The following is a 90,995-nucleotide window of genomic DNA, read 5'->3' on the forward strand; positions in this document are numbered from 1 at the left end:
GGGTGCGTCCGCCGCAGCCGGCGCCGCGGCTGGGCGAGCACACCGCCGGCTACCGGCAGGCGCCGCCGCCGGCCCGGCCTCGCCCGGACACCGGGGCCCGGGCGTTGCCGTTCACCGGATTACGGGTGCTGGACATGACCACGTTCTGGGCCGGCCCGTCGTGTACTCATTTCCTGGCGATGCTGGGCGCCGACGTCATCCACGTGGAGTCCACCCGCCATCCCGACGGCACCCGGCTGATCGCCGGCATCCCGGTCGAGGTGGACCAGTGGTGGGAGAAGTCGCCGATCTTCTCCGCGCTCAACACCAACAAGAAGGGCCTGACCCTGGACCTGCACCACCCGCGCGGCCGGGAGGTGTTGTCCCGGCTGATCGGTTCCTGCGATGTGGTGGTGGAAAACTTCACCCCGCGCGTCCTCGACCAGATCGGGCTGGATTTCGCGGCGGTGCAAGCGATCCGGCCCGACGCGATCCTGATGCGGATGCCCGGCTTCGGGCTGGACGGGCCGTGGCGCGACAACCCGGCCTTCGCCTACGTCATCGAATCCGCCGCCGGGCTGGCCTGGCTGACCGGCTACCCGGACCGCAACCCGTATGACCCGTATTCGGTCGGCGACCCCAACGCCGGGATCCACGCCGTCAACGCGCTGCTGCTGGCGCTGGAGCACCGGCGCCGCACCGGCGAGGGCACGCTGGTGGAGGCGGCCATGGTCGACGCCGCGCTCAATGTGGCGGCCGAACAGCTCGTCGAATACGGCGCCCACGGCGCGCTGCTGGAACGCGACGGCAACCGCGGGCCGACGGCCGCGCCGCAGAACCTGTACCGCAGCGCCGACGTCGACGAGTTCGGCCGGCTGGACAGCTGGGTGGCGATCGCGGTGGCCACCGACGCCCAATGGGCCGGCCTGGTCGGGGCGCTGGGCCGTCCGGGCTGGGCCACCGATGCGCGGCTGGCCGACCACGCCGGGCGGCGGGCCCACCATGAGCACATCGACGAGCAGCTGGCGGCGTGGTGCGCGCAGCGCAGCCGCGACGAGATCGTCGACACCCTGTGGCCCGCCGGTGTGCCGGTCGCCAAAGTGCTGCAGCCGCACCGCCAAACCGAGCTCGAGCAGCTGGCGTTCCGCGGCTTTTTCGAGCACGTGGCCCATCCGGTCAACGCCACCGCCCCGCACAGCACGGTACCGATGCGGCTGTCGGGCGGCGCGGACCGCTTCCACCGCGCCCCCGCGCCGCTGCTCGGGCAGCACAACCACGAGCTGCTGGCCGCGCTGGGGCTCAGCGCCGCCGAGATCGCCGAACTGGAAGCCGACGGCGTGATCGGGAGCACCCCGGCCGGCTACCACCCGAACCCGGCACCCACCCGATAGGCGGCCATGGCAATCGATCCGTCGGACATCCTGCTGACCGACCGCGTCGCGGTGGTCACCGGCGGCGGCGCGGGCATCGGCCGCGGCATCGCCGCCGGCCTGGCCGCCTTCGGCGCGAAAGTGGCGATCTGGGAACGGGACCCGGACAGCTGCGCCGCGGCCGCCGACGCCCTCGGCGCGCTCGGCATCGTCACCGATGTGCGGGACAGCGCCCAGGTCGACGCCGCGCTGGCGCGCACCACCGCCGAACTCGGGCCGGTGCGCATCCTGGTCAACAACGCCGGCGGCACATTTAACTCGCCGCTGCTGGAGACCAGCGAAAACGGCTGGGACGCCCTGTACAAGGCCAATCTGCGCCATGTGCTGCTATGCACCCAACGGGTGGCGCGCCAGCTGGTCGAGGCCGGGTCGCCGGGCAGCATCATCACGGTGACCTCGATCGAAGGGGTGCGCGCCGCACCGGGATACGCCGCCTATGCCGCGGCCAAGGCCGGGGTGATCAACTACACCAAGACCGCCGCGGTGGAGCTGGCCCCGCACGGGATCCGGGTCAACGCGCTGGCCCCCGACATCACCGTGACCGAAGGGCTGCTGCGGCTGGGCTTCGACGGGCTGGCCGCCGGCGCGGGCGATATCGTGCCGATGGGCCGGGCCGGCGACGTCGACGAGATCGCCGGTGCGGCCGTGTTTTTGGCGTCCGACCTGGCCAGCTACCTGACCGGGCAGACCCTGCATGTCGACGGCGGATCCCACGCCGCCGGCGGCTGGTACCGGCACCGGGCAACCGGAGAATTCCGGTTGGGGCCGGGCTAACCGGCGGCCTGCGACTCGCCGACGATGACGCCGGCCGCCCGCTCGATCGGTTTGATCACCGAGGTGAAATCGGAGTCCGGGCCCGCTTCCCGAAGCACCACCTCCCACAGCCGCGCCACCGCTTCGGCGATCTCCATCGACAGACCCAGCTCCTTGGCCTCCTCGACGAACAGCCGTACATCCTTGACCATCAGCCCGGTGGCGAACCCGAAGTCGAAGGTGCGCGGCAGGATCGAGCGCGGAAACTTGTCCCGGCTGGCGATGGACGCCCCGGACCCGGCGTTGAGCACCTCGATCATCGCCCCGGCGTCCAGACCGGATTTGACGCCCATGGTGACGACCTCGGCGGTGGCGGCCAGGCCGGTGGCCGACAACATGTTGTTGGCCAGCTTCATGGTCTGCGCCAGACCCGGTTTGTCCCCGAGGTAGAAGGTGCGTCCGATCGATTTGAGGATCGGCTTGACCGCCTCGACGTCACCGAGCGGCCCGGAAATCATCACCGCCAGGGTGCCGTTGCGCGCGGCGCGGAGGCCGCCGCTGACCGGGGAGTCGATCAAGGCGATGTCGCGTTCGGCGAGCCGGTCATGGATCTCGGTGGCCACCCGGCTCCCCACGGTGGACAGGTCGACGAAGCGCTTCACCCGGCCGCCGTGGATCACCCCCTCGGCGCCGGTGGCCACCTCCACCGACGCGGCCAACGACGGCAGGCTCGCCAGTACGGTCTCGGCGCGATCGGCCACCTCGCGCGGGGAGGACGCGGCGTGGGCGCCCAGCGTGACGAACTCGTCGACCGCGTCGCGGCGGACGTCGAAAACGACGAGCTGGTGCCCCATGTGGTGCAGGCGCCGAGCGATCGTGGCGCCCATGTTGCCCAGGCCGATGAACCCTAGCTGCATAGCAGCGCGGCCCACCGTCGCCGTTGACTCTGCGTCCACCACGGGGTCCTCTCGCACTTTCGTTTGGTGGACGCAGAATCAACGCCCGACGCGGTCACTTCAAGCAGCTGCCCGCGTCGACGGGAAGGGTCAGACCGGTGATGTAGCGCGACTCGTCGGAGGCCAAGAACAGCACCGCGTTGCTGATGTCCTCGGGCTCGACCCACGGAATCGGCAGGGTGTGGAACAGCTGGCAGATCGGGGCCATGTCGTCGGGACCCGGGTTCTCCAGGTCGGGCCGGAACATTTTGAAGGTGCCGTCGTTCATCACCATCGGGGTGTTGACATGGGTGGGGTGCACCGAGTTGACCCGAATCATGTGCTGGCCCAACTCGACCGCGAAGGACCGCATCAGGCCCACCACGCCGTGCTTGGCGGCGACGTAGTTGCCGCAATGCGGGTAGGCCTTGAGCCCGCCGACCGAGCTGGTCAGCACGATGGAGCCGCCGCGACCGCCCTCCAGCAGGTGGGGGACACCGGCCTTCACGCTCTTCCACACGCCGGACAGGTTGATGTCGATCATGTCCTGCCAGTCTTTTTCGGTGGTCTTGTCCAGCGTGTCGCCGCCGTTGCCGATTCCGGCGTTGGCCACGATGATGTCCAGCCGGCCCAGCTGCTCGACCCCGGAATCGACGGCGGCCTTGAGCGCGTCACAGTCCCGGACATCGACCTCGGCCGTCACCACGCGGCGGTTGAGCCCCTTGACCAGATCGGCGGTCTCGGCCAGATCCTCCGGCGTGGACGCCGGGATCAGCATGTCGTCGGCGATCGGCTTACAGATGTCGATCGCGATGATGTCGGCGCCCTCCTGCGCCAATCGCACCGCGTGGCTGCGGCCCTGGCCGCGTGCCGCGCCGGTGATGAATGCAACCTTGCCCTCAACTCGCCCGGCCATCAATACCTCAATTCCTAACTTGTAGAAGTGGATTCATCCGACCGCGGCGGGCATGGACTCCCAGCCGCGGACGGTGGACGTCGGTGACAGCGTCGCGTTCGCCAGGTCGACCTCCCAGTCCGGGAAGCGTTTGAGAATCTCCTCCAACGCGATCCGTCCCTCCAGCCGGGCCAGAGCCGAACCCAGGCAGTAATGGGTGCCGACGCTGAACGTCAAATGCTGGCGGGACTCCCGGTGGATGTCGAACACGTCGCCGTCGGGTGGGAATTGGCGGTGGTCCCGATTCGCGGCGCCGATCAGCATCATCATGGCGGCACCTTCGGGCACCGTCTGGCCGTAGAACTCGACGTCGCGGGTGACGTAGCGGGCCACGTGCGGTGCCGGCGGCTCGAAGCGCAGCAGTTCCTCGATCGCCTGGGGGATCAGCGCGGGGTTGTCGACCAGCGCGCGGCGCTGGTCGGGGTGCTCGGCCAGCACCTTGCCCGTCCAGCCGATCAGCCGGGTGGTGGTTTCGTTTCCGGCGCCGGCCACCACCATGACGTACATCAGCAGCTCGTCGCGGGTCAGCCGCCGGGTGGTCCCGGACTCGTCCTCGAACTCGACGTTGAGCAACTCGGTCATGATGTCGTCGGACGGGTTTTTCACTCGCCAGTCGATGTAATCGGCGAAGATCGATCCGTCGTCGAAGCCCTCCGAGGCGATCGTCATCGGCTTGCCGGCTTCGGTGCGCATGTTGTCGTTGGACCGGTCGCGGATGGCCTCCTGGTCCTCCTCGGGGATGCCGACCAGCATGCCGATCACCCGCATCGGCATCTGCGCCCCCAGGTCGGTCACGAAATCGAGGCGTCCGGTGCCGACCAACGGGTCGAGGCTGCGCGCGCAGTACTCCCGGATCTTGGCTTCGAGTTCGTTGATCTTGCGGGGGGTGAACATCCGGGCCAGCAACTTGCGGTGGATGTCGTGCACCGGCGGGTCCTCGAACAGGATCAGCCCGGGCGGAATCGGGGTGTTGGCCTTGATCAACTCGAGGATGGCGCCCCGCGACGAGCTGAACGTCTGGTAGTCGACGAGGGCCTTGTTGACGTCGGCGAACCGGCTCACCGCGTAGAAGTCATGTTGCTCGTTGTAGTACAGCGGTGCCTCTTCCCGCAGGCGCCGGAACATCGGGTAGGGATCGGCGTTGATCTCGACGTCGTAGGGATCGAAGTGGACGTCGCTGGTCGCGCTGACTGTCACGGGGTATACCTCTCGCCGGAATGACGTTCTCCGCAGGGCTGCATATCGTTTCGTCACGACTCTGGCACCCGCGCCGGGCGGGTGTCAATGGCGCAATCGATTTACGACAGCTTACACTCTTCAAAAATGAGAATGCGATTCTTACCGCGGCTGCGTGCGGCCGGACGGCACGGCGGATCGCATCGGGCGCCTCGATGGCGGGCGCTGGGCGGTCGGGGAATCGCAGGGGTCAGCGCCGCAACGCGCCGCTCAGCAGAAGAACGATTATCCGCAGCCCGCGAGGCGGGCTCTTCGGTGACGAGAGGCTGACTCTCGGTTAGCCACCGATGAAGCCGTGGGCGCAGAAGTCCCACACCTCATCGGCGGTGAGCGGGTGCGCGGCCGGGTCCTCGGAGTTGGGACTGGACTGCGCGTTGAACATCACCGTCTGCATGGTCATCGCGGCCATCCGCCGGGGGTTGACCTCGGCGCGGAGTTGGCCGGCGGCGCTGGCCTCCTCCATCAGCTCGGTGAGCAGGGCCAGCAGCGGGGCGTGCGCGACCTTGACTTCGGCGGGGTGGGACACCAGCAGCGTCGGCGCGAAGTCGGTGAACAACGGGCGTTTGGCCGCCGGGTCGGGCCGGGACGACTCGAACAGCAGTTGCACGGCGATCTTGAGCCGTTCCAGCGGATCGGAATGGTTGGCCGTGGCGGCCCGGATCTGGTCGGCCGAGCGGCTCAGGGCGTCCTCGAACAGCGCCAGCAGCAGCTCGTGTTTACCGTCGAACTGCAGGTAGAAGCTGCGCAGCGACTGCCGGGACCGGTCGACGACCTCTTGCACGGTGAAGTCGGTGCTGCCCTTTTCGATGATGATCGCCTGGGCGGCGTCGAGGAACCGTTGGACCCGCTGGGCGGCCCGCAGTTTCGCGGTTTTGATGGAGCGCTCGACGGCGCGTTGCTTCCAGGCCGGCTCTTCGCTCGGGCTGGTCACCGGGGGCTCGGATCCGTGCGGGGCGGGGAGAACATGGTTGAACTGTACCGGAGAACGTCGTGCCATTGTGGTCCTAGACCCCCTCGCAGACAGCGTGTCAGAGATTGTAACTTTCCAGTCATGAGAATATTATTCTCATCATCGCGTCCGGGGAAGCGGAATGAACCGAGACGGGCCACGAAGTTTTTCCGGTCCGCCGCCGAGAACCGGCTCGCGCGGTGCGGACCTGTGGGAATACGAACTGGCGAGGAGTGCCGTGCAGCTCACCTTTGATGCCGATGTCGAGGCTTTTCGGGCGGAGTTCGCGGCGTTCCTCGACGAGCACCTGCCCAGCGCGGCCGAAGCCACCGAACGCCCCAGGTCGTGTTCGCACGTCCCGGCGTGGGCCCGGCGCTGGCAGCGGCTGCTGTTCGATAACGGCTGGCTGATTCCCGGCAACCCGCCGGAGTTCGGCGGCCGCAACGCCACCATCTTGCAGCAGTACGTGCACCAAGAGGAGTTGTCGCGGCGGCGGATCTACCAAAGCTTCAACCCGCAGGGGGTCGGCATCATCGCGGCCTCGTTGCTGTCGTTCGGTACCGACGAGCAAAAGCATCGGTGGGCGGCGCCGATCCTGCGGGCCGACATCACCGCGTCGTTGGGGATGAGCGAGCCGGGCGCCGGGTCGGACCTGGCGTCGCTGCAGACCCGCGCGGTGCTGCAGGGTGACCACTTCGTGGTCAACGGCCAAAAGGTGTGGACCTCGGGCGCCCACGACGCCGATGTGCTGCTCACCTTCGTGCGCACCGATCCCGACGCCCCCAAGCACAAGGGGATCAGCGTGCTGTTGATCCCCACCGACGCCGCGGGGGTGGTGCGTCGCCCGTTCGCGTCGGCGTGCGACCACGACGACATCGACTTCAACGAGGTCTTCTTCACCGACGTCCGGGTGCCGGCCGAGAACCTGGTGGGCCCGCTCAACGGGGGCTGGGGCGTCGCCAACGGGTCGCTGGGCCACGAGCGCACCCTGCTGTGGATGAGTTTCGCCGACCGGCTGCGGGATCTGATCCACGACTTCCGCCCGGTCGGGCCGCTGCAACGCGACCAGTACGCCACCTTGCTGATGGACAACCAGGCGCTGCGGCTGCTCGGCTCGGTGGCGTTGGCCCAAGCCGATCGCGGCGATCAGGATGTGCCCGGGCTGTCGGTGCTCAAATTGTTGGGGTCCGAGGCCGTGCAAAGCGCCGCCGAACACGCGCTGGACGGGGCCGGGGTCGGCGGCCTGGTGCACCCGGCCAGCTCCGGAACCTATATGCCGCTCAACGAAGACCACGCCACCGGCAGCTGGTTCGACCGCTACCTGCGCAGCTTTTCCGGCACCATCGCCGGCGGCACCTCGGAGATCCAGCGCAACATCATCGCCCAGCGGGTGCTCGGCCTGCCGCGCTAGGTGTCATTACCCCCCAGCGGGAATTCGGCGACGCCGCAACGGCGTGTCCCGTCGCGTAGTTCCCACTCGGCGGGGCTAGAGCTGCACTAGGCGTGGTGCCGAGCCGCGGGCCCGCAGACCGCCGCCGACTTGGCGGGTCAATTCGCGGGCACTGCCGAGCAATCCGTCCAGGACCAGTACCCGCTCGACGTGGCGGTGCAGATCGTGTTCCGCGGTGAAACCGAGGCCGCCGAGCACCTGCTGGCAGTGCTTGGCTGCGGTCAGCGCGGCCTTGCCCGCGGCGGCTTTGGCCAGCATGGCGGCCAGGTCCGGGCCATCGATGACCGGCATGGTGAGGGTGGCCTCGGCGCCTTCGATGGCGGCCAGGGTTTCGGCGAGCCGGTGCCGGATGGCTTGGAAGGAGGCGATCGGTTTACCGAACTGCTCCCGGTCCAGTGCGTGCTGGCGGGCCAGGGCCAACATCGCCCGCGCCGAGCCGACCATCCACCACCCCAACGCCCGGCGGGCCTCACCCAGGCGCATCAGTTCCCCGCCGGGTACCTGGCGCAGCGGAAGCCCGCCGAGGACGGGATTGCCCTCGCGTTCGGTCCGTTCCCAGATCACCCAGCTGCCGCCGGCATAGGGCATCGGGGGAGTGCCGCCGGGCAGGGCGCCGATGGTCTCCAATATCACGTCGTTGAGTACCGAGGCATGTGCCCCGGTCTCCCCGAGCAGCCGGAACACCAGCGGGATTGCCAGGTCCGGATCCTCGGAAAGCATTTCTGCCCAGCCGAGTTCGGCCAGGGACCGATCCAGTGCAGCGCCGGAATGCGACGTCATGGTCTTGCGCAGGGTATCTTCCAGCAGCGCGATCGAGGTGGCATCCATTGCGGTGGTCATCGTCACTCTTTCGGAAGGTCGAGCAGTCGGCGGGCGATGATGTTGCGCTGGATCTCGGCGGTGCCGCCGTAGATGGTGGCCGCCCGGGAGTACAGGTACTCGGCGCGCCACTCGGCGTCGTCCAGCTCGATGCGGCCCGGCAGCAGGTCGCGCGTGGTGTCATAGAGCAATTGTTCGGCGCTGGCCAGCAGCACCTTGTCGATGGAGGTGTCCGGGCCCAGCCGCCCGCCGTCGGCCAGCCGGTGCTGGGTGGCGCGGGAGCGGCTGCGCAAGGTGTGCAGCGCCAAATACACCGCACCGAGGTCGTTGTCGACGGCTGCGCCCTGGCGCTTCACCTCGGCGATCAGCGCATCGAAGCGTGCGTACAGGTAGGCGATGCGTTGCCAGAAGCAGGTGGAGCGCTCATAGGGCAGTAGGTCCATGGCCAACTGCCAGCCGTCACCGGGCTGGCCGAGCATCCGTGAGCCGTCGACGACGACGTCGTCGAAGTACACCTCGCAGAACTCGTCGACGCCGTGCATGGTGCGCAGTGGGCGCACATCGATACCGGGGGTGTCCATGTCGATGAAGAACGCGGTGATGCCGTCGTGCCCGTCCCCGGTGCGGGTCAGCAGGATGCAGCGGTGCGAGTACTGGGCGAAGCTGGTCCACACCTTCTGTCCGTTGATCACCCACTGGTCACCGTGCGGGGTGGCGCGGGTGGTCAGTGATGCCAGGTCGCTGCCGGAACCGGGCTCGGAAAAGCCCTGGCACCACTGTTCGCGACCGGACAGCAGCAGCGGCACCATTTCGGCGGCGAGTTCGGGTGGGGCGTAGTCGATCATGGTGGGCGCCAGGACTTCCAGCATCGAGTACGGCCCCGGCTCGGCGAGCCTGCGGCCGACCACCTCTTCGCCGACGACGGCCCGCAGCATCGCCGGACCGCCCAGCCCGCCGGCTTCGACCGGCCAGCCGTACCGCATCCAATCCGCCTCGTAGAGGGCGGCCGAGACCCGGGCGAACTGCTTGAGGTGCCCTTCGAGCGAGTCGTCCGGTCCGGGGCGCAGGTCGTTTTCGTCGAGCCAGGCGCGCAGATCCGCTTGGAACGCAGCGATATTCATTTGGACGACGGCCGGCCCACGGCGTGCGGACGCCCCGAGTCGTGTGCCCCGTTGCGGCGGATGAATGTCATCGCCCGGGTCTTCAGCCGCCACCCGTCGGCGGTGCGCAGATAGGTGTCGTTGTAGTACCCGATCCGCATGTCATGGGTGGCGTGGTCGATGAAACACAGCGGCTGGGTGCCGGCGGCGGTGTCGCCGTCGATGTCAACCACCGCGGTCCCGGTCATGAACAACCCCTTCGGGGCGGCGTCCACCAGCACCGGGAACCGGTCCAGCGCATAGGTTTCGCCGAATGCGCTGTAGGTGCCGTCCGGGGTGAACACCGCCACCAGGCCGTCGATATCGCCCTGGGTGATGGTGACCGCGTAGCGGGCCAGCAGCTGCTGGATCTCGACCAGGTCCTCAGTTCTTGTTGACATAAACCTTGCCGCCTTTCATGACGAAGCTCACCCGCTGGGTGACGGTGATGTCGGTCAATGGATCTCCGGGCACCGCGATGATGTCGGCGAGCAATCCCTCGGCCAGCCGGCCGCGGTCGTCGGCGTTGATCAGGTCGGCGGCGGTGACGGTGGCGGCCTTAAGCACGGCGGCCGGCGGCATGCCCCAGTCGACCAGGGTGACCAGTTCTTCGGCGTTGCGGCCGTGCGGGATCGCGGGCGCGTCGGTGCCGACGGCGATCTTCACCCCCGCCTCGTAGGCGGCCTTGACCGAGGTGCGGGCCTTGGGGAACATCTCGGCGGCCTTGGCCTGCAACGCCGGCGGGGCCTTGGACACGTCCATCGCCTCGGCCAGGCGCCGGGTGGTGACCAGAAACCGGTCGTTGTCGACCAGCATCTGGATGGCCTCGTCGTCCATCAGAAACCCGTGTTCGATGCAGTCGATGCCGCACGCCACGGCGTGTTTGACCGCCTCGGCGCCGTGGGTGTGCGCGGCGACGCGCAGCCCACGCCGGTGCGCCTCGTCGACGATGACCCGCAGCTCTTCATCCGAATAGTGTTGGGCGCCCGCCTCCCCGGTGAGCGACATGACGCCGCCCGAGCAGCACACCTTGATCAGCTGGGCGCCGTGCTTGATCTGGTAGCGCACCGCCTTGCGGATCTCGTCGACCCCGTTGGCGATGCCCTCCTCGATCGTCAGCTCCAGCACCCCGGGCATGAACGCGGCGAACATGGTCGGATCCAGGTGCCCGCCGGTGGGGGTGATCGCGTGACCGGCCGGCACGATGCGGGGCCCCTCGATCCAGCCGGCGTCGATGGCCTTACCCAGCGCCACGTCCAGCAGATACCCGCCGGTTTTGACGAACAGGCCCAGGTTGCGCACCGTGGTGAACCCGGCCCGCAGCGTGCGCCGCGCATTGCCCACCGCCCGCAGCACCCGGGTCGGCGGATCGTCCTGCACCTGGGACAGGCCGGGGGTTTCGCCCCGCCCGCCCATCAGCAGGTTGACTTCCATGTCCATCAACCCGGGCAACAGGATCTGGTCGCCGAGATCGATGATGTCCCCGTCGGCCGCGCCGCCGACGCCGACGATCCGGTCCTCGTCGACCCGCACGATCCCGGGCCGGACGATCTCGCCGGCATCGACGTCGAGCAGCCCGGCTGCCTTGAGCGTCAACACTTTTCTAAACTACCGGTTCCTTGATCAGCTCCACCCATGCCGCGCCGCTGTCCGGCACCCGCGGCTGCTTCCACGCCTCCACCGGGAACGACACCATCACCAGCGACTGCATCAGATGCATCAGCGACCGCGCGTCGTCGGGCAGGTCGTGCAGGTCGAACTTGTCCAGATAGGTGATGGCGTCCTCCAGTCGGGGGAACGCGGCGTCGTAGAACTCCTGCAGCTCCGGCATCGTGGAGGCCAGCCGCTTGGCGTAGCGCTCGGGCTCGGTGGCCAGATCCCAGGCGGCGTACGGCTGCAGGTCGGCAAAATCAGCGGGTAGCGCCATTGGCGTGCTCCTTGGTCTTCTGGTAGTCGCTGACGTAGTCGCGGGCGGTCTTGTGCAGGTGGCGCAGCAGGATTTCCTGGTCGCACAACAAGAAGTCGTTGACGACGCGGGTGCCGAGCATGGTCTGGGTCGCCTCCAAGGTGTTGGCGTCTTGCAGCGCGTATTCCTTGAAGGTCACCGCGGCCAGCTCCTGGGCCAACCGCTCCCGCGCATTGCGGGGCGGCACGAAGTACAAGGTGGTTTCGAAGATGTGCTTGTCGACGGCGGTGGGCCAGTAGTGGTAGGTCAGATACCAGCCCGGCTCCCACAGCAGCAGCATGAAGTTGGGGAAGAACACGAACGAGTCGATGCCCCACTGCGGCGCCCGGGCCGGGTTCACCCCGGGCGGCAGCGCGTCGAGTCCGTCGATGTCGGGCTTGTCCCAGGGGCCGAACAGTCCGCTGCGCAGCACCCGGTCCATCGGCTTGACCATGTTGAGGTCCGCCGGCGGCGCCTGGCCGCCCCAGGTGGAGATCACCGAGTGCGGACCGACCAGCTCGTAGTGCAGCGCCTCGAAGCCGTACTTCTGGATCTTGGCGGCCTCTTCCTTGGTGTACTGGCCTTGGTGCAGCACCGGCGCGTGGTAGAACTCGGCGAACGCATCGATGAACAGCTTCCAGTTGCTGCCGATTTCGGCGCGGTAGGTGTAGACCTCGGTCATCTCGTGGAACGGGTAGCCCTCGATGCCCTTGGCCAGCGGGCCGAGGTATTCGGTGAGCGGGCCGGCGTTGTCGTCGAGGTTGACGAAGATGAAGCCTTCCCACACCTCGCAGCGCACCGGGACCAGGCCGTAGTCGCTCTTGTCCACGTCGAAGAACTCGTCCTCCTGTTGGATGAAGGTGAGCTCCCCGTCCAGGCTGTAACGCCAGGCGTGGTACTTGCAGGTGAACTGGCGGCAGGTGCCGGCGGTTTCCTCGTGCGGAAAGTCGTTCCACACCAGCTTGTTACCGCGGTGCCGGCAGATGTTGTGGAACGCCCGGATCACCTGGTCCTTGCCCTTGACGATGATCAGCGACGTGCCGGTGCACGCCGAGGGCAGTTCCTTGGTGAAGTAGCTGCCGACCTTGGGGAGTCGCTCGACCCGACCGACGTTGAGCCAGGTGCGGCCGAAGATCGCCTTCTGCTCGGCGGCGTAGTGGTCGGGGTCGGTCGAATCGCTGTAATCGACCGGCTCGGTGCCGAGTTCCGGATAGTTCTGCGTCCAGCTTCCAGCGGCCGGTTTCGGGAAATGGGGCACGGTCTAGTTCTCCTGCTCTTGTTCGAGGTCGATGCCAAAGGTGTTGAAAGCCATTGCCAGCGTGGTGTAACAGCCGATCGTGAAGACCAGGTCCAGGCACTGTCGCTCGGTGAGGTGCTCGGTCAGCGCGACCTCGGTCGCCTCGGACAGGGCGGACTTGTCGTCGAGTTCGTCCACCGCGGCCAGCACCGCCGCATCCAGCGGGTCGCGGGCCGCGCCGTGTTGCAGATCGGCGATGTCGTCGTCGGTGAGGCCGGCCGCTTTGCCCATCGTGACGTGGTGGGCCCATTCGTAGCTGCAGCCGCGCCGGTGCGCGACCCGCAGGATGGCCAGCTCCCGCAGTCGCTCGGGCAGCGTGGAGCGATACAGCAGGTGGACGTTGAACCGCAGGAACGCCCGGGTCAGGTCGGGGTGGTGGACCAGGGTGGCCAGCGCGGTGCCGGCGTCCCGGGGGTTGCGTCGTTCCGTGGGCAGCATCGGGGCCAGCGCGTGGTGGACCGCATCGTCCCAGCGGTCCGCCGGCAACGGGCCCAGTCGCATAGCGTCTCCTCGGTTCTGGAGAATCACATTCTCATATTTGACCAATAGGTTTCCATGATTCGTCCGGTTGGTCAACACCGGACAGCTGACCTGGTCACATTCGTGCGCCAACGCGCCGGGTACCGGCCCCGCCGAGCCGCCCCTGCGAGGCCTCGCAGGGGCGTCAAGATGTTGATTCTCGGGAAGTGAGAAGCTAATTTCCATTAGAGTGAGGTGGGCGACCCGCGCGCCCCGCAAAGTCCCCCCAGCGGAAGGGAAGGGTCAGTGAACAAAGACGACATGATCCTGATCAGCGTCGACGACCACACCGTTGAGCCGCCGGACATGTTCAAGAACCACCTACCGAAGAAGTACCTCGACGACGCACCACGGCTGGTGCACAACCCGGACGGCTCCGACATGTGGAAGTTCCGGGACACCGTCATCCCGAACGTCGCGCTCAACGCGGTCGCCGGCCGGCCCAAGGAGGAGTACGGCCTGGAGCCGCAGGGCCTCGATGAGATCCGGCCCGGCTGCTACAACGTCGACGAGCGGGTCAAGGATATGAACGCCGGCGGCATCCTGGCCTCGATCTGCTTCCCGTCGTTCCCGGGTTTCGCCGGGCGGCTGTTCGCCACCGACGACCCGGAGTTTTCGGTCGCGTTGGTGCAGGCCTACAACGACTGGCACATCGACGAATGGTGCGGGGCGTACCCGGCGCGGTTCATTCCGATGGCGTTGCCGGTGATCTGGGACGCCGAGAAGTGCGCCGCGGAGGTGCGCCGGGTCGCCGAGAAGGGCGTGCACGCGCTGACCTTCACCGAAAACCCCGCGGCGATGGGCTACCCCAGCTTCCACGACGCGTACTGGAACCCGTTGTGGAAAGCGTTGTGCGACACCAACACCGTGATGAACGTGCACATCGGTTCGTCGGGCAAGCTGGCGATCACCGCCCCGGACGCCCCGATGGACGTGATGATCACCTTGCAGCCGATGAACATCGTGCAGGCCGCCGCCGACCTGCTGTGGTCCAAGCCGATCAAGGACTACCCGGATCTGAAGATCGCGCTGTCCGAGGGCGGCACCGGCTGGATCCCGTACTTTTTGGAGCGCGCCGACCGCACCTACGAGATGCACTCGACCTGGACCGGCCAGGACTTCGGTGACAAGGTGCCCTCCGACGTGTTCCGGGAGCACTTTTTGACCTGCTTCATCTCCGACCCGGTCGGCGTCAAGCTGCGCGAGGAGATCGGCATCGACAACATCTGTTGGGAGGCCGACTACCCGCACAGCGACTCGATGTGGCCGGGCGCGCCGGAGGAGCTGTGGCAGGTGTTGACCGCCAACAACGTGCCCGACGCCGACATCAACAAGATGACGTACGAGAACGCGATGCGCTGGTACTCGTTCGACCCGTTCCGCCACATCGCCCGGGAGCAGGCCACGGTCGGTGCGCTGCGCAAGGCCGCCGAAGGCCACGACGTGTCGATTAGGGCGCTGTCGCACCACAAGGAGGGGGAGCGGCAGTCGAACGCGCTGATGGAAGCGGCGAAGTCGAACAGTTAGTTTTAGGCGCGAGCAGACGCAAAAGTCCCTGTTTTCGGCGTGAAAAGGGGGCTTTTGCGTCTGCTCGCGAGCAAGGAAGTAGGGGACCCATGTCCGGGATGAACTTTGAGCTGACCGAGGATCAGCAGCTGATCCGCGCCTCGGTCGCCGAACTGGCCGCCAAGTTCGACGACCACTATTGGATGCAAAAGGATCAGGCGCACCAATTCCCGCAGGAGTTCTACGAGGCGATCGCCCAGGGCGGCTGGCTGGGCATGACGATCCCCGAGGAGTACGGCGGCCACGGCTTCGGGATCACCGAGGCCACCCTGCTCGCCGAGGAAGTGGCCCGCTCCGGGGGCGGTATGAACGCCGCCAGCTCGATCCACATGTCGATCTTCGGCATGCACCCGGTCGTCGTGCACGGCTCCGACGAGCTCAAGGCGCGGACCCTGCCCCGCATCGCGTCCGGGGAGCTGCACGTCTGCTTCGGGGTGACCGAGCCGGGCGCGGGGCTGGACACCTCGCGGATCAGCACCTTCGCCAAACGCGACGGCGACCGCTACATCGTCAACGGGCGCAAGGTGTGGATCTCCAAAGCCCTGGAGTCCGAGAAGATCCTGCTGCTGACCCGCACCCAGCACTACGACGAGGTCACCAAGAAGACCGACGGCATGACGCTGTTCCTCACCGACCTGGACCGTAGCCGGGTCGACATCCGGCCGATCCCCAAGATGGGCCGCAACGCGGTCTCCTCCAACGAGCTGTTCATCGACAACCTCGAAGTCCCGGTGGAAGACCGGGTCGGCGAGGAGGGCAAGGGCTTTTCCTACATCCTCGACGGGCTCAACCCGGAACGGATGCTGATCGCCGCCGAGGCGCTCGGCATCGGCCGGGTGGCCCTGGACCGGGCGGTCAAATACGCCAACGAGCGCGAGGTGTTCGGCCGGCCGATCGGGATGAACCAGGGCATCCAGTTCCCGCTGGCCGACTCGCTGGCCCGCCTCGACGCCGCCGAACTGATGCTGCGCAAGGCCACCTGGCTGTACGACAACGGCAAGCCCTGCGGGCGGGAAGCCAACACCGCCAAATACCTGTGCGCCGACGCCGGTTTCACCGCCGCCGACCGGGCGCTGCAGACCCACGGCGGCATGGGCTACTCCGAGGAGTACAACGTGTCCCGGTTCTTCCGCGAGGCCCGGCTGATGAAGATCGCCCCGATCAGCCAGGAGATGATCCTGAACTACCTGGGGTCGCACACCCTGAAGCTGCCGAGGAGCTACTGATGCCCAACCCGCTGTTCGACCTGACCGGCCGGTCGGCGTTGGTGACCGGGGCCGGCGGCGGGATCGGCGCCGCCGTCGCGCAGGCGCTGGCCACCGCCGGTGCCGCGGTGCTGGTCACCGACGTCGACGCCGACGCGGCCGGCGCTGTGGCGGAACGGATTTGCGCCGCCGGCGGCAAAGCCGACAGCGTTGCGCTGGACGTCACCGACACCGCCGCCGCGGAGGCCGCCGCCGCGCAGGCCGCCGGGCTCGCCGAAGGGGCGCTGCACATCCTGGTCAACAACGCCGGGGTCACCGCGCCAGCGATGTTTGCCGATCTGACCGAGGACACCTTCCGCCGGGTGCTCGACGTGCACGTGCTGGGCGCGTTTCACTGCGCGCACGCCGCGTTGCCGTTTCTGCCCACCGACGGCACCGGCCGCATCATCAACGTCACCTCCTCGGCGGGGCTGACCGGCACGCTGGGGCAGGTCAACTACTCGGCCGCCAAGGCCGGCATCATCGGCTTCACCAAATCGCTGGCCCGCGAGCTGGCCCGCAAGAACATCCTGGTCAACGCGCTGGCCCCGCTGGCGGCCACCCCGATGACCGAGACCATCCGGACCAACGAGAAGTTCGCCGCCACCATGATGGCGCGAATCCCGTTGCGGCGCTGGGCCGAGCCGCAGGAGGTCGCCGGCGCGTTCGTGTTTTTGGCCTCTGACGCCGCCTCCTACATCACCGGGCAGGTGCTGCCGGTGGACGGCGGCATGGTGATGTGATGCCGGCACCGTTGGACGGCGTCACCGTGGTGGCGCTGGAGCAGGCCGTGTCCGCGCCGATGTGCACCCGGGTGCTCGCCGATTTCGGCGCCCGCGTCATCAAGGTGGAGAACCCCAACGGCGGCGACTTCGCCCGCGACTACGACGACGTCGTCAACGGTCTTGCCGCGCACTTCGTTTGGGCTAACCGCGGCAAGGAATCGGTGACGCTGGACCTGAAATCCGACGCCGGGATCGCGCTGTTGCACCGGCTGCTCGACGGCGCCGACGTGCTGGTGTCCAACCTCGCACCGGGGGCCACCGCGCGGCTGGGCATCGCGCCCGACGACCTGCGCACCCGCCACCCCCATGTCATCCCGGTCGAGATCGACGGCTACGGCCCGGGTGGGCCGATCTCCCACAAACGCGCGTATGACCTTTTGGTGCAGGCCGAATCGGGGTGCTGCGCGGTCACCGGGTATCCGGAGATGCCGGCCAAACCCGGCCCGCCGGTCGCCGACATCTCCACCGGGCTGTACGCCGCGCTGTCGATCGTGGCGCTGCTGTACGGGCGCCGCACCAACCCGGGGGTCGCCCCCGCCGTCGCGGTCAGCCTGTTCGACACCATGACCGACATCATGGGCTACCAGCTCACCTACACCCAGCACTCCGGGATCGATCAGCAGCCGCTGGGCATGAGTTCGCCGGCGGTGGCGCCCTACGGGGCGTTTCCCACCCGCGATCAGCAGACCGTCGTGCTGGGCACCACCAACGACCGGGAATGGCAACGGCTGGCCCGCGACATCATCGGCCGCCCCGACCTGGCCGACGACCCGCGGTTCGCCTCCAACGCGGGCCGCTGCACCAGCCGCGACGTGCTCAACGCGGCGATCCGAACCTGGTGCGCCCAGCACGATCTCGCCGAGATTCAGCAGATCGCCGATGACGCCGGCATCGGCAACTCCCGGTACAACACGCCCAGCGAGGTCGTCGGGCATCCGCAGCTCAAAGACCGCGACCGGTGGCGGTCGGTGGACACCCCCAACGGCACGATCTCGGCGCTGCTGCCGCCGCCTGTGATCTCGGGGTTCGAGCAGCCGATGGGCGCGGTGCCCGGCCTGGGCGAGCACACCGCGGCGGTGCTGACCGGCCTGGGGCTCGGCGCCGAGGAGATCGCCGCGCTGCGCGAGCGGGGCGTGATCGGGGCATGAGCCAGCCGGTGCTGTTGTGCAGCGACCGCGACGGCGTGCGGACCCTGACGCTGAACCGGCCGGACCGCAAGAACGCGCTGAACCCGGAGCTGTGGATCGCGTTGCGGGATGCGCTGCGCGCGGTCCTCGACGACGACGGTGTCCGGGTGCTGGTGCTCACCGGGGCCGGCGACGCGTTCTGCTCGGGTGCGGACATCTCGGTGCCCGAGGACGTGCACCCCAACCGCAAGCTGCGTCGGCTCACCGACGTCGCCTTGGCGCTGCACGAACTCCCGATCCCGACGATCGCCAAGGTGACCGGGGTGGCCGTGGGCGCCGGCTGGAACCTGGCGCTGGGCTGCGATCTGGTCGTGGCGACCCCGGGGTCGCGGTTCTGCCAGATCTTCGCCAAACGCGGGCTGTCGATCGACCTCGGCGGCTCCTGGCTGCTGCCCAAACTGGTCGGCCTGCAGCAGGCCAAACGGCTGGTGCTGCTGGCCGACACCATCGACGCGGCGGAGGCCCACGCGCTGGGTTTGGTGACCTGGGTGCAGGCCGCCGAGGAGATCGACGCCTTCGTCGACGATCTGGGGCGCCGGCTGGCGGCCGGCCCGCCGGTCGCGCTGGCCCACAGCAAGGCGTTGCTGACCGCCGGTGTCGACTGCACGCTGCCGCAGGCATTGGCCAACGAAGCCCGCGCCCAACCCGGTAACTTCGCCACCGCGGATGCCGGCGAAGCCTATGCCGCGTTCGCCGAGAAAAGGGAGCCGTCGTTTACTGGTCGATGGGCGATCAGATCGGAGCGAAACAATGCGTGAAGCAGTCATCGTCGAAGCGGTCCGCACCCCCGTCGGCAAGCGCAACGGCGGGTTGTCGGGCATGCACGCCGCCGACCTGTCCGCGGTGGTGCTGAATGCGCTCGCCGAGCGCACCGGGGTGGACCCCGCCATCGTCGACGACGTGATCTGGGGGTGCGTGTCCCAGGTCGGCGACCAATCCAGCAACATCGGCCGGTACGCGGTGCTGGCCGCCGGCTGGCCCGAAACCATCCCCGGCACCACCATCAACCGGGCCTGCGGGTCCAGCCAGCAGGCCCTCGACTTCGCCGTGCAGGCCGTGATGTCCGGGCAGCAGGACGTGGTGGTCGCCGGCGGCGTCGAGGTGATGAGCCGGGTGCCGCTGGGCGCCGCGCGTGCCACCGGCATGCCGTACGGACCGAAAGTTCTTGAGCGCTACCACGACTTCTCGTTCAACCAGGGCATCTCGGCGGAGCTCATCGCGCAGAAGTGGGGGCTGTCCCGCACCGCGCTCGACGAGTACTCGGCGCGCTCGCATGAGCGGGCCGCCGCCGCCCAGAGCGCCGGCGCGTTCAAGGACCAGATCGTTCCGGTGTTCACCGACGCGGGGGGCGACGCCGCCGTCGTCACCGAGGACGAGGGGATCCGCCGGGGCACCACCGCCGAGAAACTCGCCGCACTCAAACCGGCGTTCACCGAGGACGGGGTGATCCACGCCGGCAACTCGTCGCAGATCTCCGACGGCGCGGCGGCGCTGCTGGTCACCACCCCCGCGCTGGCGCTGGAACTCGGTTTGACGCCGATCGTGGCCTACCGCGGCGGCGCGGTCACCGGCGCCGACCCGGTGCTGATGCTGACCGGACCCATTCCGGCCACCGAGAAGGTGCTGCGCAAGACCGGGCTGGGCGTCGGCGACGTCGGCGTCTTCGAGGTCAACGAAGCGTTCGCCCCGGTGCCGCTGGCCTGGCTGGCCGAGACCGGCGCCGACCCGGCCCGGGTCAACCCGCTGGGCGGCGCCATCGCGCTGGGGCACCCGCTCGGCGCGTCCGGGGCGGTGCTGATGACGCGGATGATTCACCACATGCGGGACAACGGAATTCGGTACGGACTACAAACCATGTGCGAGGGCGGCGGCACCGCCAACGCCACCCTGGTGGAATTGATGAGCTGATGCGCAGAGACCTGTTCACCGACGACCACGAGGCCTTCCGCCGGCTGGCCCGCGACTTCGTCGACAAGGAGATCGAACCGCATTACGCCGACTGGGAGAAGGCCGGCCGGATGCCGCGGGAGGTCTTCGAAAAGCTTGGTGCGCTGGGCATGCTGGGCATGGCCATCCCCGAGGAGTACGGCGGATCGGGCCTGCCCGACTACCGCTACAACGTGGTGCTGCAGGAAGAGGCGGCCCGCGCGCTGGTCACCACCGGCACGGTGCGCACCCAGCTTGAGGTGATCCTGCCGTACTTTCTGCGTTACGCCAACGCCGAGCAGCGGCAGCGCTGGTTTCCCGGCCTGGCCGCCGGCACGCTGCTGACCGCGATCGCGATGACCGAACCCGGCACCGGGTCGGACCTGGCCGGGATGCGCACCAGCGCGGTCCGCGACGGCGACGAGTACGTGCTCAACGGCGCCAAGACCTTCATCACCGGCGGCCTGTTGGCCGATCTGGTCATCGTGGTGGCACGCACCTCCACCGACCCGGACAACCGGCGCCGCGGCCTGACCCTGCTGGTCGTCGAGGACGGCACGGCCGGCTTCGTCAAGGGCCGGGCGCTGGACAAGATGGGCTGCAAGGTGCAAGACACCGCCGAGCTGTCGTTCACCGACGTGCGGGTGCCGGTCGCCAACCGGCTCGGCGAGGAGGGCGAAGCGTTCGGTTATCTCGGGCACAACCTGCCGCAGGAGCGGATGACGGTGGCCGTCGGCTCGGTGGCGCAGGCCCGGGCGGCGATCGCCGCCACCATCGACTACGTCAAGGAGCGCAAGGCCTTCGGCACGCCGGTCGCGTCGTTCCAGAACACCAAATTCGAGCTGGCGGCGATGTCGGCCGAAGTCGAGGCCGCCCAAGCGATGCTGGACCGGGCGATCACCGAACTGGTCGCCGGCGAGCTGTCCGGCGCCGACGCCGCCCGGGTGAAACTGTTCTGCACCGAGATGCAGGCCCGGGTGGTGGACCGGTGTCTGCAGCTGTTCGGCGGCTACGGCTACATGATGGAGTACCCGATCGCGCGGCTGTACACCGACGCCCGGGTGGCCCGGATCTACGCCGGGACCTCCGAGGTGATGAAGGTGATCATCGCCAAATCGCTGGGGCTGTGAGGGATCCGGCGGCTTAGGCCCGGCGCAGCAGCTCGGTACCGAACCGCTGCACCAGGGCCCGCAGCCGCTCGGGCGAGGCTGCCGGGTCGCTGAGGCGCAGCTGCAGCAGCTCGCGGCCGGCCGCCTGCGCGATGCGTGCGGTGTACTCGGGATCCGGTACCTCCGGATAGGAGCGCAGCAGCTCGCGGATGAAGAATTCGCGGACGACGGCCTGCGCACGGGCAAGGCGCTCATGCAGCTCCGGCGGCGCCCCCTGCGGCGGGAACAGGAACAGCCGCCACGTCGCCGGGTGGGCATCGGTGGCGCGGAGCACCGCGTCGAACACGCGGAGGAGGTAACCATCCCCGTCGGGGTGCTCCGCCCCGGAGACGGCGTCGGCGAACTGGGTACCCGCACGCCCGGCTTCGCGGTCGATCAGCGCGACGAACAGGCCGGCGGGGTCGCCGAACTGCTGATAGATCAGCGCTCGGTTGACCCCGGCCTCGCCGGCGATGCGGTTCGGCGTCGCCGCGTGAAATCCCTCGGCGTCGATGATCGCGTGGGCGACATCGAGGATCTGCTCACGTCGCGCCTCGGCTGTCATCCGCCGTCGCCGGTTCCCCGCGGTCATGCTTGACAGCATAACTAACACTCTGTTATTTGTTACTCACAATGTGTTAGTTATGAGGAGATGGTAGATGGCCACGCATTACCCCGAGCTTGCGCAGCGCGTCCGCAAGCAGCGCGAGCTGCTGCCCGACCTCTACGGCGACATCGACTTCGACAAGCAGCCGTATCGCACCACCACCGATCCCGCCGATGCCACAACGCTGCCGGAGTGGGTCGCCGACCGCGCTCCGTACCTGGCTGACGAGCGGGCCGTCGAACTGATCTCCACGGCCACCCTGCTAGGCGATGTCGTGGCAGACCCCTATGCGGCGCTGATGGCCGACTGCAGCGTGACCAGCCTGATCAACATGCTCCAGCTGGCCTGCCGGAAGGGCATCGACGCCGTCCCGGACGCACCGCCCGAGCTGGTGGCGTTCATTGCGGACATGGAGGCCACCCCCGAGTGGTTGGACATGGATCTGGTGCATAAGGGCGCCCGGCAGTCGCGCATCCCGGCAGCGCTGCTGTCGCCATTCGTCACCCGGGGCGCCTTCATTGCGACCTTTGTCAACACCTACGCCGCGCTGCCGATGGCACTGACCGGGGCGCTGTCCGGCCGGCGCGCCGCGCGCCGGGTCAACGAGACGACCAGCTTCTTCGCCGTCACCACCCTGCCCGGGGCGCTGGACCGATGGGGCCCGGGTTTCGAAGCGGCGGCCATGGTGCGCCTGATGCACTCGATGGTCCGCTACAACGCGCTTAAGCGCTCCGAGAAGTGGGACGTCGGCATCTACGGGATCCCGATCCCGCAGGTCGACCAGATGCCGGCCGGGATGATCAACCTCTACCTGTTGGCCGCGAACGCCCGTCGCAAGGGACGCGCCGAGTTCACCGCCAGTGAACGGGCCGTGGTGGAATTCACTCGCTACCGGGCGTTTCTGCTCGGTCTGCCCGAGGAATTGCTGCCGACCACGCCCGGCGAGATCATGCACCTCATCCACACGCGCGGGGCGCTGCTGCGCGAGGACTTCGACGACGCCACCTGCGGCGAAATGGTGCGCTCGACGATGGCCGCCTATCTGCGGCCCGCGGATACCCGCCGCGAACGCATCGCGGACGCCGTCGAGAAGAGCTACAGCAAGGTCGCCTTCATGCGGGCCTTCTGCAACGGCGACCGAATCGTGGCCGAGCGCAAGGGCGTGTCGATCGGGCTGGCCGACTATCTGCGCATCGGTCTGACCGCACCGTTCATCCTCGGGCGTCTGCTGCTGGTGCGGCGCGCCAGCAGGATCCCGGCACTGCGGCGGATCACCGACGACTACGTCGTCCGGCTGGTCAAACGCCGGCTGGAGACCTATGGCAAGCCCGAATTCACCAGCGACGCACGCGACTACACGCCCGCCGGGCAGCTGGCGTAGGAGAGTCATGGAAAAGTCCGCGCCGCGGCGCATCGGCGCCAATCCGCGCCTCTACGACGCCGATTCCGAGGTGCCGATGTTGTTCGGTGTCGAGTGCTCACGCTGTAGCCGGGTGTACTTTCCGCCGATCGGCATCGGCTGCGAGACCTGCGGCGCCGCCGAACTGACCGTCACCGCCTTGGCTGCCGTCGGCACCGTGTTCGCCGTGGCCACGGTGCACGTGCATCCCGGTAATCCGCCGGCGCCATTCACCATCGCCGACGTGCTGCTCGATGCGGGACCGCTGATCCGCGCCCTGGTGCACCCCGACGCCGGCGGCCTCGAGATCGGGTCGCGGGTGGTCGGGACCTGGCTGGCCTCCGCCGCCGAAGGTGACACCCGGATCGTCGAACCGGCCTTCGTGCCCGCGCCACCAGGGGAGGCGCCGTGACCGGCCTGCGAGACGTCTGGGTGATCGGCGTGGGCCTGCACCCCTACCAGAAGCGCAGCGCCGTGCCGTACACCGAGCTGGGGGTGACCGCGGTGCGCGCGGCGCTGGCCGACGCGGGCTTGCAGTGGCCGGACATTCAGACTGCATACACCGGGACCGCGACCACGTCGATGGCGTTGTCACGGTTGATGTACCGCCACCTGGGCGCCACCGGAATTCCGATGGTGCAGGTGGAGAACGCCTCCGCGTCCGGGTCGAGCGCGTTTCGCCAGGCCTGCCTGGACGTGGCCGGCGGGGTGCGCGACGTGGCGATCGCCGTCGGGGTGGACAAGCCGCTGCACCTGTCCTCGCCGCGGCGCGCCGCGGGACTGGAGGATCTGATCGGCGACCGGGCGCTGCCGGTGACGCATTTCGCCTTGCTAGCCTCGCGCTACCTGCACGACAGCGGCGCCGGGATCGATGACCTTGCTGCGGTAGCGGTGAAGAACAGCCGCAACGCGTCACTGAACCCTTACGCGCAACGACGCAAGCCGCGCACGCTGGAGGAGGTGCTGGCCCCGCCGCGCATCAGCGGCGCGTTGACCCGACTGCAGTGCTGCCCGATCGGGGAGGGCGCGGCCGCGGCCATCGTCGCCTCCGACGCGGGGATCCGGGCATTGAGGGTCGACCGCGGCCGCACGGTGCGGGTGGCCGCGTCGGCGCTGCGCTCGGAAACCGTATATGGCACCACGAATTTCGACGCGGCTCTGACTGCCGAGACCACCGCGCAAGCGCTTGGCCAGGCCGGTGTGCACCCCGATGAACTGGACGTGGTGGAGTTGCACGACGCCTTCACGGTGGAGGAGTTGCTCTACGTGGAGGCCATGGGATTGTGCCCACCCCGGCGGGCCGCCGCGGCGCTGCGCGCGGGCGAATTCGACATCGGTGGACGGGTCGCGGTCAGCCCGTCCGGCGGTCTGCTGTCGATGGGCCACCCGATCGGGCCCACCGGGGTGGGCCAGATCGCCGAACTGACGACGCAATTGCGCGGCGAAGCCGGCGAACGACAGCACCCGGGCGCCCGCATCGGGCTTGCCCACATGGTCGGCGTCGGCGCGGTCTGCGCTGTGCACGTCTTGGTCAAGGAGCAGTGATGAGTGAACCGCGGCCGGGCACACCGGAATTCTGGGCGCAGTCGCGCCCCGATCATCCGGCGGTCATCCACGGCGACACCCGGCTGACCTACGGGCAGTGGAATGATCTGGCCGACCGCGCCGCCGAGGGCCTCGCAGCGCTCGGGCTGGCAGCCGGCGACCGGATCGGCATGCGGTTTCGGCTGTGCGTCGAATGGTTCGTCCTGCAGCGCGCCCTGCAGAAACTCGGCGTCGCCCAGGTCGCGGTGAACCACCGGCTGACCCCCGATGAGGCGGGCTACATCCTGCGCGACAGCGGCGCGAGGGGGCTGTTCTGTAACGACACCGATCCCACCGGGTGGACGCGCCACGAGGTGGGCATCCTGGTCACCGTCGGGCAGCCCGCCGGCGGCTGCGGCGTCCGCTACGAGGACCTGATCGCCACCGAGGTTCCCGCCCCTCGCTTCGGTGCGGCGCAGCCGGCACTGGTGCTGTACACCTCGGGGACCACCGGAAAGCCGCGCGGCGTGCCCCCGCTGGACCCCGCGGCCGTGCGCGACCCCGAGCGCCTGATCCGGTACCTGACGTCGGTCGGCAGTGTGCCGTTGTATCCCGATGATGCCGTCACGTTGCTAACCATGCCCGTCCACCACGGTGCGGGTCCCGGCATCGCCGCCGCGACCTGCGCCCGCGGCGGGACGCTGGTGCTGCTCGACCCCTACGACGCCGAGTCGGCGCTGCGGCTCATCGACGCGCACCGGGTGCAGGCCTGGACCGCGGTGCCCACCATGCTGTTGCGCATCCGGGCGTTACCGCCAGCCACGATGGCCCGCTACGACCTGTCTAGCCTGCAGGCGATCAACACCGGCGCGGCACCGGTTCCGCAGTCGCTGAAAGTGTGGCTGATCAACCGATTGGGCGCGAACGTGCTGTGGGAGGTCTACGGGGCCAGCGAATCCGGCATGATCAGCTACACCGCGCCAGAACACCAGCTCAGCAAGCCTGGAACGTCCGGGCTGCCCTACGACGGTGTCGAGATCGCCATCGTCGACGAGCGGTGGAATCCGCTATCGCCCGGCCAGACCGGGGAGATCGCCGTCAACACCCCGATGGTGATCGACCACTACCTCGGCCACGGGCCGCTTCCGGTCGACACCATCAAGGACGGGTTCTACCGCACCGGTGATGTCGGGCACCTCGATGACGACGGATTCCTGTTCATCACCGACCGGATCAAGGACATGATCGTCGCCGGCGGCGTGAACATTTATCCCGCCGAAATCGAGAAGGCCCTGGTCGAACACCCCGCGGTCGTCGATGCCGCGGTGATCGGCATTCCCCACGACGACTTCGGCGAACAACCGCTGGCGTTCATCGTCGCCGCCAACGGCGCCCGGCCGACCGACGACGACCTGGTGGCTTTCCTCGACGGTCGGCTGGCCTCCTACAAGCGGCCGCGCAAGTTCATCTACGTCGATGAGCTGCCGCTCAACCCGGCCGGAAAGGTCCTCAAAACCGCGCTCCGCCGACCCTATTGGGAAGGACGACAACGACATGTCTGAAACCGACCCGGTGCTCGCCGACCGCGTCAGTGAGCACATCCTGGTGATCCGGATCAACCGGCCGCAGCGCCGCAACGCGTTCGACGGCGCCACCGCGCGCGCCATGGAGGTCGTCATCGACGCCTACGATGACGACGATCAGCTGCGCTGCGCCGTGCTGACCGGCTCGGACAGCGTGTTCTCGGCCGGCCAGGACCTGATCGCGGCGGCGGCCGGCGACATGGCGGTCACCGAGCGCCGCGGCGGCTTCGGGATCATGGCCCAGCCGCCGACCAAGCCGCTGATCGCCGCCGTGGAAGGCCATGCGCTGGCCGGCGGGTTGGAGCTGTGCCTGGCCTGCGATTTGATCGTCGCCTCGCGCACCGCCACCATGGGTCTGCCCGAAGCCGCGAGATCCTTGGTGGCTGTGGGCGGGGGTTGCTTCCGGCTACCCAAACGCATCCCGTATCACCTCGCCATGGAACTGGCCCTGACCGGAAAATCCTGGCCCGCCATCCGATTCGCCGAACTGGGGTTGGTGAACACGATCACCGAGCCGGGCCAGGCACTGGCCGCCGCCCTGGAGTTGGCCGCCGAGGTCGCCGCCGCCGGGCCGCTGGCGGTGCGCGCCAGCAAGCAGATCGTCGTCCATAGCTACGACTGGAGCGACGCCGAATCCTGGACCCAGCAATCGGCCTTCGTCGCCCCGGTGCTGGGGTCCCGGGACCTGCACGAAGGCTTGCGCGCCTTCGCCGAAAAGCGCGACCCGGTGTGGGAGGGACGATGAGCCTGCTGATCGAACCCACTTTGCGCTCGGAGATGTTGGCCGATCGGGTCGCAATCGTCACCGGCGGGTCCCGCGGCATCGGCGGCGCGACGGCGACGGTGCTGGCCGCCAACGGTGCCCGCGTGGTGATCGCCGACGTCGACGAGGCCAAAGCCGCCGACACCGCGGCACAACTCAACACCGCATTCGGGGCCTGCACCGCCGAGGTGTTCATCGGCGACCTCGTCGCCCCCGGGGTGTGCGACGACCTGGTCGCCCACACGCTCGACAGCTGCGGTGGTCTCGACATCGTGGTCAACAACGCCGGCTATGCCTGGGACGGCGGCGTCCATGCCCTAACCGACGACCAGTTCCAGGCGATGCTCGACATCCACCTCGTCGTGCCGTTCCGCCTCGCCCGGGCCTGCGCCCCGGTTCTCCGCGCGGCCGCCCACGCCGACGGCGGCGCACCCCGACACCGCAAGACGGTGATGGTGTCATCGATGGCGGGCGAATGGGGACTGGCCGGCGCCGCCAACTACGCGGCAGCCAAGGCGGGACTGCTCGGCCTGATGCGGTCACTGGCCCAGGAATGGGGAACGATGCGCGTCAACGTCAACGCCGTCGCGTTCGGTGTGATCCAGACCCGGTTCGCGTTGCCGCAATCCGACCGTGAGGTCATCCACACCGGTGGTCGTGACATCAACGTCGGCATGCCCGCCAAGCAGGCGCAACGCCTCGGTATCACCATCGACCCCGACAAGCCGCCCTGCGACGCCGAGATCTATGCACCCAAGCCGCTGCCCGGCATTGTGTTGGGACGAACCGGGACCATCCGGGAGGCCGCCGATGCCATCCTGTGGCTGTGCTCGCCGCTTTCGGACTACATCACCGGCCAGACCATCGCGGTCAATGGGGGTGCCCGCGGCGGCATGAGCTGAGTCGCTGAATAAGGTCGGCTGAGACCCTTGTCACAGCACGCCAACCAACCTACTGTGTGTTCAGTAGGTTTGTTGGACGAAGGAGTCCGGTGCCCGACACACGGCCGTATGCCACGCTGTTGGCCAAAGGCGAGGACCGCAAGCAGCGGATCTTGGATGCCGCTCAGCGGCTGCTGACCCGCAACGGCTGGCGCGCCACCTCGCTGGCCCAGATCGCCGGCGAGGCCGGGGTCACCCCGGCGGGCCTGCTGCACCACTTCGAATCCAAAGAGCAACTTCTGCACGCGGTGCTCGACGCCCGCGACGCCGACGACGATGCCCATTCCGACCGGTCCGGGGACCTGATCGAGCAGATCGCCCGGGTCGCCGACCGGATGTACCGCTCCCCAGAACTGGCCGGCACCTTCGCGGTCCTGCTGGTGGAGAACATCTTGCCCGACGCGCCGCTGCACGATCGCCTGCTGACCCGGTATCGGGCCGCGGTCGACATCGTCGCCGACGGCATCCGGCGCGGCCAGCGCGACGGGCGCTACCGCACCGACCTGGACCCGGCCGTCAAGGCCGCAGAGATCATCGCCTTCGTCAACGGAATGGAAACCACATGGCTGCTGGATCCTTCAATACCCCTGGCCGACGTGTTCAAGGAGTACGCCGAGTCGCTCACTCGCGACTTCGCGCCGACCAGTCCGACGTAGAGCCCGATCTGCGGTATCGGCTGGACGTCGTGTCGCCCACCGTCGCCGACGCGGTCCGGTTCGCCGGCGGCTGGCTGTTCGACCGGGTGATGGCCGGCTGGGACGTCACCGTGTTGGTCGGTGACCCGCACAGCGATCGGCCGCTGCAGGTCCTGGGCACCCGCACCCTGGATTTGGAGTCGGCGCTGCGGTCGATGGGCAGCCGCCCGCAGCCGCAGAGCCTGGCGGTGGCCGCCGACCTGTTCGGGGCCGACGAACGGGTCCGCGACGGTGTGCTCGACGCGCTGGACCATGGTGCCACCGAGGTCACGCTGTGGGGCGACACCGAGTCGGCCGAACTGGACGGCAGTGTCGACGCGGTGCACCACCGGCTCAGCGGCGCCGCGCGGGTGTTCAAGGCGCAGGCGCTGGCGGCCGTGGCGCCGGGGGCGTCCGTGGCGCCGATCGAGACGTTCCGCAGCGCGATGATGCTGCGCCGCTCGGTCGCCGCCGATCTGATTCCGGCCAGCTGAGCCTCCGATCGCCGGCTGTGTAGGTTCCGGGGCGAAAATCCCCAATCCGGCCCGAGGACCTACACACTCGGCGGGGCGCCGAGCGGCGCCCGACCGTGATGAGTCGACGGCTAACCCCGTGGTTGACGCCCACCTACCAGTATGAAAACCTATTGCGCAGGAGTGAGAGTGTCATTCTCATCCATGAGATTGGGATACCCGCCGAAGGGAGCGAGCTAGATCGTGAAGGACGTGGATGCGGTCGACTTCTTCCGGGACGACGCGATGGTCGCCGACCCGTACCCGTACCTGCACGCGCTGCGGGATCGGTGTCCGGTCACCAAGGAACCCCACCACGGGGTGACCATGGTGACCGGCTGGGAGGAGGCCTGCGAGGTGGCCGGCAACGCCGAGGTGTTCTCGTCCTGCATCTCGGTGACCGGCCCGTTCCCGGGCTTTCCGGTGCCGCTGGAAGGCGACGACGTGTCCGACCTGATCGAGCAACACCGGGCCGAGTTGCCGTTCAGCGACCAGCTGCCCACCTTGGACCCGCCTACCCACACCGATCACCGCGCCCTGCTGATGCGCCTGATCACCCCCAAGCGCCTCAAGGAGAACGAGGACGCCATGTGGGTGCTGGCCGACCGGGTGCTGGACACCTTCTTGCCCCCGGGCGAGGGCGAATTCATCAAGGGTTTCGCCGGGCCGTTCACGCTGCTGGTGATCGCCGACCTGCTCGGGGTGCCCGAAGAAGACCGGGACGGATTCGTCAAGGGCATTCACCACCACGCCGGCGGCGGCGTTGGCAGCACCGACGCCGAGTCGTTGGCGCACAGCCCACTGGAATTCCTCTACGGAATCTTCGCCGACTACATCAGTGACCGTCGCCGCGAGCCCCGCGACGACGTGCTCAGCGGACTGGCAGCCGCGACGTTCCCGGACGGATCGATCCCCGACGTCACCGACGTGGCCCGGGTGGCCACCAATGTGTTCTCGGCCGGGCAAGAGACCACCGTGCGACTGCTCGGCGCGGCGCTGCAGGTCATCGGCGAGCGTCCCGACATTCAGCGGCGACTGCGCGAGGATCGCAGCCTGATCCCGAACTTCATCGAGGAGGCGCTGCGCATCGAAAGCCCGGTCAAGGGCGACTTCCGGCTGTCCCGGGTGAAGACGACGGTGGGCGGCGTCGAGATCCCCGCCGGCACCACGCTGATGGTGTGCAATGCCGCCGCCAACCGGGATCCGCGCCGGTTCGACGATCCGGACACGTTCGACCCGGCCCGCAAAAACGCGCGGCAACACATCACCTTCGGGCGGGGCATCCACAGCTGCCCGGGTGCGCCGCTGGCGCGGGCCGAAACTCGGGTGGCCATCGAGCGGCTGCTGGACCGCACCACCGACATCAGGATCTCCGAGCGTTCGCACGGGCCGGCCGGTGATCGCCGCTACGGGTACGTCCCGACCTACATCCTGCGCGGGCTGACCGAATTGCACCTGGAGTTCACCCTCGCCGAACGGGGTGAGCGATGAAGGCCTGGGTCGACCCGGATCGCTGTCGCGGGCACGGGATTTGCACCACCATCTGCTCGGAGGTGTTCGCCATCAACGAGGACGGGTATTCCGAGGTGCTCATGCCGGAGATCCCCGCCGAGCTGCACGACGCCGTGCGCGACGCCGTCAAACAGTGCCCCGAGCAAGCCATCGAGACCAGCTAAGGAGAGCTTCGTGCCCAAGGGATATGTCATTTTGACCGAGGCCATCAAGGACCCGGAGGGGATGAAGGCCTACGCTCAAGCGGCCGGAGCGGCGATGGGCCCGGCGAGCATCTTGTCGGTCGACACCGCGCCCCAAGTCATCGAGGGCGACTGGCACGGTGACCAAACCGTGGTGCTGGAATTCGAATCGGTGGACGCCGCCCGCGCCTGGTACGAGTCCGAGGCGTACCAGAAAGCGGCGAAGCTACGGCAGGCCGCCGCGGACTGCAATGCGGTGATCCTCAGCGGGTTTCCGGCGTCGACGTAGCTGCGTTTGCGCCGAGACTGCGTTGAGGGCATCGAGACTGCGCTGAGGGCGCCCAGACTGCGGTGAGGACGGGTTTCCCGGCTGAATACCGGCCTGGGCGCAGTCTCGATGCCGTGAGTTCAGTTTCGATGCCGCTGCCGCAGTCTCGGTGCCCTCACCGCAGGGTCGACGCCGTGACTTCAGTCTCGGCGCGGTGCACCGTCGTGTGGCGCACTCGGTTGTGGCGCAACACGGGTCGCCGATGACGATGTAGCGCCCGCGACACCTAATCCTCCTCGATCGACAGCGCCTGGCGGGGGCATTGGCGCACCGCCTCGCGCACGTCGTGTTCAGTCTCCGGGGTGACCTCGGGCTGCAGGATGGTCAGCTCGTCATCGTCGTTGAGTTCGAAGACCTCGGGGTTGATCCCCATGCACACACCGTTGGCCTCGCACAGGCCGTAATCGACAACAACTTTCATGTGTGCCGCTCCTATCGAACTACCTGCACCGGCACATTGCTCCAGCCGGCCACATTCTGCATGTGGACGCGTTGCAACCCGTCCCAGTCCACCTCGTAGCGGGGCATGAACTCGACCAACTTCTCCAACGCGATCCGGCTTTCCATCCGGGCCAGCGCCGCACCCAGGCAACTGTGGATGCCGTAGCCCAGACCCAGGTGCTGCGACTCGGTCTGGTCGCGGTTGATGTCGAAGGTGTCGGCGTCGGTGAACGCTTCCGGGTCCCGGTTGGCCGCGGCGCCGATCAAAAACACCGCCTTGCCGGGGGGAATCGTGCTGCCGCTGACCTGCGCCTCCTGCAGGGTGTAGCGGACGTTGTACTGCACCGGGCCTTCGTAGCGCAGCAGTTCCTCGACCGCGGCCGGGACCTTGCTGGGGTCCTCGACCAGCTGTTGCCACTGGTCGGGGTGGCGGGCGAACAGCACGGCCGCGGTGCCGATCAGCTTGGTCACCGTCTCGGCGCCGGCACCGCCCAGTAGTGTTGCGAAGCCGGTGATCTCGATGTCGTCGAGGCGGCGCATCTGGCCGTCGTCGCCGGGGATCTCGGCGGCGATCAGCCTGCTGATCATGTCGTCTTGCGGGTTGGCGCGCCGTTCCTGGATCAGGCCGTAGTAGTAGGTCGCGGTTTCGATGGTGGCCTTCATGCCGGCCTCGTCCATTTCCGGTTGGCCCGGTTCGCGGTGCAGCGAGTCGTCGATCCAGTGCCGCACCTGCTGCCGGTACTCCTCGGGCACCCCGGCCATCCGGGTGATGACTTCCACCGGGAACGGTCCGGAGAAGTCCTGCACCACGTCGAACCGGTCCGGATCGGCCGCAGCGAGGTACCGCTCGATCTGTTCGACCACGGTCTCCCGCTGGGCTTGGATCGCGCGGGGAGTGAACGCCTTGTTGAGCAGGCTGCGCATGTGCCGGTGGTCGGGCGGATCCATGAAGATGATCGACTTCTGCGGCGCCTGACCCGAGCGCACCATGGACAGGTCGCAGCCGCGCGCCGAAGAGTAGGTTTCGAAGTCCTTGAACGCGGCCGCGACATCCACATGCCGGGTCAGCGCGTAGAAGTCCTCGTCCTCGTTGTAGTACAGCGGCGCTTCCTCACGCATCCGGCGGTAGATGTCGAACGGATTGGTGAAATATTCCTCCGAGAACGGATCGAACACGAGCTTCGGCTTAGTCATGGGCGCTGCTCCTCCTCATCGCTGCGCTCTGCATCGTCGTCAGCGCGATCCGTCCTCAGCGGCGCGTAGCGGGCTGAAACTACCGACCGGACACGGGACCGTAGCCCCAACTGTAAGGGATACCGGTCGGTTCCGGAAGGGGAATTCGACCGCAGGGTGGGCATTTCACGCCGTGCTGGCGGCGTTGATCGCGTCGTCGAGAACACCGAGGTCACTGCCCAGGTCGGCGGCGATCGCCCGCACCACGGCGATGTCCTTGCCGACGAAATCACCGACCGCCTCGACAAAGGACGCCACCGAGCCGCGCCCCGCCACCGCGCCGGTGACCCGGGAGGCACCGCTGCCGTGCACCAGCGCCGCCAGCAGCGTCGATTCGGCCACCCCGAGGCGTTCACCGAGCCGACTGGCCGCCGACAGCAGGCCGATCTGCGCGGCGAACAGCGCGTTGTTGACGAGTTTGACCCGCTGCCCGGCCCCGGTCGGGCCGACCTGGCACACCGGGTCGCCGTAACAGCCCAACACCGGCGCGACGGTCGCCAACGCCCGGTCGGGGCCGCCGACGAACAGCGTCAATTGGCCCGCCGCCGCGTCGTGCGGGCCGCCGCTGACCGGGGCGTCGACGACCTCGACGTGGTCGGCGGCCGCGGCGATGGCGTCGATCGTGCGCGGGCTGGCGGTGGTGTGCACCACCAGCACCGAGCCCGGCGCCATCGCGGCCAGCAGACCGCCGTGCAGGCACACTTCGGCGACCTGCTCGTCGGTGAACACGCACACCACCACCACGTCGGCGCCGGTGGCCACGTCGGCCAACTGGGACACCGGATGCGCGCCCAACTCGGCGATTTCGTCGCGTTTTTCGGCGCTGCGGCCCAACACCCGCACCTGGTGTCCGGCCTCGATCAGGCGGGCGACCATCGGGCGTCCCATCCGCCCGGCGCCGACGAAGCCGACGTTCATCGCGGGTGCTTCATCAACGCCAGCGCGGCGTCGGCGGCGTCTAAGACCGCGCCCGGTGCGGCCGCGGCCCGCTCGGCCAGATCGGCCACCAACCGGACATCCTTTTGCAGCAGCGCCCCGGCGAGCCCGGCCAGCCGGTCCAGGGTGCCGCCGGAGCCCTGGATGCTGTTCAGCGCGAAGCTGTTTGCGCTGCCGCGCGACACCACCTCGGCGAGCCGCTCGGCGGAGACCCCGAGGGCTTCCCCGAGCGCCAGCGCCGTCGCGGCGGTGCCCAGGTTGGCGGTGAACAACAGATTGTTGAGCAATTTCGTGACCTGCCCGGACCCCAGTCCGCCCAGGTGCACGACGGGATCGGCGTAGGTCTCGAACACCGGTCGGCAGCGCTGCACGGCCTCGTCGTCGCCCCCGACCATCACCAGCAGCCGGCCGTCGGCGGCCGCCGGGCCACCGCCGCTGACCGGGGCGTCGAGCACCGAAACGTTCTGCGCGGCCGCGGTTACGGCCAACTGGCGGCAGGTGTTGGGGTGCACCGTGCTGTGCACGGCGATGACGCCGCCGGCGGCCAGGCCGGCCAGCACCCCGTTGTCGCCGGTGACCACCTCCTCGACGTCGGCGTCGCCCACCACGCACAGACAGACCAGATCACTGGTCGCGGCGAGTTCGGCCGGCGAGCCGGCCACCTTGGCGGCGGTGTCCGCGAACGGTTCGAGCGACGCGGGCCGCCGGGCCCACAGCGTCGTCGGGTAGCCCGCCTCGACGATCCGGCGCGCCATCGGCCCGCCCTGACTGCCCAGTCCGATGAATCCAACCCGCATCAACCGGCCTCCAAATCCACATCGGTGGTGGTGCTGGCCACCACACACTGTTCGACGAATGACAACACCGACAGGTGGTATGCCGCCGCGGCCCAGCCGAGGCTGAGATTGTGTCCGGCGTCGGCCTGCTCGTGGACCGCGAACCGCGGCGCGGCGGTGAACAGGGCGCCGATGTCGGCCCGCGCGGCCGGATCGGAGCGCCACACCTTCTCGTGCTCGGCGAAACTGAACCGCACCGGGACCCGAACCTGGCCGGCCAGCGCCGGGAAGTCGCGCCGCGGCCAGTCGGACACCATGGCGGCTTCATAGGGTGCCCCGGTGGCGGCGTTGGTGACCCCACCCAGCACCTCGGTCGGGTACAGCCGGACCGGCTCCCACAGCAACTCCCGCAGGCCGGCGGGCCGGTGGTCGGGCCGCGCGGTCCGCAACACCTCGGCCGCCGCCGGGTGGTAGCGCAGCCCGGTGCCGGCCAGTTCCAGACCCAGCAGGTCGGCGCCGCGGTCATCGGCGGCCATCCGCAGCGCCAGTTCGCAGCCGTTGGAGTGGGCCAGCACGAACACCCCGGCACCGCGCGGCCGGTCCCCGAGCACCTTCTCAATCGCGGTGTAGGCCAGCGCCACCCGCTGTTCGGGATCGCCCAGCGCCTCCGGATACGGCGCCGAACTCCCGTAGCCGGGCCGATCCAGCGCGATCACCGTGTAGCCCAGCGCCGCGCCGGTCCGCAACAGGGACAGCCGGGGCTGGCCCGGGCAGTCGAAGTACGCCGACGTGGTGCCCCCGCCGTGCAGGGCGACCAGCACCGCGCGTGGTTGCGGCGCCTCGGCGAGCAGCGCCGACATCGGCACGCCGCCGGCGTTGACGACCCGCGGCTGCGGGGCGGGGGTGGTCATGTGTCGGTCCGCAGCAACAGCACCCCGCTCGGTGTCAGTCCGCCGCTGCTGGCCACCGCGACCCGGGCGCCGGCGACCTGGCGCTCGCCGGCCTCACCGCGCAACTGGGTGACGGCTTCGTGGATCAGCCCCATCCCGTGGGTGCGACCGTGGGAAAGCTGTCCACCGTGGGTGTTCAGCGGCAGCACCCCGTCGCGGGCGATGTTGGCCCCACCGTCCAGGAAGCTTTTGGCCTCCCCGATACCGCAAAAGCCCAGCGCCTCAATCCAGGACAGGCAGTTGAAGGTAAACCCGTCGTAGAGTTCGGCGACGTCGACGTCGGCCGGTCGCAGCGACGTGCGGGACCACAGGTGCGCGGCCTGGCCCAGCACCTGCGGCTCGTGGGTCAGCGTGCTCTGATCCCAGTCGATGCGCTCGACGATCTGGGTGCCCACCGCTTCCACCAGTACCGGCGGTTTGGCCAAATCCCGGGCGGCGTCGACCGCCGACACGATCACCGCGACCGCCCCGTCGCAGGGCACGTCGCAGTCATACAGCCCGAACGGGGTGGTGATCGGGCGCGCCGACAGGTAGTCGTCCATGCTCATCGGATCGCGGTAGATCGCCGTCGGATTCAGCGCGGCGTTGGCCCGCTGGTTCAACGCGATCCAGCCCAGCGTCTCCCGGGAGGTGCCGTAGCGGTGGAAATGCCGCTGCGCGTTCATCGCCAGCGTGTGCGCGGCGGAGATGGCGCCGAACGGCATCTGCCAGCTGGTGGTGCGGCCGCCGGTCGGGACGATCTTGCCCTGCTTCATCAGCTCGGCGTGGGTGGCCTCCCACAGGGTGCGAAAGCACAGCACGTGCCGCGCCAGCCCGCCGGCCACCGCCAGCATGGCCGCGATCACCGACCCGCCCGGCCCGAAGGTCTCCATCCCGCCGTTGTGCCAGGTCGGCCGGATGCCCAGCGCCGATTCCAGCGCGGTCACCCCGCCCTCCCCGAACGGGCCGGGTAGGCCGGCGCCGGGATAGGTTGCCAGGCCGTCGATGTCGTCGAGGCTCAGCCCGGCGTCGGCGACCGCGGCCTGGCAGGCCTGCACGGTCAGCGACAGCGGCGGCACCATCAGCCGCCGGCCCAGCGCCGACATGCCGATCCCGGTCAGCGCCACCTTGTCTTCGAATTTGTCGCTGGTCGCCATCGGCCGGACGTGCGCGGCGAAATCCTCCGGCGCGATCTCGTCCTCGGGCAGCGGTGCGGTGGCCGCACTGTCGGGCACCGGCCGGAACACCGGCAGCCACACGTCCTCGATGTGGTCGAAGACGACCTGCAGCTGCTGACCCAGCTGCAGCTGGTCGGGGTCGCAGTCGACGACGTTGGTGGTCAGCCGGGCGCGGGGGTCTTCGTGGATGGCGACCTGGGCCACCACGTAGGGCGCGGGCAGGCCGGGCAGGCTGAACCGGTGGTTGACGGTGAAACCGATCAGGGTGGCCCGCCCGGAGACGTCCCGCACCCCTAGCTGGGTGCCGCGGCAGTACCGGCAGATCGGTTGCGGCGGGTGGATCAGCGCCGCGCACTCCTGGCATTCCTGCAGCCGCAGCGTGTCGTCGGCGCCGGCGGTCCAAAAGAACTCGTTCTCGTCGGTGATCGCCGGGAGGGGCCGTCCTGGTGCGCTCAAACCGGGTCACCGTCTTCCGTGATCTCGATGATGGCGTGCACCGGGCAGTCCAGCAGCGCCCGCAGCACGTCGTGTTCGTCCGCCTCGGCGACGGCGCCGTCGCCGGTCAGCGATGCGTACCCCCAGTCGTCGAGGGAGAAGTACTCGGGCGCGTGTTTGGCGCAGTAGCCGAACCCGTCGCACAGCGTGCGGTCCAGGCGGATTCTCATGAGGTGGCCTCCTCGACCGCGTATGGACGCGCCGCGGCGAACGGCGCCGAAGCGCAGGCCGCGCAGTCATTGTCGAGATGGTGTTGCACCAGCTGCGGAAATTGCGCCAGCAGGCTGGCCGCCACGTTCGCGGCGCCGTCCAGGGTGCCGCAGGCGCCGCGGCCGCGTAGCTGCACCGACCAGCGACGCAGCCGGGCGAGGTCCTCGTCGGTGGCGATCCCGTCCCGTAACGCGCCGGCCACCGCCGCCATCGCCGCGGTGCCGTTGAAACACGACCCGCACTGGCCGGCGTTTTCCCGGTCGAAGTACGCCAGCACCGCGGCAGCGACCGCGACCGGGCAGTCGTCGGTGAGGACCGCGATGGCGCCACAGCCCAATCCGCTGCCCAGCGCGCGCACGGTTTCGTGATCCAGGGTGGCCTCGAGCACGTCGCGGTTCAGCAGCCCGGCGAAGTAGCCGCCCATCAGCGCGCCCCGCACCCGCTCGGGTGGCACCTGGTGCAGCGCAAGCAGTTCGGTGACCGGCGCGCCGTGCGGCACCTCGTAGAGGGCCGCCGGTCGTCCGGCGCCGGTGACGGTGGCCAAAAAGGTGCCCGGCGAGCCGGCGGTGCCCACCGAGCGGAACGCGGTCGCGCCGTGCCGCTGCACATACGGCAGGTTGGCCAGCGTCTCGACGTTGCTGACCAGCGTCGGCAACCCGGCGACCCCGTGCTGGTAGGGCCGCGGCGGTTTGTCGGTCGGTTTGGCCGGGCCGCCGTTGATCGCCCGCAGCGCGGCGGTCTCCTCCCCGGCGACATAGCCGGCGGCGACGGTGAACACGGTGATGTCCAGCCCGCCCAGGGTTTCGGCGTCGAGCTGGTTCACGGCGTCCTCGACGCTGCGCGCCGCCTGCGGGTCGGAGACATACACGTAGGCGCGCGCGGCGGCCACCGTGTGCGCGGCCAGCCGCAGCCCGTCCAGCACCAGGTGCGGCCGGTTGCGCAGCAGCCAGCGGTCTTTGATCGACGCCGGTTCGCCCTCTTCGCCGTTGGCGACGACGACGGTGTCGCGCCCGGCGTCCCGCACCGAGCGCAACTTGACCGCCAGCGGGAACGCCGCCCCGCCGCGGCCCAGCAGCCCACTGCGGTCGACCTCGGCGAGAAAGCCCTCGGCCGCCGGGAACGGGCGGTAGCCGCCGTCGGCCCGATAGCTCGAATAGTCTTCGACGCCGGGCTGTTCCCGCAGCAGCCGCGGCGGGCAGCCCGGCCAGGCCGCGGTGGTGAAATCCGCGGGCGCCGCGGCGGTTGTCGTCATGGCCACCTCTTTTGGCTAGGGAGCGCACGGGTGTGGCTAAGCTCGCAGGCGTGAGAACGGCGGTGGTGCGGGTCGACGTCGACCCGACGGGTCGGCTGACCCCCGAGCAGCTGGCCGCCGGCATGGCGGCGCTGCGCGACCTGGCCGCCGGCGAGGGCGTCGACGTGATCGACACCGATGTCGCGGCGATGCCGGTGGGGCGACGCCACGTGCAGCTGCTGATCGGCGGCACCAGCGCCGACGAGGTGACCCGGGCCGGGGTGCAGCTGTGCGCCAAGGCGTTTGACACCACGCCGGCGGCGGGGGTGGTCACCTACGTGAGCCGGGGCACCGACGACGACGTGCACGGGGTGCTGGCCGGGTTCGGGTTGACCGGCGACATCCGTCGCGCGCCGGGGCCCGACGGCTTCGACGTGGTGCATGTGACGTTGCGGGAGGCGGACCTGCAGCGGGTCGGCGAGAGCCGCATCCACACCGCGTTGGAGGCGTCGCTGAACTGCGAGGTCCACATCCACACCGGCTGAGGTCATCAGCGTCCCAGGAATTCCAGGATGGCCGGGGCGGCCTGCACCCAGGTGTCGAACATGTTGAAGTGCTTCACCTTTCCGGCCGCGCGGTCCTCGGCGGCTCGCTCCCAGGCGTCTTCCGGCCACGGCGGGTCGATCAGCTCGGAACCCTTGATCAGGCAGCTCACCTCCAGCGAGGTCCGCTTGGGGTGGTCCCAGTCGTTTTCCCCGCCACGGATGATCAGCGTGGGAACCGTGATCCGGTCGAACATTTCGTCGTCCACGCCGGGGATGGTCTGGCCGGGCTTGGACACGAAGGCGTTGAGCCAGCGCAGCATCACCTTGAGGAACTCGTCACGGTCCAGGTCGAGGAACCGCTGCTTATTGGCCGGGTTGGCTTCGATGCGTTCCTTCCATTCGGAGACGTTCAGCAACGCCTCCACCCCGCCGCCGCGCACCGCCAAAATGCTGGGCACCACGTAGTAGGACCCCAGCACGAAGGTGCCGTACACGCCGCCAACGATGTTCCACAACACCAGCTTGGTGACGAGTTCGGGATACAGCATGGTGGTCAGCATCGAGTCCCGGGCGCCACCGGAGCCGCCGGCGAGGATGCACGGTCCGGTATCGAGGGTGGTCAGCAGCTGCTGCAGGGTCTCGGCCCGCATATGCGATTCGGACTGCCCGTAGAACTGCACATCGGAGGCCCCGCAGTTGGGCCGGTCCCACAGCAGCACCCGGTAGCCGCCGGCGACCAGGGCGTCGGCCAGTGGACGCAACCCGGGGATCTCCTTGGAAAACCGACCCCCGGGGGTCAGCACGATCAGATCGCCGGACGTGCCGAGGATTTCGTAGACGACGTTGCCGCCGTTGATTTCCACAGAGGCCACCAATACTCCTGTGTGCTAGGCCTGGACCAGGACGTCGTTGCCGACCACCCGGACCGGGTAGGTGCGGATACTCCACTCGGGTTTGACCGCGGTGGTGCCGGTGGCGAGTTCGAAACCCCATTGATGCCACGGGCAGTAGATGTATTCCAGGTCCCGCACCATCACCGCGTCCCCGGGTGCGGTCTCGTCGACCACGGTGCGGCCGCGCAGTCGCCCGGAGCACAGCGGACCGCCCTGGTGTGGGCAGAAGTTCGCGATGGCGTAGAAGGTGCCGTTGATGTTGTACACCCCGACACCGTGATGCCCGATCGGCACCAGTTTGTGGGTGCCGGGCGGGATTTCGTCGACGGTCGCCACGACGTGCTCGCGGCCCTGGGCCAGCCGGGGCCGCTTGATCTCTTCGGTCATTCAGAACACCCGCACCTGACCCTCGAGGGCCGGGACCGTGTCGGGAAGGTGGTAGGTGGCCAGGCCGTTTTTGAACATGACCGCTTCGCGGGCCGCCTTGGGCAGGTGTTTGACCAGCCAGCGGGGGTCGTCGAAGGTCCAGTGCGGATAGTCCGAGGAGTACAGCAGGATCTTCTCGCACTCCATCCACTCGAACGCCCGGGTCAACTCGGTCTTGTCCTCCGGGTAGTCCAGCGGCTGGGTGGTGAACTTGATGTGGTCCTTGACGTAGTCACTGGGTTTGCGCTTGATGTCCAGCCAGGGTTTGCGGGCCTCGTAGATGGCGTCCATCCGCCACATCAGCGGCAGAATCCAGGTGAAGGCGTGCTCGACCAGCACGATCCGCAGCGTCGGGAACCGGTCGAAAACCCCGTCGAACACCAGGCTCATCACCTGGTTCGCCGCCAGCAGCGAGTAGGTGACCATGAAGTCGTGGTTGTAGCTGGGCAGGCCCACCGGCGGCATCGGCAGCTCCTCGTGGTGGCTGCGGGACAGGTGGCAGCTCACGGTGATGTCGTGTTTGGTGGCCGCCGCCCAGATCGGGTCGTATTTGGGGTCACCCCAGGCCGGGCGCGGCTCGGCCTTGATCAGGATCTGCGCCATGTAGGGGTGACCCGCCCACTTCTCGATCTCGGCGACCGCCCCGGCGGGATCTTCGATCGCCAGGCAGATCGACCCGCGCCACCGCTGGTGCCAGTTGTTGTGGCTGTCCAGCCAGTGATTGGCCTGCCAGTCGTTGAGCGCGCACGACATCGCGTGCTGCGCTTCGGGGATCCGGGCCGGGTAGGCGGCGGGTTCCAGGATCGCGTAATCGGCGCCCGCCTCCATGATCAGCTGTTTGAACGCGAGCTCCGGGCTGCTGCCGGGGAACTCGCCGTCGGCGGGGAAGGCGTCGACCCGCATCGCGTAGGCGTGCGCATAGTCGGGGGCGTCGTAGTAGATCTGTTCGCCGACCTTGCGGGGCAGAAAGTACCTGCTGCGCCACGGCTCCGGGATGTACTGGGTCAGTTCACCGCGCCGCGGCACCGGGTGGACGTCGGAGTCCACGCAGCGCACGGCGACCCGCTCGGCCGCCGGTTTGCGTTCTGTGGCTGTCACGGTCATCGTGATCTCCCTTGATCGCAACTCTTCATCAGTGTGCGCCCGCCGCGGCCGGAACGTCTATGCCGTACAGCTCGCTGGCGGTGCGCCAGCACAGCTGGTCGCGCTGGTCGGCGCTGAAGGCGCGGGGCACGTTCAGCTCGTTGCACTGCCAGTGCGGATAGCTGGAGCCGAACATCACCATGTCCTGTTTGCCGGTGAACCCGAACCACTCCCCGGCAAAGTCGGTGTCCCCGGGACCGTCCAGGCTGCCCTGCACGAAATACACGTGCCCGGGCAGGTAGTCGCTGGGCATCTTCGGCGCCCACGGCGTCTGTTCCAGGTGGGGGCGGCCGAAGGTGTCCATCCGCCAGATGAACGGGGTCAACATGTCCGCGGCGCCGTCGGCCCAGACGAACTTGAGCGCGGGCATCCGTTCGAATACCCCTTCGGCGATCATGTTCATCAGGTGGTACAGGTAGTTGCACGCCATAAAGCTGACGTACTGCTCGTAGGTGCGGGTGTTGCCCGACGGCGTCGGCGAGGCGGCGATGCCGGCGCCCACCTCGATGTGCGCGGCCACCGGCAAGTTGGCGTCGACGGCGGCCTCCCACAGCGGCCAGAACTGCGGCTTGCCGAACAGCTCGCGGGACTGCAGCGGCACCCCGATCTGCACCACCCGGGGGTGGTCTTTCCACTTGTCGATTTCGCGCAGCGCACCGGCCAGGTCATCCGGGTTGACCCGGATGGTGCCGCGGAACCGCTCGCCGAATTCAGCGTGCTCCAGCCAGCGGGACACCAGGATCTCGTTGTGCGCGGCCGCGATCGCCGAGCCCAGGTGCCGGTCCGGCATGACCCCGCGGGTCATCGGGTGCAGCACCGCCACGTCGACGCCGCGCTCGCTAAACAGCTGCTGGGCAACGACATCGGGGTCCGACCCCGGGTACTGCCCGTCGGGTCCGGTGGTGCCCGGCGCGTACTCGCCGCCCGGCGCGCCGTACCAGTCCATCTCGTAATCGGGGAAACCGCGACTTTTGTACGGCTCCCGCAGGAAGCTGCGCAGGTCCTTGTTGGATTGGGCGAAGATGTGCACGCTGGCGTCGATCACCGGCGTGCGGGTGCCGTCCGGGTGTTCTCTCATTCACGCCGCCCTTCGCCGTGTCGCCGACCCGGGGCCATCGGGTCGCGCGGTGCAGCCTCGCCCGCAGACTGACATCCAGTGTATAGCTCTGTTCTTGGTTTGCAAGAATACTGTTCTCCTCTTTGGGTGTCCGAGACGCCGCTGGCAGTCGCGCTCCGCAGCCCACCATGGTTCGGACGTGCCGCGGCAGCACGCTATCTCAGGGAGAGATCATTACATCCGTTAATGAGAATGTTATTCTCCTAGCGAGCCGTGAAGGAGGTGACCGCGATGCTGCTGGAGTTCGACGCCGATCAGCGACTATGGCAGGACACGGTGCGGGACGTGGTGGGCAAGCAGTGCCCGCCCTCGCCGGTCCGCAGTGTGGCCGAAGAGGGTGCCGACACCAGCCCGCTCTGGAAGGTCTACGTCGACCTGGGCTGGCTGGAGTTGAACGAGCCGGCCAACGCGGTGGAGTTGGCGATCGTGCTCGAAGAATTGGGCCGCGCCACCGACCCGACACCGCTGCTGGCCACCATGACCCAGTTCGCCCCGCTGGCCGGCGAGCACTACGAGGCGTCCGGCGAGGTCGGGGCCGCCGTGTTCGGCGGTGTGGCCGCACACCGCGACGCCGAGGGCTGGGTGTTGGACGGGACCGCGCTGCACGTCCTCGACGGGGACCGCGCCGATCGGTTGGCGGTGGTCACCGAATCCGGGGTGTTTCTTCTCGACGCGGCCGCGGTGACCGCGCGGCGCAGCTCGGTTTTCGACCCGACGCTGCACGTCGCCGACGTGTCGTTTGCCGGGGTGCGGATCCCCGACAGCGCCCGGGTGGCGGTCGACGTCGAACGGGCCCGGCACGTGGCGCTGACCGGGATGGCGATCACCATGGTCGGCGCCTGCCAGCGGATCCTCGACCTGGCGCTGGAGCACGTGCGCAGCCGCCAGCAATTCGGGGTGCCGATCGGGTCGTTCCAGGCCGTGCAGCATAAAGCGGCGGATATGCACGTGGCCATCGAGCGGGCCCGGGCGCTGGCGTATTTTGCGGCGCTGACGATTTCCGCCGACGACCCGCGGCGGCGGATGGCCGCCGCGATGGCCAAGGCGGCCGCCGGGGAGTGCCAGTCGGTGGTGTTCCGGCACGGCTTGCAGCTGTTCGGGGCGATGGGGTTCACCTGGGAGAACGATCTGCAGTTTGCGCTCAAGCGCGCCAAGGCCGGCGAGCTGATGCTCGGCGGCGCGGCCGAACATCGCGCCATGATTGCCGAGGAGCACCTTGCAGCTCACGTTTGATCCCGACGTCGAAGCCTTCCGCGCGGAGTTCATTACCTTCCTCGAGGAACACCTGCCCGACGAAGCCGACACGCTGGAACGGCCGCGGTCGGTCTCGCACATGCCGGACTGGGCGCGCCGGTGGCAGCGGCTGCTGTTCGACAACGGCTGGCTGCTGCCGGGCAACCCGCCGGAGTTCGGCGGCCGCAACGCCACCCTGCTGCAGCAGTTCGTGCACCTCGAGGAGCTGTGCCGGCGCCGCATCTACCACAGCTTCAACCCGCAGGGCGTGAACATCATTGCCGCCTCGCTGCTGTCGTTCGGTACCGATGAGCAAAAGCAGCGCTGGGCGGTACCGATCCTGCGCGCCGAAATCACCGCGTCGTTGGGTATGAGCGAGCCGTCCGCCGGCTCCGATTTGGCGTCGTTGCGCACCCGGGCGGTGCAGGACGGCGACGAGTTCGTCGTCAACGGCCAGAAGGTCTGGACCTCCGGGGCCCACGACGCCGATGTGCTGCTCACCTTCGTCCGCACCAACCCCGACGCCCCAAAACACAAGGGCATCAGCGTGTTGCTGATCCCCACCGACACCCCCGGGGTGGTGTGTCGCCCGTTCCCCACCATCTGCGGCATCGACGACAAAGACTTCAACGAGGTGTTCTTCACCGATGTGCGGGTGCCGGCGGAGAACCTGGTCGGCCCGCTCAACGGCGGCTGGCGGGTGGCCAACGGGTCATTGGGGCACGAGCGCACCATGATGTGGCTGGGTTTCGCCGACCGGCTGGACAACATCATCGCCGACTTCCGTCCGCACGGCGCGCTGCAGCGCGACCAGTACGCCACCGCGCTGATGGACTATCAGGCGCTGCGCCTGCTCGGGTCGAAGGCGTTGGCCCGGGCGGCGCGCGGCGAGGAGGACGTGCCCGCGCTGTCGGTGCTCAAGCTGCTCGGTTCGGAAGCGGAGATGTTCGCCTCGGGGTACGCGCTGTCGGCCGCCGGCGTCGACGGCCTGGCCCACCCGGCGAACTCGGGGCCGTATGCGCCGATGAACTTAGACAGCTACTTCGCCAGCTGGTTCGAGCGGCATGCTCGCAGCTTCTCGGGCACCATCGCCGGCGGCACCTCGGAGATCCACCGCAACATCATCGCCCAACAGGTGCTGGGCCTGCCGCGGGGCTGATGAAGATCGCGCCGACTGTGCGGTTTGATACGCGATATGCACGTCTGGCGTATGAAACCGCACAGCCACGAACGCACTGGTTTCGCGGTGGGCCCTCGCTCTTCAACAAAGCGAGCACGGCGTAGGCGCCGACGACGGTCAAGTCCGCTTGCGCTGCTTGGAGGCGACGATGTCGTCAGCCCGAGCGTGACGGCGAGCCTCGTTGGTGCTGGGGCGTCGCGGATACTTACCGATGAGGTCGCCTACTGGGTCCTCCGGCAGCGGACGCATCACCAATCGGTCGCCGAGGTCCACTACCACGACCCGGTCCGTTTGCCAACGAGCGCGAGCACCGGCTGGGATCGAGACCTGGCCGTTCCGCGACACCTTCATCACGTAGCTGGGCACGCGCAGCCTCCGTTGTATAGATCGTCGGCTCATTGTACGTCCGCGGGCATGGATGCAGTTGGCGCGAGCAGACGCAAAAGCCCCCAAAACGCCGTTGTTTGGGGGCTTTTGCGTCTGCTCGCGCTAAATCACCACCGCGTCCTTGTGCTCGGTGATCGGGCGGGCGCACTGCTGCTCATCGCAGATGCGCTGCAGCTTCGCCAACGTCTCGTCTAGGCCCGGGCCCAGCCGCGGGCCCGGGGTGAAGGTCGCCGGCAGGTGCCGCATGCCCTGGATGACGCCGATGGTGTCGTAGTGCACGGTGCCTTCCGGGACGCACCGGTAGTCCGGCATCCGGTCCAGCACCGCAGTCAGCATCGCCTTGAACACCGTGCGCGCCACGTTGGAGCCGACGCAACGGTGCACGCCGATACCGAAACTGAAGTGTCGGTTCCCCTTGCGGTCCAGGATGATTCGGTTGGGTTCATCGAACACCGCCGGGTCCCGGTTGGCCATCGCCCACGAGATCCACAGCCGCTCACCCTCCTTGAACTGGGTGCCTTCGACCTCGACATCCGCCGAGATGGTGCGCCCGTCACCCGGAGCGGGCGTGAAGTAGCGTAGGAATTCCTCGGTGGCCGGGTTGAGCAGGGTATCGCGCTGGCGGCTGAGCAGCTTACGCTCGTCGGGATGCTCGGACAGCCATTCCAGCGAGTGGGCAGTGAGGGCCGTGGTGGTGTCGAAACCCCCACCGATGACCAGGCCGAGATTGCCCAAGATCTCCAGATCGGGGGCGGGCTCACCGTCGATGCGGGCCTGCAGCAGCCCGTTGACAATCCCGGGTCTCGGATTCTCCCGGATCTCGTTCATGTGGGTGATCAGGTCGATGCCCATCTGGCGGTGCATCTCGGCGACCCGTGCCGCATCGGGGGAGTGCTCGGGCGTGTAGACCGCGGCGTGCGTCGGCTCACTGTAGATCGCCCACTTCTCCAGCGGGATCCCCATCATGGCCAGGGTCAGCACCGCGGGCACGATGTTGGCCAGATCGTCGACGAAGTCGATCTGGCCGGTTTCGATCTTCTCGTCGAGGCTGGCGCGGACGATCTCGTGGATGAAGGGCTCCCACCGCTTGACCGCGGCCGGTGACAGGTACGGGTTGAGCACGTTGCGGTAGGTCCGGTGTTCCGGGTCGTCCATTTCCAGGATGCCGCCCCGAACGTAGCTGGCCCGCTGTGCGGTGGGGATCGAAATTCCCTTGTACCCGTTGCGTTCCCCGGTGAGGTCGTGATCGTTGGACACGTGCGGGCAGCGCGCCAGCTCGAAGACCTCTTTGCTGCCGGCGGCCACCCAGTGCCCGTCGTAGGTGTCCGTCCACGCCATCGGACACCGGGCGTGCATCTCCTCGGTGATCTTTTCGAACTGCAGCCGGTACTCCGGGGTGTGCCGATCGAAGTAGTAGCGCTGTTTTTTCCGATCGTTGTCGGCGACGATGTCGTCAACACTCACGGTGCGTCCTCCTCGAGATTGATCGCCTGCTCCGGGCAGGACTGCGCGGCCTCGCGCACCGCCGCCTCCTGATCCGCCGGAACGATTTCGTTCACCGCCGACGAGTGGCCGTCGATGTCGTCGAGCACAAAGGACTCGGGGGCGATCATCGAGCACAAGGTGTGCCCTTGGCACCGTTCTGAGTCAACCCATACCTTCATCGTGCCGCTCCTAAATTTCTCAGACGTGGTAGTCGTACCACTTCAAATAGCCACCGGCGTCGACCCGCAACTGCATCCCGGTCACGTACCGGGCCTCGTCGGAGGCCAGCCACAGCACGGCGTTGGAAATGTCCTCCGGCTCGATGAACGGCACCTTCATCGCCTGCTGCACGTAGAACACCGGTTCGGCGTCGGCGCGGGTCGGGTGCTCCAGGTCCGGGCGGAACGACCGGTACATCGGCTCGCTTTGCAGCATGTCGGTGTTGCAGTTGGTCGGGTGGATGACGTTGGCCCGGATCCCGCGCACCGCGACTTCGGTGGCCAGGTCGTGCACGTACTGCGCGATCAAGCGTTTGGAGGTCATGTAGGCCATCCCGCCCGGGTCGTTGCCGGGGTTGGCCTTTTGGTGGGCGTCCATCAACGCCGCCGCCGACGAGGTGGCGATGATCGAGGCGCCCTCACCCAAGTGCGGCAGCGCGACCTGGATGCCGTTGATGGTGCCGACGAGGTTGGTGTTGATGACGTCGGTCCAGGCCTGCAGCGGCGGCTCGCCCTTCATGCCGGCCACCCCGGCCTGCGCGACGACGATGTCGAGCTTGCCGAACTCGGCCAGCCCGGTCTCCAGCGCGGTTTTCAGTGCCGCCGCGTCGCGCACATCGGCCTGCGCGGTGACGATGCCCTGCCCGGTCTTCTCCACCAGCTTGGCGGTCTCTTCCAAATCCTCGGGCCGCGCCATCGGATAGCCGATGGTCTCGATGTCCTGACACAGGTCGACGGCGATGATGTCGGCGCCCTCTTCGGCCAGCCGCACCGCATGGCTGCGGCCCTGACCACGCGCCGCCCCCGTGATGAATGCGACCTTGCCCGCAACGCGTCCCACAGCTGTTCCTTTCGTTAGTGCACCCTTTGGTATGTCATCAGGTGTTGCGGCCGCCGTTGACGCCCAGGATCTGACCGGTGATGTAGCCGGCCTCCTCGGACGCCAGGAAGGCGCACGCCGCGGCGATGTCCTCCGGCTTGCCGATGCGGCGCACCGGGGTTTTGGCGATGTTGGCTTCGACGTCACCGAGAAAGCCGCGGCTCTCGGCGCTGCGCAGCATCGGGGTGTCGATGAAACCCGGCGGTACCGCGTTGACCGTGATGCCGGCCGGCCCGTATTCCAGGGCCAGCGTCTTGGTGAGGCCGTTGACGGCCGATTTGGCGGCTACATAATGCGCCATGTACGGGGTGCCGGAGTGCGTGCTCGACGACGAGATATTGACGATGCGGCCCCACCCGGCCTCCACCATGTCGGGCAGCACCGCCTGGATGGTGTGGAAGACCCCGTTGAGGTTGACGTCGATGACCCGCTGCCAATCCTCGAAGGTGATGTGGCTGAACTTCTTGAAACCGTCCAGCCCGGCGGCGTTGACCAAGATGGTGACCGGCCCCAGCTGCTCCCGGATGTCGGCCAGCGCGGCGTCCACCGCGGCGCGGTCGGTGACGTCGGCGGCAAACGACAGCTCGGCTTCGCCGGGTTTGAGGTCGATGGTGGCCACCCGGTGGCCGTCGGCGCGCAATCGGTGGGCGACGGCCGCGCCGATGCCCGAGGCGCCCCCGGTCACGACAGCTGTCCTCACGCGCGGGCCGTCTCAGTCACAAAGAATCTCCCTTCCGAATATGAGAACCATACTCTCATACTTGTGGTTCTGGCAAGGTTCGAGCGGAACGGCTCCCAGCTGCGGAAAAGTTGACTCGTGGGTCAATTCTGTGCCGGATGCGCAGGTCAGACGGTTTTGCGATTTGTCTTGTGTTCTCGTTGTCGGTATGTAAGATTCGCCGGAGATGAGAACGCGATTATCCAACCGAGGGGAGATTGAATGGGCGCGCAGGGCACGGCGGCGACCATCGCGGGTGGTCAGCAGCGGGCGGACGGAGCAACCGCCGCTGAGCAAGCTGTGGACCGGCGGTTGCTGATCGATGGCCGGCTGGTCGCCGCGGATGCGGTGTTCGCCTCGCTCAATCCCGCGACCGGCGAGGTGCTGGGGTACGCGCCCGACGCCGGGGTCGAGCAGGCCCAGGCCGCGATCGCGGCGGCGCGCCGCGCGTTCGACACCACCAGTTGGGCCACCGACGTCGATCTGCGGATCCGGTGCCTCGAGCAGCTGCACCAGGCGCTGGTCGCCCAGCGCGACGAGCTTGCCGCGCTGACGATCGCCGAAGTCGGCGCCACCCCCGCGCTGACCCAGGGCGCCCAGCTGGACCAGCCGATCGAGATCGTGCGCTACTACGCCGATCTGCTCAAGGGCTACCCGCTGACCGAGGACCTCGGCAACATCGAAAGCCGCGGCATGCAACACCACCGGTGGGTGGAGAAAGAGGCCGCCGGCGTCGTCGCGGCGATCATCGCCTACAACTATCCCAACCAGCTGGCGCTGGCCAAGCTGGCGCCCGCGCTGGCCGCCGGCTGCACGGTGGTGCTCAAGGGCGCCCCGGACACGCCGCTGATCACGCTGGCGCTCGGCGAAATCATCGCCAACCACACCGACATCCCGTCCGGGGTGGTCAATGTGTTGAGCTCCTCGGACCCCAATGTCGGTGCCGCGCTGACCACCAGCGCCGACGTCGACATGGTCACGTTCACCGGCTCCACCCCGACCGGCCGCGCGATCATGGCCGCCGCCAGCGACACCCTCAAGCGGGTGTTCCTGGAACTCGGCGGCAAATCGGCGGCGATCGTGCTGGACGACGCCGACTTCAACACCGCGGCGGTGTTTTCGGCGTTTTCCATGGTCACCCACGCCGGGCAGGGTTGCGCGCTGACGTCGCGGCTGTTGGTGCCCAACAGCCACCACGACGAGATCGTCGAGCTGGTCAAGGCCAACTTCTCCCACGTGCGCTACGGCGACCCGACCGACCCGAAAACCTACATGGGTCCGCTGATCAGCGAGAAGCAGCGCGACAAGGTCGACGCCATGGTGAAAAGGGCCGTCGCCGCTGGAGCTAGCTTGGTCACCGGCGGCGAGAAGGTGGACCCGGGCTACTTCTATACCCCGACGCTGCTGACCAACGTCGACCCGGACGCCGAGATCGCCCAGGAAGAAGTGTTCGGGCCGGTGCTGGCGGTGATCGGCTACGACGATGACGACGACGCGGTGCGGATCGCCAACAACTCGATCTACGGGTTGTCCGGGGCGATCTTCGGCAGCGCCGACCGGGCGTTGGCGGTGGCCCGCCGGATCCGCACCGGCACGTTTTCCATCAACGGCGGCAACTACTTCAGCCCCGACGCCCCGTTCGGCGGCTACAAGCAGTCCGGGATCGGCCGGGAGATGGGGGTGGCCGGGTTGGAGGAGTTCCTGGAGCGCAAGACGTTCGCCGCGCCGGTAGTCGGAGACGCCGGATGAAGCCGCTGGACGGCATCCGCGTCCTGGAAGTCGCGATGTACGGGTTCGTCCCGTCGGCCGGTGCGGTGCTGGCCGAATGGGGCGCCGACGTCATCAAGGTCGAGCATGCGGTGACCGGCGACCCGCAACGCGGGCTGCGGCAGACCGGCATGCTGCGGGTCGAGGGCGACCCGAACCCGAATATCGAGCACGCCAACCGCGCCAAGCGCAGCATCGGCCTGGACATGTCGGTGCCGGAGGGCCGGGAGGTGCTCTTGGAACTGGCGCGGCGCTCCGATGTGTTCCTGACGAGTTTCCTGCCCGGGCACCGCAAGAAGTTCGGCATCGACGTCGACGACATCCGGGCGGTCAGCCCGTCGATCGTCTACGCCCGGGGCAGCGCGCTGGGGCCGCGCGGCGCCGAAGCCGAAAAGGGTGGCTACGACATGACCGCGTTCTGGTGTCGCGCCGGAACCGCCGCCACCATCACCCCGCCCGGCACCGAGGGCATGATCGGGCCGCCCGGACCGGCCTACGGCGACACCATCTCCGGCACCAACCTGGCCGGCGGGATCGCGGCGGCACTGCTGAAACGGGAACGCACCGGCGAACCGTCGGTGGTCGACGTCTCGTTGCTGGGCAGCGGGCTGTGGGCGATGGGGCACACGGTGGCGCTGACCACGCACCTCGGCGAGCGGCTGGAAGCCCCCGCCCCGGGCGTGCACGGCTCGCCGATCAACCCGCTGGTGGGGTTGTACCCTACCTCCGATGGCCGATACATCTCGTTGGTGATGATGCAGCCGACCAAGTTCTGGGCCGACGTCTGCCGGCACATGGACCTCGACGATCTCGCCGACGACCCGCGGTTCGGCACCGCCGAAGACATCGCCGCCAACACCGCCGAGGCGGTGCAGATCCTCACCACGGCGATGGCCAAGCGCCCCCTGGCCGAGTGGAGCGAACGGTTCGCGACGCTGTCCGGGCCGTGGGCGCCGGTGCAGGACACCCTGCAAGCCGCCGACGACGCCCAGATCCGCGCCAACGAATACCTGGTGCAGGCCGGCGAACTCGAACTGGTCGCCAACCCGGTGCAGTTCGACGTCGCCGCCCCGGCCACCGCGGCGGCCCCCGGCTTCGCCGAGCAGACCGAGGAGATCCTGACCGAACTCGGCCTGGACTGGGACCGCATCATCGAACTCAAAGCCGCCGGCGCGGTCACCTGAGGCAGGAACCCGATGCCCTACGTCGCCGCCGTTGGCACCTACCTGCCGTGTTGGGGAACCCCCCAGCACCGGCAGGCCGGTGACGACGAAGACGCCATCACGCTGGCCGTGGAGGCCGGCCGCGCCGCGCTGAGCGGCGGCGGTGCGGTGGAACGCGTCGTGGTGGTCAGCCGTGATCTGCCGCTGACCGACAGCAGCAACGCCGCGGTGCTGCTGGCGGGGCTGGGCCTGGATCCCGAACTCGAGGTCGACGAGCGGCTGGGCGGCGCACCGGCCGCGCTGGACGCGCTCAGCTCGGCCCGGCCGCGCACCCTGATCCTCGGGGTGGACCTGGGCCCGGCCGGGGCCGCCGCCGTGCTGACCGCCGAGGACGGGCTGCGGGTGCGGACCGCCGCCCGGATCGCGCGCAGCCTGCCGGTGCGGACCCGCAATGCCGTTGGCGTGGTGCACGATTACGGTGACCCGCGGCTGCTGCACGAACGGGGTGTGGTGGCGTCGTTGGACGCGGCGTGGGTGGACACCCCGCTTGCGGTGGCCGGGGTGGACCACGGGCAGGCGGTGGAGCTGTGTACCGGCTCCCCGCCGCGGCTGCCGACGCTGGGCGCCAGCTCGGGGTTGTTCGCGCTGGCCGCGCTGGCCGACTCGCAGACCACGGGCCGGCTGGTGGCCGTCGAGCAGGCCAGCCTGTCCGGGATCACGGTGGTCGGTGGGACGGCGCGGATCTGTCGGCGCGAACCCAGCGCGCGGGCGCTGCCGGACACCGCGATCGCCGCCGGGGCCGAGATCCCGATTTCGCTGGCCGCCTACGAGCGGGCGTTTGAGGCCAAGGTCCGGTGGGAGGCCGGCACTTTCGGCGAGAACGACCAGCTGGACTTCCCGCCGCGGTACCGGGTCGGCGAGGACGGCTCGTTGGCGACCGACTACGAGCTGGTGCCGCTGCCGCGCACCGGCACCGTCTACACCGAAGCCACCGTGCACATCCCGGTGCCGGGGCTGCGGACCCCCTACTCGCTGGTGATCGTCGAACTCGACGACGTCGCGGTGCGTGCCCTGGTGAAAGTGACCGGCGCCCAGCCGGGCTCGGTGGCGATCGGCGACCGCGGCCGGCTGGTGCTGCGCCGGATCGCGGTGCGCTCCGGCGTGCCGGACTACGGGTATGCCTTTCAGCCTGAGGGGGCGGCCGCGTGAGGCCGGGGAGCGGCGCGTGAGGAGGGTGGCCATCGTCGGGGCCGGCATGACCCCGTTTGCCGAGCACTTCGCCTTGGGCATCAAGGATCTGCTGCCGATGGCGTTCGCCGACTGCGCCGCCAGCGTCGACAAGGGCATCGCCAAATCCGATCTGCAGGCCGCCTGGTTCGGCGCGATGGGCACCACCGACGGGTTCCCGTCCGGCATCCTCGCCGACGCGCTCGGGCTGCCCGAGCTGCCGGTCACCCGGGTGGAGAACTCGTGTGCCACCGGCAACGACGCGGTGCGCAACGCGGTGTTCGGGATCGCCTCCGGCGCCTTCGACGTCGCGCTGGTGATGGGCGCCGATAAGCTGCGCGAGACCGCGTCCAAGGACCTGCTGTGGGAGTGGGAGGCGATGGCGCGCGATATGGCGTGGGACTACCCGCTGGGGTTGGTCGCACCGGCCGGGTTCGCGCTGCACGTGCAGCGGTATCTGCACGAGTCGCCGGCCACCAAGGAGCACATGGCGATGGTGGCGGTCAAAAACCACCGGCACGGGGTGTCCAACCCCAAGGCGCGGCTGCGGTTCGAGATCACCGTCGAGCAGGCGCTGGCCGCGCCCACCGTGGTCACCCCGTTCGGCGTGTACGACTGTGCGCCGCAAAGCGACGGCGCCGCCGCGCTGGTGTTGGCCGCCGAGGACGCGGTGGACCGCTTCACCGACCGGCCGGTGTGGATCCGCGGTGTCGGCCTCGGACTGGATTCGGTGATGCACCAGCACAAGTCGGATATGACGACGTTTCCGGCCACCGTCCGCGCCGCCCGGCGCGCGTTCGCGATGGCCGGGTTGACGCCGGCCGACGTCGACGTCGCCGAGGTCCACGACTACTTCACCGCGATCGAACTGATCAGCTACGAAGACCTCGGCTTCGCCGACCGGTTCGGGGCGCACAAGCTCATCGAGACCGAGTCCACCAGCGTCGGCGGCGCGCTGCCGGTGAATCCGAGCGGGGGCCTCAAATCCAAGGGTCATCCGCCGGGGGCGACCGGCGTGGCGCAGTGCGTGGAGCTGTTCGGGCAGCTGCGCGGTCACGCCGCCAACCAGGTTGACGGCGCGCGGATCGGCTTGGCGCACAATATCGGTGGCCCCACCGCGGTGGCGGCGGTCACCATCCTAGAAGGGCCCGGATCCGATGGGGTTTAGGACAGCGGTGGATCGCTGGTCACCGGGAATCGGGATTCCCGGCAATCTGTCCGGGCCGATGCAGGCGGTCGGGGGACTGTTTGCGATGTCCGCCGACGCGGTGCGGTTCATGTTCCGGCGGCCGTTTTATTGGCGGGAGTTCTTGGACCAGTGCTGGTTCATCGCGCGGGTCGCGTTGGCGCCGACGCTGCTGGTCGCGATCCCGTTCACGGTGCTGGTCAGCTTCACCCTCAACATCCTGCTCCGCGAACTCGGCGCCGCCGACTTGTCCGGCGCCGGTGCGGCGTTCGGGGCGGTCACCCAGATCGGCCCGATGGTGACCGTGCTCATCGTCGCCGGGGCGGGGTCCACCGCGATGTGCGCCGACCTCGGCTCGCGCACCATCCGCGAAGAGATCGACGCGATGGAGGTGCTGGGCATCAACCCGGTGCAGCGGCTGGTGGCGCCGCGGATGCTGGCCGCCGGGCTGGTAGCGCTGCTGCTCAACAGCCTGGTCGTCATCATCGGCATCCTGGGCGGCTACACGTTCTCGGTGTTCATCCAGGATGTCAACCCGGGTGCGTTCGCCGCCGGGATCACCCTGTTGACCGGGGTGCCCGAGCTGATCATTTCCTGCGTCAAGGCGGCGCTGTTCGGTCTGATCGCCGGCATGGTGGCGTGCTATCGCGGCCTGACGATTTCCGGGGGCGGCGCCAAGGCGGTGGGCAACGCGGTCAACGAAACCGTGGTGTATGCGTTCATGGCGTTGATGGTGATCAACGTGCTGGTGACCGCCATCGGTATCCGGATGACGGCGCGGTAGATCATGGGAAACCGCGTCACCCTCAAGGCGACCTATCCGCGCATCGCGCGGGAGATCCGGCGCCCGGTCGGCGTCCTCGGACGGCTCGGGGACCACACCTTGTTCTACGGCAAGGCGCTCGGCGGGGCGCCGTTCGCGGCCACCCGGTATCGGCACGAAATCATTCGGCTGATCGCCGAAATCAGTATGGGCACCGGCACCTTGGCGATGATCGGCGGCACCGTGGTGATCGTCGGGTTCATGACGTTGGCCGCCGGCGGCACCCTGGCCGTGCAGGGGTATTCCTCGCTGGGCAATATCGGCATCGAGGCACTGACCGGCTTTTTGGCGGCGTTCATCAACGTGCGGATCGCGGCCCCGGTCATCGCCGGGATCGGCTTGGCCGCCACCTTCGGCGCGGGCGCGACCGCGCAGCTGGGGGCGATGCGGATCAACGAGGAAATCGACGCACTGGAGTCGATGGCGATCCGCCCGGTGTCGTACCTGGTGTCCACCCGCATCGTGGCCGGCATGATCGCGATCACCCCGCTGTATTCGATCGCGGTCATCTTGTCGTTCGTGGCAAGCCGCTTCACCACGGTGGCGCTGTTCGGCCAATCCGCCGGCCTCTACGACCACTATTTCCAAACGTTTCTGAACCCGATCGACCTGTTGTGGTCGTTTTTGCAGGCCGTACTGATGGCGCTGACGATCCTGTTGATCCACACCTACTTCGGCTATTTCGCCTCCGGCGGACCGTCCGGGGTCGGCGTCGCGGTCGGTAATGCGGTGCGCACCTCGCTGGTTCTGGTGGTCTCGGTGACGCTGCTGGTCCAGCTGTCCATCTACGGCTCCAACGGCAACTTCAACCTGTCGGGGTAGAGGACGTGACGCGAACCTTGACACACGAGCAGGAACCCACCGGCCAGCACCGTGCCACCGCGGCGGTCACCCCACGCCGACGCCAGGGCACCCCGAGCTATGTGCGCCCGCTGCTGGGCTTGGCGACCGTCCTGATGGTGGTCGCGGCGGTCGCGGTGACGGCCGGGTTGTTCCGCGGCAGTTTCACCACCAGCGTGCCGGTGACCGTCATCTCCACCCGCGCCGGCCTGGTGATGAACCCGGACGCCAAAGTGAAAATGCGTGGCGTGCAGGTGGGCACGGTCGGCGCGATCGAGGCCCGGCCGGACGGCACCGCCGCGCTGCGGCTGCAGATGGATCCCGCCCAGCTGCGGCTGATCCCGGCCGACGTGCGCGCCAGCATCACCTCCTCGACGGTGTTCGGCGCCAAGTTCGTCGAGCTGGTGCCGCCGCCGCATCCCTCGCCGAAGCGGATGTACGCGGGTCAAATCCTCGACGGCGAGCACGTCACCGTCGAAATCAACACCGTCTTCCAGCAGCTCACCCGGGTGCTGAACAAGATCGATCCGATGAAGCTCAACGAGACCCTCGGCGCCATCTCGACCGCCTTCAACGGCCGCGGTCAGCAGATCGGCCAGGCACTCACCGATTTCGACAAATTCCTCGCCGCCATCGAGCCGAGCCTGCCGCAACTGGAGACGGAAACGGCGACCATGCCACCGGTGTTCGCCGCCTACGCTGACGCCGCGGCGGACCTGACCGCCACGGTGGCCAACAGCACCACGCTGAGCAACAGCATCGTCGACGAGCAAGGCAACCTCGACGGCTTCCTGCTCAGCTCCATCGGGCTCGCCGACGTCAGCAACGACGTGCTGGGCGGCAACCGGCCCGCCCTGACGACCCTGGCCCAGACGCTGCTGCCGACCGCCGAGCTGCTCGACAAGTACCACGAGCACCTGGGCTGCGGGGTCGGCGGGCTGGTGCCGTTCGCGAAGACGCCGCCGTTCCCGGTGCCCGGCATCATCATCGCCGCCAGCTTCACCTTGGGCTCGGAACGTTACCGCTATCCCAACGACCTGCCGAAGGTCGCGGCCAAGGCCGACCGCTCGTACTGCAAGGAACTCGGGTTGCCCGACGTGCCCCCGGAATACCGGGTGCCCTGGATGGTGGCCGACACCGGCGCCAACCCCAACCAGTACGGCAACCAGGGCATCCTGTTCAACTCCGACGCCCTCAAGCAGGCCCTGTTCGGGCCGCTGGGCGGACCGCCCCGCAACAGTGACCAGACGGGGATGCCCGGATGACCGGCTCGTATAAGACGCTGCTCAAGTTCGGCGCCTTCGCCGCGGTGATGGTGCTGATGACCGTGCTGCTGTTCGCGATCTTCGGTGAGGTGCGCACCGGGTCGACCGTCGGCTACAGCGCCGTGTTCAACGATGCCTCGCGGCTGCGCGCCGGCGACAGTGTGCGGGTCGCCGGAGTCCGCGTCGGCACCGTCGGCGATGTGGCGTTGCGCGGCGACGGCACCGTGCAGGTCAAGTTCGACGCGGACCGCAATATCGCGTTGACGACCGGTACCCGGGCCGCCGTGCGCTACCTGAACCTGGTCGGTGATCGCTACCTGGAGCTGGTGGACGGACCGGGCTCGACCCGGGTGCTGACGGCCGGTGCACAAATCCCGCTCGACAAGACCGCGCCGGCCTTAGACCTCGATCTGCTGCTCAGCGGTCTCAAACCGGTGATTCAGGGCCTCAACCCGCAGGATGTCAACGCGCTCACCGCGTCCCTGATCCAGATCATGCAGGGTCAGGGCGGCACCATCGAATCGCTGCTGTCTAACACGTCGTCGTTCTCCACCGCGCTGGCCGACAACAACCAGGTCATCGAGTCGCTGATCGAGCGCCTGCAGCAGGTGCTGAACACCTTGTCCGCCGACGGTGACCGGTTCGCCGGGGCGATCGATCGGCTCCATACGCTGATGGATGGTTTGGCGCAGGACCGCGACCCGATCGGGACCGCGGTGACCGCACTCGACAACGGCACCGCATCGCTGGCCGACCTGCTCGGCAACGCGCGGGACCCGCTGAAAAACACCATCACGCAAGTCAACCGGTTGGTGACCAACATCAACGCCGACCAGTCCCAGCTGGACGTGTCGCTGCAGAAGGCACCGGAGAACTACCGCAAGGCCATCCGTCTGGGTGCCTACGGCGGCTTCATCCAGTACTACATCTGCGGTGTCGCCATCCGGGCCAGCGATCTTCAGGGCCGCACGGTGGTCTTCCCCTGGATCAAACAGGAGGAGGGGCGATGCAAAGACACCGATTGATCGCCCCCGCCGGAAGGGGCCGGGGCTGATGCTCAAATACCGCGGATCCGGGTTGGTCAGGGCGGGCGTGATCGGCGTCGTGCTGATCCTGTGCATTGTGGCCGTCGGGCTGCAGCCGGAACGGCTGACCGAGTGGGCCACCTCGGTGCGCTATCAGGCCCGGTTCACCGAGGCCGGCGGCCTGAGCACCGGCAACGACGTCACCCTGTCGGGCATCAAGGTCGGCACGGTCTCCGACATCGCGCTGGACAACGGCGAGGCTCTGGTGACCTTCACCCTGGCCGGCAAATACCCGCTGGGGTCGCAGACCACCGCGCACATCCGGACCGGCTCGCTGCTGGGCGAGCGGGTGTTGGCGCTGGAACCGGCGGGCAGCACCCGGATGCGTCCGCGCGAGGTGATCCCGACCACCCGGACCTCTTCGCCGTATTCGCTGACCGACATGGTCGGCGAGCTGACCAGCAACACCAAGGGCACCGACACCCAATCGCTGAACAACTCCCTGGACACCCTGTCGGCGACGATCGACCAGATCACCCCGCAGCTGGGCCCGACCTTCGACGGGTTGAGCCGCTTGTCGAAGTCGCTGAACAGCCGCAACGAGAGCCTCGCCGACCTGCTCAAATCCGCCGCCGACGTGACCGGCATCCTGTCCGAGCGCAGCCAGCAGGTCAACACGCTGATCCTCAACGCCAACGATTTGGTGGGGGTGCTCAACGCCCGCCGGCAGGCGATCGTCAACCTGTTGGCGAACACCTCCGCGGTGTCGCGGGAGCTGTCCGGCCTCGTCGCCGACAACGAAGCCCAGCTCAAACCGAGTCTGGACCAAATCAATTCGCTGAACGTGGTGTTGGAGAAGAACCGCGACAACATCGCCAAGGCGCTGCCCGGCCTGGCCAAATACGAACTGACCCAGGGCGAGACGGTCGCCAACGGGTTCTACTACAGCGCCTACATCCCCAACATCACGCTGCCGCAGTTGCTGCAGCCGTTCCTGGACTACGCGTTCGGCTTCCGGCGCGGCGTCGACGCCGGTCAGCCGCCGGACAACGCCGGGCCGCGCGCCGAACTTCCGTTCCCGGTCAACGGCATTCCCCAGCCAGGAGATCTTCCGCCACGATGACGACACGGACTTCGCTACGGATCGCGACCGCGGTGCTGCTGGTCGCGCTGCTGGGTGCCGGCGTGCTGGTGCACCACCTGGCGGTCAAGCCGGCCACGATCACGGCCTACTTTTCCAGCGCGACCGCGATCTACCCCGGTGACGAGGTGCGGGTGGCCGGTGTCAAGGTCGGCACCATCGAGCGCATCGACCCGCAGGGAACCCAGACCAAATTCACCCTGCGGGTCGGTCACGGGATACCGATCCCGGCGGGTGCGAAGGCGATCATCGTCGCGCCCAACCTGGTGGCAGCGCGGTTTGTTCAACTGACGCCGGCGTATCACAATGGCGACGGCCCCACCCTGTCCGACGGCGCGGTGATCCCGCGGGAGCGGACCGCGGTGCCGGTGGAGTGGGACGAGGTCAAAACCCAGTTGAACCGGCTGGCCACCGAATTGGGCGAGCACGGCACGGTATCGGGCACCTCGGCCGCCCGGTTCATCGACAGCGCTGCGGGCGCCATGGCCGGCAACGGCACCAAGCTGCGCGAGACGCTGGCCCAATTGTCCGGGGTGGCGCGGATCTTCGCCGAGGGCAGCGGCAATATCGTCGACATCATCGAGGGCCTGCAGACCTTTGTCACCGCCCTGCGCGACAGCAACCAGCAGATCGTGGTGTTCGAGGACCGGCTCGCCACGCTGACCAGCGTGGTGGACGACAGCCGGTCCAATTTGGATGCGGCGCTGACCGACCTGTCCACATCGATCGGTGAGGTGCAGCGGTTCGTGGCGGGCAGCCGCGCCGAAACCACCGAGGCGGTGGGGCGGTTGGCCAACGTCACCCAGACGCTGGCCGACTCCAAGGATGCGCTGCGCAACATCCTGCACATCACCCCGAATGCCATCTCCAACACGCTGAACATGCTCAACCCGACCAGCGGCACTCCGATCGGGTCGATCGGGTTCGTGAACATGTCCAACCCGGTGAATTTGATCTGCGGAATGGTCGGCGGTGTCGAGAATGTGACCGCGCCGGAGACCGCCAAGCTGTGCGAGCAGTATCTGGGCCCGGGGCTGCGGCTGCTGAACTTCAACGGGTTCCCGTTGCCGATCAACCCGTATCTGGGTAAATCCGGCAGCCCGGACAAGCTGATCTACACCGACCCGGCGCTGATGCCCGGTGCCGAAGGGAAGCCGCGCCCGCCCGAACCGGCGCCGGTGATCTCGGCCTACACCGGGCTGCGCGGGGACGTGGCGCCGCCACCGGGCTGGGGGGTGCCGCCGGGTGTGCAGGGCGCCTACGCCCCGGACGGATTGCCGGCCGTACTGTCACCACCGGTGTACCCCGGCGCACCGCCGCCGGGCGCGGTCACCTTCGACGGGATGATGCTGCCGGACGGACCGGCACCGGGACCCGAACCCAGCCTGCCCGCGGAAGGGACGCCACCATGATCGGTTTGCGCGCCGCCCGGCGCACCCTGGCCGTCGGTGCCGCGGTGGCGTGCACCGCCACCGGTTGCGCGTTCGGGGGGCTGAACTCGGTGCCGCTGCCCGGCGCGCAGGGACACGGCAGTGGGGCACAGCGCTTCCACGTCGAACTGGCCAATGTCGGGACGCTGGAATCCAATTCGCCGGTGATGATCTCCAATGTGGTGGTCGGCAGCGTCGGCAAGATGACGGTCGACAACTGGCACGCCAACGTCGAGGTGTCGGTCAACCCGGGCGTGGTGGTGCCGAGCAACGCGGTCGCCACCGTCGGGCAGACCAGCCTGCTGGGCTCGATGCACCTGTCGCTCGACCCGCCGGTGGGGCAGGCGCCGTCGGGTCGGCTGGCGCCGGGGGCCACCATTGCCGTCGGCTCGTCGTCGACCTACCCGTCCACCGAACAGACCCTGTCCTCGCTGGCGGTGCTGGTCAACGGCGGCGGGCTGGGCCAGATCGGTGACATCATCCACAACTTCAGCGCCTCGATGTCCGGGCGCGAATCCGACATCCGCGACCTGATCAGCAGGCTGGACCGGTTCACCGCGGTGCTTGACCGGCAGCGCGACAACATCGTCGCGTCCATCGAGCAGTTGAACCGGGTGGCCGACACCTTCGCCGACCAGCGCCCGGTGCTGCAGCGCGCGCTGCGCGAAATCCCCCCGGCGATCGACGTGTTGATCAAGGAACGGCCCACGCTCACCACCGCGTTGGAGAAGCTGGGGCAATTCGGCGACACCTCCACCGCCTTGGTCCACGACGCCGGTGACCAGTTGGTGGGCGACCTGGCCCACCTCGAGCCGGCGATCAAGGCGCTGGCCGACGTCGGCCCCGATTTGAACGCCGCCTTGGCCTATGGCTCGGCGTTCCCGTACGGCGCCAACGCCATCGAACGCGCCGTCCGCGGGGACTACCTGAACCTGTTCGCGGTGTTCGACCTGACCTATTCGCGGCTCAAGCGGTCGTTGTTCGCGGGCACCCGCTGGGGTGACGAGAACGCGAAACTTGTCCCGGCGCCGGGCGATCCGTGGTATCTGAACTACTCCTACGATCCGCTGATGAGCCCGCTGAGCGCGCCCGCCCAGACACCGCCGGCACCCGACGCGCCGGCACCGGCCGCGGCTCCGGTGCCGGTGCCGACGCCGGGTGGGCCGGTACTGCCGGTCACCCCGCCCGAGCAAGCCCCGGCGCCCGCGTCGACACTTTTCGCCGGCCCCTACCCGGCGGCTGCACCGGGAGGCGGTGGCTAGATGCTGACCCGTTTTGTTCGGACCCAATTGATCCTGTTCACCATCGCCTCGGTGATCGGTGTCGCGGTAATGCTGTTCAGCTACATGCAGGTGCCGACCCTGCTCGGGATCGGCAAGCTGACCGTCCAGCTGGATCTGCCGAAAACCGGGGGGCTGTACCGGTTTTCGAATGTCACCTACAACGGTGTGCAGGTCGGTCGGGTCACCGACGTCGCGTTGACCGAGACCGGCGCCCGGGCCACGTTGTCGCTGGACCGTTCGCCGCGGATCCCGGCCGATCTGCGGGCGGCGGTGCGAAGCGTCTCGGCGGTCGGGGAGCAGTACGTCGATCTGCTGCCCAACACCGATGCCGGACCGTACCTGCAAAACGGCTCGGTGATCCCGGCGTCGAACACGGTGGTCCCGCAAGAGGTGGGTCCGATGCTCGATCACCTCAGCGCACTGCTGGACACCATCCCGAAACAGAAGATCAGCGACCTGCTCGACGAAACCTTCCTGGCCTTCAACGGCGCCGGGTTCGACCTGCAGTCGCTGCTGGATTCGACGGCCACCATCAGCGGCGACGCCAACCGGGTGTCCGAGCGGCTGCGCACCCTGATCAACGACAGCGGCCCGCTGCTGGACTCCCAAGCCCAAAGCACCGCGGCCATCCGGACCTGGGCGCACAGCCTGGCCGGGATCAGCGACCAACTGGTCGCCAACGATCCGCAGATCCGCACCGTGCTGCAGCGCTTCCCGGGCTTCGCCGACGAAGTGTCCGGTCTGCTCAACGGGATCAAACCCACCCTGCCGATCCTGCTGGCGAACATGACCACGGTCAGCCAGGTGCTGATGGTGTACAACCCGGCGGTCGAGCAACTGATGGTGCTGCTGCCGGGATACATCGCGCAACAACAGTCGTTCGGTGTGCCCAAGAACAACGCGACCGGGTTGCCGCAGGGGGATTTCAGCCTCACCATCGGCGACCCGAACCCCTGCACGGTGGGCTTTACTCCGGCCTCGCAGCGGCGGTCGCCGGCCGACACCACCACCATCGACACCCCGGACGGCATGTATTGCAAACTGCCGCAGGATTCGCCGATCTCGGTGCGCGGCGCCCGCAACTTCCCGTGCATCGAGCATCCGGGTAAGCGCGCCCCGACCGTCGAACTCTGCGACGACCCCCGCGGATTCGTGCCGATCGCGATGCGACAGCACCTGACCGGACCCGGGGCATTCGACCCGAACCTGATCAAGCAGGGCATCCCGGTCGACGACCGCGTCGACTTCCAAGACCGGATCTTCGGCCCGGTCGAGGGCACGCCACTACCGCCCGGTGTCGGGCCGCCGGGGGCGCCCGCGCCGGATGCCGCGGCGCCGGAGGCCCCCAGTCCGGGCCCGGAAGCGTCGGCACCGGGTCCGCCGGAGGCCCCGGGCGCAGCGCCGTCCGCCTATAGCGGAGGCGGCCCGTCGGTGGCGGTGCTGCCTTACGACCCGCGCACCGGCAAGTACCTGACCCCCGACGGGCGATTCGAGCAGCAGACGTTGCCCGGGGCGCCCAAGTCGTGGACGGATTTGATGCCGACCTAGCGAGGAGATGCAATGCGAGCACTGGTAGTGACCTTGGCCGCGGCGCTGCTCGGATTCGGCGCCGCGGTGACACCCGCGCAGGCCGAGCCGCTGGGGTTCGAACTCAACGGCAGCTACCGGGTCACCTCAAACGGCGAGTGGGCCAAGACCAACGAGGTGTACATGGACGAAGCCACCGTGGTGTCGGTGTGGACGATCAGCTCGAGTTGCGAGAACGCGCACGTCTGCACCGGCCAGGTCAGCAGCGACCAAGGCTGGACGGCGCCGCTGGAGTTCCGCAGCACCCGCTGGATCGTCGACCGGTACCACGAGAACTGGCAGACCTGCCCGGACGGCACCACCTCGCCGGGTCGTCAGCGCTACCAGTTCCAGGGCAGCGATAACAACGGGCAGTACACCAAAGCGAACACCGACTTACTGGTGGGCTACGACCGGACCATCGGCATCAGCGGCGCCTGCGGACGCAACCAGCCGACGGTGATTCTGCTGCCATTGACCCTGGTCCGGCTGTAGCGGAAGGTGGAGTCGCCGATGGGAAATCGTCGCAGAACGCTGGCCGGGCTGGCGGCGGCACCGGCTGTGGCGTTCATGTCGCTGAGCACCGCCGTTCCGGCGGCCGCCGATCCGCCCGCGGCCTGCGACTATCCGGCGTGCACCCCGGGCATCGCGGCGCACGTGGTGCTGGGGGCGCCGTGTGACAGCACCACCTACTACGTGTTCGGGGTGACCGACTGGGGTCGGATGGTGTTCTGCGGCTCGCCGCGGCGTTACGACCCGCGCTGGTTCCGATCACCGGAGATGCACGGCGTCAAGGACGAGAACTCCGACTGCGCCGGCTACGACGGTGATGTCGCGCAGGCGCCCGACGGACTGTTTTTGAGCTGTAACCCCCGCGACGGCGCGGCCCTGTGGCGCCGCGGGGACACCTAGCCAGGAGAGGAGCCCCGGTGCACAAGATTCTTGGTGTGCTCGCGGCGCCGGTGTGCGCCGCCACGATGCTGGCGTCGCCCGCCGGCGCGGACATGCGCTACGGCAACTACGAAGTGCTCAGCGACCGCTGGACGGATGCCTCCTGGGTGTGGGCGGTGTATCCGTGCGAGACGCCGGGTCAGTTCGACCAGATGCCGGCCGGGTGTGTGCTGGTGAGCGCACTGCCCCGGCCGCAATTCGGGAAGTACTACGGCGGCACCGCCAAACTGGTGGACGGCCGCTACTCGTTTACCTCCGACGTGCCCGACGGCCTGCGCTGCCCCGGCGCGGCGCTCCCGAGCCGCGACACCTACACCTGGGATGCCAACAGCTTGGCCGGCACCATCGAATCGCATTTCGACGTGGGCTGTTTCAACGGGCCGCCGGGGGTGAACACCTGGGATTTCGCGTTGACGCGCATGTAGCGCGCCGTGGCCCGGCTTAGACCGGGTCGAACGACGAGATCAGCCAGTGGCCGTTGTGCTTTTCGAGCCCGACCTTGACGCTGCTCATCGAGAAGGCGCCATCCGGGTTCGATTTGCTGACCGTCGTCTGGTTGAGGAAGACCAACACCTCGGCCGAGTCGGGGCTAATGCGCATGATGCCCTTACGCACCACCGCGGCCGAGGTTTGCACCTCCTTCTGCTTGGCCGCGGGAGTGACCACCTTTTGGGTGAAATCCGTGTAGTAGGACAGGAAATCACCGGTCAAATGGGACTTGGCGGAGGCAAAATCCTTGTCCAGGGTGTTCGGCGCGTAGCTGAGCACGGCCACCGCGCCGTCCGCGGCGGCCGCCAACGCCGCTTGCTCGGCGTCGGAGCCGAGCTGTCGATCCGGTTGGTACCGGGCGAAATACAGCCACGAGGCCACGCCGACCGACGCGATCAGCAGTACGGCGAGCACAATCGCGGCCCACCACGCCGGGGCAACCGCGCGGCCACGCCCGGCGCTGTCGCCGGTGGGCTCGACCGTTTCGGTGGTGGCGTCGTCGGCGTCCAGGTCCACCGCACGTTCGTCGGCGTCCGGCTCCTCGACAGCGGCGTCGGTGTTCTCCTCGGCGTCGCTCACGGGACGAACTCCACACTCGACATTTTCACCCGGTCCCCCTCCCGAACGACCTTCACCGCAAGCCGCCAGTTGCGCGGCTCGTCGACGGCACCACCGGAATTGCTGACCTTGGTGTTCGCGGCCACCAGCACCGTCGCGTCGTGGTCGGTCATCGAGTCGATGGCGGCGAAGGTTGCGGTGGCCTCGGTGACCGCCTTCGATTCCTTGGCCAGCTTGACGAAGTCGCCGGCCTGCTTCTCGAAGTCCTTCTTGAACTCGCCGGTGGAGTTGTCGAGGATGCGCTTGACGTCGTCGTCGACGGTGTTGAAGTTCAGCGACATCAACGTGACCACGCCTTGTCGCTCCGCCGCCATGTATTCGCCGGCCTGGCGCTGACGCTGCTGCACGCCGCGATCGTGCAGCACCATCAGCACGCTGGCCGCGATGAGCCCACCGACCGCCAGCACGGTCAGCGTCGCGGCCACCCAGCGCAGCGGCTTCCAGACCCGCCGGAGCCGCCCGGAGCGGTCGGCCTCGTCGGCCGCCGCCGCGGCGTCGTCGGGTTCGCTGGGCTCCGGCTCAGCGGGTGCTTCGGGCTCCTCGGGTGCCTCGTCCTCGGCCGGCGGGGTCGCCTCGGTCGGCTCTTCGGCGCGGCCGTGCTGCAACCGCAGCACCTCTGCGCGCGCACGGGCCGCCGCCGCGGTGGCCTCGGCGGCTTCCGCCTCGGCCAGCGCCAGCGCTAATGCATCGGAGTTGGTCGCGGCCTCGGCCGCGACGGTGGTGTCCGCATCGTTGTCGGTGGCTTCCGACGTCGCGGAGTTACGCGACGGCATACCGCCTCCTGTCCTTGGCTGCTGCCTGCACAAGGCCACTCACGCTAGCACCGGGGGTCGTCGTCCTCATCGAGCCAGCTCACCAGGTACGCAGCGAGCACAGCACACCCTTGGTGCCGGCGTCGGTGCTGACCACGACGTCATCGACGCGGAGTTCGCAGACGAACCCCGGCGCCTGCAACTCCGGTTGGTGGGCGGGTTTCTGGGCGACCACCAGCGCCCAGTCCTCGGGGTCGGCCAGCGTCGTCTCGAATATCCACGGGCGGTTCGGCCCGACGTCGGCGTCGGCGCGCGGGCTGTAGAGGTACGGGTTGTGGCTGTATTCGCCGAAGTTCGGCGGCTGCACTTCCCGGTAGTAGATGACGGCCTTGGTGGGTTGCGTGGCGCTGAGGGTGTAGCGGACCCGGTGCTGCGGCGGGTCGGCTACCGCCGGCATCGCGGCCACCAGCGCGCCCGAGGCGACCACGCCGAACGCGGTGACCAGCACCGCGCCGCGCGTTACCACCGCTTTCACCGCAACCTCCACGGATACCCACCACGAGATTCACATTCTCGTGCTGGGAGAATAGCATCCCCGGTTAACCGGATGAAGAGGTCGACGGCGCCGAACCCGCCACCGGGCGGGCGGTCGGTGGGAAGGAGCTGACAGCTGCTATGCAGCTGCTTAGCATGGCGGAGGTGCACAGGGTGGCGATGATGCGGGACGGCGGGCATGGCCCACTCAGTTAAGGCGCCCCGCCGCATTGGCGCACCCGACGCGAAGAATCGCACCCTGCTGCTCGACGCGGCCGAGCAGTTGATGTTGGAAGAGGGCTACGCGGCCGTCAGCTCCCGTCGGGTGGCGGAAAAGGCCGGTCTCAAGCACCAACTGGTCCACTACTACTTCCGCACCATGGACGATCTCTTCTTGGCGGCGTTTCGTCGCCGCGGCGATCAAGGCCTCGAAGAGCAGGCTCGGGCATTGAAATCGACGCAGCCCCTGTGGGCGTTGTGGCGGTTCAGCACCGACCCGGCGGGGACGGCATTGACCACCCAGTTCATTGCGCTCGCCCACCATCGCAAGGAGCTGAAAGCCGAAATCGCGCGTTACGCCGAGCAATTGAGGGCCGAGCAGTGCCAGGCGGTCGCGGACATCATCGAGCGCTCCGACCTCGATACCGACGAATGCCCGGCGGTGGTGATGATGGTGCTGATGACCAGCGTGTCGCGGGTGCTGGTGATGGAGCAGGAGGCGCTCGGCATGACCGCGGGGCACGCCGAAACGGTCGCGTTCGTCGAGCACTGGCTGCGTCGGCTCGAGGGTGAACCGCAATCAAGCTAAGGGGTCGGTCCCGCGGACCGCGACAAGGAGACGTCATGCCCGACGATGCCGGCAGCCCGGACGGGGACGCGAGTGGGTCGGTGACCCAGGATCCGGAGCCGGTGGATACGCCACCGGTCGCGCAGGATGCCGGCGAAGACTCTGACGCCGAACCGGAAGTCGTTGCGGCCGAAGAGGAACCCGCCGCGCCGACGCGGGCACGCGGGCGGGTGCGGCCGGCCCTCGTTGCCGGCCTGATCGGGGTAGTGGCGTTGGGCGGACTGGTCGGTTGGCTCGGTTTCCGCACCTACCAGTCCCGCAGCGCCCAGGCCGACGCCGCCCTGTTCCTCGAGGGGGGCCGGCAGGGTGCGGTGGATCTGACCACGGTCGACTACACGCACGCCGACGCCGACGTGCAACGGATCCTGGCCGCGACGACCGGCACCTTCCACGACAATTTCGCGAAGCGGTCGCCGATTTACCTCGCTGCGGTGAAAGACGCGCAGTCGAAATCGGTGGGCACCGTGTCGGCGGCCGGGCTGGAATCCCGCAGCGGCGACGAAGCGCAGGTCGTGGTGGCGGTGACGGTGACCGCGTCGAGCGCCGCGGTGCCCGAGCAGCCACCGCAGGCCTGGCGGATGCGGCTCACGGTGCAGAAGGTGGGCGACGCGACGAAGGTCGCGAAGGTGGAGTTCGTGCAATGAGCAAAGGACGACACCGCAAGGCCGGCAAGGACAACGGCGCCGAACCGCCCCTCGCGGAACCGGCCACCGAGCCGGCGGTGGCCGTGGACGAGCCGCCCGCCGAGGATGATCGGGACCCCGAGCACACGCCTGAGACGCCGGGCACCGAATCGGTGCAGCAGACCGAAACCGCCCCGGCCGCACGGCGGGTCGACTGGTCACGGCTGGTGGACTACGGCGTGCTGCCCGGTCTGGCTCTGGTGCTCGCGCTGGCGGCGGGCCTGCTCAAGGGGCTGGACTCGTCGGCCCGCGATGCCGCCGACACCCGCGTCGAATCCGTCCAGGTGGCCAGGGACGCCGCGACCGCCATGTTGTCGTATCAGCCGGACACGGTGGACCAGGACCTAGGGGCGGCGGGGGACCGCTTGACCGGCGGCTTCCGTGATTCGTTTGCACGGTTCACCCGTGACGTGATCATCCCGCGCGCGAAACAACAGCGGGTCTCGGCCAAGGCGCAGGTCTCGGCGGCGGGGTCGGTGTCGGCGACCGCGGACCGCGCCGTGGTGGTGCTGTTCGTCGACCAGATCGTCACCGTCGGGGAGGCCGCACCCACCAAAACCCCCTCGAGGTATCGGGTGACCCTCGACCAGGTCGGCGGCCGCTGGCTGATCTCCGCATTCGACCCGATCTGAGCGCCGCGACGCCCCGCGGATACACCGCCACCCCGGCCCGGACCGGGCCAGCCCGTTGCGACATCCGCCAAAAGAGAATAACCTTCTCCTGAACTGAAAAGGAGAATCTCATGGGCCAGCTTTCGCATCGGGTCGACATATCGTTTCCGCTGTTCGATGCGGACAACCACCTCTATGAGCCGCCGGAGGCGCTGACCAAGTACCTGCCCAAGGAGTACCAAGACGTCATCCAGTACGTGGAGGTCAACGGGCGCACCAAGATCGCCGTCCGCGGGCAGATCAGCAACTACATCCCCAACCCGACGTTCTCGGTGGTCGCCAAGCCGGGCGCGTGGGAGGAGTACTTCAAGTTCGGCAACCCCGACGGCAAGAGCAAGCGGGAGCTGTTCGGCGAGCCGATGAAGGCGATCCCGGCGTTCTTCGAGCCCGGCCCGCGGCTGGAGCTGATGGACGAACTGGGCGTGGACCGCTCGCTGATGTTCCCGACGCTGGCCAGCCTGATCGAGGAGCGGCTGCGCGACGACCCGGTCGCCATCCACGTCCTGATCCACTCGCTGAACCAGTGGCTGGACGAGGTCTGGGGCTTTAACTACAAGAACCGCATCTTCACCACGCCGGTGATCACCTTGCCGATCGTGGAGAAGGCCATCGAGGAGCTGGAGTGGTGCGTCAAGCGCGGCGCCCGCGCCATCCTGATCCGCCCGGCGCCGGTGCCCGGGTTCCGCGGCCCGCGGTCGTTCGCGCTGCCCGAGTTCGACCCGTTCTGGGAGAAGTGCGTCGAGTACGACGTGTTCATCGGGATGCACTCGTCGGACAGCGGCTACTCGCGCTACACCTCCGAGTGGGACGGCGCCGCCCAGGAGATGCTGCCGTTCCAGACCAACGCCATGTCGATCCTCAACGAGTGGCGCCCGATCCAGGATGCGGTGGCCTCCTGGGTCATCCACGGCGCCCTGTTCCGGCACCCCAAGCTCAAGGTGGGCATCGTCGAGGCCGGATCGAAGTGGATGTTCCCGCTGCTGGACTCCATGGCCGAGGTGTACAAGAAGGCGCCGGAAGCCTTCCTGGGCAACCCGATCGAGGAGATCAAGAACCGCATCTACGTCAGCCCGTTCTACGAGGAGGGCATCGACGACCTGATCGGCCTGATCGGGGTGGACCAGGTGCTCTACGGCTCCGACTGGCCGCACCCGGAGGGCCTGGCCGAGCCGACGCACTACGTGACGGCGCTGGAGCACCTGCCGGTCGAGGATCAGGCCAAGATCATGGGCGGCAACCTGGGTCGCCTCGTCACCGTCTAAGGTGCCCCGCTGGCAGACCATCCCCGAGATGGTCTTGAGTGTCGGCGACCGCTTCGGGGACGCCGAAGCGGTCGTCGACGGCCCACTGCGGCTGAGCTTCACCGAACTCGCCGACAAGGTGCGGTGCGCCGCAGGGGCGTTCGCCGCGGCCGGGGTGGACAAGGGTGACCGGGTCGCGATCTGGGCGCCCAACTCCGCCGAATGGATCATCGCCGCGTTCGGTGTGCTGACCGCCGGCGGGGTGCTGGTCCCGGTCAACACGCGGTTCAAGCAGACCGAGGCCGACGACGTGATCCGCCGCAGCGGCGCCAAGCTGGTGCTGGTCGAGAAGGGCTTTCTGGGGCTGGATTTCACCGCCCCCGCCGGGGTTCCGGTGATCGACCTGAAATCGGATTTCCTGTCCAGCGGTGCGCCGCTAGTACGCGCGGTGGGCGGCACCGATATCGCCGACATCATCTTCACCTCGGGGACCACCGGGCGGCCCAAGGGCGTGATGATGAACCATCGGCAAAACCTGCGCGGCTACGCCGACTGGTGCGACCTGGCCGACCTGCGTGAAGGCGACCGCTACCTGATCGTCAACCCGTTCTTCCACACCTTCGGCTACAAGGCCGGCGCCATCGCGTCCTGCATCCGCGGCGCCACCATGTTGCCGGTGCGGGTGTTCGACGTCGACGCGGTGGCCGAACTCATTGCGGCCGAACGGATCAGCATGCTGCCCGGGCCGCCGACGCTGTATCACTCGCTGCTGGCGGCCCGCGGGCAGCACGACCTGTCCTCGTTGCGGGCGGCGGTCACCGGATCCGCCGACATCCCGGTGGAACTGGTCCGCCGGATCCGCAACGAGCTGCCGTTTCAGTCCATCATGACCGGCTACGGACTCACCGAGGCCGGCACGGTGACCGCGTCCCGGCGCGGCGACTCGTTCGAAGACATCGCCACCACGGTCGGCACGCCGTGCGACGATGTGCAGGTGCGCATTGCCGACGACGGTGAGCTGCTCGTCCGCGGCTACAACGTGATGCAGGGCTATCTCGACGATCCGGTGGCCACCGCCGAGGCGATCGACGACGGCGGGTGGCTGCACACCGGCGATATCGGCACCATGGACGCGGCCGGCCGGGTGCGCATCGTCGGGCGCAAGAAGGACATGTTCATCGTCGGCGGCTTCAACGCCTACCCCGCGGAGATCGAGGGATTCCTGCTCGAACACCCGGCCGTCGCGCAGGCGGCGGTGATCGGGGTGCCCGACGAGCGGCTCGGCCAGGTGGGCAAGGCCTTCGTGGTCCCCAAAGCGCCGGTCTCCGAAGCGGACCTGATCTCCTGGAGCCGCGACCGGATGGCCGGGTTCAAGGTGCCGCGGCTGGTGCAGTTCGTCGACCAGCTACCGCTGAACGCCACCGGCAAGGTGGACAAGGGGCAACTGCGGTGAATCCCGCCGAGGCGTTCAGTCATTCCCTGCTGATCGCCTCGGATTACCGGGTGCCCGACCCCAGCCGGGTGTGGCCGCTGCTGCAGCGGCGCAAGGCGGCATTGGCCGACATCGGCGCGCATCACGTCGGCGTGTACACCTCGACGCGGGACCCGGGCCGGGTGCTGGTGACCATCGGCGTGCACAACCGCGAACCCATCGTGGACCTGCTGCGCTCCCGGATCTTCTTCGACTGGTTCGACGCGGTCGGCGTGCACGATATCCCCGCCGTGTTCGCCGGGGAGAAGGCCGCGAAATTCGGCCTGGCCGCCTCGTCGGCCGCGCCGGACATCGTGTTGGCCGCGATCGCCGCCGTGGACGACGTGCCGGCTTTGGTCGCGGCGGTCCGACGCGACCTGGCCGAGTTCCGGGCGGCGGGCATTCGGAATATGTGGATATTTCAGGCCTTTGACGACGAGCACGAGGTGTTGGTGCTGCACGAGCTCGCCGACGATCACAGCGCCCGGGCCTGGATCGAGCATCCGGCCCCGGCCGCGGTGTGGATGCACCGGGCCGGCCGCGGGGCCTACCCGCCGCTGTTCGTCGGCAAGTTCGCGCACATGATGCGCATCGAGGCCTGAGCGGCTCGCCGTCGTCCGCGAGCGTGCACAAACTGCCAGGTTGACGCGCCGAAGCCTGGCATTTTGCGCACGTTCGCGGCGGGTGGGCCCACCCGCGGACGGTGGACCCGGGTCAGTCCACCGGGGTGAACTTCAGGTGCAGTTCGGTGAGGCCGCGCAGGATGTAGGTGGGCTCGTAGCTGTAAGCCCGGTTATCGGCGGGGCCGTGCTTGTCCTCATTGATCCGGATGTCGGCCATCCGGTCCAGCATCCGGTTGATGCTGACCTTGCCCTCCACCCGGGCCAGCGGGGCGCCCGGACAGGAGTGCACGCCGCGGGCGAACGCGATGTGCTCGCGGACGTTTTTGCGGTCCAGGCGGAACTCGTGCGGGTTCTCGAACCGGCGCGGATCCCGGTTGACCGCGCCGGGCAGCACCATCACCACGGTGCCCGCGGGCAGGTCCACCCCGCCCAGGCTGGTGGACTTGACCACCAGCCGGGAGTCGCTTTTGACCGGGCTTTCCATCCGCAGCGACTCCTCGATGAAGATCGGGATCAGGCTGCGGTCCTCGCGCAGCTTGTCCTGCACGTCGGGCCGGTCGCCGAGCACCTGCAGGGCCGCCGAGAGCAGTTTGGCCGTGGTCTCCTGGCCGGCGGCGAACAGGAAGGTCGCCGAGCGGACCACGTCGATCACCTCGGGCGTGGACTCGTCGGGGTATTTCGCCGTCGCCAACGCGGTCAGCACGTCATCGCGGGGATCGCGGCGCCGGTCCTCGATGTAGGCGCAGAACTTGTCGTCGAGCCACTCCAACGGGTTGATCGCGACGGTCTCGTGGTCCAACGCCCCGACCCGGGCCCCCGGACGGTCGGCGCCCAGCACGGTGCGGAACTGGCTGTGGTCGTCCGGCGGGACACCGAGCAGGTCGGCGATCACCAGCGTCGCAAACGGTTTGGAGTATTCGGCGATGAACTCGCACCCGCCGTTGGCGAGGAACTCGTCGAGTTGCTGGTCGGCGAGCCGCCACATGAACTCTTCGTTCTCCTTCAACCGGGCCGGTGTCAGGAGCCGGCTCAGCAGCGAGCGGGCCTTGGTGTGATCGGGCGGGTCCATGGTGACCATGTGCTCGAACATCGGGAATTGGCTGCGGTGCGCCTCGATCTGGGCGCTGATGTCGTCGCCCTGCGGTTCGAACGGCAGCGGCGGGAACGGGCCGCCGAGCGCGACACAGTTGGAGAATGTCTCGGCGTCCCGGTAGATCGCGGCGGCCTCCTCGTAGCCGGTGACCGCGACCACCCCGTAATGCGGCAACTGCAGCACCGGGCTCTTGGCGCGCAGGTGATCGAAGTAGGGATGCGGGTCGGGCACCAGCGAGGGATCGGTAAAGAAGTCAATCGTGTCGAAATCGCTCATGCATGTCTCCCAACGCCTAGGTGTGACCGGCCCGTCCCGTCCCGTAACTGCTGGGCACTTGCTTAGCATGGTGCCGTCAGCACGGTCAAGATCACATGCTGTGGAAACAGCATTATCGCAGGCTAGTTATGGTTTTCTCGACCGCTTCGGGGCTGTCGCGGGCTGTAGTTGCCCTTCGATGATAACGGCATTCTCGCCGGTGTCGTAGGCCGAGTTGCGCGGTGGTGTGGGGCGCGCCCGATCAGCCGGGGAGGAGCGGGCCGACCGGGGCGGTGGTGGTGGCGTGCACCAGCAGTTCGGCGAGTTCGCGCGGGCGGCTCAGGAACGGGGAGTGCGAGGTGTCGATGCTGAGCGGTTCGACGCCGAGGCGGTGCGCGACGGTGTCGGCCAGCCAGCGCGGCATCGCCTGGTCCTGCAGGCAGACGATGAAGCTGCGGGGCAGCTCGGCGGCCCAAAAGTTGGGGACCGACACCGGGGCCACCGTCGTCTCGCCGAAGCGTTCCGGCCCCAGCCGCTCATAGGCCCAGCGGGCGGTCGCCTCGTCGCAGTCGTGGTAGAAGTAGCGCCACGCACCTTCGAACTCGGCAAAGGTCATCGCCCCGTCATCGGCGAAATGCAGGTATCCCAGCATGTGTCCGACGTCGCCGTCGATGGCGCCGTCCTCGGCGTTGGTCATCGTCATGGCCTCGGTGTAGCTGCGGCCCTCGCGGGGCAGTGCGGCGGCCAGATAGATGACGTGGCGTACCCGTTCGGGGGCGACGTCGACCCCGAGGGTGGCGTCGAACCCGCCGCCGGAATGGCCGACGACGACGTCGCCGTCGTGGATCACCTCGGCGACGGCCGCCCGCCGGTTGGCCAGCGTGGACTCCTCGTCGACCCGGGTGCCGTGGCCGGGCAGGTCGACGGCGACCGCGTCGTGGCCGAGGTCGCGCAGCTCGTCGATGGTGCGGCTCCAGCACCACGATGCGTGAAAACCGCCATGCACCAGGACAAATCGCATCCGCGACTCCTCAGTTCGTTGCCGGCTCGGCGCCAGGACCCGACCGTAACAGACTTTCTACGTCTGTAGAAGAGATTTGGCGCGGACGGTACCGGCCGGGGGCTACCGCTCGGCGCGGCGCTGGCCGGCCGCGATGCCGGAGACCAGGGCGTGGAGAAGCTCGGCGAGCTCGGCCGCGGATTGCAGGGTGGGGTCCCCGAAGGCCAGCCGGACCATCACCCCGTTGATGAAGGTCGTGACCGCGTAGGCCTGCTTCTCGATGAGCACCGGATCGGCAGGTGGCGCGCTGTCGGCCGCCAGCGCCTGCTCGCTGAGGTCGACGAAGCCGCGGACGGCCCGCTCGAAGGCGCCGGCCAGCGCGCGATCCCGATTCGCCTGCAGCGCCAACTCGTAGCGGGCCCGGGACCGGTTGAGGGCGCTGCCGCTGGACGACCGAATCACCAGTTCGGCCAGCAGCGTCAACGTGGACACCGGCGGGTCGGCGGCGGACGCGTCGCGGGTGATCGACTCGAACTCGGCCTTGTCGAGGTCCGCGACCCGGTCGGCGATCCCGCGCAGCAACGCCGAGCGGGTCGGGAAATACGAGGAGGTGGTGCCGTCGGGCAGCCCGGCGCGACGCTCGACCATGCGATGGGTCAGTCCGCGGGATCCGTGTTCGGCCAGCACGTCGATGGCGGCGTCGCACAGTTGCCGGCGCCGCTCGTCGGCGTCGGGCTTTCGTTTCACGGCCGGTCGGCCTTGGGCGGGGCCATGGAGTCGGCCAGCTCACCCAACAGCACCGGCACATCCAGCCGCGGCACCACCGCCTCGACCAGCACCAGCTTGTCCGGGTGCTGGGCGGCCGCGGTAAACGCCTCGTCGAGTTGGCCGTAGGTCTGCGCCCGAAACATCAGGTAGTTGGTCACCCCCAGCGCGGCGGGGATCTCCCGCCAGTTCCAGGCCACGATGTCGTTGTAGTAGGCCGTCGGGCCGTGAATGGCGCGTTCGACGGTGTAGCCGTCGTTGTTGACCACGACGATCACCGGCGTCAGCCCTTCTCGGGAAAAGCCGCCCAACTCCTGCACGGTCAGCTGGGCGGCGCCGTCGCCGATCAGCAACACCGGTCGACGATCCGGATGCGCCAGACCGGCCCCCAGCGCCGCCGGCAGCGTGTAACCGATTGACGCCCACAGCGGTTGGCCGATGAAGGTCACCCCGCTAGGCAGCCGGTGGGCGGCCAGCCCGTAAAAGGAGGTGCCCTGATCGGCCAGGACCACATTGCCCGGCGTCAACGCGTCGGCCAGCCTGTTCCACAACATCTCCTGGGTCAGCGGCTGGTCGGGCCCCGGGTCGCGCGGACGCACGTCGGTGCCGGTCGACGCGACCGGGGGAGAGGCGATACCCCGCCTGGTCAGGATGCCGGTCAGCGCCTGCAGCGCCGCGTCCAACTCCAGCGGCGCGAAAACCTCCCCGGCGACCGTACTTTGGTGCGCACCCACGTCGATGGTGCGCGCCGGATCGATGCGCTGGGTGAAAAAGCCGCTGACCATGTCGGTGAACATCACCCCGGCGGTCAGCAGCACCGGCGCCTCTTCGATGCCGCGGCGCACCGGCGCGGCGCTGGCCGCGCCGGCGTAGATGCCCAAGAAGTTCGGCGAGCTCTCGTCGACCAGGCTCTTGCCCCACATCAAGGTGGCGTGCGGCACCATATCGGCGGCCAGCAGCGCCTCCAGTTGCGGGACCGCGTCCAGGCGATGGACCAGGAAGTCGGCGAGCACCGTCAACTGGTGATCGCCGATGAGTTGGGTTGCCGCCTCGGTGAATAGCGCCAGGGCGCGCGGGCTGGTGCCCCCGGTGTAGCGGGGCAGCGGCGCCCGCGGCGGCTCGGCCGGGAACCGGGCCACGTCGGTGGCCAGCAGCAGATACCCCGGACGTTTGCACTCCCGCACCTCGCAGAGCACCCGGTCGATCTCCCGGGTCGCGGTCGCCGGCGCAAGATTGGCTTGCGCGCAGGTGATTTCCCGGCTCATCCGCAGAAAATGCTCGAATTCTCCGTCGCCGAGCGAATGGTGCAACGGCCGGCGGGCGACCTGCGCGTCTTTGGCCGGCCCGCCGACGATGTGCACCACCGGCACGTATTCGGCGTAGGCGCCGGCGATCGCGTTGGCCGCCGACAGCTCACCCACCCCGAACGTGGTGACCAGCGCCGACATTCCCCGCAGCCGCCCGTACCCGTCGGCGGCGTAGCCAGCGTTGAGTTCGTTGGCGGCGCCGACCCAGCGCAGCCGCGGATGGGCGAGGACGTGGTCGAGGAACTCCAGGTTGTAGTCGCCGGGGACGCCGAAGATTTCCGCGACGCCGAGTTCGGCGAGCCGGTCCAGCAGGTAGTCGCCGACGGTGTAGGCGGGATCGAGGGTAGCCACGACGCCGACGCTACCGGCGGCCGCCGCTCCGGTGCAGCGCAAATACCTGCGGTCACGACCCCGCCTGGCTATCGTGCCTGCCATGGCAGTGAAGGATTCCCGCGAAGTGGTCATCGAAGCCAGCCCGGAGGAGATCCTCGACGTCATCGCCGACGTCGAGGCCACCCCGACCTGGTCGCCGCAGTACCAGCGCGCCGAGATACTCGACACCTACGACAACGGCCGGCCCCGCCGGGTGAAGATGACGATCAAGGCCGCCGGCCTCACCGATGAGCAGGTGGTCGAATACACCTGGGCGCCCGACAGTGTGAGTTGGACGCTGGAGTCGGCCGGGCAGTTGAAGGCCCAGGACGCCAAGTACACGCTGACCCCGCAGGGTGACAAAACCAAGGTCCGGTTCGACATGGACGTCGACCCGTCGGTGCCGATCCCGGGGTTCCTGCTCAAACGCACCATGAAGGGTGGGATGGAGACCGCCACCGACGGGCTGCGCAAACAGGTGCTCAAGGTCAAGAAGGGCTGACCGGTGATCGCCAAACCGCGTCGACAACCCCCACCGGGTTACTAGCCTTGGGGGATAGTGGCCGTACGAGCATCGCGCGAAATTGTCATCGACGCGCCGCCGGAAGTGATCCTGGAGGCGCTGGCCGACATCCCTTCTGCGCCGTCATGGTCCTCGGTGCACAAGCGCGCCGAAGTCCTCGACCGCTATCCCGACGGCCGCCCGCACCACGTAAAGGTGACCGTCAAGGTGATCGGCATCGTCGATCAAGAAGTGCTGGAATACCACTGGGGGCCGGACTGGGTGGTGTGGGATGCCGATAAAACCTTCCACCAACACGGCCAACACGCCGAATACACGCTGCGGCCCGAGGGGCCCGACAAAACCCGGGTGTGCTTCGCGATCACCCTGGAACCGTCGGCGCCGCTGCCGGAGTTTTTGATCAACCGGGGCCGCAAGAAGGTGCTCAACGCCGCGACCGAGGGGCTGCGCCGACGGGTGATGGCCGCCCAGGGCGCCGAACGACGGGGCTGGTGATGGCGGTCCGTGCGTCGCGCGAAATCGTCATCGACGCGCCCCCGGACGCGATCCTGGAGGCGCTGGCCGACGTGGGGGCGCTGACGTCGTGGTCGGCGGTGCACAAGCGGATCGAAGTGCTCGACTGTTACGCCGACGGCCGCCCACACCACGTGCAGGCCACCATCAAGGTCCTGGGGCTGGTCGACAAAGAAATCCTCGAATACCACTGGGGCCCGGACTGGGTGGTCTGGGACGCCGAGGCGACGTTCCAGCAGCGCGGACAGCACGTCGAGTACAACCTGACGCCCGAGGGCGTCGACAAGACCCGGGTGCGGTTCGATATCACCGTCGAACCGGCGGGACCGATCCCGGCGTTCCTGGTCAAACGGGCCAGCAGGATCGTGCTGGAGACCGCGACCAAGGGGCTGCGCGAACGGGTTATGGGCACCGCCAGCGCCGGTCGGCAGCCCTAACCCAACGGGCCCGTCTCAGCCTTGGTCGCCGATGAGCCGTTCGAGCAACCCGGCGATGTGCTGTTGGCCGGCGGCGGTGGCGTCGAGCTTGCCGCGAATTTCGACGAACCCGTTGTCGACATGTGTTTGCAGGTCGGTCAGGTCCTCGCGCAGCGCGTTGAAGCTCGCAGTGGTGGCTTGGCGGAAATCGCGGAGTTCGCTGTGGAACGACGGCATTGGGTGCGAGCCTACCGCGGTTGGCCCGTGACCGGCCGCCAGTTATTCACACCCCGCCCCCGCCCAGCGCGCCCAGCCGGGTGATCGCCTCGTCGAGGGTGTCGTCGCGTTTGCAGAACGTGAACCGCACCAAGTGATTCCACACGTCGGCGTGCGCGGCGTGCGGGTCGCAGAACGCCGACATCGGGATGGCCGCCACCCCCACCCGGTGCGGCAGCTGCGCGCAAAACGTGGTGCTGTCGGCGTAGCCCAGCGGTCGCGGATCGGCGCACAGGAAGTAGGTGCCGAAGCTGTCGTGCACCCCGAACCCGATCCGGGTCAGCGCCGCCGCCAACCGGTCGCGGCGGGCCTGCAGCGACGTCCGCAGCGCCGCGACCCAGGCGTCCTCGGTGTTCAACGCGTGCGCCACCGCCGGCTGAAACGGCGCCCCGCCGACGTAACTGAGGTACTGCTTGGCCGCCCGCACCCCGGCGAGCAGATCGGCGGGCCCGCACGCCCAGCCGATCTTCCAGCCGGTGCAGTTGAACATCTTGGCGGCGCTGGAGATGGTGACGGTGCGCTCGGCCATCCCAGCGAACCCGGCCAGCGGGCGGTGCCGGTGGCCGTCATAGACCAGGTGCTCATAGACCTCGTCGGTGATGACCAGCAGGTCGGCGTCGACCGCGATCCGCGCGATCGCCGCCAACTCGGCCTCGGTCAACACCATCCCGGTCGGGTTGTGCGGGGAGTTGACGATCAGCGCCGCGGTGCGCGGGGTCACCGCGGCGCGCAGCGCGTCGACGTCGAGGGCGAAACCGCGCCCGTCGGGCACCAGCGGCACCGTCACCCGGTGCGCGCCGGCCATCGCGACCACCGGGGAGTAGGAGTCGTAGAACGGCTCGATCAGCACCACCTCGGCGCCGGGTTCGACCAGCCCGAGCACCGCCGCCGCGATGGCCTCGGTGGCCCCCACCGTGACCAGCACCTCGCTGTCCGGGTCGTAGTCGATGCCGTAGTGCCGGTGGCGCTGCGCGGCGATCGCCTCCCGCAACGCCGGGATGCCGATGCCGGGCGGGTACTGGTTGACGCCGTCGGCGATGGCGTCCTGGGCGGCGCGCAGCATGGCCGGGGGCCCGTCCTCGTCGGGAAAGCCCTGCCCCAGGTTCACCGCGCCGATCCGCGCGGCCAGCGCCGACATTTCGGCGAACACCGTGGTGGCATAGGGCCGCAGTCGGGACACCGTCATGGCTGTTGAGGGTATCCCCACACCGCCCAACCAACAGGTTGATCGGCGCCCCTGTTAGGGTGGCCGACACGGGACTACTCTCCCAGCAGACGGACCCGCCAACCATCGAAGAGGAACGAGCCATGTCCGAAGAAGCCTTCATCTACGAGGCCATCCGCACCCCGCGCGGCAAGCAGAAAAACGGATCGCTGAACGAGATCAAGCCGGTCAGCCTGGCCGTCGGTCTGGTCGACGAGCTGCGTACCCGCTACCCCGATCTGGACGTCAACCAGATCAGCGACGCCGTGTTCGGCGTGGTGTCGCCGGTCGGCGACCAGGGCGGTGACATCGCCCGCACCGCGATGCTGGCCGCCGGTATGCCCGAAACCACCGGCGGCGTGCAGCTCAACCGGTTCTGCGCGTCGGGCCTGGAGGCCATCAACACCGCCGCCGCCAAGGTGCGCGCCGGGTTCGACGACCTGGTGCTCGCCGGCGGTGTGGAGTCGATGAGCCGGGTGCCGATGGGCTCCGACGGCGGCGCCTGGGCTTCCGACCCCAACACCAACTACGAGATCGGCTTCGTGCCGCAGGGCATCGGCGCCGACCTGATCGCCACCATCGAGGGCTTCTCCCGCGACGATGTCGACGCCTACGCGCTGCGCAGCCAGCAGCTGGCCGCCGCGGCCTGGTCGGGCGGCTACTTCGCCAAGTCGGTGGTCCCGGTGCGCGACCAGAACGGCCTGATCGTCCTCGACCACGACGAGCACATGCGCCCCGACACCACCCTGGAGGGCCTGGGCAAGCTCAAGACCGCGTTCGACGGGGTCGGCGCGATGGGCGGCTTCGACGACGTGGCGCTGCAGAAGTACCACTATGTCGAGAAGATCAACCACGTCCACACCGGCGGCAACAGCTCCGGCATCGTCGACGGCGCCGCCCTGGTGCTGGTCGGTAGCGAGAAAGCCGGCAAGGAGCAGGGGCTGACCCCGCGGGCCCGCATCGTGGCGGCCGCCACCAGCGGTGCCGACCCGGTCATCATGCTGACCGGCCCGACCCCGGCCACCCGCCGGGTGCTGGAGCGCACCGGCCTGACCATCGACGACATGGACCTGGTCGAGATCAACGAGGCGTTCGCCTCGGTGGTGCTGAAGTTCCAGAAGGACCTCAACATCCCGGACGAGAAGCTCAACGTCAACGGCGGCGCGATCGCGATGGGCCACCCGCTGGGTGCCACCGGCGCCATGATCACCGGCACCATGGTCGACGAACTGGAGCGCCGGGGTGCCCGCCGCGCTCTGATCACACTCTGCATCGGCGGTGGCATGGGCGTCGCCACCATCATCGAGCGCGTCTGAGAGGGTTTGTAGAAAATGGCAGAGAACACCATCCAGTGGGACAAGGACGCTGACGGCATCGTCACGCTGACCTTGGACGACCCGACCGGGTCGGCCAACGTGATGAACGAGCACTACAGCGAGTCCATGCACAATGCGGTGGAACGCCTGGTGGCGGAGAAGGATTCGATCACCGGCGTGGTCATCACCTCGGCGAAGAAGACCTTCTTCGCCGGCGGTGACCTCAAGGCGATGATCAACGTCGGCCCGGAGAACGCCCAGCAGGCGTTCGACCAGGTGGAGAACATCAAAAAGGACCTGCGCGCCCTGGAAACCCTGGGCAAGCCGGTCGTCGCCGCCATCAACGGTGCCGCGCTCGGCGGTGGCCTGGAGATCGCGCTGGCCTGCCACCACCGGATCGCCGCGGACGCCAAGGGCAGCCAGCTCGGCCTGCCCGAGGTGACCCTGGGCCTGCTGCCCGGTGGCGGCGGCGTCACCCGCACGGTGCGCATGCTGGGCATCCAGAACGCGTTCATGAACGTGCTGGCGCAGGGCACCCGGTTCAAGCCGGCCAAGGCCAAGGAGATCGGCCTGGTCGACGAGGTGCTGCCGACCGTCGAGGAGCTGGTGCCGGCCGCCAAGGCGTGGATCAAGGCCAACCCGGACGCGCACACCCAGCCGTGGGATGTCAAGGGCTACAAGATGCCCGGCGGCACCCCGAGCACCCCGTCGCTGGCGGCGATCCTGCCGTCGTTCCCGGCCCTGCTGCGTAAGCAGCTCAAGGGCGCGCCGATGCCGGCGCCGCGGGCCATCCTGTCCGCCGCGGTCGAGGGCGCGGCGGTGGACTTCGACACCGCCACCCGCATCGAGAGCCGGTATTTCACCTCGCTGGTCACCGGCCATGTCGCCAAGAACATGATCCAGGCGTTCTTCTTTGACCTGCAGCACATCAACGGCGGCGGCAGCCGGCCCGACGGCATCGGGCAGACTCCGATCAAGAAGATCGGGGTGCTGGGTGCCGGGATGATGGGCGCCGGGATCGCCTACGTGTCGGCCAAGGCCGGCTTCGACGTGGTGCTCAAGGACGTCACCCTGGAGGCCGCGCAGAAGGGCAAGGGCTACTCGGAGAAGCTGGAAGCCAAGGCGCTGGAGCGTGGCCGCACCACCGAAGAGAAGTCGAAGGCGCTGCTGGACAGGATCACCCCGACCGGCGACGCGAACGACCTCAAGGGCGTCGACTTCGTGATCGAGGCGGTGTTCGAGAACCAGGACCTCAAGCACAAGGTGTTCCAGGAGATCGAGGACATCGTCGAGCCCAACGCGCTGCTGGGGTCGAACACCTCCACGCTGCCGATCACCGGTCTGGCGACCGGCGTGAAGCGCCAGGAGGACTTCATCGGGATCCACTTCTTCTCGCCGGTCGACAAGATGCCGCTGGTGGAGATCATCCGCGGAGAGAAGACCTCCGACGAGGCGCTGGCCCGGGTGTTCGACTACGTGCTGGCGATCAAGAAGACCCCGATCGTGGTCAACGACAGCCGCGGCTTCTACACCTCCCGCGTCATCGGCACCTTCATCAACGAGGCGCTGGCGATGCTCGGCGAGGGTGTGGAGCCGGCCAGCATCGAGCAGGCCGGTCTGCAGGCCGGCTACCCGGCCGCCCCGCTGCAGCTGTCCGACGAGCTCAACCTGGAGCTGATGCACAAGATCGCCGTCGCCACCCGCGAGGGCATCGAGGCCGCCGGCGGCACCTACGAGAAGCAGATGAACGAGGTCGTCGTCGAGAAGATGATCGAGCTCGGCCGCCCGTCGCGGCTCAAGGGCGCCGGCTTCTACGAGTACGTCGACGGCAAGCGCACCGGTCTGTGGCCGGGCCTGCGGGAGACGTTCAACTCCGGTTCGTCGACCCCGCCGCTGCAGGACATGATCGACCGGATGCTGTTCGCCGAGGCGCTGGAGACCCAGAAGTGCCTCGACGAGGGTGTGCTCACCTCGACCGCCGACGCCAACATCGGCGCGATCATGGGCATCGGGTTCCCGCCGTGGACCGGTGGTACCCACCAGTACATCGTCGGCTACCCCGGCGGCCAGGCGGCGTTCGTGGCCCGGGCCAAGGAGCTGGCCGCCAAGTACGGCGACCGGTTCAACCCGCCGGCGTCGCTGCTGTAACTGCCGGGCTCCCAGCGCGAGCAGACGCAAAAGCCCCCAAAACAACGTGGTTTTGGGGCTTTTGCGTCTGGCAGCTACTGGCGCTGCAACAGGTAGCTGCGCGCCTGGAAGCGGGCCGCGAACCTGCCCGCGAATCTGTTGTCGGGGGTCCACTGCGGTTCATCCGCCGCCGCCAGCAGCGCCCAGGCCGGCGTGAATCGGCGCTCGATCTCCGCCTGATCGGTTCCCGGCGGTCCGAAACCACCACCGGGTTTGAAGGCGATCATCAGCAGCCGGGCGTCCGGGGCGGCCGCCGCGCCGATCTCTTGAACGTACCGGTCACGATCACCGCTGCTCATACCGTGGAAGCAGCCGTTGTCCACGATCAGCTGGAACCCCGAGCCGACGCCGGCCTGGCGCAAATGGGTGACGTCGCCGTGAACGAAGTCGACCGTCGCATCGGCGGCGCGGGCCTTGGCGCGGGCCCGGTCGACCGCCTTCGGCGTGAAGTCGATCCCGGTGACGTGCCACCCAACTTGGGCCAGATAGATCGATGCGTCTCCGGTGCCGCAGCCGACGTCGAGCGCCGATCCGGGCGGCAGCGCGGGTGTCTCGGCGGTTCCCTCGACGAGTTGCCGCAGGCCCGCCGCCAGCGGATGACCGTCCCACGGGGTGAAGCCGATGGTGTAGAAGACCCGAAACAGAGCATGCCGTGAAGCCATGTCACCACGGTATTCCTTTGCCGGTGCTGGCGCTTCAGGCGATTTTCCGCTTCCCGCACCTCCCGGCACCTACCATGACCGGGGTGTGGGACCTCGGGCGCACCGCATCCCGGATGCTGGACCTGCTGCGGCGCGTCCTGAATTATCAGGTGAGCGTCGCGGCGCTGATCGAGGTGGCCCTGTGGCTCGCGGTTCCCTACATCACCGCGGGGCTGGTGTGGTTGTTCTTCCACCCCGACGGCGTCCAGCGCATCCAGACCCAACTGGAGCAGCAGTTCCACGTCCCGGCCGGCAGCGACTATGAAGTGGCCCTGGGTGCGGCGACCTTGCTGTGGCCGGCGGTGCTATTGCTGCCCTCCGACGCGTGTGCCCGGTGAGGCAGGTCGGGGTCAGCCGGTGGCGGCGGAGGCCCCGGCGCGACGACCGGAGAACACGCAATCGGCGATGGACAGGCCGCTGACGTAGGACTCCGAGCAGACGCCGACGGCCGTGCGGCCCGCGCCGAACAGGCCCGGAATCGGGTCGCCGGCGGCGTTGAGGACCGCCCCGGTGTCCTCGGCGACCCGCACACCGCCGAGGGTGAGCATCGGCGTCGGACACAGCAGTTTCGGGCGCACGGAGATGTTCATCAGGGTGAACGGCCCCCGCTCGATGCGGCGGCAAAAGTGCGCCGGCTTGCCGACGGGATCCGTTGTCCCCGAGTCGATGGCGGCATTGTGCGCTTTGACGGTCGCCGCCAGGCCTTCGGGGTCGACGCCGGCCGCCCGGGCGACGTCCGCCAGGGTGGGCCCGTGCACCGCGTCGGCGAACATCAGGGCGGCGGCCTGCGCGCGCTGGAACCACAGTGTCTGGGTGAGCAGTTGACGTTTGGCCTGCGCCATCAGGTTCGCGTCGGCGAGGATCCAGCCCTTCCCGCCGTGGTTGGTGACCATCGCCCGCCCGAGGGCGGCACCGTAGCGACTTTCGTCGATGATCCGCTGCCCTTTGTCGTCGACCACGATCGAGGAGAGGAACGCGCTGGGCGGGGTGATGAAGCGCCACGCCGAGACGTTGTCCATGTGCGCGGTGACGGCTCCCATGTCCTGGGCCAGCGCGATACCGCTGCCGTCATCACCGCTGGTGCCCAGCGGCAGGCCGTGGACGAAATCCGGTGCGTGGCGTTCCCGCCAGTCCGTGTTGGCGATGAAGCCGCCGGCGCAGACGATGACCCCTTGGCGTGCCACGATCCGGACGGGCCGAGCGTAGCGGCGTTCGAGGGCGGCCAGCCGACGGTCCATCGCCTGGCGCAGCGGCGGGTAGTACACGCCCGGCTTGGTCGACAGCGCGGCCATCGCCGCGTAGGCGCGGCGGATGTGCCGCGGGGCGTGTTGCATGGTCCTCGCCTCGACCCCGGTCACCCGGCCGGACGAATCCTGCAGCAGCGCGGTGACTTTCGTGTGGGGCCGGAAGTCGACGCCGAGGGCGCGCGCCGAGCGGGCCAGCGGCGCATACAGTTGCTTGCCGGACGTGCCTTTTCCTTTGACCCGGTGGCCGCGCTGCACCGGCGGGGTGCGGGAGGAGAACGCGCCGGCGTTCTCGCTGCCGGAGTGATACAGGTAGTAGCGGTTGTTCGGGAACGACGTCTTGTACGGGCACAGCGACGCGTCGAACGGCACCCCGTGCCGTTGCAGCCAGTCGATCATCTCCGGGCTGGTGCGGACGAACCGCTCCAGTGTCTGCGGGCTGACGGCGTCGCCGACCTCCAGCCGAAGGTAGGCCAGCATCTGGTCGACGGTGTCGGCCACCCCGGCCTGCCGCTGCACCGAAGTTCCGGCGCCGGCGTAGATGATTCCGCCGGAGATCGCGGTCGCACCACCGCCGTTGGCGCGATCCAGCGCGATGACCTCGGCGCCTTGTTCACGTGCCGTGATCGCCGCGGAGGTGCCCGCCGCGCCGAAGCCGACGACCACGACGTCGGTCGTCGCGGTGCTGACCTCCGATGTCGCCCGAATCACGCCTGCCCCTTCGCTGTGCTGAACTATCCGGCCAATATAACAGGCTCTAGTCCCAGGATTAGCGGGTCTGATCAGGTCTGTAAGACGTCTCGGTGACGAAAACAGAAACGCGTTCCACTTGTGCCCGTGGGTCGGGAATTCAGGATCGGCGCGCTAATACGTAGTGGTGCATGGGGTGGTCGCCGTTGCTGGGCCGGTAGTCCGGCTCGGCCCCCGCCGACACCAGCTGCCAGTCCGGGGTGAACCGCCGCTCGATCTCGGCCTGGTCGATGCCGCGCACCCCCAACGACCCACCCGGAATGAACGCGATGATCAGCAGCCGCGCGTCGGGGGCGGTCACCGCGGTGACCTCGCGGACGTAGGCGTCGCGGTCGGCGTCGTTCATGCCGTGGAGGCACCCGCTGTCCACGACCAGGGTGAAACCGCTGCCCACCCCCGCCGAGCTGAGCCGGGTGACGTCGACGTTGGCGAAGGTGACGGCGACACCGTTGGCGGCGGCCTTGACGCGGGCCTGGTCCAGCGCTTTGGGCACGAAGTCCACCCCGGTCACCTGCCAGCCCTGCTGGGCCAGGTAGACGGTGTTGTCCCCGGTGCCGCAACCGAGGTCCACCGCGGTGCCGGGTGGCAGCGGCGGTGACCCGTTGCCCTCGATCAGGTCGCGCAGGCCGCGGGCCAGCGGGTGACCGTCCCACGGCGTGAAACCCAGCCGGTACATGGCCTTGAACAGCAGGTGTTTGGCACCCATACGCCGAGGCTAGCCCAGAATGCCGACCTCGACGGCGCCGCGCGGCTGTTAACGTTTTTGTCGACCACGTGCTTGGCGGAAGGACACCCGTGAGCTACCCACCATCGGGCTACCCGCCGCCGGGCGGGTATGGAGAGCAACCCTCCGGGGCCTACTACCCGGCGCCGCAATCCGGTGCGCCGGGGTATTGGCAAGCCCCGCCGCAGGGTTCGGGATGGTCGGGCTACGGCGAGGCGCCGCCCCAATTCGGCGGCCCACCGCCGGGCGGCAACAACAACGGGAAGTGGATCCTGTTCACCGTCGCCGCCGTGGTCGTCGTCGCCTTGGTCGTCGGCGGGCTGCTGTGGGGACTCAACAATAAGTCGACCCACACCACCGCGCAGACCACCACCAGCCACCGGCCGACCTCCACCACCCGGCCGACCTCGACCACCAGCACCACCACCACGGCCACCAGCACCAGCCAGGCGGCGTCGGCGCCGGCTGACTGCAACGGCATCCCGCGGCAGCCGGGACCGCAAACCCCGGCCGGCTGGCAGCCGGTGGTCGGCCCCCGCCACCTGGCCTACGACGTGCCGCCCGAGTGGAAGGTGTTGAGCTGCACCACCTTGGTGGGCTGGGAGAAGCCGTGCCCGGACGGCCCGTTCGGCTACTGTCCGATCCGCACCATGAGCGGTGCCGCCGAATTGGCGGGCGCGGAATGCCCGAAGGACAGCCGCGCGCTTACCGGGGAGCCCGGCAACGGCAGCGTCAGCGACATCAACCAGTCGGTGCGCTCGGAAGCGCAGCTGGTGAAGGACATTTACACCTCCCGAAGCGGGCACGTGCCCACGGTGTCGCTGGGCCAGCCGCGGCAATTGACGGTCGGTGGGGCGCCGGCCGTGCAGCTGGTCGCCACCGTGACCGATATCGAGTCCGATCTGTGTACCGGATCGTCGGCGCTGCACAGCATGGTCGCCACGACGGTGCCCGGTCAGGACGGCACGGTGTTGTTCGTGATCTCGCTGCAGCAGGGTTATCCGGGCGCACCCGATCCCGGCCTGATCGATCAGCTGGTCGCCACGCTGCGCCGGGTCTAACGCCGAGGGCGCACATGGGCGTTCAAATTGCGTCTATGGTCGTGGTTTTCGCAAAATCGCGACCGTAGACGCAATCTCAACACGCGGGTGGGGGACTGCAAGCGATCTAGATCGCCGGGCCCAGCAGGTCGTCGGCGTCGCGGATGATGTAGCCGTAGCCCTGCTCGGCTAGGAACCGTTGCCGGTGCGCGGCGTATTCGGCGTCCTGGCTGTCGCGGGCCACCACCGAATAGAAGATGGCGCCGCCGCCGTCGGCCTTGGGCCGCAGCAGCCGGCCCAGCCGCTGCGCCTCCTCCTGGCGGGACCCGAAGGTGCCGGAAACCTGCACCGCCACCGAGGCTTCCGGCAAGTCGATGGAGAAGTTGGCCACCTTGGACACCACCAGGGTGGACACCTCGCCGCGGCGAAACGCATCGAACAGCGCCTCGCGTTCGGCGGTCTTGGTCGAGCCCTGGATCACCGGGGCGTCCAGCAACTCGCCCAGCTCGTCGAGCTGATCCAGGTAGGCGCCGATCACCAATGTCGGCTCACCGGGGTGCCGGGCCAGGATCGAACGGACCACCGCGACCTTGGAATGCACGGTCGAGCACAGCCGGTAGCGTTCCTCCGGCTCGGCGGTGGCATAGGCTATCCGCTCGCTGTCGGTCATCGTCACCCGCACCTCGACGCATTCGGCCGGCGCGATCCAGCCTTGGGCCTCGATGTCCTTCCACGGCGCGTCGTAGCGTTTGGGCCCGATCAGGGAGAACACGTCACCTTCGCGGCCGTCCTCACGGATCAAGGTGGCCGTCAGGCCCAGCCGGCGCCGCGACTGCAGGTCGGCGGTCATCCGGAACACCGGCGCCGGCAGCAGGTGCACCTCGTCGTAGATGATCAGCCCCCAGTCGCGGCTGTCGAACAGCTCCAGGTGCCGGTATTCGCCCTTGGTGCGCCGGGTGATCACCTGATAGGTGGCGATGGTGACCGGGCGGATCTCCTTGCGCTCGCCGGAGTACTCGCCGATCTCCTCCTCGGTCAGCGACGTGCGGGCCACCAGCTCGCGTTTCCACTGCCGCCCGGCCACGGTGTTGGTGACCAGGATCAGCGTGGTCGCCCCGGCCTTGGCCATCGCCGCCGCGCCCACCAGCGTCTTGCCCGCCCCGCAGGGCAGCACCACCACCCCGGAGCCACCGGACCAGAACGAGTCGGCCGCCATCTCCTGGTAGTCGCGCAGGGCCCAGCCGTCCTGGTGCAGGCTGATCGGGTGCGCCTCCCCATCGACGTAGCCGGCCAGATCCTCGGCCGGCCAGCCGATCTTGAGCAGCATCTGCTTGACCCGGCCCCGCTCGCTGGGATGCACGACGACGGTGTCGTCGTCGATGCGGGCCCCCAGCATCGGGGTGATCTTCTTGTTGCGCAGCACCTCTTCGAGCACCGCACGGTCCAGGCTGACCAGGGTCAGGCCGTGCGCCGGGTTCTTCACCAGCTGCAGCCGCCCGTACCGGGCCATGGTGTCGACGATGTCGACCAGCAGCGGCTGCGGCACCGCGTAGCGCGAAAAGCTGACCAGCGCGTCGACCACCTGCTCGGCGTCGTGGCCGGCGGCGCGGGCGTTCCACAACGCCAGCGGGGTGATCCGGTAGGTGTGCACGTGCTCGGGGGCGCGCTCCAGCTCGGCGAACGGCGCGATGGCCGCACGCGCCGCGCCGGCCAGCTCGTGGTCCACCTCGAGCAGCACCGTCTTGTCGGACTGCACGATCAACGGTCCGTCAGTCATGCTGCCCATTATCCGGAGTCCGCCGCTCCTCCTCATCGCTGCGCTCTGCATCGTCGGCGGCGCAGGTCACGTCCGCCGCTCCTCCTCGTCGCTGCGCTCTGCATCGTCGGCGGCGGCCACCGCGGTGATGCGGTGAATGGCGAAATCGCGCATCCGCCCCGACGCCGAGTCGAACGCCACCAGCTGGCCGCCGGACACGGTGAGCGGGGACACCACCCGTTGGGTGGCCACCCCGGCCGGGTCCAGGTAGCTGATCACCACCGGCTGATCGTGGCGCACCGCCCGCTGCAACAGCGACATGGTGACCGCCGGGTCGACGCGCATGTTCGCGAACGGCGCCGCGGTGACCTTGCGCAGCACCGCGACGACGGCGGCCAGGGTTTCGCTGGTGGGGCGGGTCGTCGGGGGATGCGCCCGACGTTGCTGCGGGGTGGGCACCCGGGCGCCGCGCGGCCGCAAATCGACGATGGCGCCGGAGGCGTCCTCGGCGGCCGGGGCGAACCCGGCGTCGCGCAACGCCGCCAGCAGATCGGAAATCGGCGCCTGCGACACCGCCACCGTCGGCGCCAGCACCCGCAGCCCCAACTGTTCGGCCGCCGGCACGGCCACCGCCTGGGCCAGCAGCGTCGGGTCCTCGCAGCGCACGAACGCGGCCGCCATCCCGATCCGCAGCTGCCCGTGGCGGCGCGCCACATCATCGATCAGATAGGTAAGGCCCTGGGGCACCGGTGTTTTGGAGTGCTTCTCAAAAAACGCGCGCAGCCCGCCGCCGGTGCGGCCGATGTCCAGGGCGTGCCGGATGCTCTGTTCGCTGACCCGGTAGACCATCGCCGCCCCGGCCGATTCGACGGTAGCGACGGTGGCCAACTCGTCGGCGAGCTCGCGTTCCAGCGGCCCGGGCACCACGACGGTCAAATCGGCTTGGACCAGGAAGTGGTCGATCGGTTTGGGCAACGCACGGGTCATCGCGTCGACGACGGCGGCGGCCTCCGCAC

94 protein-coding genes are annotated in these 90,995 nt (G+C 68.5%); 52 read left to right on the forward strand and 42 right to left on the reverse strand.

Translation table 11 applies throughout. The features are described from left to right. Together BKN37_RS02000 and BKN37_RS02005 are read left to right on the forward strand one after the other, a co-directional pair. The coding region (locus tag BKN37_RS02000; protein ID WP_131823509.1) for a CaiB/BaiF CoA transferase family protein at window positions 1-1,370 on the forward strand (1,370 nt) is incomplete at its 5' end. Between the two features lie 6 nt (window positions 1,371-1,376). Next, a complete protein-coding gene (locus BKN37_RS02005) occupies window positions 1,377-2,183 on the forward strand; it encodes an SDR family NAD(P)-dependent oxidoreductase (protein WP_071020550.1) in 807 nt (268 codons plus the stop codon). Here the strand turns inward: BKN37_RS02005 and BKN37_RS02010 are convergent. The 4 genes from BKN37_RS02010 to BKN37_RS02025 all read right to left on the reverse strand — a co-directional run bounded on the left by BKN37_RS02010 (window position 2,180) and on the right by BKN37_RS02025 (window position 6,285). Next, entirely contained in the window at window positions 2,180-3,118 is a 939-nt protein-coding gene (locus BKN37_RS02010) for an NAD(P)-dependent oxidoreductase (protein ID WP_278184928.1), read from the reverse strand. The genes BKN37_RS02005 and BKN37_RS02010 overlap by 4 nt on opposite strands. 55 nt (window positions 3,119-3,173) lie before the next feature. Then, window positions 3,174-4,013, reverse strand: a complete 840-nt coding sequence (locus BKN37_RS02015; protein WP_071020556.1) for a mycofactocin-coupled SDR family oxidoreductase — start codon at window positions 4,011-4,013, stop codon at window positions 3,174-3,176. A 33-nt stretch (window positions 4,014-4,046) separates the two neighbouring features. After that, window positions 4,047-5,249, reverse strand: coding sequence for a cytochrome P450 (locus BKN37_RS02020; RefSeq protein ID WP_071020560.1), 1,203 nt, complete (start codon window positions 5,247-5,249; stop codon window positions 4,047-4,049). A 316-nt stretch (window positions 5,250-5,565) separates the two neighbouring features. Beyond that, window positions 5,566-6,285, reverse strand: coding sequence for a TetR/AcrR family transcriptional regulator (locus tag BKN37_RS02025; protein WP_071020563.1), 720 nt, complete (start codon window positions 6,283-6,285; stop codon window positions 5,566-5,568). 190 nt (window positions 6,286-6,475) lie between these two features. Between BKN37_RS02025 and BKN37_RS02030 the strand changes: the two genes are divergently transcribed. Then, window positions 6,476-7,648, forward strand: coding sequence for an acyl-CoA dehydrogenase family protein (locus tag BKN37_RS02030; RefSeq protein WP_071020566.1), 1,173 nt, complete (start codon window positions 6,476-6,478; stop codon window positions 7,646-7,648). A 75-nt stretch (window positions 7,649-7,723) separates the two neighbouring features. On the opposite strand, the gene BKN37_RS02035 is transcribed toward BKN37_RS02030, so the two are convergent. Genes BKN37_RS02035 through BKN37_RS02065 form a run of 7 tightly spaced genes read right to left on the reverse strand, consistent with a single transcriptional unit; the run spans window position 7,724 to window position 13,388 of the window. After that, the gene (locus tag BKN37_RS02035; RefSeq protein ID WP_071020570.1) at window positions 7,724-8,527 is read right to left on the reverse strand and encodes an acyl-CoA dehydrogenase family protein; all 804 of its coding nucleotides are present in this window, start codon (window positions 8,525-8,527) and stop codon (window positions 7,724-7,726) included. Window positions 8,528-8,529: 2 nt separating this feature from the next. Beyond that, a complete protein-coding gene (locus BKN37_RS02040; protein ID WP_071020574.1) occupies window positions 8,530-9,627 on the reverse strand; it encodes an acyl-CoA dehydrogenase family protein in 1,098 nt (365 codons plus the stop codon). Then, entirely contained in the window at window positions 9,624-10,046 is a 423-nt protein-coding gene (locus BKN37_RS02045; RefSeq protein ID WP_071020577.1) for a nuclear transport factor 2 family protein, read from the reverse strand. Before BKN37_RS02045 ends, BKN37_RS02040 begins: the two co-directional genes overlap by 4 nt. After that, the gene (locus BKN37_RS02050; protein WP_071020580.1) at window positions 10,030-11,244 is read right to left on the reverse strand and encodes a metal-dependent hydrolase family protein; all 1,215 of its coding nucleotides are present in this window, start codon (window positions 11,242-11,244) and stop codon (window positions 10,030-10,032) included. Before BKN37_RS02050 ends, BKN37_RS02045 begins: the two co-directional genes overlap by 17 nt. 4 nt (window positions 11,245-11,248) lie before the next feature. Further along, window positions 11,249-11,572, reverse strand: a complete 324-nt coding sequence (locus tag BKN37_RS02055) for a hypothetical protein (protein WP_071020584.1) — start codon at window positions 11,570-11,572, stop codon at window positions 11,249-11,251. Next, entirely contained in the window at window positions 11,556-12,848 is a 1,293-nt protein-coding gene (locus tag BKN37_RS02060) for an aromatic ring-hydroxylating oxygenase subunit alpha (protein WP_071020587.1), read from the reverse strand. The genes BKN37_RS02055 and BKN37_RS02060 overlap by 17 nt, the downstream gene beginning before the upstream one ends. Window positions 12,849-12,851: 3 nt before the next feature. After that, a complete protein-coding gene (locus tag BKN37_RS02065; RefSeq protein WP_071020590.1) occupies window positions 12,852-13,388 on the reverse strand; it encodes a carboxymuconolactone decarboxylase family protein in 537 nt (178 codons plus the stop codon). A gap of 264 nt (window positions 13,389-13,652) precedes the next feature. Between BKN37_RS02065 and BKN37_RS02070 the strand changes: the two genes are divergently transcribed. The 7 genes from BKN37_RS02070 to BKN37_RS02100 all read left to right on the forward strand — a co-directional run bounded on the left by BKN37_RS02070 (window position 13,653) and on the right by BKN37_RS02100 (window position 21,244). After that, window positions 13,653-14,933, forward strand: a complete 1,281-nt coding sequence (locus tag BKN37_RS02070; protein WP_071020593.1) for an amidohydrolase family protein — start codon at window positions 13,653-13,655, stop codon at window positions 14,931-14,933. Window positions 14,934-15,031: 98 nt separating this feature from the next. Beyond that, the gene (locus tag BKN37_RS02075) at window positions 15,032-16,198 is read left to right on the forward strand and encodes an acyl-CoA dehydrogenase family protein (protein WP_071020841.1); all 1,167 of its coding nucleotides are present in this window, start codon (window positions 15,032-15,034) and stop codon (window positions 16,196-16,198) included. Then, window positions 16,198-16,959: an SDR family oxidoreductase gene (locus BKN37_RS02080; protein WP_071020596.1), complete on the forward strand. Its 762-nt coding sequence runs from the start codon at window positions 16,198-16,200 to the stop codon at window positions 16,957-16,959. The genes BKN37_RS02075 and BKN37_RS02080 overlap by 1 nt, the downstream gene beginning before the upstream one ends. Further along, complete coding sequence (locus BKN37_RS02085) at window positions 16,959-18,149, forward strand: CaiB/BaiF CoA transferase family protein (RefSeq protein ID WP_071020599.1); 1,191 nt, start codon at window positions 16,959-16,961, stop codon at window positions 18,147-18,149. Before BKN37_RS02080 ends, BKN37_RS02085 begins: the two co-directional genes overlap by 1 nt. Then, entirely contained in the window at window positions 18,146-18,946 is an 801-nt protein-coding gene (locus BKN37_RS02090) for an enoyl-CoA hydratase/isomerase family protein (protein ID WP_071020602.1), read from the forward strand. The genes BKN37_RS02085 and BKN37_RS02090 overlap by 4 nt, the downstream gene beginning before the upstream one ends. Continuing rightward, entirely contained in the window at window positions 18,939-20,096 is a 1,158-nt protein-coding gene (locus tag BKN37_RS02095) for a thiolase family protein (RefSeq protein ID WP_071020605.1), read from the forward strand. Before BKN37_RS02090 ends, BKN37_RS02095 begins: the two co-directional genes overlap by 8 nt. Beyond that, window positions 20,096-21,244, forward strand: coding sequence for an acyl-CoA dehydrogenase family protein (locus BKN37_RS02100; RefSeq protein WP_071020608.1), 1,149 nt, complete (start codon window positions 20,096-20,098; stop codon window positions 21,242-21,244). The genes BKN37_RS02095 and BKN37_RS02100 overlap by 1 nt, the downstream gene beginning before the upstream one ends. A gap of 13 nt (window positions 21,245-21,257) precedes the next feature. Here the strand turns inward: BKN37_RS02100 and BKN37_RS02105 are convergent, their stop codons facing one another. Continuing rightward, entirely contained in the window at window positions 21,258-21,827 is a 570-nt protein-coding gene (locus tag BKN37_RS02105; protein ID WP_071020611.1) for a TetR/AcrR family transcriptional regulator, read from the reverse strand. A gap of 94 nt (window positions 21,828-21,921) precedes the next feature. On the opposite strand from BKN37_RS02105, the gene BKN37_RS02110 reads away from it, so the two are divergent. The 11 genes from BKN37_RS02110 to BKN37_RS02160 all read left to right on the forward strand — a co-directional run bounded on the left by BKN37_RS02110 (window position 21,922) and on the right by BKN37_RS02160 (window position 31,248). After that, window positions 21,922-23,250 (forward strand): oxygenase MpaB family protein, encoded by a 1,329-nt coding sequence (locus BKN37_RS02110; protein ID WP_071020615.1) that lies wholly within the window; start codon window positions 21,922-21,924, stop codon window positions 23,248-23,250. Window positions 23,251-23,257: 7 nt separating this feature from the next. Next, on the forward strand, window positions 23,258-23,680 hold the full coding sequence (locus tag BKN37_RS02115; protein WP_071020619.1) for a Zn-ribbon domain-containing OB-fold protein: 423 nt from the start codon (window positions 23,258-23,260) through the stop codon (window positions 23,678-23,680). After that, a complete protein-coding gene (locus BKN37_RS02120; protein ID WP_071020622.1) occupies window positions 23,677-24,813 on the forward strand; it encodes a thiolase family protein in 1,137 nt (378 codons plus the stop codon). Before BKN37_RS02115 ends, BKN37_RS02120 begins: the two co-directional genes overlap by 4 nt. Further along, entirely contained in the window at window positions 24,813-26,354 is a 1,542-nt protein-coding gene (locus BKN37_RS02125; RefSeq protein WP_071020626.1) for a class I adenylate-forming enzyme family protein, read from the forward strand. Before BKN37_RS02120 ends, BKN37_RS02125 begins: the two co-directional genes overlap by 1 nt. Continuing rightward, entirely contained in the window at window positions 26,347-27,120 is a 774-nt protein-coding gene (locus BKN37_RS02130) for a crotonase/enoyl-CoA hydratase family protein (protein ID WP_071020630.1), read from the forward strand. The genes BKN37_RS02125 and BKN37_RS02130 overlap by 8 nt, the downstream gene beginning before the upstream one ends. Then, the gene (locus BKN37_RS02135; RefSeq protein WP_071020633.1) at window positions 27,117-28,040 is read left to right on the forward strand and encodes an SDR family NAD(P)-dependent oxidoreductase; all 924 of its coding nucleotides are present in this window, start codon (window positions 27,117-27,119) and stop codon (window positions 28,038-28,040) included. The genes BKN37_RS02130 and BKN37_RS02135 overlap by 4 nt, the downstream gene beginning before the upstream one ends. 89 nt (window positions 28,041-28,129) lie before the next feature. Further along, window positions 28,130-28,735, forward strand: a complete 606-nt coding sequence (locus BKN37_RS02140; RefSeq protein WP_071020636.1) for a TetR/AcrR family transcriptional regulator — start codon at window positions 28,130-28,132, stop codon at window positions 28,733-28,735. A gap of 8 nt (window positions 28,736-28,743) precedes the next feature. Next, window positions 28,744-29,247 carry a hypothetical protein gene (locus BKN37_RS02145; RefSeq protein ID WP_071020844.1) on the forward strand — a complete coding sequence of 168 codons (504 nt, stop codon included), beginning with the start codon at window positions 28,744-28,746 and terminating at the stop codon, window positions 29,245-29,247. 264 nt (window positions 29,248-29,511) lie between these two features. Continuing rightward, window positions 29,512-30,756: a cytochrome P450 gene (locus BKN37_RS02150; RefSeq protein ID WP_071020846.1), complete on the forward strand. Its 1,245-nt coding sequence runs from the start codon at window positions 29,512-29,514 to the stop codon at window positions 30,754-30,756. After that, window positions 30,753-30,941, forward strand: coding sequence for a ferredoxin (locus tag BKN37_RS02155; protein WP_071020639.1), 189 nt, complete (start codon window positions 30,753-30,755; stop codon window positions 30,939-30,941). The genes BKN37_RS02150 and BKN37_RS02155 overlap by 4 nt, the downstream gene beginning before the upstream one ends. 61 nt (window positions 30,942-31,002) lie before the next feature. Then, window positions 31,003-31,248, forward strand: coding sequence for a DUF1330 domain-containing protein (locus tag BKN37_RS02160; protein WP_242657051.1), 246 nt, complete (start codon window positions 31,003-31,005; stop codon window positions 31,246-31,248). A 265-nt stretch (window positions 31,249-31,513) separates the two neighbouring features. On the opposite strand, the gene BKN37_RS02165 is transcribed toward BKN37_RS02160, so the two are convergent. The 8 genes from BKN37_RS02165 to BKN37_RS02200 all read right to left on the reverse strand — a co-directional run bounded on the left by BKN37_RS02165 (window position 31,514) and on the right by BKN37_RS02200 (window position 38,737). After that, a complete protein-coding gene (locus tag BKN37_RS02165; RefSeq protein WP_071020645.1) occupies window positions 31,514-31,708 on the reverse strand; it encodes a ferredoxin in 195 nt (64 codons plus the stop codon). 11 nt (window positions 31,709-31,719) lie between these two features. Beyond that, window positions 31,720-32,922 (reverse strand): cytochrome P450, encoded by a 1,203-nt coding sequence (locus BKN37_RS02170; RefSeq protein ID WP_071020649.1) that lies wholly within the window; start codon window positions 32,920-32,922, stop codon window positions 31,720-31,722. Between the two features lie 165 nt (window positions 32,923-33,087). Then, complete coding sequence (locus BKN37_RS02175; protein WP_083341526.1) at window positions 33,088-33,879, reverse strand: NAD(P)-dependent oxidoreductase; 792 nt, start codon at window positions 33,877-33,879, stop codon at window positions 33,088-33,090. Continuing rightward, window positions 33,876-34,694 carry an NAD(P)-dependent oxidoreductase gene (locus tag BKN37_RS02180; RefSeq protein ID WP_071020652.1) on the reverse strand — a complete coding sequence of 273 codons (819 nt, stop codon included), beginning with the start codon at window positions 34,692-34,694 and terminating at the stop codon, window positions 33,876-33,878. The genes BKN37_RS02175 and BKN37_RS02180 overlap by 4 nt, the downstream gene beginning before the upstream one ends. Further along, the gene (locus BKN37_RS02185) at window positions 34,694-35,584 is read right to left on the reverse strand and encodes an alpha/beta hydrolase (protein WP_071020655.1); all 891 of its coding nucleotides are present in this window, start codon (window positions 35,582-35,584) and stop codon (window positions 34,694-34,696) included. The genes BKN37_RS02180 and BKN37_RS02185 overlap by 1 nt, the downstream gene beginning before the upstream one ends. Next, window positions 35,581-37,236 carry a thiolase C-terminal domain-containing protein gene (locus BKN37_RS02190; RefSeq protein WP_071020658.1) on the reverse strand — a complete coding sequence of 552 codons (1,656 nt, stop codon included), beginning with the start codon at window positions 37,234-37,236 and terminating at the stop codon, window positions 35,581-35,583. Before BKN37_RS02190 ends, BKN37_RS02185 begins: the two co-directional genes overlap by 4 nt. Beyond that, on the reverse strand, window positions 37,233-37,445 hold the full coding sequence (locus BKN37_RS02195) for a ferredoxin (protein WP_071020662.1): 213 nt from the start codon (window positions 37,443-37,445) through the stop codon (window positions 37,233-37,235). The genes BKN37_RS02190 and BKN37_RS02195 overlap by 4 nt, the downstream gene beginning before the upstream one ends. Beyond that, the gene (locus BKN37_RS02200; protein ID WP_071020667.1) at window positions 37,442-38,737 is read right to left on the reverse strand and encodes an NADH-ubiquinone oxidoreductase-F iron-sulfur binding region domain-containing protein; all 1,296 of its coding nucleotides are present in this window, start codon (window positions 38,735-38,737) and stop codon (window positions 37,442-37,444) included. Before BKN37_RS02200 ends, BKN37_RS02195 begins: the two co-directional genes overlap by 4 nt. Before the next feature lie 50 nt (window positions 38,738-38,787). On the opposite strand from BKN37_RS02200, the gene BKN37_RS02205 reads away from it, so the two are divergent. Then, the gene (locus BKN37_RS02205; RefSeq protein WP_071020670.1) at window positions 38,788-39,261 is read left to right on the forward strand and encodes a hypothetical protein; all 474 of its coding nucleotides are present in this window, start codon (window positions 38,788-38,790) and stop codon (window positions 39,259-39,261) included. A 5-nt stretch (window positions 39,262-39,266) separates the two neighbouring features. Here the strand turns inward: BKN37_RS02205 and BKN37_RS02210 are convergent, their stop codons facing one another. The 4 genes from BKN37_RS02210 to BKN37_RS02225 are packed head-to-tail and all read right to left on the reverse strand — an operon-like array spanning window position 39,267 to window position 42,801. After that, complete coding sequence (locus BKN37_RS02210) at window positions 39,267-40,133, reverse strand: alpha/beta fold hydrolase (RefSeq protein WP_071020673.1); 867 nt, start codon at window positions 40,131-40,133, stop codon at window positions 39,267-39,269. A 15-nt stretch (window positions 40,134-40,148) separates the two neighbouring features. After that, a complete protein-coding gene (locus BKN37_RS02215; RefSeq protein WP_071020676.1) occupies window positions 40,149-40,541 on the reverse strand; it encodes a Rieske (2Fe-2S) protein in 393 nt (130 codons plus the stop codon). Continuing rightward, window positions 40,542-41,684, reverse strand: coding sequence for an amidohydrolase family protein (locus tag BKN37_RS02220; protein WP_071020681.1), 1,143 nt, complete (start codon window positions 41,682-41,684; stop codon window positions 40,542-40,544). Between the two features lie 28 nt (window positions 41,685-41,712). Beyond that, window positions 41,713-42,801, reverse strand: coding sequence for an amidohydrolase family protein (locus BKN37_RS02225; RefSeq protein ID WP_071020685.1), 1,089 nt, complete (start codon window positions 42,799-42,801; stop codon window positions 41,713-41,715). A 270-nt stretch (window positions 42,802-43,071) separates the two neighbouring features. Here BKN37_RS02225 and BKN37_RS02230 point away from each other — a divergent pair, with 270 nt between their 5' ends. Both BKN37_RS02230 and BKN37_RS02235 read left to right on the forward strand, forming a co-directional pair. Next, a complete protein-coding gene (locus tag BKN37_RS02230) occupies window positions 43,072-44,073 on the forward strand; it encodes an acyl-CoA dehydrogenase family protein (protein ID WP_071020852.1) in 1,002 nt (333 codons plus the stop codon). Beyond that, window positions 44,057-45,232, forward strand: coding sequence for an acyl-CoA dehydrogenase family protein (locus BKN37_RS02235; protein WP_071020689.1), 1,176 nt, complete (start codon window positions 44,057-44,059; stop codon window positions 45,230-45,232). The genes BKN37_RS02230 and BKN37_RS02235 overlap by 17 nt, the downstream gene beginning before the upstream one ends. A gap of 510 nt (window positions 45,233-45,742) precedes the next feature. Here the strand turns inward: BKN37_RS02235 and BKN37_RS02240 are convergent. The 4 genes from BKN37_RS02240 to BKN37_RS02255 are packed head-to-tail and all read right to left on the reverse strand — an operon-like array spanning window position 45,743 to window position 48,923. Further along, window positions 45,743-47,104 carry a cytochrome P450 gene (locus tag BKN37_RS02240; RefSeq protein WP_071020692.1) on the reverse strand — a complete coding sequence of 454 codons (1,362 nt, stop codon included), beginning with the start codon at window positions 47,102-47,104 and terminating at the stop codon, window positions 45,743-45,745. Continuing rightward, window positions 47,101-47,304 carry a ferredoxin gene (locus tag BKN37_RS02245; protein WP_071020697.1) on the reverse strand — a complete coding sequence of 68 codons (204 nt, stop codon included), beginning with the start codon at window positions 47,302-47,304 and terminating at the stop codon, window positions 47,101-47,103. The genes BKN37_RS02240 and BKN37_RS02245 overlap by 4 nt, the downstream gene beginning before the upstream one ends. 19 nt (window positions 47,305-47,323) lie before the next feature. After that, window positions 47,324-48,184 (reverse strand): mycofactocin-coupled SDR family oxidoreductase, encoded by an 861-nt coding sequence (locus BKN37_RS02250; RefSeq protein WP_071020700.1) that lies wholly within the window; start codon window positions 48,182-48,184, stop codon window positions 47,324-47,326. 37 nt (window positions 48,185-48,221) lie between these two features. After that, window positions 48,222-48,923, reverse strand: coding sequence for an SDR family NAD(P)-dependent oxidoreductase (locus tag BKN37_RS02255; RefSeq protein WP_071020703.1), 702 nt, complete (start codon window positions 48,921-48,923; stop codon window positions 48,222-48,224). 240 nt (window positions 48,924-49,163) lie between these two features. Between BKN37_RS02255 and BKN37_RS02260 the strand changes: the two genes are divergently transcribed. From BKN37_RS02260 to BKN37_RS02330, 15 genes are all read left to right on the forward strand, one after another. Further along, complete coding sequence (locus BKN37_RS02260) at window positions 49,164-50,690, forward strand: aldehyde dehydrogenase family protein (protein WP_071020707.1); 1,527 nt, start codon at window positions 49,164-49,166, stop codon at window positions 50,688-50,690. Continuing rightward, complete coding sequence (locus BKN37_RS02265) at window positions 50,687-51,892, forward strand: CaiB/BaiF CoA transferase family protein (RefSeq protein WP_071020711.1); 1,206 nt, start codon at window positions 50,687-50,689, stop codon at window positions 51,890-51,892. Before BKN37_RS02260 ends, BKN37_RS02265 begins: the two co-directional genes overlap by 4 nt. 12 nt (window positions 51,893-51,904) lie before the next feature. Then, window positions 51,905-53,080 (forward strand): Zn-ribbon domain-containing OB-fold protein, encoded by a 1,176-nt coding sequence (locus BKN37_RS02270; RefSeq protein ID WP_071020714.1) that lies wholly within the window; start codon window positions 51,905-51,907, stop codon window positions 53,078-53,080. Window positions 53,081-53,096: 16 nt separating this feature from the next. Then, window positions 53,097-54,266, forward strand: a complete 1,170-nt coding sequence (locus tag BKN37_RS02275) for a thiolase C-terminal domain-containing protein (protein WP_071020718.1) — start codon at window positions 53,097-53,099, stop codon at window positions 54,264-54,266. Then, window positions 54,256-55,068, forward strand: coding sequence for an MlaE family ABC transporter permease (locus tag BKN37_RS02280; protein ID WP_071020722.1), 813 nt, complete (start codon window positions 54,256-54,258; stop codon window positions 55,066-55,068). The genes BKN37_RS02275 and BKN37_RS02280 overlap by 11 nt, the downstream gene beginning before the upstream one ends. Window positions 55,069-55,071: 3 nt before the next feature. Continuing rightward, window positions 55,072-55,929 carry an MlaE family ABC transporter permease gene (locus tag BKN37_RS02285; RefSeq protein WP_071020725.1) on the forward strand — a complete coding sequence of 286 codons (858 nt, stop codon included), beginning with the start codon at window positions 55,072-55,074 and terminating at the stop codon, window positions 55,927-55,929. A 5-nt stretch (window positions 55,930-55,934) separates the two neighbouring features. Next, complete coding sequence (locus BKN37_RS02290; RefSeq protein WP_194074176.1) at window positions 55,935-57,212, forward strand: MCE family protein; 1,278 nt, start codon at window positions 55,935-55,937, stop codon at window positions 57,210-57,212. Continuing rightward, window positions 57,209-58,237, forward strand: a complete 1,029-nt coding sequence (locus BKN37_RS02295) for an MCE family protein (protein WP_071020730.1) — start codon at window positions 57,209-57,211, stop codon at window positions 58,235-58,237. The genes BKN37_RS02290 and BKN37_RS02295 overlap by 4 nt, the downstream gene beginning before the upstream one ends. 28 nt (window positions 58,238-58,265) lie before the next feature. Then, window positions 58,266-59,360 carry an MCE family protein gene (locus tag BKN37_RS02300; protein WP_071020734.1) on the forward strand — a complete coding sequence of 365 codons (1,095 nt, stop codon included), beginning with the start codon at window positions 58,266-58,268 and terminating at the stop codon, window positions 59,358-59,360. Continuing rightward, window positions 59,357-60,790: an MCE family protein gene (locus BKN37_RS02305; protein ID WP_071020736.1), complete on the forward strand. Its 1,434-nt coding sequence runs from the start codon at window positions 59,357-59,359 to the stop codon at window positions 60,788-60,790. The genes BKN37_RS02300 and BKN37_RS02305 overlap by 4 nt, the downstream gene beginning before the upstream one ends. Beyond that, window positions 60,787-62,070: an MCE family protein gene (locus tag BKN37_RS02310; RefSeq protein WP_071020741.1), complete on the forward strand. Its 1,284-nt coding sequence runs from the start codon at window positions 60,787-60,789 to the stop codon at window positions 62,068-62,070. The genes BKN37_RS02305 and BKN37_RS02310 overlap by 4 nt, the downstream gene beginning before the upstream one ends. Beyond that, window positions 62,071-63,639 carry an MCE family protein gene (locus BKN37_RS02315; protein WP_071020746.1) on the forward strand — a complete coding sequence of 523 codons (1,569 nt, stop codon included), beginning with the start codon at window positions 62,071-62,073 and terminating at the stop codon, window positions 63,637-63,639. A 12-nt stretch (window positions 63,640-63,651) separates the two neighbouring features. Beyond that, complete coding sequence (locus BKN37_RS02320; protein WP_071020751.1) at window positions 63,652-64,152, forward strand: Rv2253/PknI dimerization domain-containing protein; 501 nt, start codon at window positions 63,652-63,654, stop codon at window positions 64,150-64,152. Window positions 64,153-64,170: 18 nt separating this feature from the next. After that, window positions 64,171-64,569: a hypothetical protein gene (locus BKN37_RS02325; RefSeq protein WP_423212753.1), complete on the forward strand. Its 399-nt coding sequence runs from the start codon at window positions 64,171-64,173 to the stop codon at window positions 64,567-64,569. A 65-nt stretch (window positions 64,570-64,634) separates the two neighbouring features. Further along, window positions 64,635-65,033: a hypothetical protein gene (locus tag BKN37_RS02330; protein WP_071020862.1), complete on the forward strand. Its 399-nt coding sequence runs from the start codon at window positions 64,635-64,637 to the stop codon at window positions 65,031-65,033. 16 nt (window positions 65,034-65,049) lie between these two features. Here the strand turns inward: BKN37_RS02330 and BKN37_RS02335 are convergent, their stop codons facing one another. The 3 genes from BKN37_RS02335 to BKN37_RS02345 form a co-directional block, all read right to left on the reverse strand. Beyond that, the gene (locus BKN37_RS02335; RefSeq protein WP_071020754.1) at window positions 65,050-65,676 is read right to left on the reverse strand and encodes a twin-arginine translocation pathway signal; all 627 of its coding nucleotides are present in this window, start codon (window positions 65,674-65,676) and stop codon (window positions 65,050-65,052) included. Then, the gene (locus BKN37_RS02340) at window positions 65,673-66,488 is read right to left on the reverse strand and encodes a hypothetical protein (RefSeq protein WP_071020757.1); all 816 of its coding nucleotides are present in this window, start codon (window positions 66,486-66,488) and stop codon (window positions 65,673-65,675) included. The genes BKN37_RS02335 and BKN37_RS02340 overlap by 4 nt, the downstream gene beginning before the upstream one ends. Before the next feature lie 79 nt (window positions 66,489-66,567). Then, the gene (locus tag BKN37_RS02345) at window positions 66,568-66,924 is read right to left on the reverse strand and encodes a hypothetical protein (RefSeq protein WP_242657052.1); all 357 of its coding nucleotides are present in this window, start codon (window positions 66,922-66,924) and stop codon (window positions 66,568-66,570) included. Between the two features lie 276 nt (window positions 66,925-67,200). On the opposite strand from BKN37_RS02345, the gene BKN37_RS02350 reads away from it, so the two are divergent. The 6 genes from BKN37_RS02350 to BKN37_RS02375 all read left to right on the forward strand — a co-directional run bounded on the left by BKN37_RS02350 (window position 67,201) and on the right by BKN37_RS02375 (window position 72,516). Further along, window positions 67,201-67,809, forward strand: coding sequence for a TetR/AcrR family transcriptional regulator (locus BKN37_RS02350; RefSeq protein ID WP_071020762.1), 609 nt, complete (start codon window positions 67,201-67,203; stop codon window positions 67,807-67,809). Between the two features lie 35 nt (window positions 67,810-67,844). Further along, window positions 67,845-68,492 carry a hypothetical protein gene (locus tag BKN37_RS02355; RefSeq protein WP_071020773.1) on the forward strand — a complete coding sequence of 216 codons (648 nt, stop codon included), beginning with the start codon at window positions 67,845-67,847 and terminating at the stop codon, window positions 68,490-68,492. Further along, on the forward strand, window positions 68,489-69,163 hold the full coding sequence (locus BKN37_RS02360; RefSeq protein ID WP_242657050.1) for a hypothetical protein: 675 nt from the start codon (window positions 68,489-68,491) through the stop codon (window positions 69,161-69,163). Before BKN37_RS02355 ends, BKN37_RS02360 begins: the two co-directional genes overlap by 4 nt. 110 nt (window positions 69,164-69,273) lie before the next feature. Next, entirely contained in the window at window positions 69,274-70,464 is a 1,191-nt protein-coding gene (locus BKN37_RS02365; RefSeq protein WP_071020778.1) for an amidohydrolase family protein, read from the forward strand. Between the two features lie 28 nt (window positions 70,465-70,492). Next, window positions 70,493-71,896 carry a FadD3 family acyl-CoA ligase gene (locus BKN37_RS02370; RefSeq protein WP_071020870.1) on the forward strand — a complete coding sequence of 468 codons (1,404 nt, stop codon included), beginning with the start codon at window positions 70,493-70,495 and terminating at the stop codon, window positions 71,894-71,896. After that, window positions 71,893-72,516, forward strand: a complete 624-nt coding sequence (locus BKN37_RS02375; protein ID WP_071020781.1) for a fatty-acid--CoA ligase — start codon at window positions 71,893-71,895, stop codon at window positions 72,514-72,516. The genes BKN37_RS02370 and BKN37_RS02375 overlap by 4 nt, the downstream gene beginning before the upstream one ends. Before the next feature lie 112 nt (window positions 72,517-72,628). Here BKN37_RS02375 and BKN37_RS02380 read toward each other — a convergent pair whose 3' ends face one another. From BKN37_RS02380 to BKN37_RS02395, 4 genes are all read right to left on the reverse strand, one after another. Beyond that, window positions 72,629-73,906: a cytochrome P450 gene (locus tag BKN37_RS02380; RefSeq protein WP_071020785.1), complete on the reverse strand. Its 1,278-nt coding sequence runs from the start codon at window positions 73,904-73,906 to the stop codon at window positions 72,629-72,631. 241 nt (window positions 73,907-74,147) lie between these two features. Further along, window positions 74,148-74,906, reverse strand: a complete 759-nt coding sequence (locus tag BKN37_RS02385; RefSeq protein ID WP_071020790.1) for an alpha/beta fold hydrolase — start codon at window positions 74,904-74,906, stop codon at window positions 74,148-74,150. Window positions 74,907-75,008: 102 nt separating this feature from the next. Continuing rightward, window positions 75,009-75,632, reverse strand: coding sequence for a TetR/AcrR family transcriptional regulator (locus tag BKN37_RS02390; RefSeq protein ID WP_071020795.1), 624 nt, complete (start codon window positions 75,630-75,632; stop codon window positions 75,009-75,011). Continuing rightward, window positions 75,629-77,308, reverse strand: a complete 1,680-nt coding sequence (locus BKN37_RS02395) for an alpha-keto acid decarboxylase family protein (RefSeq protein WP_071020798.1) — start codon at window positions 77,306-77,308, stop codon at window positions 75,629-75,631. Before BKN37_RS02395 ends, BKN37_RS02390 begins: the two co-directional genes overlap by 4 nt. Window positions 77,309-77,390: 82 nt before the next feature. Here BKN37_RS02395 and BKN37_RS02400 point away from each other — a divergent pair, with 82 nt between their 5' ends. From BKN37_RS02400 to BKN37_RS02410, 3 genes are read left to right on the forward strand one after another with little or no spacing between them, the layout of a single operon-like run. Beyond that, window positions 77,391-77,831, forward strand: coding sequence for an SRPBCC family protein (locus BKN37_RS02400; RefSeq protein WP_071020802.1), 441 nt, complete (start codon window positions 77,391-77,393; stop codon window positions 77,829-77,831). A gap of 57 nt (window positions 77,832-77,888) precedes the next feature. After that, window positions 77,889-78,347 (forward strand): SRPBCC family protein, encoded by a 459-nt coding sequence (locus tag BKN37_RS02405; RefSeq protein ID WP_071020806.1) that lies wholly within the window; start codon window positions 77,889-77,891, stop codon window positions 78,345-78,347. Further along, entirely contained in the window at window positions 78,347-78,802 is a 456-nt protein-coding gene (locus tag BKN37_RS02410) for an SRPBCC family protein (RefSeq protein WP_071020810.1), read from the forward strand. Before BKN37_RS02405 ends, BKN37_RS02410 begins: the two co-directional genes overlap by 1 nt. A gap of 15 nt (window positions 78,803-78,817) precedes the next feature. Here BKN37_RS02410 and BKN37_RS02415 read toward each other — a convergent pair whose 3' ends face one another. Both BKN37_RS02415 and BKN37_RS02420 read right to left on the reverse strand, forming a co-directional pair. Further along, window positions 78,818-79,018 carry a hypothetical protein gene (locus BKN37_RS02415; RefSeq protein ID WP_071020815.1) on the reverse strand — a complete coding sequence of 67 codons (201 nt, stop codon included), beginning with the start codon at window positions 79,016-79,018 and terminating at the stop codon, window positions 78,818-78,820. A gap of 46 nt (window positions 79,019-79,064) precedes the next feature. Further along, complete coding sequence (locus BKN37_RS02420) at window positions 79,065-80,243, reverse strand: pyridoxal phosphate-dependent aminotransferase (RefSeq protein WP_071020819.1); 1,179 nt, start codon at window positions 80,241-80,243, stop codon at window positions 79,065-79,067. Window positions 80,244-80,365: 122 nt separating this feature from the next. Here BKN37_RS02420 and BKN37_RS02425 point away from each other — a divergent pair, with 122 nt between their 5' ends. After that, entirely contained in the window at window positions 80,366-81,577 is a 1,212-nt protein-coding gene (locus tag BKN37_RS02425) for an acetyl-CoA C-acetyltransferase (protein WP_071020822.1), read from the forward strand. A gap of 15 nt (window positions 81,578-81,592) precedes the next feature. Continuing rightward, complete coding sequence (locus tag BKN37_RS02430; RefSeq protein WP_071020825.1) at window positions 81,593-83,725, forward strand: 3-hydroxyacyl-CoA dehydrogenase NAD-binding domain-containing protein; 2,133 nt, start codon at window positions 81,593-81,595, stop codon at window positions 83,723-83,725. Window positions 83,726-83,799: 74 nt separating this feature from the next. Here the strand turns inward: BKN37_RS02430 and BKN37_RS02435 are convergent, their stop codons facing one another. Beyond that, on the reverse strand, window positions 83,800-84,426 hold the full coding sequence (locus tag BKN37_RS02435) for a class I SAM-dependent methyltransferase (RefSeq protein WP_071020828.1): 627 nt from the start codon (window positions 84,424-84,426) through the stop codon (window positions 83,800-83,802). 83 nt (window positions 84,427-84,509) lie between these two features. Here BKN37_RS02435 and BKN37_RS02440 point away from each other — a divergent pair, with 83 nt between their 5' ends. After that, a complete protein-coding gene (locus BKN37_RS02440) occupies window positions 84,510-84,803 on the forward strand; it encodes a hypothetical protein (RefSeq protein ID WP_423212754.1) in 294 nt (97 codons plus the stop codon). A gap of 12 nt (window positions 84,804-84,815) precedes the next feature. Here the strand turns inward: BKN37_RS02440 and BKN37_RS02445 are convergent, their stop codons facing one another. Then, complete coding sequence (locus tag BKN37_RS02445; RefSeq protein ID WP_071020835.1) at window positions 84,816-86,420, reverse strand: FAD-binding protein; 1,605 nt, start codon at window positions 86,418-86,420, stop codon at window positions 84,816-84,818. Window positions 86,421-86,559: 139 nt separating this feature from the next. Continuing rightward, window positions 86,560-87,165 (reverse strand): class I SAM-dependent methyltransferase, encoded by a 606-nt coding sequence (locus tag BKN37_RS02450; protein WP_071020838.1) that lies wholly within the window; start codon window positions 87,163-87,165, stop codon window positions 86,560-86,562. An 89-nt stretch (window positions 87,166-87,254) separates the two neighbouring features. Between BKN37_RS02450 and BKN37_RS29020 the strand changes: the two genes are divergently transcribed. Then, window positions 87,255-88,244: a DUF8017 domain-containing protein gene (locus tag BKN37_RS29020; RefSeq protein ID WP_158260286.1), complete on the forward strand. Its 990-nt coding sequence runs from the start codon at window positions 87,255-87,257 to the stop codon at window positions 88,242-88,244. A 106-nt stretch (window positions 88,245-88,350) separates the two neighbouring features. Here the strand turns inward: BKN37_RS29020 and BKN37_RS02460 are convergent, their stop codons facing one another. Then, a complete protein-coding gene (locus tag BKN37_RS02460; protein WP_071020873.1) occupies window positions 88,351-90,000 on the reverse strand; it encodes a DNA repair helicase XPB in 1,650 nt (549 codons plus the stop codon). Between the two features lie 66 nt (window positions 90,001-90,066). Further along, window positions 90,067-90,995: helicase-associated domain-containing protein (locus BKN37_RS02465; RefSeq protein ID WP_207547200.1), on the reverse strand; the 929-nt coding region annotated here is incomplete at its 5' end.

It is taken from the genome of Mycobacterium talmoniae, assembly GCF_001854525.1.
In the GTDB taxonomy this organism is placed as follows: Bacteria; Actinomycetota; Actinomycetes; order Mycobacteriales; family Mycobacteriaceae; genus Mycobacterium; species Mycobacterium talmoniae.

Bases quoted from the DNA above. Each gene is read 5' to 3' on its own strand.
- BKN37_RS02110 (WP_071020615.1), top strand. From the start codon at position 21,922: ATGGCCACGCATTACCCCGAGCTTGCGCAGCGCGTCCGCAAGCAGCGC.
- BKN37_RS02370 (WP_071020870.1), top strand. From the start codon at position 70,493: ATGGTCTTGAGTGTCGGCGACCGCTTCGGGGACGCCGAAGCGGTCGTC.
- BKN37_RS02450 (WP_071020838.1), bottom strand. From the start codon at position 87,165: ATGGGTGCCAAACACCTGCTGTTCAAGGCCATGTACCGGCTGGGTTTC.
- BKN37_RS02115 (WP_071020619.1), top strand. From the start codon at position 23,258: ATGGAAAAGTCCGCGCCGCGGCGCATCGGCGCCAATCCGCGCCTCTAC.
- BKN37_RS02160 (WP_242657051.1), top strand. From the start codon at position 31,003: ATGAAGGCCTACGCTCAAGCGGCCGGAGCGGCGATGGGCCCGGCGAGC.
- BKN37_RS02435 (WP_071020828.1), bottom strand. From the start codon at position 84,426: ATGGCTTCACGGCATGCTCTGTTTCGGGTCTTCTACACCATCGGCTTC.
- BKN37_RS02300 (WP_071020734.1), top strand. From the start codon at position 58,266: ATGCTCAAATACCGCGGATCCGGGTTGGTCAGGGCGGGCGTGATCGGC.
- BKN37_RS02095 (WP_071020605.1), top strand. From the start codon at position 18,939: ATGCGTGAAGCAGTCATCGTCGAAGCGGTCCGCACCCCCGTCGGCAAG.
- BKN37_RS02090 (WP_071020602.1), top strand. From the start codon at position 18,146: ATGAGCCAGCCGGTGCTGTTGTGCAGCGACCGCGACGGCGTGCGGACC.
- BKN37_RS02080 (WP_071020596.1), top strand. From the start codon at position 16,198: ATGCCCAACCCGCTGTTCGACCTGACCGGCCGGTCGGCGTTGGTGACC.
- BKN37_RS02360 (WP_242657050.1), top strand. From the start codon at position 68,489: ATGAGCAAAGGACGACACCGCAAGGCCGGCAAGGACAACGGCGCCGAA.
- BKN37_RS02005 (WP_071020550.1), top strand. From the start codon at position 1,377: ATGGCAATCGATCCGTCGGACATCCTGCTGACCGACCGCGTCGCGGTG.
- BKN37_RS02170 (WP_071020649.1), bottom strand. From the start codon at position 32,922: ATGACTAAGCCGAAGCTCGTGTTCGATCCGTTCTCGGAGGAATATTTC.
- BKN37_RS02260 (WP_071020707.1), top strand. From the start codon at position 49,164: ATGGGCGCGCAGGGCACGGCGGCGACCATCGCGGGTGGTCAGCAGCGG.
- BKN37_RS02330 (WP_071020862.1), top strand. From the start codon at position 64,635: ATGCTGGCGTCGCCCGCCGGCGCGGACATGCGCTACGGCAACTACGAA.
- BKN37_RS02175 (WP_083341526.1), bottom strand. From the start codon at position 33,879: ATGAACGTCGGCTTCGTCGGCGCCGGGCGGATGGGACGCCCGATGGTC.
- BKN37_RS02200 (WP_071020667.1), bottom strand. From the start codon at position 38,737: ATGACGACAACCGCCGCGGCGCCCGCGGATTTCACCACCGCGGCCTGG.
- BKN37_RS02150 (WP_071020846.1), top strand. From the start codon at position 29,512: ATGGTCGCCGACCCGTACCCGTACCTGCACGCGCTGCGGGATCGGTGT.
- BKN37_RS02155 (WP_071020639.1), top strand. From the start codon at position 30,753: ATGAAGGCCTGGGTCGACCCGGATCGCTGTCGCGGGCACGGGATTTGC.
- BKN37_RS02065 (WP_071020590.1), bottom strand. From the start codon at position 13,388: ATGCGACTGGGCCCGTTGCCGGCGGACCGCTGGGACGATGCGGTCCAC.
- BKN37_RS02085 (WP_071020599.1), top strand. From the start codon at position 16,959: ATGCCGGCACCGTTGGACGGCGTCACCGTGGTGGCGCTGGAGCAGGCC.
- BKN37_RS02285 (WP_071020725.1), top strand. From the start codon at position 55,072: ATGGGAAACCGCGTCACCCTCAAGGCGACCTATCCGCGCATCGCGCGG.
- BKN37_RS02460 (WP_071020873.1), bottom strand. From the start codon at position 90,000: ATGACTGACGGACCGTTGATCGTGCAGTCCGACAAGACGGTGCTGCTC.
- BKN37_RS02430 (WP_071020825.1), top strand. From the start codon at position 81,593: ATGGCAGAGAACACCATCCAGTGGGACAAGGACGCTGACGGCATCGTC.
- BKN37_RS02015 (WP_071020556.1), bottom strand. From the start codon at position 4,013: ATGGCCGGGCGAGTTGAGGGCAAGGTTGCATTCATCACCGGCGCGGCA.
- BKN37_RS02035 (WP_071020570.1), bottom strand. From the start codon at position 8,527: ATGACCACCGCAATGGATGCCACCTCGATCGCGCTGCTGGAAGATACC.
- BKN37_RS02315 (WP_071020746.1), top strand. From the start codon at position 62,071: ATGCTGACCCGTTTTGTTCGGACCCAATTGATCCTGTTCACCATCGCC.
- BKN37_RS02225 (WP_071020685.1), bottom strand. From the start codon at position 42,801: ATGAGAGAACACCCGGACGGCACCCGCACGCCGGTGATCGACGCCAGC.
- BKN37_RS02185 (WP_071020655.1), bottom strand. From the start codon at position 35,584: ATGACCACCCCCGCCCCGCAGCCGCGGGTCGTCAACGCCGGCGGCGTG.
- BKN37_RS02220 (WP_071020681.1), bottom strand. From the start codon at position 41,684: ATGACCGTGACAGCCACAGAACGCAAACCGGCGGCCGAGCGGGTCGCC.
- BKN37_RS02320 (WP_071020751.1), top strand. From the start codon at position 63,652: ATGCGAGCACTGGTAGTGACCTTGGCCGCGGCGCTGCTCGGATTCGGC.
- BKN37_RS02380 (WP_071020785.1), bottom strand. From the start codon at position 73,906: ATGAGCGATTTCGACACGATTGACTTCTTTACCGATCCCTCGCTGGTG.
- BKN37_RS02195 (WP_071020662.1), bottom strand. From the start codon at position 37,445: ATGAGAATCCGCCTGGACCGCACGCTGTGCGACGGGTTCGGCTACTGC.
- BKN37_RS02420 (WP_071020819.1), bottom strand. From the start codon at position 80,243: ATGACGGTGTCCCGACTGCGGCCCTATGCCACCACGGTGTTCGCCGAA.
- BKN37_RS02130 (WP_071020630.1), top strand. From the start codon at position 26,347: ATGTCTGAAACCGACCCGGTGCTCGCCGACCGCGTCAGTGAGCACATC.
- BKN37_RS02215 (WP_071020676.1), bottom strand. From the start codon at position 40,541: ATGACCGAAGAGATCAAGCGGCCCCGGCTGGCCCAGGGCCGCGAGCAC.
- BKN37_RS02040 (WP_071020574.1), bottom strand. From the start codon at position 9,627: ATGAATATCGCTGCGTTCCAAGCGGATCTGCGCGCCTGGCTCGACGAA.
- BKN37_RS02165 (WP_071020645.1), bottom strand. From the start codon at position 31,708: ATGAAAGTTGTTGTCGATTACGGCCTGTGCGAGGCCAACGGTGTGTGC.
- BKN37_RS02340 (WP_071020757.1), bottom strand. From the start codon at position 66,488: ATGCCGTCGCGTAACTCCGCGACGTCGGAAGCCACCGACAACGATGCG.
- BKN37_RS02105 (WP_071020611.1), bottom strand. From the start codon at position 21,827: ATGACAGCCGAGGCGCGACGTGAGCAGATCCTCGATGTCGCCCACGCG.
- BKN37_RS02385 (WP_071020790.1), bottom strand. From the start codon at position 74,906: ATGCGATTTGTCCTGGTGCATGGCGGTTTTCACGCATCGTGGTGCTGG.
- BKN37_RS02230 (WP_071020852.1), top strand. From the start codon at position 43,072: ATGCTGCTGGAGTTCGACGCCGATCAGCGACTATGGCAGGACACGGTG.
- BKN37_RS02265 (WP_071020711.1), top strand. From the start codon at position 50,687: ATGAAGCCGCTGGACGGCATCCGCGTCCTGGAAGTCGCGATGTACGGG.
- BKN37_RS02355 (WP_071020773.1), top strand. From the start codon at position 67,845: ATGCCCGACGATGCCGGCAGCCCGGACGGGGACGCGAGTGGGTCGGTG.
- BKN37_RS02305 (WP_071020736.1), top strand. From the start codon at position 59,357: ATGACGACACGGACTTCGCTACGGATCGCGACCGCGGTGCTGCTGGTC.
- BKN37_RS02125 (WP_071020626.1), top strand. From the start codon at position 24,813: ATGAGTGAACCGCGGCCGGGCACACCGGAATTCTGGGCGCAGTCGCGC.
- BKN37_RS02415 (WP_071020815.1), bottom strand. From the start codon at position 79,018: ATGCCGTCGTTCCACAGCGAACTCCGCGATTTCCGCCAAGCCACCACT.
- BKN37_RS02350 (WP_071020762.1), top strand. From the start codon at position 67,201: ATGGCCCACTCAGTTAAGGCGCCCCGCCGCATTGGCGCACCCGACGCG.
- BKN37_RS02270 (WP_071020714.1), top strand. From the start codon at position 51,905: ATGCCCTACGTCGCCGCCGTTGGCACCTACCTGCCGTGTTGGGGAACC.
- BKN37_RS02100 (WP_071020608.1), top strand. From the start codon at position 20,096: ATGCGCAGAGACCTGTTCACCGACGACCACGAGGCCTTCCGCCGGCTG.
- BKN37_RS02045 (WP_071020577.1), bottom strand. From the start codon at position 10,046: ATGTCAACAAGAACTGAGGACCTGGTCGAGATCCAGCAGCTGCTGGCC.
- BKN37_RS02180 (WP_071020652.1), bottom strand. From the start codon at position 34,694: ATGCGGGTTGGATTCATCGGACTGGGCAGTCAGGGCGGGCCGATGGCG.
- BKN37_RS02135 (WP_071020633.1), top strand. From the start codon at position 27,117: ATGAGCCTGCTGATCGAACCCACTTTGCGCTCGGAGATGTTGGCCGAT.
- BKN37_RS02310 (WP_071020741.1), top strand. From the start codon at position 60,787: ATGATCGGTTTGCGCGCCGCCCGGCGCACCCTGGCCGTCGGTGCCGCG.
- BKN37_RS02245 (WP_071020697.1), bottom strand. From the start codon at position 47,304: ATGAAGGTATGGGTTGACTCAGAACGGTGCCAAGGGCACACCTTGTGC.
- BKN37_RS02025 (WP_071020563.1), bottom strand. From the start codon at position 6,285: ATGGCACGACGTTCTCCGGTACAGTTCAACCATGTTCTCCCCGCCCCG.
- BKN37_RS02075 (WP_071020841.1), top strand. From the start codon at position 15,032: ATGAACTTTGAGCTGACCGAGGATCAGCAGCTGATCCGCGCCTCGGTC.
- BKN37_RS02295 (WP_071020730.1), top strand. From the start codon at position 57,209: ATGACCGGCTCGTATAAGACGCTGCTCAAGTTCGGCGCCTTCGCCGCG.
- BKN37_RS02410 (WP_071020810.1), top strand. From the start codon at position 78,347: ATGGCGGTCCGTGCGTCGCGCGAAATCGTCATCGACGCGCCCCCGGAC.
- BKN37_RS02400 (WP_071020802.1), top strand. From the start codon at position 77,391: ATGGCAGTGAAGGATTCCCGCGAAGTGGTCATCGAAGCCAGCCCGGAG.
- BKN37_RS02425 (WP_071020822.1), top strand. From the start codon at position 80,366: ATGTCCGAAGAAGCCTTCATCTACGAGGCCATCCGCACCCCGCGCGGC.
- BKN37_RS02325 (WP_423212753.1), top strand. From the start codon at position 64,171: ATGGGAAATCGTCGCAGAACGCTGGCCGGGCTGGCGGCGGCACCGGCT.
- BKN37_RS02365 (WP_071020778.1), top strand. From the start codon at position 69,274: ATGGGCCAGCTTTCGCATCGGGTCGACATATCGTTTCCGCTGTTCGAT.
- BKN37_RS02280 (WP_071020722.1), top strand. From the start codon at position 54,256: ATGGGGTTTAGGACAGCGGTGGATCGCTGGTCACCGGGAATCGGGATT.
- BKN37_RS02055 (WP_071020584.1), bottom strand. From the start codon at position 11,572: ATGGCGCTACCCGCTGATTTTGCCGACCTGCAGCCGTACGCCGCCTGG.
- BKN37_RS02345 (WP_242657052.1), bottom strand. From the start codon at position 66,924: ATGCCGGCGGTAGCCGACCCGCCGCAGCACCGGGTCCGCTACACCCTC.